This is a genomic window from Legionella pneumophila subsp. pneumophila str. Philadelphia 1, assembly GCF_000008485.1.
Classification (GTDB): domain Bacteria; phylum Pseudomonadota; class Gammaproteobacteria; order Legionellales; family Legionellaceae; genus Legionella; species Legionella pneumophila.
On the sequence record NC_002942.5, the window covers coordinates 57,672 to 173,014 of the forward strand.

Genomic DNA, 115,343 nt, shown 5'->3' on the forward strand with positions numbered 1-115,343 from the left:
TTTCCGCTGTCATTGGAGTTGGAGTTGTAATTATTGCTCTGGTATTGACTGGAAGTGTTGAAACAACATGGACTTTCAGTGCGTTTACAGTTTTAATCTATTACGCAATTACTAACCTCGCTGCCTTGCATTTGCCTAAAGAGGAGCAATTGTATCCACCTCTGTTTGCTATCGGAGGCTTACTGTCCTGCCTTTTCCTGGCGTTTTGGGTTCCAATTGGAGTATGGATAACGGGAATCAGTTTACTTTTCCTGGGGCTTCTTTGGAAAGTTGTTGCCAATCGTTTTTTATAAAGGCAAGAAAAAAAGACGGATGTATTCTAGAATAAACAAGAAGATCAGAGAAAAGGAACCGCAATGATCGATGGAATTATGGTTTTATGGTTTATTTTACTGATGCTCTCTTTGGCTTTTATTGCTTATGATGTGAGGGAGATGCCAATTGATTGGGTGCAAAAACTAGGATGGGTATTGGTCGTGGCTTATACCGGCCCTTTAGGCTTGTTTTTTTATTTTTTGACTTGCAGAAGCCCAGGTAAAGGATTGCATGCTTTATATACCAAAGCGCAATGGAAACAGGCGGTTAATTCCGAAGTTCATTGTCTGGCTGGTGATGCGACAGGGATCATCTTCGCGGCAATTTTTTTATCTTTTATTGATTTAAGCAATGGTGTAGAGCTTATTCTCGAGTATATTTCAGCCTTTTTCTTTGGTTGGGTTATTTTTCAGGCTGGAATGATGAGAAGTATGTATTCAAGCTATGGAGAAGCTTTAAGGAAAACATTTTTTGCAGAAACCATATCTATGAATTTTGTGATGATGGGTATGATTCCTGTGATGATGATTTTAATGAACACATTAGACTATGGACGCAACCCGGCACATTTGCAATTTTGGTTTATTATGGGAATGGCTACTGTAGTCGGTGGTTTTCTGGCTTTTCCAATTAATAACTGGTTGGTTAAGAAAAAATTAAAGCATGGATGTATGACTTTGCCAGAGGGGGACGAACAAATCGAAGGGCATATGACCCATCATCATGGAGGTCATGAAGAGCATCTACAGGCACAAGCTAAAAGAATTGGTTCGAAAGTCATTCATGGACACACCCACGAAATGGGAAGCTTACCATTAAACATTCAATTGAAATATATCGGTATAAGTTTTGGAGTTTTATTGATTATTGTTTTGATAATGGCCTTTTTTGTTCCATTGAAAATATAACAGAGATTTTTATTAAATCTGAACAATGTTGGATTAAAATAATCCAACATTGTTTTCGTCTTATTGCATGGTTCTTGATATTGCTTTTCCAGTTGCTTTAATATCTTGTTTAGCTCCTGTTACAGTCCCCTTGACAGTATGGCATGCAGCTAATAGAGCAATGCTGATACTGAGAGCCCCTAACTTGATTAAATTCCTTTTTAAGTTAAACATAACTCCTCCTTTATACTTATAATTCATTTGAATTTTAAACGCCCGTTTTTTACTTGCTGCTGTATGTCTTGGACAATTGGAGGCACGCAGGTTGTTAAACGAGCCATATAAAAATCAAATAATTACGTTGGTATTTTTAGTTAATTTTCATAAAAAGAATTCTTTACATAAAGAATAGAAGAGTATTCTTAATTTTCAAGATACAATTTCTATCCAATGAAACAGTCGGGATTTACGAAAAAAGTAATCGCCAGAATTCGCTCTTGTTACAAAATTATTTGTAGGTAATAAAACTGATACGCCCCGTTCGCTCCAAACGAGCTTCTTTCACTGTTGTCAAATCACTTGCATTTAATTTTTCTCTGAAAACCTGCCTCAAATCTTCTTCAGTCACTTGATGTCTTTTCAAAGCACTCCAAATGAGCTGCCCATCTTGTATTAATAGCACCGATTTCCCTTTAACCAGTTTTCCAAATCCGTGGGAATAAAAGGAACAAAGAGCAAAGATCCAATGTAAAAAAATAAGTAAACTGCTCCCAGCCATTGCAGATATTAAAGTAGAGTTGCCATTAATTGCACGACTTAACACGGCGCCAATGACAAATACAAAAATATAATCAAATGCTGTTTCAAAATTGAATCGGGTATTGCCAACACGGATGATAAAAATTGCGAAAACGTAGATAATAAAAGTTCTTATAAAAAGATATAAAAGGTTTGGATCGGAATTAATATTATGGAGGTAGTCAAGCCACATATCTGTTTCAACAAATCACTTATCCCAAAACTATAAATAGAATTGCTTTTCTTTTGCAATAACTTTATCAAATTTTAAATGGATTGCTTTTGAATGCCTGTCTGGATAGAGAGTTAATCTGTTGTTTATAAACATCAATTTCGGCAGATAATCCTCTATCCGGGCATATAAAACCTTATTTTCTCAGATTAGTTCTGATAATTAATTGATATTCACGTCGTTTTTTCTTTCATAAAGAGTTCATTAAGCTTGTCTTCGTAAAAATGGTAATTTAATACCTGATACAACTCTTCGCGAGTTTGCATCTCTGCCAGAATATCGTTTTGGCTGCCGTTTTTGCGGATTGTGTCGTAAACTTTTTCTGCAGCGGCACTCATTGCCCGAAATGCACTTAAAGGATAAAGAGCCAGGCTAACTCCTACTTCCTCTAATTCTTCCAGCGTAAATAATGGAGTAACTCCAAATTCAGTGATATTGGCCAATACCGGAACATTACATTGCTCAGTTAGCGCCTGATATTCCTCAAGTTTACGTACTCCTTCGAAGAAAATCATATCTGCCCCGGCTTCAATATAAGCACTAATTCGCTCCAGCGCCTTATTTAATCCTTCATTCGCCAGGGCATCAGTTCTTGCCATAATAACAAAATCAGGATCAGTTTTCGCATCCACAGCGGCCTTAATACGATCTATCATTTCTTCTTTTTCAACCAATGCCTTACCCGGGCGATGACCACATCGTTTCGCTTGAACCTGATCTTCAATATGTACCGCTGCTGCCTCAGCTTTAATCATTTCTTTGATAGTCCGTGCGATACTAAAGGCTCCACCCCATCCTGTATCAATATCGACCAGGAGGGGTAAATCAACGGCACTCATAATGCGCCGTACGTCTTCGAGTACATCATTTAATGTGGTAATGCCCAAGTCTGGTAAGCCGTAAGAGGCGTTAGCTACTCCTGCTCCTGAAAGATAAATTGCATGAAATCCTGCTCTTTTGGCTTGCAAAGCGGTATAGGCATTAATTGTTCCTACAACTTGCAATGGTTTTTCATTCATTAACGCTTCGCGTAGTTTTTTTCCCTGGCTGTATCGAAAATTTGACATTTGGTTTCCTTGTTTTGCCTAAGATGAGAATTTATCAGGACTTACGAAAAATCCCAATCTCTTTGTTAAAAAAAGTTTTTAATTCGGTCATTTAGTTTATCTAAATGAGAGATGGCAAAAATCAATTACAAATCATGAATAACCCAAACATTTGGCTCAATGTATATTCCAATATCCTTTTCTTTATTGATAGTTATAGGATTTAATCCGCCTTTAACAAGATATTGACCTGTTTGAAGCAATGGATGACCGAGCCATTGTTCCCACTGAGCAACATTCGCTGTGATCACGCGTGATCGCTGGCATGGATAAGCTATTTTTCCTCCCAGTTGTGCATGAACTCTTAACCAAGGATCAAAAATAGTATTATCCACTCTTTTCCACTTCAAATAATCCTCTAGGGAAATAAGCGGGTAGTTTTCTTTTTGGCTAGGTCTGGCTGGCACTATTAGTGCTTTATATTGAGCCTCCTGTGCACTGGCTTTTAACCGATTTAATAAGAGTTTGCTTAAACCAAGTCTTTGGTAAGCCGGATTCACTGTCACTGATACAGCAGCAAGATAATTTGATTGGGTTAAGGGTGTTGTAGATTCCAGATGAGACAGGACCCAATTTAATCCTTCTTGTGGCAAATTATCGAGTGATTGATCAAGCGCTACTGGCAAAGAATTAATAACAGCTACTACCTCACCATTATAGTGAGATAGCCATTGGTATAAAGGATAATGACTATAGAGCTTAAAAAGAGTGTCATTTTTGATGCGTTGATAATCAGGCCAAATCTTTTGTCGTAAATGTAGAATTTTCTCTATCCAGTCTTCTTGCGCCTTGCCAGTTAGCCACATAAGTTTGTTAAGCATGAGCTTGTTCCAAAAGGTGTGCTTTTGCGTTAATTAAACCGGACCACCAATCTTCCATTATATCGATCGCCGCATACGCGCCATCCATTATTTCTTTTTCCTGGAGAAAAATATTGGGATCAACGTGCTCTTCAGCAAGCGTATGATCCATAAACTTGCCTAACTCATCTTTATGCGCCTGTTCTACTCCATCCAGGTGTAAATCATGGAATTGCTTGATGCGAGAATTCTCAAAATCCAAACCTTTTCTTTGACAAAGCTCGGCGCTTATTTCTTTAAATAAAATATGCTCAAATATTGCAGCTGTTTCAGTAGCGTACATAACGCCAAGGGTTTTGGATGCGTTAATCACAATCAAGGCTTCAAGGCGCATAAAAAACTGTCTGGTTGCCACATACGGAATCCTGTTTGTTACATCCAGGCCGATTTTTTTTAGTGCATGCCGATACATTTGAGCATGATTTTTTTCTTCGTTATAGTTAGCGAGTAACTCTTCAGAAACTCCGGGATCAGAAAGCGACTTGGTTTGGATATGAGAATTCATTAAAAAACGAGTATTATTTAACGAAAACTGATAATGCTCCATGGTTATCCATTCAAGATAACTCGTCGAAAATTTTTTTAGGTCACTAAAATAATTTAAAATTTCGGTAGTAAATTGGTTGTTTCTCTTATCCATGTATTCTCTTATCATGAAGCCTCCAGTCAGTATTAAAATCAATTCCAAGGGTTTACCATAACTATAAAGATCATATAATTAAAATATTATTTTATAATTATCTTGATAATTTTTAGTTATGATAAATTTTTCACAAATCCAGGTATTTATTACAATTGTCGAATCTGGTGGATTTATTGCTGCTGGAGAGAAGATGCATCGTTCACAGCCGGCAATAACTAATGCCATAAAAAAATTGGAGTCCAGCCTGGGCTTCGAACTGTTTGATAGAAAAGTATACCGACCTCAACTCACTGCGAAAGGTAAAGCTTTTTATCAAAAAGCAAGAGAAGTGGTCGCTCAATTTATGCAACTGGAAAATAGTGCTGAAACATTGAGATCCGGAGTAGAAACACAATTTTCTATAGATCTCGATATTGCTTTACCATTGCCAGGATATGCTCCGCTTATTCAATCTTTCATAAGACAATATCCCGAAACTTGTTTTTCACTAAGTAACAATACTTTTGTTCGATGTCTTGAGCGCCTGGAAAGAAGAGAGTGCCATTTATGTATAGCTGCAAGCCATATTCGTTCTCCACAGATAGAATATTTGCGTATGCCTTCCATACGAATGATTCCTGTTGCGAGCAGGGACTATTATGACCAGCATAAAGAAAGAATAAATAATCCCAAGCTGGGAATATACTGTATGCAAATTATGATAGCTGGCACGCAACAGGAATTATATCAACTCAAGATTGAGCCATTAAGTCATTCTATGCCCAAATGGTTAGTGGGTGATATGTATATTCGTAAACAACTGATTTTATCGGGTATGGGTATTGGCCGTTTACCGGATCATCTGGTTGAAAAGGAGTTGGCAGAGGGCTCTTTGGTTCAGTTAAATACCAGGGATTATGTAGCCGTTACTATGGATATTTATGCTATGCGGTTAAATAATCAAGAGCATGGCATGGTCTCCAATTATGCTTGGCAATCACTAAAAAGTTATGCTGAAGACACGGTATCTCCCGATTTGAAATAACCAATTTTTGCGTTTGCTTGCTAATTCAAGCAGTTTGGTGGATCGAATATTTGAAAAACAGGAGGTGATTCATTGACATAAAACCAAGATAAGCCTAAATTTAAATCAAAAAGACATAAAATTGATCTCCAGTTGGATATTATAATGATTGATTTTAAAATAAATTCCCAACCTGATGATGAATCTTGCGGGCCAACCTGTTTACATGCCATATATCAATATTATGGCTTGGATATCAGTTATGAAGAGGTGGCAAACCAGGTAGAGAGCTTTTTATCTGGTGGAACAATAGCGCCCATGCTTGGTAAACATGCCTTGCAATTGGGATTTAAAGTCACCCTTTATGTCAATAATTTACAATTGTATGACCCGACATGGTTTAATAGCGATGGTTCATCAAATACCGACGTTCTGAGAGAAATGCTCATGCAACAAATGAGGTATAAGCGTAACCAGTATCTTGCCCGCGGAACACATGCAGCACTTGATTTTCTGACTTTAGGGGGCGCTATCTATTTTCGATGCCTAACTGCAGAAATTTTAAAGGAATATTTTGCCAGGCAGATTCCCATATTGACAGGGCTTAGTTCAACCTATCTGTATAACTGCAGTCGTGAATTATTCAACAATGAAGGCAAATCGAGGAGTGATCCTATTCGCGGCCTACCGTGCGGACATTTTGTTGTACTGTGCGGATACAACCAAAAACATCGCTTAGTAGTGGTCGCTGATCCTTACAAAAAGAATCCGGTTTCAGGTGATAATTATTACACCGTATCCATCCATAGATTGATTAACGCAATTATGTTGGGAGTAGTGACGCGTGATGGTAATTTATTGATTATTGAACCGAAAAACTCGTAGACGAGCAGCAAGTTCGAACTATCCCAGACCAAGCAATTGTATTACCAGATTTTTAATATTAATTTAAATAAAACAGTGCGAGTAAATATCTTCTTTATCATTCGCTAATAATTCATATACAATGGATGCCGGTTAATTTAAAGAATATAACGACACCTCCAAAATGAGCCGAGATGAAAATTGACAGCTGGTGAGTAACGTAATAGCAAAAGCTTCTCATGAAGAAATTTTGGAAATTATCAATAATTTAATGGCTTTCTATTTTTATGGGTTTAACTTTTCTCAAAGGTCATAAGTATGGGGCAAGGTGAAGAGCTGGTTTCTATACATTTTGTTACTAAGAGTGAAAGTCTATTCCGAGCTTCGGTTAATTCATTAATTTTTAAATTAAGTTTTTCAATACGCCTTTCAGCCATATCTCTTACGCGCTCTCGATCATTTTTAGCATCAAACTCCAATAGTTCTTTTATTTCTTTTAAAGTAAAGCCTGCTTTTTTGGCTAAAAGGATAAACTTTAAGCGACTTATATCATCGTCACCATAACGCCTTATTTTTTCAGCTCCAAGTTCTTTGTTAAGCAACGGAACATGAAGCAGTCCCTGGCGTTGATAATAACGCACGGTTTCAATGCCAACTCCACATAATTTAGCAAATTCACCAATTTTTTTATTATTCATTACTTGACTCCGTACTATAGTACGTACTCTATATTACTATTTATAGACCATTAATCATAGGGGATAGAAATGAATCATACTTCAATTAAAAAAGCAGTTTTGTATCGCATGGTGATAGAACATCATGTTTGCCCTTATGGTCTCAAAGCTAGAGATTTATTAAGACGTCAAGGCTATGAGGTAGAAGATAATTGGCTAACAACCCGTGAACAGGTCGAGGCGTTTAAGGATAAACACAATGTGAAAACCACACCTCAGACTTTTATCAACGATGAGCGTATAGGGGGTTATGACGATTTACGGCGTTACTTTGGAAAGAAAGTAAGAGATCCAAAAGAAAAAAGTTATCGCCCCGTCATCGTACTGTTTGCGATTACCGCTTTAATGGCGATGGCAGTGAGTTATACTCGCTTTGCCAATCCTTTTACACCACATGCTTTAAGCTGGTTTATTGCATTTAGCATGGCAGTTCTTGCTTTATTAAAGCTCCAGAATATCGAAAGCTTCTCAACCATGTTTTTAAACTATGACCTCCTGGCCAAACGCTGGGTTCCTTACAGCTACATTTACCCATTTGCTGAAGCTTTAGCAGGGATATTAATGATTGCAGGAGCGTTAAATTGGCTTTCTATTCCAATTGCCTTATTTATTGGAACTGTAGGTGCTCTTTCTGTTTTTAAAGCCGTTTATATCGACAAGCGTGAGCTTAAATGTGCCTGTGTGGGAGGTGATAGTAACGTACCTTTAGGATTTATTTCTCTCACTGAAAATTTAATGATGATAGGAATGGCTTTATTCATGTTGCTTATGTAATTCAGCTAGCAAGCGTAGCTCTGATGAAGTGGAACGAAATCCGGGAGTATGGCTGCGCTTGTATCAGAGCTACACTAGCTATACACTGTCAACATATAAAAAGTCGATCATCGAGCTATCGATATCCAGGGTTGTTAAAGTTCTCTTAAGATAGACCTTATATAATGAACATTTTTTATATTTATTGCAGTTCTGCCAGATGAGCAAAGAAATCAAGAAGAACCTACAGAACAATAATTCAGCCTTTGTCTACTTGCGCAGCACGGGGCTCGCCACAAACTCTCTGTCGAGCATTCTGCAGTACATGACACGCATCATTGTACTTACGGAAAGCGCGGGCATTGCCCTGGGCATTCTGGGAGTGCTCTTTTCAGTCATTGGTTTTGTAAGCAGTACTATTGCAAGAATACTTGATCCAACAGCCTCTAAATTAAGTCGTGTGATGTCGGCTGGTATTCTCATTGCAGCTGCAGCAGGGGCTATACCACTCATCTATCTGGGAACGTTATTCCCCGCGATGTGGGTATATCTTGGTATAGGCATTATGGGGTTTGGCATACTTAATTCGTCATACTACCTTTATTCGGACGTGCGTAAGGAAAGTGCACTCATAAATCAGTATAAAGATAACCCTGAACAATATGTGGAAAGTATTAAAGAAAAGCGACAAGCCAAGTACGAAAAACTTCTCAACACGCGGCTCGACGATAAGCAAGCACGAGTGCTGCTAGTTTTTAAGCTTTACCAACTTGACAAGAAATTAGCCTTTGCTAAACAAGAGGGGCCAGCTAGACTTTACGACATCGTATGCCATCGCAAGCACACCCGTAGTCTGGAGAGATTTATTGACCTTGGCACTTCTCTTACAAGCCTTATTGTTGGGGTGTCAGGCCTGTTTTGGGGAATCGCTGCCTGGCCAATTGGCCCCATATTGCTCGGTATATCTTTGGCTGTATTTTCTGTAAGCCTATCAAAGTCAGCGATACAGTTTTATAGAAAAGTTAATAAAAACAATGCGCTTTTAAAAGAAGTTCTCTCAAATGATAGATATGTATCACTTATTGATGCGAATCTGGACAACCCGTATGACATCGAAGAGATGGGCACTGTGGAAAAAACACAAGAGAAGGTTTGTACGCATGAGCTTTCACAAGAGTCTGCGCTCTCGAAAGACCAAGAACATAAAGAACATTATACCAAACTCTTCCAGCCTGTGAATAAAACCGCTCTCAGGCCAAACGATGAAGAGACCGATGAGCTAAGCTGCAAGCCGGTTCTACTCCAAAGGTAGTGGCACTATAATCTGGTTATAGCAATCTAACTCCTTGACTCCGCAATCAAAAGAGGATTAATGAGTATATTTTTCCAGGCACAAGAGCAGCAGGTCATATCATTGAACCACGTAAGCAAATGGCCAATGTGACCAAACTCTCAGGCATTCATTTTACGGATCATGATTTAAGACGAACTCTTATCACTATTGCCGAGGGGCTGGATACCTCGGCTTATGCTTTGAAGCGTTTGATGAACCATAAAATGAACGGTGATATCACTGCGGGGTACATCGTTACCGATGTTGATCGGTTGAGAAAGCCAATGCCACAAATTACCGATTATTTTTTAAAGTGTATGGGTGTCCAACCATCCGCAACACTAGTAGCAATTCGACCACAAGGAGCAGTTCATGAGTAATAAAATTAAAGTTCAAGATGACGCATTACCCTTAAACCAAGATTAAATTTCTTTAATTGACAAATAGAAGTGAAGAATATCCAAATAGTAATTTATATTGAGCGTTTCTTGATTATACGTAATGATATCAATCTATTGATTTTTCCGAGGGATCTATTTCATATGGTTTTTTCATTCTATATCACTTATACTCTTTTATAGAGGGCATATAAGAGTGAATATTATGAGCATCTTGATTAAATTCGAAAGCTTGGCTAAACAAGCAATCTTTTCCAGTAACAAAGATATCATTCTTCAATCGATTGGCCTGCTTGATATGATTAAGGCTAAAAATAATCAAAAAATAAGGATGACTTTATCTAATAGTTCTGAACAATTTGCTGATATGTCTAGGGTAGTTAGATAGTAAAAGGATTTATCATTAAGAAATTAGCTTTAGTTGGTTCAGGTATTAAATCTATATCTCATTTCACATTTGAATTTAATACTTACACTACCAGTGCAGATAAGGTTTTGTATTTGGTTAACGAGCCTATTACTAAACAATGGATAGAACGTTATTCAAAATTGTCAGAATCTCTTGATCCGATATATTTTGCTGAAAATGATCGACAGATTTCTTATGATAAAATAAGGGATAAAATTCTTACTGAGCTGGAAACACATAATTTTATTACGGTGGTACTTTATGGGCACCCTACAGTTTTCGCAGATCCTGGCTTACAGTCTATAATTATAGCTCAAAAAAAATCGATTGAAACAATAGTCTTACCTGGTATTTCTGTTGAAAATTGCCTCTATGCAGATCTTAAAATTGATCCCGGACAATTCGGATGTTTCCATGTAGAGGCAACAGAATTATTGCTATATGATAAAATTATCGATCCTACGGTACACCTTTGTATTTGGCAGCCAGGTATGATTGGCAATCGCTCTGTACCTAAACCAAATCAAAAAAGTAATCATTTAGAGTTACTAAGAATCAAATTAAAAAAATATTACCCAGACGACCATATATCTATTCTTTATGAGGCGTCAATGTACCCAGGTGTTGAACCAATAATACATAAATTCCCATTATATGATATTGAAGATCAAAACATTGGAACACTTTCAACATTATATATCCCCCCTCTTCCCCAAAGGAAACCTAATTTAGATATTCTGAAACAAATAACCTCATAGAATAAGCTACTAATTATTTAAGGAAAAATATGTTATCTGTACTGTCTTATCGATTAAGTTTACTGCCAAAATTATCAAAAACTTGCTATTTACTTCTTCTTTTTTCTTTCTTGGAATGTGTAGCAGGAGGGATTGCATACTATCTATCATTATATTTAGGAACATCAACACCCTTAACAAAATTACAAATTGGTCAGGTTGGTTCTATCGTTGGATTTGGAGCATTAGCTGGTGCGTTATGTTCTACTTACATAACAGATAAACTCAATAATAAAAATATTATAATTGCCAGTTTTCTCTTTCTAGGTTTAGGCTTTTTTTGTTTACCTCAAAGCATGAGTTTTCTGCTTATATCAGGTTGTGTCTTCATAATTGGTTTTGCAACAAGTATTTTTCTTACCACGAACAATACCCTCTTATTACAAAATGCCCCTCAAGATCAAAATAGCCTTCGCTTTATACAAAGTATGAAAATAGTCAGTGAAAACCTTGGTAATAGCTTTTCTATATTATTAATTATGTTTTTTGCAGCGCAATATTACGGTCAAATTTTTGAAGTAATTGGTCTATTTTTCTTCCTTTTTGCACTGAATACCATGAAATATTTAAATGTAAAGCAAAATTCATTAGAAGACTCCTCTTATGAAGAAAAAGAAACAAATCAACAAGGGAATAATAAACGACTTTATGTAACTATTAGTGCTGTATTTATAGTTGGAATTATCTATGCCCAGCAACGAATTGCATACCCACTTTTTTTACATGAAGCTTTTTCAAGTTTTACTATCACCGCAATACTTTTCTGGTTAGATCCTATTATTGTTTCTTTATTTCAGGTCAAAATAACAAAAATAGTATCCCCATTGAAAATATCTCATCAATTAGCAATAGGAGGGTTATTATTAGGTACAGGCTTATTTGCATTATTGATAGTCGATAGTATTGGAGGTGCAATCATGGCGTGTTTGACGTTTATTTTAGGAGAAATGTTATTTATGCCTACTTCCTTTGTACGATGCTATGAGTCAGCTGGAAATAAGCGTAAAGGCATGGTTGCTGGTGCATGGAGAAGTGCTTATTCCTCTGGTCTGATTGTTGGCCCTGTTTTATCAGGTTTCCTCATGGAGTATTATAGTTATAATGCCTGTTGGATATTAGCCGGAATACTTGGTTTTTTCCTATTTATTTTATTTAGCGTCAAAAAATAATTAAATACTATTTGAAAAAATCGAAACGCATCCTTTAAAAAAGGATGCATTAATCGGGAACCTCTTTTCACCTCTGAAGCGCTCATCCTGATAAGGGATAATTTCCGGTGATTTGATAATGCTATTTTCTTCAGTAGCTGGATGATAGAAATTAAAACTGGTTATTTTTGAAACCTCTTCAAGGATAGTATTTTTACATTCCCGAATCGGTAAAGTGAAATCCTTTTGATATTTATGAACAACATCAATTAAAGCGATAAGATCTGAAAGGGTGGTCGATGCATTCCTTGCTTTGGGTGAATAACTACATAGAGAGGGATACTGAAGAGAATAATAAACAGGTTTAGGATCCCGGTAATTATAATATGCAGGTATTGCTATAATGGGCAAATATTCTAACTTATAACATTCTGAATAAACTTCTTGAATAATAGATAATGGGAGTAATTCATCATCCATTGCAGGCGCAAAACCAAGTTTTGCACCTAGCAGTATCTCAAAAAGATGTCGTGCTGTTTCATAGATTAATAAATTGGATTTTAAATTATTCCTTTTATTGGTAACTCTATAAACGTGATTATAATAATCGCTATTTACTGCATATTCAGATCGATGGTTTGAAATCCTGTAAAAATAATCTCTAACTTCCTGCCATGCGGAGTCCTTACTGATTTTTTCAATCCAATTTTCAGAAAAATATAATACAGACGCACTCCAACCATTATTATCCCTGTTACCTTTAACTATATCTTGAAATATATCAGCATGCTCGTGATAAGAGCGAGGAGCCGACTTTGTAATATTATGATTCTTTTGTATTCGCGAATGCATAATTCCACACCCAATTTTGGGAATCATAAAATTGGATTTTGAACCGGCTGTAACAAAAAGAACCCCATTTGGTAAATGGGTTGCTGTGTAACCATAATTAATAATATGTCCTATACTAAAAAATGTACCTGGAGGATCAATATATATAGGAAATGTCCGGTTAATTTGCTCATCGGAGGTATTTAAAAACCATTCAAATGATTTATTAAAAAAAACGCCTAATGGACTATTAGTCAAACCATAAGCCAAATCATTTAAAATCGATGGGGGAGTATATTCTGAATCAAGACGAACATATTGACCTGTTTTAGTTGGCAAAAATATCCCATCATCATCACCAACCAAATCTCCATAACCATAATCTACGAGATACATTGCAAATTTATTATCTGGAGAGAGTTTATCAACTAGTTCAAAAAAAACCGGATTAATGGTTTTCATGATGTTCCTGATATCAGTCCAAAAAACTTTTTTTATTGCTAACATTTTAGTACAAGAAATTAAATAGTATGTCCCAATTCTAATCAAAAAAATAACTTTACTCTACTATTAGTTCAGACAAATTGTCAGTATAAGTTCATGAAGTTAAATGATTTAATCTTATCTTCAAATTGAAGTTTTTATAACAGCATTTTGAATCAAGGTTTGTTAGTAAATCTTTAAGTTACAAGGAAATGTAAATATGTTTAAATCAGTCCAACAACGTACAATCCAGAATGGTCAAGTTATTCCATTCTATCATTCCACTAATGAACTGGCACATATCCAAAATATTCTACAGTCTCAAACTCCATTGGTATCTTTGAAGGAGATTAATAAATTCCGTCAATTGATAGCAAGAGCATCGGTAGGAGAGTATTTTTTAATACAATCGGGTGACTGTGCCGAAAATTTTTATGAGTGTGACAAAGACACAACCCATGCAAAATTAGATTTTATTCGTCACTTAGCCACATTTTTTCATCAGAAAACTGGCTGTAGCGTGATCCAGGTTGGTCGGATTGCAAGGCAATATGCGAAGCCTAGAAGCAATCAGTATGAAATTTGCCAGAATAAAAGAATCTATTCATATTTTGGTGGCATGATTAATCAGTCTCAAGAAACTCAACGACGTCCCAACCCTTGGAGGATACTGTTGAGTTATAATTGTTCAGCATCTATTTATCGCAAGATTAATCAATGGAATCGAGGAATAAACCCAGAACAAAAAATATATACGAGCCAAGAAGCTTTTTTATTTAATTACGAACAATCATTAACACGGTGGGATGAACGAACAGGATTATATTACAACCTTTCAACACATTTCCCATGGCTTGGTAAAAGGACAGTAAGCAGCTTACAGCATATTAACCATTTAAAAAAAATTGCAAATCCTATTGCCGTGAAAATAGGCCCAGATACCCCTATCAAGAACCTTGTAAAGGTCATCAATGAATTAGATCCAAGTTATATTCCTGGACGTATCACCCTTATTCCTGAATTAGGAGCGCAAAATGTCTATCACATTTTACCGCAGTTAATTGATGCGGTGAAAAGAACAGATCGCACTGTTTTATGGAGTTGTGATCCCATGCATGGAAATACTGAAACTCTAAGTTCGGGAATAAAGATTAGAAAACTAAGTAACATTGTTGAGGAAATCAAAAATTCATTTTTTATTCATAGAAAGATGGGTAGCCAACTTAATGCTATCCATCTTGAAGCAACACATCAGAATGTCACAGAGTGCATGGATTATAAATCATCTCATTGTGAATCAATAAGCGACCTTAAGAAAAACTACAAAAATCTATTGGACCCTCGATTAAATTATGCACAAACGCTGCATGTCATTCAGTGTGTTGCAAAATATTACGCAAATTCTTAATAAAAGGTCTGGACATGGACGAACTAAAAAAAAGAGCTTATTTAGCTTTAACCAATATATCCAGAAAAGTAATTTTAACACTGTTAATTGAATTAAGGAGTAATTATGAGCAGTTTGAAAAATGAATATTATAAAAGAACCCAAAAAGAAAAAGATTTTCAAAATTACAATGGAAAAGAATTAAAGAAAATACATCTGTTTATGAATAAAATTTATCATCAAATATTATTTGGTGATAAACCAATAGATAATAAAGTATTCCATGAGTTTAAAAAATATGAATCTTCATGGATGGCAAATGAAAAGAACTATTTTTTAACAAAATATGATTGCAATGTAATTGTAAAAGATGAGTCTCTTGTTAGAGGCGTGTTGCAAAAACAAGAGGTATTTAATCATCCTATCTTTGATTATTTAATGCATGATGCCAGCATTGAGGACCTCAAAAAATTCGCCTATAGCGAATCAATTATGAATTTGGAATTCTTTGACTATTTAGCATTAGCAGTGATAGGGGTTTCTGCTCAAGCAAAGGTAGAAATTATGGCAAACCTTTGGGATGAGGCAGGCCAAGGATGTGCTGAGAAATTTCATACTGTATTGTTTCAAAATTTTTTAAACGATTTGGGTATAACCTATGATCGAAAACAAATTTTAGAAGACCTGTCCTGGGAAGGAGTGGCTGGAATTAATTTATTCAATTACTTTTCTATCTATCCTTTTAATAAAACTAAGTATTTTGGCATGCTTGCGGCAACAGAGATGCTTGACCCTCCCCATTATAACAAATTAATAAAAGGCATTATGAGAATATTTAGTTCGCATAATATCGATCACTCCTATTACACCGAACACGAACTAGTGGACGCTCAGCATGCGAGTGGGTGGCTTAACCATGTCGTCATACCAGAGCTAGCACGTAAGCCTTATAAAACGCAGGATTTTTGGTTGGGTTTTTACATGCGACTGGATTCGACCAAAAAATATTATGACCAATTATTAAATAGCTTGATCATGAAAAAAGCTGCGTGAGGTGGATGATGTCTTACATGCTTGTCTCAAATGAAAAGGTAATTGCAGAAGAATGGAAAAAATATGCAGGATACACTGTGCGGCCTTTACCTAGTACCTGTGCCTATTATAAAGATTTAATTCAATCTAACTCTAATAAGGACTCATTTTTAATTTATGGTGGAACACCAGAAATCAGATCACTCTTTCAGGAATCAAATTTAAAGGTCACCTTAACGGATCAATCTGAGTTAATCATTCGTGCCATGGGCTATCTAACAATGGGTGCAGCATCTATTGCTGCCAATGAGGAACTTGTTGTAACCAATTGGCTTAATTTAGAGGGAATTGCTAATGATTCATGTGACTTCCTCATTGGTGATGATGCGATTAATATGGTTGAGTGGACTCAATTTGACTTGTTCTTATCTAATGCCAATCGTGTTCTTAAAAGTAATGGCCTATTCATTTGCCATTTATTAGTGAAACCACAGGAGTGCTTTATAACGAATACAATAGATGATGTTAGGCGTGAGTATAAAGAGGGAGTGATTAGGACTAAGTATGACTTAGCTAGTAGATTAAACTTTATCTGCTATGACACTAATTCCTATGCTATGGGTTGGCAAAATACTATTGAACAGCTAGGAATCAATCAGTTGGATCAGTTCAAGCCAAGTTTTGATTTTGTAGGTACATTTGGACGATGTAATAGCAAGTTTTATTGCCCTCCCCAAGATGCATTTGAGCGTTTACTCAATAACTATTTCCATATTGAGGAAGTATTTTATCCACATGAGTATGAGTATTGTCAGTTCGAACCAGTTTATGTATTACGTAAAAAATAGCATAAGGAACTTGCACATGAGCATTCATTTAATTAACTACACAACACAACCAGAATTCATTAAATTAATCGTACAAGAATATAAAAATTTTGACTTGACCAAAAAAACAATTCTTTTTATAGAGCCTTATGGCGCTGTTCTTTCATTGCTAAGGAGAGGACTTGAAAAAAAGTATAATATTATTGTTTTAACAGCCAACAGTGATTTTAGAGTGGTGCCTGAGGAGTTTTTAAATCAGGCTGCACTGAATATCAATATAGATACTGCAAATAATAACAGTGTATTGGAGCTTGCTGGTACATTACAGCAGCATATGTCTATAGATGCAGTCATTCCAGGTTTTGAATATTTTGTTCCTATTGCTTCAAGAGTCAGTGCCTTATTGAAAGTACCTGGGATTGATTGTAAACACGTATTAAATCTTAGAAGAAAAGACCTCATGCGTGCTGCTTTAAATAAAGCAGGTTTGAATAGTCCACGGTATTACTTAGTAACCTCTTTGGATGATATTAATGAAGCAGTAGATTATATTGGATTTCCGGCTATCTGCAAGCCTATTGATGCTGCAGGAAGCGTTCACGTTAAAAAGGTTAAAAATAAAAAAGAATTGCTCGAGGCTGCTAACCGGATATTAAATGGCAATGATGTTCTGTGGGGGCATAAATTATCTAGTTCTTTACTATTAGAAGAGTATATCGATGGTAAAGAATACAGTTTGGAAGGAACAGTGCAAGATGGTGTTATTGCTCATTTTAGTACTACTGAAAAATTTGTTTCAGATCAATCTGAGTTCATCGAAATAGGGCATATTGTTAATGCGCCCATTGAACAGCAGTTGCATACAAAGATTCAAAACTATATTGATCAGGTTATAAAAATCCTTGGCGCTGACAATTGTCCATTTCATGCCGAAGTGCGATTGCGACGTGATGGGGAACCAGTGCTTATGGAAATTGCAGCCCGCTTAGCAGGTGATAAGATTGCCGATTTGCTTTGTTTATCTCGTGGTATTAATTATTTTGATTATGTTTATGCGGCCTATCTGGGTATAAAGATGCCCTTAGTAGAAATGAAAAATAATTATGCAGGTATTCGTTTTTTTTATCGTCCGCATACAGATATGTTTACAATAGTAACGGGTATGGATGCTGCGAAGTTGCAGACTATAGAAGATATTGCCATTTACTATAATGCTCATGTAGCAATTCCTGAGTTTCCTAAACCCTTACGTCGCTTGGGGCATGTCATCGCTAAAAGTGAGGATTATAATAAGCTCTCTAAAATGCTTCATGATATTGATTCAGACATTCATTTTAACTGATAAAAATAAAGGAGAATCGAATGTCTCAATCTAATGTTATTATTGTTCATGGTGCCTATGGTCATCCATTTGAAAATTGGTTCAATTGGATGAAGACTGAATTAGAGAGTTTAGGTATTGAATGTTTTGTTCCACAACTGCCTACGCCAGATGGCCAGGAATTAAAGAACTGGCTTCACGTATTTAATTCCACAGTATCACCAATGATTACTCATGATACGATTTTAATCGGCCATAGCTTGGGATCGGCATTTTTATTGAGGTGGCTTGAGCAAGCTAATCAGTCTGTATTTAGCACTATTTTAGCAGGTTCGTTTATAGGAACTGTTGGCATACAGAAATTCGATAAAATTAATGAGAGTTTTTTTGAAAATGGGTTTGATTGGCATTCAATAATCAATAAATCCAAACAGTTTTTTTGCTACCATGGGAGCAACGATCCTTACATATCAAGAAGTAACTTTAATTTTATTGCAAACAATCTACAGGCTAGAAAAATTATCATCTCTCAAGGCGGGCATCTCAACGAAGCAGCGGGTTTTTCGTCATTTCCCCAGTTACTTATTCAATTAAAATCATTATTAGGTATTAATTATGGCAAATTTATTTAGTTTTTTGTTTCTTGGAACACTGGGCTGGGGCATGTCACTCTATTTAATGAAAATATTATTGGTGTCTTTAACGCCAACGGAAATTGTTTTGTATCGAATGGCAATTGGGGCAGCTTCTCTTTTTATCTTAGCTAAACTATTTAAATTAAAAACGGATAATATTCGTGGGTTAATTCTGGACGGAATAATAGTTGGTACATTTAACATGACGCTGCCTTTTTATCTGACAACCTATGCAGTAAAAACTGTATCCAGTTCATTAGCATCCGTTATTAATGGGCTTACACCGCTGTGCACCTTAATATTGGGTATGGTGTTTTTTTCTTCGAAACAAAAATTAGGTGTATTGAATCTATTGAGTATCGTGCTTGGATTTATTGGAATAATTATTATTAATTCAGATGTGAGTATTTATCAAGGTTCAGCTGTTGAATTTATAGCTCTTCTAGCAACAACCATTTCATACGGAGTTACTGCTAATTATTTCAAATATCATGCTCGTACTAAAGAGCCAATACTTGTATCAGCGGTTTCGGCATTCGTTTCTGCAATTACAATGCTTATTTTTAAATGTGCAACGGAATCCTCAATTAACTCCTGGGGAATACCCCAAGGCATGAATCAGATAATCGCTTTGTTATGGTTAGGAATTATTGGATCAGGATTTTGTTTATATCTCTACTGTTCGTTAATCCAAAATGCAGGTGCAGTTTTTGCGTCAATGATTACCTACCTTATGACAATAACAGGGGTTATCATGGGGATGATATTTTTGCACGAAACAATTTCTCATCAGGTCATGATTGGTTGTATATTCATTTTTTTCTCCTTGATATTAGTAAACCACGCGCCTTTGCTTGAAAAGATATTGGTTTCTATATCAAGGCAAATTTCATTAAAAAGTGCTCGTAGATATGAACTAAATCAGTAGATCAACTCGTGATATATTTCGTTATTTTGTATTTTAAAATCGGTACCAAAACTGGTACCAAGCTTCAGGAAGGGAAAACTTGGAATTCGCCAAAACCCAGACTGGGATTGGCTCCCCGGACAAGACTCGAACTTGTGACCTAATGATTAACAGTCATCCGCTCTACCGACTGAGCTACCGGGGAATTGAGGCGGAATCTTAAAACGATTCCGCGAGAGAATCAAGAGGTTTTTAATATATTTTTTAACTGCAGAAACGTTGTAATCGGTTCAAGGCATCTTTCAGGGTGTCAATACCGGTGGCGAAGGATATTCTGATGCAGCCTTCTGTGCCGAAGGCGGAGCCTGGAACCAGTGCTACACCTACTTCATTCAGCAATTTTTCGGAAAATTCGATGTCATTGGCGTAACCTCGTTTTTCGATAATCGCCTGCACACTGGGAAAAATGTAGAAAGTTCCGTCGGCGGGGATGACCTCTATGCCATCGATGCTTTGCAATCTATCGGCCACGTAGTCGTGCCTTTGGTGGAAGGCGTTCACCATTTCTTCAATGCTTTCATTGCTGCCATTCAAAGCGGCTACGGCAGCTCTTTGGGCTATGGAGCATGGATTGGATGTGGATTGGGATTGAATGGTTTTCATCGCATTGATTAATGGTGCAGGGCCTGCCGCATAGCCTATCCGCCAGCCTGTCATGGCATAAGCTTTGGACACGCCATTTAATACGATCGTTCTGTCATATAATTCAGGGCAGGCATTGAGGATGTTCGTAAAGGGTTGGCTCCAGATAATATGTTCATACATATCATCCGTGGCAATCAGTATCTGTGGATGTTTTTTCAAAACGTCGCCTAATTCCTTTAACTCGTTCTGGGTGTAGGCTATTCCAGAGGGGTTGGAAGGGCTGTTCAGGAAAATCATTCGTGTTTTTGGAGTGATGGCTTGTTCCAGTTGTTGTGCATTGATTTTATAACGCTGCGCGGGAGTAGTTTCAATGATGACAGGAACGCCATCAGCCAGCAAAACCATGTCAGGATAGGATACCCAATAAGGAGCGGGAATGATGACTTCATCGCCAGGATTAAGGTAAGCTTGGCAGAGGTTATAGCAGCTTTGTTTACCCCCTACGGAGACCAATATCTGATTGAGTTGATAATCCAGTTCATTGTCTCTTTTGAATTTGTTTTTAACCGCTTCCTTTAGTTCGACTATCCCATCAACGGCGGTGTATTTGGTATCACCTGCTTCAATAGCAGAGATGGCGGCTAGCTTTATATGCTGCGGCGTGTCAAAATCAGGTTCACCAGTTCCAAGGCCAATGATATCAAGCCCCTGGGCTTTCATCTGAGCTGCTTTTGCAGCTACGGCAAGGGTAGGTGAAGGTTTTACTTTTTGTACACGCTTTGCCAATGCGATATCCATCTGTTGCTCCTGTGAATTATAGGGGTACTAGCATATAATATAAAATATGAAAGACTTATTTAAAATTTACTCAAATTACCAACCTGCCGGCGATCAACCTACAGCCATAGCCTCTTTGATTGATGGTCTTGAATCAGGTTTAGCCAAACAAACATTATTAGGCGTTACCGGTTCTGGTAAAACATTTACTATAGCTCATGTTATTCAAGCCATGAAAAGACCCACTTTGATCATGGCACCGAACAAAACGCTTGCGGCTCAACTTTATGGAGAGTTTAAAGCCTTCTTTCCTGATAATGCCGTAGAATATTTCGTTTCCTACTACGATTACTATCAGCCCGAAGCGTATGTGCCTGCTTCAGATACTTTTATAGAAAAGGATGCCTCCATTAATGAACATATAGAGCAGATGCGCTTGTCGGCAACCAAAGCGTTGATTGAACGCAAAGATGCCATTATTGTAGCGACGGTTTCTGCCATTTATGGATTGGGCGACCCGGATTCCTATCTGCGTATGTTATTACATCTCTCCCGTGGAGAACAATCCGATCAGCGTAAAATTTTAAAGCGTCTTGCAGAAATGCAGTACACACGAACCAATCTCAGCCTTGAGCGCGGTCAATTCCGGGTACATGGTGATGTCATTGATATTTTCCCGGCTGATTCCGAGAAAGAAGCGATAAGAATTGAGCTTTTTGACGATGAGGTTGATAATATTGCCCGCTTTGATCCTTTAACGGGAGAAATTTTACAGCGGTTGCCCCGTGTCACTATTTTTCCTAAAACTCATTATGTCACTCCCAGAGAACGTATTTTAGAAACAGTAGAAAAAGTAAAAGTAGAATTACAGGAAAGGCTGGCTGAGTTGAATGCTCAAAATAAGTTGGTAGAAGCTCAGCGTTTGGAGCAAAGAACTTGTTTTGATATTGAAATGATGTTGGAGTTGGGTTATTGCTCTGGCATTGAAAATTACTCGCGTTATTTATCCAACCGCGAAGCAGGGGAAGCACCGCCTACTCTTTTTGATTATCTCCCGCCCGAAGCCTTGCTAATTATCGACGAATCGCATGTTACTGTTCCTCAAATAGGTGGGATGTATCGCGGAGACAGGGCGCGCAAGGAAACCTTGGTTAATTATGGATTTCGCCTGCCTTCTGCCTTGGATAATAGGCCTTTGCGTTTTGAAGAATTTGAAGAGCGTTCGCCGCAGACTATTTATATTTCAGCAACTCCAGGGCCTTATGAACAGGAACATTCGGATAATGTGGCTGAACAAGTGGTAAGACCGACTGGATTGATTGATCCTGAGGTGGAAATCAGGCCGGTAAAAACTCAGGTGGATGATCTTATGTCTGAAATCAGACAGGTGATCGCTCAGGGCAGCCGTATTCTTGTCACGACATTAACCAAACGCATGGCAGAGGATTTGACAGAGTATCTGAGTGAGCACGGGATCAAGGTGCGCTATTTGCATTCCGACGTCGATACGGTTGAGCGCATGGAAATTATTCGTGATTTGCGTTTGGGTGAGTTTGATGTTCTGGTAGGGATTAATTTATTGCGCGAAGGTCTTGATATGCCCGAGGTTGCTCTTGTTGCGATTTTGGATGCTGACAAGGAAGGTTTTTTACGATCGGAGCGTTCTTTAATTCAAACGATTGGCCGTGCAGCGCGTAATGTGAAGGGGCGAGCTATTTTGTATGCCGATACCATTACTGGTTCGATGCAAAGAGCATTGACGGAAACAGAGAGACGACGTGAAAAGCAAAAAGCATTCAATTTGGAACACGGCATTACTCCCAAGGGTATTAATAAGTCTGTTGAGGATATTTTGGAAGGTGCCTATATCGGTAAACGAAAAACAGTGGTTGCTGAAAAATCTCCCCAATATACTCATTGGTCTCCTCAGGAACTGGTAAAACAGATTAATGCGCTCGAAAAACAAATGTATTCTCATGCTCAAAACATGGAATTTGAATTGGCAGCTAAAATTCGCGATGAATACCTGCTATTAAAAGAGCAGTTGATGAAGATATAACCCGATGGGTACCGGATTTTGAACCCTTAGGTTCAAGTGGGCAGCGAATGCATCGGTTCAGGCTTCCCACTCTATTGGTGGGCTTGCTCAACGCCGATAACAGGATGCTTCCCTGGCTGTGAGTGTTGGTTCTAAAATCACTCGCCATCGGGTTAATTAGATTATAACACTAACCTGGTTTCTACGCCTAGAAAAACTCCATATGATATAGCATTTGTTATTTGTTCTTTAGACTATACTAATCATTAAGTAGTCCATTTATTCAGTTTTTTGTAGAGCATTGAAGTGGTTGTAGAAGGGATGAGGAATTAAAAACCAGCCTGTTCACAGGCATAAGGGAATTACTGTTAATCCATGAATATTAAATCTAATTTGGCATATAGCTCTGTTATCCTGAAAGGTCATGTTAACCGGTATGCCTTTTTAGGATTGCTTATTTCTGTTGGCAGTATCTTGATTGCAAGTTGTATTGTTTCCTATCAATTGACTGGGTCTGTAAGCTTAGGAGGGTTTATTCAGGCACAAAGATCTAACCCGGCAATTTGGATTCTGGATTTAACACCTTTTATGTTTGTTTATTGGGGGCAAGCGTTTTGTTATGGATTGGTTAACAAAGCGGAGAGTTTACTGGTTGATAAAACCAAAGAACTTTTGAATATTAGTGGGAATCTGGAATTAAAACTCAAATATGATAGCTTGACCAATTTGCCTAACAACCGCTTGTTAAATGAAAAAATACGGCTCGCTATTGAACAATTGGGATCACAAGGTGAGTTAGCAGTTATTGTGATAAAAATTAATGATCTTAATTATAATTTCAGCTCATTTAATACCAATAATATCGTAAAGCAATTTGCTGAAAAATTAAAATCGGTTCTGATTGATCCCTACATGCTAAAAGCGTCTCTTGGAATTAATATGGTTGCAAGATTGCAAAGTGATGAATTTGCCATATTGATGCCAAGACTTAAAAAGGATTTGGAAATTAATGAGCTGTTAATTCATCTTCTTACCTTGCTAAATAGTAATCTCATGGTGGATGGAATTAATATCAATCTGGCCACTACCGTTGGTGCTGCTATCTATCCTATCCATGGAGAAGAAGACGATGTTTTACTAAATCATGCCATTATTGCAGTTTACCAGGCACGAAAGGAAAACAAATCCTATGCAATTTACAGCCCTGAAATGGAAGAAGACCTTATTAATAATCGGATTGTGATGAATGAACTGCAACGCTCCATTGAAAACAAAGACTTGAAAATATATTACCAACCGATAGTTGAATTAGCTAATGGCCAAATTGTAGGTGCCGAGTCATCAGCTCGTTTTGAACATCCTGAATTAGGTTTATTAAGCGCGGAAAAATTCATGCCTTTAATCGAGGGAACCAGTTTAATTCATAATTTGACAACTCTTATGCTTAAGGAAGTCATAAAGCAATTAGCCGCTTGGCATGATGCTGGACATAAAATTTTTGTCTCGGCGAACCTGTCAGTGAATCGTGGGCTGCCTGATTTGATAGAGAAATTATTAAATGATTATGAGATTGCCCCACAATTCCTGAAACTTGAATTTACCGAAAGGACTTGTTTAGCTGAGCAGATGGTTACCAGTGAAGTTTTTGAACGATTATCAACCATGGGCATCAAATTATGCATAGATGATTTTTGCAGCGAGAACTCTTCCTTTATTTATTTGACTGATTTCCCTATTGAAAACATTAAAGTTGAGAAATCTTTCGTACTGAAAATAGCCAAAGACGCAAAAAAAGCCAAAATTGTAGAGGCTATAGTAAAACTGGCCCAAACATTAGGGTGGGAACCCCTGGCAGATGGCATCGCTGATCAAAATGCATTGGAAAAATTAAGAGACTTAGGCTGCTTGTATGGCCAGGGATTATATTTTTCTCGAGCGGTCAATGTGGCTGAATTTACATCATTGCTAAAGAAATGAATCTGGCTTTAAATCACTTACCATTCGTTTTCCCGCTTTGATTCACATGGAATACGAATCACAACGCTGACACGCTATGGCCACACTGATATTAAAACTTGTCTGGATTGGCATGCTCCCAGTGGATTCTATAATCTTCAGGAATATCGCCTTGTAAAAATTGGCCTGGCTTAACGTAAGTATAGATTTGATCAAAAGATTTGACTTCATCCACCCCGATTCGTCTCATAATATGGGATGGTTTTAAATCACTGGGATTGTTTAATCCCAAGGCGCCAACCATTTCCAAAAAGCTTTTTATCGTATTATTATGGAAATTAGCAACAAGAAATTTTTTTTGATCAACAACAAGACCATACTGAAGACGTTTCTTTTGAGTGGCAACTCCTGTCGGGCAGGTATTGGCATTGCATTGTTTTGATTGTATGCACCCTATTGCCATCATCATGGCTCTTGCTGAATTGCAGATATCGGCCCCAAGAGCAATATTAGTGAGCAAATCAAACCCGTTGGTTACTTTTCCACTGCAAATTACGCGAATTTTATCACGTACACCGGTGCCAATAAGGGCATTATGAACAAAAACCAGACCGGCTTCCAAAGGAGTTCCTATAAAATTGGTGTATTCAACCGGTGCTGCTCCTGTCCCTCCTTCGGCACCATCTATTGTAATAAAATCAGGTAAAATATTTGTTTTCAGCATGGCTTTGCAAATAGCCATAAATTCATGTCGGCGCCCAAGGCAGAGTTTAAAGCCTATGGGTTTTCCACCTGAAAGATCGCGTAATCGTTTTACAAAATGAAGTAAACCAACGGGATTATCAAAAGCGGTATGGGCAATTGGCGATAAAACATCTTTGCCCATGGGCACTTTTCTTACTTTTGCGATTTCTTCAGTTAATTTGGCTGCAGGTAAAATTCCACCATGAGATGGCTTCGCGCCTTGTGATAATTTAATTTCTATCATTTTGACTTCATCACGGGATGCTTCTTTGATAAATTCATTTTCGTCAAAGTCGCCTTTGTCATCACGGCATCCAAAATAAGCTGTGCCAATTTGAAAAACAATGTCACCGCCTTGCAAATGGTAAGGACTTAACCCCCCTTCCCCTGTATTGTGGTAAAAGCCTCCAAGTTTTGCTCCCTTGTTTAATGCCATTATGGCATTAGCCGATAAAGAGCCAAAGCTCATGGCTGATACGTTCAATCGGGAGGCATTGTAAGGTTTTTTACAATCAGGTCCACCCACATCGATTCTTGGTTCCACTTCGCTAGAGTGTTTCGGCGATAGAGAATGGAGTGCCCAAGTATAACCGACGCTTAGAATGTCTCGCTCCGTTCCGAAAGGAATGGTGTCTCTGACATTTTTTGCGCGTTGATAAATCATGGAGCGGGTTTCCCTGTTAAAAGGAAGCTCGCTTTCATCCGTAGCGATGAAATATTGTTGAATCTCAGGGCGAAGAAATTCCAAAAAATATCTAACGTGACCTAGAACTGGAAAATTGCGTAAAATGGTGTGTTTTGTTTGCAATACATCATAAATCCACAGGATTACAATAGGTATCAAAAAAGCAAAAAACCAGACAATATCCTGCAGCATGGCAAACAGGGCAAAGAGACATAAAAGGATAACTCCAAATCCGATATACCATTGACGTCGCATAGCTAATTCCTTTTAATTGTTTGCTATTAATATCAATAGTATAGGATGGTTTGCCGAGGAATACTTAATTTATCTGCTTATGGATTGCTATCCGTTTCAGAGCCAACTACTGCTTTATTAATTTTATTTTCCAAAGAAGATATAAATTGGGTCACCTGCAATCGCTGTTGCTCCTGTTCGTTTTTACATACAATTAATTCATGGCCAATGTCCAGAGCAGCAAGTAAAAGGATGTGAAAATTATCCAGGTGTTTAAATTTATTTTTGTTATTTTGCATTTTTTCATTAAGTTTTTCTGCTGCGAGTATTAAACTCACTTCTTCGCCATCAGGGCATTTGATTTCATAGATTTTATTTAATAATTTTATTTTACAGAGTTTAATATTGGTCATTATTACGCCTTTGTATTTGCACGGTATTATGCAAATAGTAGCAATTTTGCCTTAATGCAGCAAATTATGAAAATCATAGGTGCTGAGAAAGTGCAGCAGGTGAACACTGATTCTAAATGGAGTATCATTAGCTATCTTTTTAAATAGGGTTAAATATGTCTTTAGATAATGATTCGCTGCATTTACCTAAGTACGATGATTTTGTGCAATCCATTTCTGTTTTAGCATTAACTATGTCCGGAAGCGAATTACACGGAATCATGTGCGGTTATCTGTGTGCAGGGGCTGATAGTCAAGGCGAGGCTTACATACGCGCTTTGCTAAATAATAAAAAAGATGAGCAAAGTCGTAATGCGTTATTATCCATGTTTTCTGTCTTTTCAATTAGCCAGCAACAAATGAATAATTTTGATTTTGAATTTGAAATGTTATTGCCTGATGACGACGAATCTTTAGTCACTCGTGCTCAGGCTTTTAGTGAGTGGTGTGAAGGCTTTACGCAAGGGTTAACTATTGCAGGAGTTGGGATGGAGCAGTTTTATGAGGAGGAGTCTCAGGATGCTCTTCAGCACCTTATGGAATTTGCAGAGCTGGATTGTGAGTCTTTGGAGGTAGGCGAGGAAGATGAGAGAGCGTTGATGGAGGTCAGTGAATACACTCGTATGGCAGTACTTCGATTGCACAGTGATTTGGTTTTGCACGAAAGAGAACTTGGAGATTCTGGAACAACCCATTGATAGCAAGTTGATAAAGTATCGAGGTTGTTTGTATTTATTGGTTTCTTTGATTTTTTAAGGATTGCTCATTTGTTCTATTTATTAAAGTGAAAAGGGAAATTGATATGATAAGCCAACAAGAATATAAGGCGAGAAGAAAAAAATTAGCTGCGCAATTGCCTGATGACAGTGTTGCTGTAATACCTGCAGCACATGAAGTGCTGCGCAGTGGAGATACTCATTATCGATTTCGACAGGACAGTGATTTTTATTATTTAACAGGATTTAATGAGCCTGATGCTTTGCTGGTCATTATTGCGGGAAAGGATAGCCAAAGTATTTTGTTTAATCGCCCAAGAAATCCTGCAGAAGAACAATGGACAGGTAAACGATTAGGTCAGGACGGCGCTTTGCAAGAGCTTGGAGTGCAGGCGGCATACCCATTAAGCAGTATTACAGAAGAGCTTCCTAAACTATTCAGCGGGAAATCTGCCATATATTATGACCTCGGCCGTAATTTATCATTGGAAAAAAAAATCAGGCATGTTTTATCTTCACTAAAAGCCCAGGTGAGAAGAGGCATTAAGGCGCCTGAGTCCTTATGCGATCTCGAACCTATTCTAAGCGAAATGCGTTTGCTTAAAAGCGATGCGGAATTAGAGTTAATGAGACAGGCAGCCCGTATTTCAGTGGCTGCTCATAAACGAGCGATGCAAGTTTGTCAGAAAATGGAATATGAGTACCAACTGGAGGCAGAATTAATCTATGAGTTTAGCCGTCATGGCTGTCGTAGTGTAGCTTATGACCCTATCGTGGGTGGTGGCGCCAATGCCTGCATTCTTCATTATACAGAAAATAACAAACCTTTGCGCCGTGGCGATTTGGTGCTCATTGATGCAGGGGGTGAATATGGTAGTTATGCCGCAGACATTACCAGAACTTTCCCGGTAAGTGGTACTTTTAGCCCTGAGCAGAAAATCATTTATGAATTGGTATTGAAAGCACAAAAGGCTGGCATAGCAGCGATTGAACCGGGTCTTCCCTGGAATCATATTCAGCAGACTATTATCAGAATTCTTACTGAGGGTCTCTGTGATATAGGAATTTTAAAGGGCGATTTGGAGGAGCTCATTAAAAATGAAGCCTATAAACCATTTTATATGCATAATTCAGGACATTGGTTAGGATTGGATGTGCATGATGTCGGGCGATATAAAATCAATAATGAATGGCGTCCTTTAGAGGCTGGAATGGTATTAACAGTAGAACCAGGGTTGTATATCAGCGCAGGGATGGAAGGCGTTGATAAACGATGGTGGGATATCGGTGTGCGTATAGAAGATGATATTCTGGTAACCAGGGCAGGATATGAGGTATTGACCGGGGACTTGCCTGTTAATGTAGATGATATTGAGGCTTTGATGCGTGGCGAATAAAGAGACTGATATACTGATTATTGGCGGTGGTTTGACTGGTGCAAGCTTATCCTTGGCTCTGCAGGGATTAGGTTTCTCTGTCACGTTAGTAGAATCCAGGCCATACAGCGATAAGGTAAATCCTGATTTTGATGCTCGCTCATTGGCGTTGTCGCCTGCAAGTCAACGTATATTGGCAATGCTGGGAGTTTGGGAAATTCTCAAAGAATATACAACACCAATTCATATGATTCATGTTTCTGATCAGCATCGCTTTGGGGCTTCTCGTTTACATGGCGAAAAAAACAGTCCTTTGGGCTATGTGGTAGAAATGCAATACATCAACAGGGCTTTGAGTATTCTAATCAATAAAGAACACTTGTTAACTCCAGCGGCTTTAAAATCCATCGATTTTAACAATTCTACTGCCACTGTCGCCCATGGCGACGATATGATTTCTATCCGAGCTCAATTAATTGTCGCAGCCGATGGGACGGAGTCGATGACACGCTACCTTTGTAATCTGCCAGTCAAAATAAAAGATTATGCTCAAGACGCTATTGTCGCCAATGTAGGTCTGATAAAACCGCATGGCAATCGTGCTTTTGAACGGTTTACGCCTAATGGTCCTCTTGCATTATTGCCTATGATGAATGACAAAATGTCATTGGTATGGGCATCAAAGCCTGAAGAAGCAAAACGCTTAGTGATGTTGAATGATGATGATTTTTTGCGAGAACTGCAAACTGCTTTTGGGTATAGGTTAGGGCGATTTGGTAAAGTAGGAAAGCGATACTCCTATCCCTTGAAACAAGTTTTAATGCCCCAGCAAACCAAATGGCCTGTTGTTTTTGTTGGTAATGCCGCTCACACTTTGCATCCAGTTGCGGGTCAGGGGTTTAACTTGGGTTTAAGGGATATTGCGGCTTTGGCACAATGCATCAGCCAAAAGGGATTAAATCCACAGATGTTGGAGCATTATTTGCAATTACGAGCACATGATCAGCAAATGATTACCTGGCTAACAGACGGTTTAATACATCTATTTACGAGTCGTTTACCCGGTATGGGAGTAGCGCGTAACCTTGGATTGCTGGCACTTGATAATATACCGGCATTAAAAAATTTATTAGCGCGATATGCGCGGGGGTTTGGCGGAATTACTCCTGATTTGGTTTGTGAAATTGCATTAAGCGCAGGAGAATTTCAATGAGCCAACATTTTGATGTACTTGTCATTGGGGGCGGGATTGTTGGCTTGACAGCAGCTTTAGCTATGGCCCAACGCCATTATACTGTTGCTGTTATCGATGCAGGGACATTGATGGTCAATACAGACAAGAGTGATTTGCGTGTTTATGCCATCAATAAGGCATCAAAAATGTTATTAAGTGAATTAGAAGTGTGGCAGCACCTCAATGATGCCCGGGTCGCTCCTTATAATAAAATGCATGTATGGGATGGTGTGAGTGGCGCATATATTGATTTTGATTCTCGCAGTATTGCTGAGCCAAATTTAGGGGCAATTATTGAAGAATCAATCTTAAAGCAAGCTTTGTTGCGTCGAATCTCATCAGAATCCAAAATAAGTTTATTTCCTCAAAGTGTAATAGATGAGGTGTGCCATTTAGAGCGGAGTATCAAGATCTCCGGCCAAAATACTGCCTGGGAAGGGCAGTTATTGATGATCGCTGACGGAGCTAACTCCCCTATGCGTCATAAGCTTAAGGTGGATGTAACCAGCTGGTCTTATGAGCAGCAAGCGTTGGTCGCAACGGTAAGTAGTGAGAAATCACATCAGAATACTGCTTTTCAAGTGTTTCATCCTGATGGCCCTTTGGCTTTTTTGCCATTATCTAATCTCAATCAATGTTCTATCGTTTGGTCAACTCATGCCGATAATGCGATGCGATTGAAATTACTTGATGATAATGAATTTAGCCGGGAATTGACTAAGGCATTTGGAGGTCAGCTAGGGCAAATAAAGGTAGTAAGCAGTCGCCATCAATTTCCTTTACAGATGAGACATGTCAAGCAATATGCAGGGCATCGCTGGTTATTGCTTGGTGATGCAGCCCACACTATTCATCCATTAGCCGGTCTTGGGTTAAATGTTGGCCTGGCTGATGTGAAAAGCTGGTTAACCTGTCTTGAAATGGGTAAAGATGAATTGATATCCAAAAAAGTATTAGGGGCATACCAAAGGGAACGCAAGCATTCTGTTTGGCAAATTATTTTGCTTATGGAGGGATTTAAAAGATTATTTGGAACCTCCGCATCTCCTGTTACCTCATTACGCAGTCTCGGATTGAGGGCATGCAATGAATTTATCCCGATTAAACGATTATTTATGCGCCAGGCTAGCGGTTTATAAGTAATTTTTCGCCAAAATAAGACCTTTTTATCAAAAAAGATATATTGCTTAATTTTTAGTTAATAATTCTTATGTATAATTTTTTCGCTAACCTAAAAAACTCTCCGAGGTTTTTAAATCACTTATTCTTATTTCTGAAGTTTTTTAGGTTGCCTATCATTCCTCAGAGGTTAAGCAATGAACAGATTAAAATTTTTTTCCAAATTTCACAATGCGTTACTTAAATTTGAATCCAGTATTTCTAATTTAAGCGATCCTCTGGTTGGATTTAAAATCAAGGAATTACAGACTAAAAAAATATTGGTTCGAGCTGATGGGCGTAGTTTAGATCATTTACACAAATTGGGTGGTTTGCCACAACGCGTTGACAGCGAGAAGCTGGAAAAGGTTCGTATTACCGATGTAGAAAGATACCAGAAATTTAATCTGAATCCATTTGGATGGGGTGCCTGTGCTTCTACAGAAGATTTACGACAATTCCTGGAAACCTATCCCGAATTAACCAAGCAAGCATGGGTTCATAAATTTTATGGCAGTTCAACTTCACTTCTTACTCTAAAGTCTGAAGTAGGAATAGGATGTGGTGAGCATGACGGGGAAAAAGAAGAACTGGTTGTCGATAGTGTCTCATTTGGACAAATCATCGCGTCTACTTGCCCAAAATACAGGGATAAATACCTTGATGGGGGAGTGGTTCCCAATGCTATGAAGGATTTTAACCCCAAGGTCCCAGAGACAATGAAACTTGGTGATTTCAGTTCGGAAAAAAGCACTTTGGAATGGTTATTGATAAATGATTGTGAGGAAGAGTTTGCCAAGCTTTGCAAAGAAGTATATGGAGATACTCCTCTTAAAATTTTGCTGAGGCGATTTGACGGAGATCAATATCTTGCAGACGCTGTTACTTATTATGTAAAGGAATCTTCATTATCCCCTAGAGTTTAATGCTCGATGAGGATTGTGGCCTTGGATTGACTGTCAATTCAACGCCATGATCCTTATTTATTTGTGCTTCAACATGGTGAGATGGATCTAAAATAAGCGGATTCATATGATGTACCTGGTCAAAGCGTATAGAACTGTTATTCCCAATCATTGATTCAACGCTACCATATCCCCATTCATTTCCAGTTAGAGCAAACGCATCTGAAGGATTAATAGCAGCAGGCAGATATTTTTCAATTTCCTCTTCACGAAACTCCAGAACATCGCGTGTGCTTCGATACACTTTGGTAGGGCCATCATAGTCTTCAAAAATTGAATCAAACTGTTCTTGCTGAATTTCATTAAAAATGGGAAATTCAATTTTTGCAATCCATGGAAATTTATGTTCACTTAACAGTTTTTTATAAGCACGTAAATAATAGGGAAAAATGATATGTTGTATATCGTAACCGCAATCAATTTTTGCAAAAAAACCCATTCCAACCGCAGTGGCTTTAAGCAAGGCCGCTTTTCCAGTTTCTTTTCCTGTTTGATTTACTGATGCCAGCAGTAGTGACACGTCTTCCAGTTGATAGCGAAAATAGGCTTCAGATAGGAAGATAATAGCGTTGGACTTGCTAAAACTGGGATAAAAACCACCTGATGAAAACCTTGCCAGATAAGGAAACCCCAAACGAATGCGAGCCATCAGCTTGTTAGTATCATACTCACCTAACTCCTTTTTAGCCTCATCAAATTGAATAGGTAAACCATCATGCAAATGGCTAAAGAGTGGTGAATCAATTATTTTTTGTACGGAGTCTAATAGAAATAAACGATAATGGAGGTAATTATTTTCAAAAGAGGGGCCTGCTAAAGAAAAAATACTCACTCTTATTGGTTTTCGATAGGGTAATAATGGATTGGTTAGTGGATAACCACCGGAGGCGGTAACCAGGCTATGCGAAGAAACAATTTTTTTACTGCCTGTTAATCTTTCTATTGGAGACAATAATTCAGGATGCCCTACAGGGATTTTCTCAAAATAGCCTGCTTCATTTGGGAACGGTAATCCATTTTGAAAATACCCGCTCTTATCTCCTGACACATTGACGGCTGTTACTTTAGTTAATGCCTCATTAATCGTTTCAGTGTCTGGAAGATATTTCTTATTAGCAAATACTCTGACGGAAGATTGCGTTTCTATCAACTCATCTATCTGAAATTTTTTATCGAGGCCACTGCCTTTTAATTGTGTTTCAAACCAAATTTTAGGGGGGATAGCTTTCATCGGTCTTGATGCACGTGTGAAAAATGAAAAAAATTTAGACCGCATGAGAAATCTCCCTTACAAATTTGGTATGCCAGCAGGTCAGCATTATTCTGTTAATAATTTGCACTAAAGATGGATCTTAAACAAAATCTAATTCTCTCTTTTTCATATGCAGAAAGGAGGTAGATTCTGTTAATTGCATAATTAAAACCATCTTTTGTCTTATTATATTTCATTGTGAGTCAAATTAAAACGCATGTTTTAAAATTGATAGTCGATTTATTTGCTAAATGTATTTGTTTTGCAATAATGCAATATATTGATGATTTGAATGGAGAGTTCATGTTTGGACGATTATGGCTGCGCCTCCCTGTAAACAAGCCAACTCTTGATTTATCAAAGATGGTTTTGGGTCGAATGCCTGCGGAGACTACCTTTGAATCTGTAAAGCGAGAGTTTGAACAGGAACTTCGTCGAGTTGGGTTGAAGCGATTTCAAGAAAACATCCATGCTGAGCAATTGATTTTGGAGCAATTATTAAAACAGCGGGAAGAGATGACAAAAAAAATTGATGAAAAATGTTTGCGCCCTGCGCTACAGCGATCTGAAAACGGATACGATGTAACAGGATTATATTGGAGCAGGATGCAAGGGGAGCTGTCAAAAATTCAGTCTAAAAAAGAACGTGTTGAGTTGGATGAAACGATCGATTGGTTATATGCTCGTCGCCGTTTTTTAAAGGAGCAGAATAATCTGTCTTTAAATAAAGAACCAGCTCACTCTGCTTCCCCCGCACTTTAGCGTGCAAATTCTTTGCGGCAAAAACTTACTTTATCTAAAGTTGACTCTTGTCCGCTCTCTTTAAAACGTGCTTCAATCGTTCTATAACGCTTAAGGCCACCCTCGCGGTTGGCTATTTGTATATTTAATCCTGGTCTGGCATTCAATTCCAGCATTAATGGACCATGTTCTTTATCAAGTACAATATCAACTCCAAGATAACCCAAACCAGTTAGCTCATAGCAACTGGAGGCTATTTCAAGAATTTGATTCCAATAGGGTACTTCGATGCCTACAATGGGATTTAACGTGTCCGGATGGTAGTCTATGGTATCATTTTGAAACACACCACCAAGAGTTTTTCCTGTCGCAAGATCAACGCCTACACCAATTGCTCCTTGATGCAAGTTGGCTTTTCCACCGGATAAACGGGTGGGAAGTCTTACCATGGCCATTGCCGGATAGCCCAGTAAAGTAATAATACGTATATCGGGTATGCCTTCATAACTGACCTCTGCAAACACGGGGTCGACGACTACTCGTTTTTCAATGATGGCATAGTCTGAGGAGCCACCAAGGCTATAAGCCCCTGATAGCAAGCAAGATAAGTGGTAACTCAGTTCTTGCACTGTTGTAAGCTTGCCATTAATTTGTCGATATCGACCGTAAACTTTGTCCTTAAATACCAGTATACCATCACCACCAGAACCTCTGGCTGGTTTTACCACGAAATCATTATAGCTGGCAAATCGGGTTTCTATTGATTTGATTTGTTGCTCAGTTTCAATGATGTCATATAACGCAGGAACTGCAATTCCAGCTTTTAAAGCCAGTTTTTTGGTTTTGAGCTTGTCATCAACCAAAGGAAATAACTTTCTTGGATTGTATCGTAATACAAAATCCGTATTCCGCTGGTTAATGCTTAAAACCCCATGATTTTTCAGGCGCCTAAACAGGTTAATCATTTCATCGCACTCGCAAGTGATTTAAAGCGTTTTAATTCGACTAAACGATAGCCACGATATTGACCGAACCATAAAATCAAGGACAAAAGCACCAAAAGTAATTCGGGAAAGGCAAAGATCAAATATTGTAAGGGCTCATAACTCATTGCCCCATATGAAATAACTGCTGCAGCAAGACTGCCAATTCCTGATTTTATTGCTTCGGAAGCCCCTCTTTCATCCCATGTGATGCACATGCGTTCGATAGTCATGGTTAAGATGACCATAGGGAATAATGCGACAGACATACCGGTATCAAGACTAAGATTTTGGCATAGAACACTGATAAAGATCATTAATAGAATCACTACAGTGAGAATGGCTGCAAGTCTTGGGACTAACAGTAGTCTTAATTGATCCAGATAAAATCGGGCTAATAGTCCGAAAGAAATAATAATGACAAATAAAGTAATGCCCCATGCTACATGAGTCTCTCTAAAGGCCAGGGCGATCAAGACGGGCATAAACGTACCAAAAGTTTTAATGCCTATAAAATTACGCAATATTAAAATGATGAATGCTCCAATAGGAACAGTTAGCAAGATTTTATAGATCCCTTGTACATTGACAGGTAGCTGGAGTAAGGAGAAGCGCAAGAGTTGCGAGTCTTCTAGCCCTCTTGATTTGGCCACACTTAAGGCATTAATGGGTGTTGGCGATACAGTTAATGAAAATTGAGCTCTATTACCCCCAACAACATTAAATAGAGGGCCATTCCCATATTGCCAAATCAGAAACTCTTTTGGCAAGCCGGCACTGCCAGTTTTGGGGTTAATGTAAATCCAGTTTTTTCCATTAAACACAGCGAGCAGGGATTTTAAATCGGCCTTTTTTTGTTGGTTTAGATAAATCCCCTGGACTGTAATGGCCGGAATCTTTGATTGATTGAGAATCAAAATGGTGGCATTGATAATATTGTCATCATTGAATTCGTTCCCAACTAAAAGCTTCGCATTACCATCTCTTTTGTTTAACTCTTTAATAGTGCTTTGGGCAAATGTTTGAATGTCTGCTGATGTTGATCTCACTTGATTGGTAATCGTTTCAACGGCCGATTTTTGACTGTCATTCAGAGGTTGTGATTTAGTTACCGAAGGTTTAGGCAAAGAAGACTCATCACTGTCCGTTTGGCGGAAGATTGCTCTATAATAAAGTGATTGAGGACCATTACCACGCCTTATAGACCATACAGTTTCTCTATTGGATCCGTTTAAATTGGTGGTGACACCATAATTTCTGGACACAAAATATTCATCGAGAATGGCAAAATTGGGGGGCAGGTAAGGGATATTAAAGCTTGCTTTTATCGGCGTATTTCTATCAGCGGTAAAACGTAGATTGGATTCAACCATCCAACTATTGATCGTTTCCGTATCGGTCAGAGGGACATCCAGAACGATATGTCTATATAAAAAAATACCTGATCCTAAAAGCAATAGAGTGAGGATCAAACCATAAACATGACGTTTGTTATTTTTCATTGTTCACTGGGCTCTTGGATTTAGTTGTGAAAGTAAGGGCAGGGTCAACGGCCCCATTAAAATCAATAATGGCATCTCTTCCCAACAATAAAGGGTAAAGGAATCGTTTCCTGTTGGTTAAGTTCACTTTAATTGTTCTGACTTTATCACCAAGCTTGATATTAAGTAAGACTACCGGTCGCTTAATGGGAGTTGTTCTTAATAACCCTGGATTGGTCTCACTTGACCTTACTTTAATCTTTACTTTGCCGACATACTCTCCTTCAAATGAGTAATCACCGGTTTTGGTTGGAACGGTAAAACGTAAATAAGGAATGCCTTTTTTTTCAATTTCTGTGATATTCACGGCATGTAATGATGCTGATTTAGCGCCAGTATCAAGCTTTGCAGATAAAGTGAGGTTTTGATCGATTAATGTGGCTTTCTCTACGTAGCCATAGATTTGAGCTTCACTGTTTGCCATAAGAGATCCTGTCAGTAGTGACATTAACATAAAGAGAACAAATTTTGATCTCATTTAATCCTCATATTGGGTTTTATTTTGGTGCAATATCGTAGCAGGTTTAAGGCATAAGTCACAGTCTGAGAGAGAATTTAATGCAATTTTTTTTATTTTTTTTAATAATTTTGCTAATAGGATGTGTTATTATGAAGGGTTTGAGGTCATTGTTGTATTTTTTTAACTCAGGATGAAAGTTTAATTGACATCAAGTCTAATTATGCATACAATAGGGCCCAATCTTAGCTGATAGCCCCATACCTATACATGCCTCATGCGAGTGATGAAAATCAGGCTTCCAAGCCTACTGATTTGGTCTTCATTTTAGCAATTGCTGGTCGTATCGACGCGCAAAGTAGAATTCTCGCTCAAAAACTCGATAAAAGTCGCAGTATCTATTATGCCTACGCTGTTATGGATTCCCTAAGTTCCTCGTACAGCATGTTCAAATATTTTTTTGATCTGTTTGCATCTCCTAATGATAACGATGCGATGCATGAATTCTTAAATTCTCCAGCCGGTCTTATTACCATTGCAGTTGAGTCAGTATTTTTAGTTACCTTTTCTGTTTTGGCCTGTCAATTTGAGAATGAAAAAGAAGATTACTATAAAAAATTTATTGCTAATGCCTGGCCATATTTTCGTGATGTCATGAAGGGCTTGAAAAATGCTTACAAAGGCTGGAGAAGCGCTGTTGTTGCATTCAGTTTAATTGGAGGAGTGGATGCAAAATTTCTTATTCTTCCAATGGGAGTGATTTTGGGGGTATTTGCTGCAGCCAACAGGTTTTGGATACGTAGCATGCTGGAAGATCGTAAAATAATGATGAGTGAGAATATAGCGCTTCTCATGGAGATAAAAAAATTAATTTCTTTATCTCATGAGGAAAGCTTTTCTTATTTTAAGCGAATCAGATACCAGACCATGCAAACTCGTAATTTCGCATTCTGGGCTGTTGCTGCAGGCGGACTTCTTGATGGTTTATATCTCTACGTTGGTGTATTGAGTCTGGCTGTATTGTCACCGCAGTTGCTTATGGCAATGGCGCTTATTTGTGCTTTTTATACAGTAGCTTGTGTTATTACCCGTATTTATGAGGAATATGATTTCCAGTTGAGATTATTAGTGACGCAAACCAAATGTCAATTGGCTTTAATTACCAAGGAGCTGGAAACCAATTACGCCAAATTACTCTTATTGCAAGACAAAATGGATCTGGACAAAGTTGATCAGGAAGAGCTCAAACGACTAAAAAGGTTAGTCCATAATTTGATAACCCGGTTTGACGACAGTCGTAAGTTATTATCCCAACAATCGAACCGCACATATTTATCATCTGCTTTGTTGGGTATGAAAAATGGATTATATGCTTATGGTGCGCTTGCAAGTGTTTTGTTTTTAGTGGGTTCTATTTTAGTAATGGCAGGTGTTTCTTTTCCTCCTGCCTTGCTTACCGCTTGTATTATTTTAGGTCTGGTATTAGTGCTCAGTTTCACTATTCATTCTTTGGTGAGTAATTATTGGCATCAGAAGAAGCAGGAAACTCAAAAGGAACGTCCATATGAGCGATTGATCGAATGGAAAAATAGTCTTAATGATGAATTTAATAAGACTGAGCTGTTGGCTCCTGAAGAATTTCATAAATTACTAAATGATGGATTGTCTTTAGATCCTTCACCGCAATTTTTCTTTCAAGAATGGTTTGAAGTTTTGCGTTCCTTATTTTCCGGATTTGGTAAGGGGCAAAAATTTATTGACTTTGCTGGGAATTCGTTACAGGAACTGGGCGAGGATGGCCATTATCGTGATACGCCTGTTATGTACGTCTTATCTGTCTTCAGTGCTTTATTGTTTGGGGTTACTCTGGCTTTAAGAGCTCTAGCCAAAGGATTGGGGCGAACTCCCTTGGCGCAGCAGGCCAAGCTGACGGAGGACAGCAAAGAAGCGTCGGTTAGCCCTGAGATAACGAAGGAAGTTATGCAGAAAACCGAAGAACAAAGGGAATCAATCCAATCTGAAAAAACTCGGACTGATTCCCCAGGGCATACGGATTCTCTGTCTTTATTCGGTATATTTGAAACCAAAACCAAAAGAAATCAACCCGACTCTCCTTCAATTCCTCATTCCAAAAGCGAGTCAGCATTAAATCAATTAATACCTAGTCAGAACAGTACAATTCTGGGTTTAGCTTAGGATCGTTATACATCTTAAATTGATGGTAAACTCTGAACGTACGTGTTTTAGCTCGTACCTCATTAAGTAATTCATCAAGACACAAAGCCAATTGATTTAATTGTTGCTGTATGATTTCCAGTTTTTGTGTGCAGGCAATTCTATGTTCTTCGCTCACATCCTGGCGTTTTGTTTGCAAGTCCATATGATAGGATTTCAGTGATAAAATAGATAGTCTGTCAATAATCATTCCAGGTGACTCGGAATTGACGGGGCAATGATTATGGTTTTCAGGTTCTAATGCTTTATATAGCCATTCATCCATTGCTTCCATGCGGTTATTCCGTTGTTGATTGTAGGCATCTATTTCCCGCTTGGCTTGGTAAACAAATTCAAAGCCCATATCATCTCGGCGTGCCTTGTCTTCTGCATGCCATAATTGGAAATTAAAAGCATGATTTTCTTCTACCAGTTGAAGGAATTGTTTATGTTGATACTCTATACCATTGGCTTTCCAGCGTATGATGCTCGTTTTATGAAGGGTAGTGATAGTTGATGGATCAAAACTTTCTTGCATGTCATATCCTGCAGATTAATTTGCATTGTACTTTAAGATGAGTTTAGCCTATGAAAATATACCTATTTCCATCACTTGAACTCGACTGTTTTGAACTATATCTCATGCATTGAGGCTCAATGCATTATGAGAGGCAGGTTCAATTGGTATTAGTTTAACCTGAATTCTGGAGTTGGATCTAGTTTCGGGTTTTTGAAATGCCTGGTGAATTGCTCAGGATAATATCCTAATCACCGAAATAGGTATTATAGATTTCCAAATAGGTCCCGTCTTTTTCTATTTGTAATAAAGCCTTATTGATTTTCATAATGAGAGGAGCATTATTTTTGAGGGCCAGTATTCCATAACCATCACCTATAGCCATTTTATCGCCCACAAATTTTAACTCAGTTGCAGAATTGCTCATCGCATATTTCGCTGCATTTGTGTTAAGAACAATGGCTTCAATTTTTTGGTTTGATAATGCGAGGGCCATGTCAGACAGTTTGGAAAATTGTACCAGGTCAAAATAATCCTGAAAATGTTCTGCAAGGAGGCTACCATACAACGTGTATTTTAAAGTGCCAACCTTTTTACCTTTCAGATCTGCTAAGCTATTGATGTCATTGTTAGCTTTCAGGGTTATCACCTGTGCATTGCTCGGTAAATAGGGAAGACTGAATATATAATTAGTGCCAACAGTGGATACGATTGGAGTAGGAGCCAGCATAATATCAAGCTTCCCTTGGTTAAGATTGGTATATAGCTGTTGAATATTCATGCCCTTGTATTGGCATTCCATTTCAATGATCTTGCAAATGGAATTCATCAAATCGATGTTAAATCCAAAATATGTCTCTCCTCCTCCTCCAGATCTTGATACAAATGGGGGCGCAAATTCCGGAACACCAATGATAAGTGGTTTTCCAAAGGTGTAAAAATTTAAAAACATCAAAAGAATGAACATGAATCGTTTCATGTTTTTAAGTCCATTTAGGATGTACTTAAAATTTAGGAGGAGCAATCGATTTTGTCAAATTAAAGTCAATATGTTTTTTAATTGATGCTTTTATTTGCTTTTTGCAAGCCAACGATCCAGAGCATTGGCAAAATTGGTTTTTTCTTTCGCGCTTAATGCAGAGGGGCCTCCTGTGCGCTCTCCAGCTGAACGCAATTGTTCATTGATGTCTCTAAGAGTTAGACGCTGTTTGATATTATTGGCTGTAAACAGTTCTCCTCTTGGACTCATTGCTAACCCTTGCTTAACTATTACTTCTGCTGCCAAAGGAATATCTGCTGTGATTACCAAATCTTTAGCTTTCATATGACTCGTAATATAATGATCTGCTCGGTCATAGCCTTTTTCTACAAGAACTGAGCGAATAAACGGTGAATTTGGATAAGTAAGGTAGGAATTAGCTACCAGGATAAGATTGGTATTGGTTCTTATGGCCGCGCGAAAGAGGATATCTTTTATCATTTTCGGGCAAGCATCGGCATCAATCCAGATCGTCATTTGCTATCCTAAAGTTTTCAAATCAATAGTTTAAGGGTATAGTAAAAATATTATCCTTTTAAATCCCTATTGGGGAAAGGATTATTTTAAGATGTTAGGGAAGTGTCGTAATGAAGCAGTTAATAAGTATAATAAAAGGACAAATTCAACAGCTCCCTATTCCCGATCTGAAACATTTGTTGTTAAGTCACCTTAAAGAAGATGCTCACGATTTAACAGAACTCTTTTGCCAACAAATCCCGGCTCAGAAAAATCAATTCTCGCTTAATCACTCAGTCCCATTTGGTTTACCGGCTTCGCTATCTGTACTCACAATCTTTTTGACTTATGCCCCCAATCTGCTTCACCGAGAGTTATCAGAGCAGTTGCTGACAATGTTAGATTCAATAAAAGAGACCGAAACCAGTGTTGATAATCAATTAGCAGAGAGATGCACGAGGCAATTGAATTATTATAGTGATGCAAAACCTGTCCTTATCGCGTTGAAAGAAAGAGGAGCCAAGGATTTAATTCAGATCTTGGAGCAAGCCGATGAGCGCAGTTTGTCAGCTTTTTCTCATCTGGCTAAAGATACCGATTTAAATGTTTTAATTGAAACCTTTTTAGTCAAAAACAATAAAGATTTGGATTTAGTCAATAGAAACCATTTGGTACAATTTTTACGTCAACCTGATTTGGCAGGATGGTTAACCCGTTTCCTTGATTCATTAACCGATGAATCTATCAATGCTCTCTCAATTCGATTGTTGTTGTCTTTGGTTTCTTCTGAGAAAGCGATTGAGAAACTGAAGGAGGCTAGAGTCTGCCTTGCTCAGTATCCTTTTTCCATAGATTTGCATGCCATGCGGGCTGTGTTTGATTTTTATCAGTATGAATTAAAAAGAGATTTATTTTCTCCTGAAAGCCATTTAGTCATGCAGTTGCTGCATGATTTATTAAAAAACACCAAATTAGACAAACAACAAGAGTTTTTTCAGGGCTTAAGTCAGGAAACTGTGCTTTTGATTATTGAGTATTGTATAGCGGAATATAACAAAACGACTGGGGAAGAGAAGCAGAACTGTAAAAACTTGCTTACCAGGTTATGTTCGGCTTTTTCTGATTCCAGCCAGGACTTTTTGGGGGAAATAAGAACAAAAATTAATCAACTGGATCTTTATCTCTTTGATACCCCTCAGCTATATCAGCTGGCATCCGATTTAATAACTAAATCATATAACTCAGGAAAGGAGCCGTTATCCAGTTATCCAATCGCTTTATTGTTATCCATGCCACAATTTGTCGGGGTTTGTACGCCTAAGGTTTTAAAACAATTAGTTGAAAGATACAGCTTGTATACCTTAACTCTGAATCAGAAGGACTATAAGCAAGACCTTTGTTTTAAAGAATATGCTCCATATTTTGATGAAATCAATGAGCATATGGCTCAGATTGAGCGTAATCTGTGTATTCATCCGGAAGCTCAGTCATTTTGGCTGGATAAAAAATACAGCTTATTGCAGTTTAGAGTTGAGATTAGTAAAAGTGCTTTGCTTCACCAAATGGAGTGTTTACTGGAGGCGAACAAGGGAGGAGATGAGCTACATAATAAGGGATTAGAGGTGTTATATCATTATTACGCCTTGAGTTATCCCAATTTACGTTCGGATTTATTCCTTAAAGTGGTAAATCATATTTATTCACGGTTTTTTATTAAGGGGAATAATGAAACCGAAGCTCGGAACGGGTTATTTCACTGGTTAAAACAAAGTTTTCCTCTAATTGATAAGTTGCCCAAAGAATTAGACAGAAAAAAAGAAATTTTTTTATATAACTCTGCCGGGAAGAAGATTGGATTTCTTGGTGAGTCTAATGCTGCAATGACTTTTGTTAATGAGGAAATCGTATTATTAGCTCGAACGGGCTCTATGGATATCAATGAGCCTTTATATGATCAAGAGGGTTTGGTTCTAGGGTATTTAACGGAAGAGAGTTGTTTAAGAAGCGAAAGTGCCATTCACAAAAATGCTGCCGCCTGGGTTTTAGCTGGTTTGTCCAAAAGTGATTTGGAAAGTTCCTCGTTTGGATTGGAGTCCCTGTTACATAATGTGTTATTCGAGAACGCGATAGGGGTTTTATATCAATGTGAATCCATTTGCCTTGATGCCAATAAGCGCATATGGCTGAATAATAAATTATTAAAAGAAATCCAAGAGGCTCCAGGAGAAATCCCTGCATCTGTTTTATATCCATTGCTCGATCATTTTGAGGATGAAACAGTATTTGAATTATTGGGCGTCATCAGGAATAAAAATAATGCGCTTGAGCTTTTTCATTATATTTTAAACCGAGACTCAAGGCGTTCTATTTTACTGAATGGCTTGTATGAATCTGATTTTCAAAGATTTTTGGAACATCAAGGCGCTGATGTTTGCTTGGCTGATTATTTGGTTAATTATTATGATAAACCCTGGTTTTCAGAAGTCTTACTACGATTTGCTTACCATGGTAAAAAATATAAAAAGCCAGATCTTCTAAGTAGCGCCTTGACTTTCATTACCAAGGAAATTTCTCAAGATAAGAAGCAAGAGACAATCTGTGATGCTGTACTGGATCGTTTAATAAATTCTGAAGCATGTGCCGCATTAGTGTTAAAGGAGTTTCTTGGTGATAGAACTCATAACTCCATTCAGAAGGTAAATAATCCGGAAATTGGCAAAGTAAGCCAATTTTTTGATAGGCGGCATATAGTGCCCCTTATTGCACAGTTAAATAAGACTTCTTATTGGGAGCAAAATGCGCAGTATAAATTGGCTTTACATATTTTGGCTAATCAACATGGACGCCTTTTTTCTGAAACTGATTTGAATCTCGATTCTCCTCAGGCCTGGCAAAGTAAAGAATTAAAAGAACTGGCCTGTTTTACCAGCAGGCATTTATCCAAAAAACGTCCTTTCGATAATAAACATGATATTGGATATCGTGTTTTAGGCGAGCTTCTTTTCAGGTGCGCCAATGCGGGGATAACGTCTTTATTTTACAAGCACAAAGCGTTGAATCGTGCAATAACCCGATTGTCAATCACAGAACCCTTTTTAGTCAGGATGGTGGATAAATTATGGATGCCTAAAGGAATCAGGGAACTTTATGGAAAATCTTTGTTTTTTAAGGGCTCCTGGTTTGATGATCAAGTCTTCTTGCAAAAGGAATTAAAAGACCATCATCCTCTGCTGGACTGGAGTCATTTTATTAAGCAAACCTGGAGTAAAAGAGATAAACAGAAGAAGTCACCCATAATATGTTCTTATTTGCTGAGTTATACAGGTAAGAAAAGCGTATTGTTGCATTTATTACAGGATTATTTTAATTCTTTTCAAGGAATGCCAGACTACATCAGGCCAGTCAGTCAATTATTGAGATTTTTCCCTCAACGCGATGTGTCCGCAGTCATATACGATGCGCTGGAAGCTGAAATGATAAAAAAACCTCAGTCATTAGACAGGCAAATTTTAAGTGACATGGCCTTTTATTATGGAAAACAGTTGGCCAGGAAGGACACAAGTTTCCCCCAGGCGGATATTAATTTATTAACGTATTGGGGGCAGAATAAACATTATTCTTTAGTAAAAAGAGGATGTGAACTATTAGTCAGGGATTGTGAGGATAAAGGAGTAAAAAAACGATTGATTAGTGCTGCCAAAGAAGCGGAAGTAGAACAGGATTTGAGTTCCAGTGTGCAAACATTTTATTTTGGGCTAATTAAATTTTTTAAAAGATTATGGCATTATGGCTTTAATGCGGAAAACAGCTCATCAAAAATTATAAAGTTTTGTGATGATCGCACCCCCGGCCCTACTCGTAAAAAAGCAGGGGATCTCATCAATGCACCGGTTGCAGAAAGCAGAACCAATTCTTTGCATTTAGGCTTTTCTGAAAGACGCAAGCAGTTAATTAGTCTTTTAGCTACTATTAAAAGTAGTCCGGCGCACTTCACACGAGTTGTTAATTATTCAGACAATACTCAAACATTCTTTGGAGAACAATCCAAACAGTCTATTGACTATAATACTCCTGCAATACCAAGTAACTTTGAAAGTATAATGTAGGATTGTCCTTATAGGGCATTTATACCTTAGCTCATATTTTATTAGCCAGGTGTTCTGAATGCATTAATCAACCCGATGCATGACTTATCAATGGAAGTCTTATACGAGTAGGGATATTATATGAGTGTTTTCTTAAATCGATGCCGATATTGATGATAGGTTTATTAGTGAAGATTTAATAATTTTTGGTTACATAAACACTATGGGGTGAATCATGAGAATTTTGCTCTCTTTTTATCTTTTATTGCTTTCAACAGGGCTTTTTGCAGAATCTACTTTTCCTGATGGTTGTCGGGCTGTTCCTGTACAAGGTCAATCAGTGACTTTAAAAGCCAAGAAAAATAAGCTGGTGTTTATTCACAATGTGACCAATTTGGATCTATGGATTACCCATCCAGTCACAGATCCTGGGGCCAGTGCTGGTTGGACAAGTCGATTACAGGCTGGTAAATGGTCAGCTTTGTTAGTGGACAAACCTGCCTTTATTTTAAATTGCATCGAATCAAGGCCAGGGCATGAACAACAGATACCTTGTGAAAATGCTATTGCCGTATGTCAATGGAAGGGGGTAAAAATACCGGCAAGCGATCAAGGTACTTTCTGGGTAGCAGAAGACCTCTCGTTAGCAGCGTTAACTGCAGCAGTTGGTGGAAGAGGCTTTGTATTGCCGGAGAAATAATTTATCGATGAATATCTTGGGGCATGGCTATGGATTCTATGCTGCAACCAATTATGTCAACTAAAAGTACAAATCAGGATGCTGCCCCCAGTGATCCTGAGTTTTTGGCAAATAACGGAATCAGTTTAGACCGCCACCATGCTCCTCAATCTTGAGCCCTAAAGGCAATTTAAAATTTTAATACTGAGTACTATGGATTGGAATTATGCAATCTAAAGCAAATTTTCGTTTTATTATGAGCAGGACTTCTTGCCTTGTAAGATTGGAAAAAGATGAATAAAAGGCGTTTTATACAGAATTCTCTGATAGTTGGCAGCATATTCTTGCTAGTTATAGTGATAAATGGTAGAACAGGACTTAAGAGGTTTTAGTTAGCATTAGGTTTGAAGAGAAAAATGGTGAAAAGTGAGTAAAAAATCCAAAGATCCCTTTTATAAGAGGGAACGCGAAAAATACGCCGAGCCAATTCCAAGCCGGGAATACATCATGGAAATCCTGGATGAATACGGCAGGCCAATGTCTCGCAGTAAACTGTTTGATAAATTGGATTTGAGCTCTGAGAGCCAGCAGGAGTCCTTGGGTTTTCGCTTGAAGGCTATGCTGCGTGATGGCCAAATCATGCAGGACAGGCGTGGACGCTTTTGTTTATTACAAAAAATTAATTTATTGCGTGGAACGGTTCAAGGCCATCCTGATGGTTTTGGATTTTTCATCCCGGATGATGGTTCTGAGGATATGGTGCTCTCTGCTAAAGAAATGAGGGCTGTCATGCATGGAGATCTGGTGCTTGCCTATCAATCTGGATTGGATAGAAGAGGAAGGCCAGAAGCTAAAATCCACGAAGTCCTGGAACATGCGAATACCACGGTTGTAGGCCGATTTTTTACTGATCATGGCGTGAATTTTGTCATTCCTGATAGCAAACGTCTGACTCAGGATATTTCAATTCCACAAGAATTCATTGGCGAGGCCAAAAATGGCCAAATAGTGCTGGTTGAGTTGATCGCATATCCTAACAAGCGTTCGCAAGCTATAGGCAGAGTAATCCATATTTTGGGTGAGCATATGGCTCCTGGCATGGAAATTCAAGTAGCAATCCATGCTCACGGCATTCCTTTCGAATGGCCAGATGATGTTCTTGCGGAAGTGGGTAAAATTCCACAACAGATTTCCGAGGAACAATTAAAGGGGCGAACCGATTTGCGTAATCTTCCTTTTGTGACCATTGACGGGGAAGATGCAAAAGATTTTGATGATGCTGTGTATTGTTACAAAAAGCCCAAAGGCGGCTTCCAATTGTATGTCGCTATCGCAGACGTCAGTCATTATGTGGCGAAGGATTCTGCTTTGGATCAAGAAGCAGCAAGGCGAGGAAATTCAGTTTATTTTCCCGGTAAAGTGGTGCCAATGCTACCAGAAGCCTTATCCAATGGCGTTTGCTCGTTAAATCCCCATGTTGACCGCTTATGTATGGTGGCTGAGTTATCGATTACCCAAGAAGGAAAAATATCCCGATCCCGCTTTTATCGGGCAGTGATTCATTCTCATGCTCGTTTGACCTACACGTCAGTTGGGGCATGGCTGGAACAAGGCAAGGCAGATGAAAAACATCAAGCCTTGTGGCCTATGCTTGAGTCTCTTTATGATTTATATCATATTCTGCTCGATACCCGTAGACTTAGAGGAGCAATGGATTTCGAGACTACGGAAACTCGTATCGAATTTGATGAAAATAAGAAAATAAAATGTATCGTGCCTGTAATACGTAATGACGCTCATAAATTAATTGAAGAATGCATGCTGGCAGCGAATGTTGCAACAGCAAGATTTTTAGAAAAGGCTGAAATTCCTACTTTATACCGAGTTCATGCGGCTCCTGAAGAGGATAAAATTACTGCATTGAGGCAGTTTTTAGGGGAGCTGGGATTGTCATTGGGAGGGGGGAGAAAACCTGGACCCAAGGATTTTCAGCGTACCATGAACATGATTGGTGACCGACCAGAGAAGCATCTTATTGAAACGGTAATGCTGCGTTCTTTAAAACAGGCTCAGTACGTTGAATCGAATGAAGGTCATTTTGGTTTGGCCTATTCCGCTTACACGCATTTTACATCACCAATCAGAAGATTTCCTGATCTATTAATTCACAGAGCAATAGGGCATTTATTGGATAATCATCCTGTTTATGAGTTTGAATATAGCCATGAAGATATGAATCGTTTGGGTAAACATTCCTCGATGACGGAGCGCCGTGCTGATGAAGCGACCCGGGAAGTGATTACCTGGTTAAAGTGCGAGTATATGCAAGACAAATTGGGGCAGGTATTTAAGGGTCGAATATCCGCTGTGACCAGCTTTGGTATTTTTGTGGAACTTGATGAAATTTATGTAGAAGGCTTGGTTCATGTCACTTCTTTAAAAAACGATTATTATACGTTTGACTCTGCAAAACATCGTTTAATAGGGGCTCGCGGCGGTCAGGTTTATCGTTTGGGAGATAAAATGACTGTGTTGGTAGCTCGTGTTGATTTAAACGAACGTAAAATAGATTTTGAGCCTGTCGAGGATGAAGTTTGTAATGAATGAGCAGTATGTTTACGGGTTGCATGCAGTTTCTGCATTATTAGCAAACCCGCATCGAATGATCAAAAAACTCTTTGTTAATCAAGATAGAATAGATAAAAGACTTCATGAGTTTTTGGTCAAGGCAGAGAACGCCCATGTCCCCATCGAAAAGCTAAGCGCGCAAAAAATGAATCAGCAGTTTTCAGAGTTTACGCATCAGGGCGTTGTTGCACTCGCTTCGGCATTAGCCGAATACGGTGAAAGTGATTTGGTTACTTTATTAGAAAAAAGTAAAAAGCCTGTGCTGATTCTTATTCTGGATGGAATTACAGATCCCCATAATTTAGGCGCTTGTTTGCGGTCGGCTGATGCAACCGGTGTTGATTTTGTTGTGATTCCTAAAGATAAAAGTGCGAGTATTACTCCCGTGGTCAGTAAAGTGGCTTGTGGCGCTGCTGAATCAATTCCTTTGGTGAGAGTAACTAATTTAGCAAGAGCTATGGACATCTTAAAACAACAAGGGGTCTGGATCTTTGGAGCAGCTGGCGAAGCAGAGAATTTACTTTATGCAATGGATTGTTCTGGAAACATCGCTCTTGTAATGGGAGCAGAAGGAACCGGGTTAAGAAGATTGACCCGCGAGCATTGCGATGGATTGTTTTCTTTGCCTATGATGGGAAGTGTAGAGAGTTTAAATGTGTCAGTGGCGACTGGTGTTTCATTGTATGAAGTAATTAGGCAAAGAGGGCAATTTCGTGAGTGAATTAAAAATCAAAGCAGCCAAAGCAGCTATAGCTTATATTGAAGATGATATGGTTATAGGTGTTGGAACAGGCTCTACAGTTAATTTTTTTATAAAAGAACTGGCAGCAATCAAACATAAGATAGAGGCTTGTGTAGCCAGTTCAAAAGCAACCGAGGCATTGCTTCGGGCAGAAGGTATCCCTGTAATTGATTTAAATTCAGTACAGGATTTACCTATCTATGTTGATGGCGCTGATGAAGTCAATGAACGCGGTGAAATGATAAAGGGGGGCGGAGGAGCTCTGACTCGAGAGAAAATTGTAGCGAATGTAGCCACACAATTTATTTGTATTGTCGATGAATCCAAGGTTGTAAAACGTTTAGGGGAATTTCCCGTTGCTGTGGAAGTCATTCCAATGGCCCGTAGTTTTGTTGCACGACAAATTGTTAAATTAGGGGGAGACCCTGAATACAGAGAAGGTTTCGTTACTGATAATGGTAATATTATTCTGGATGTGTTTAATCTGAGTTTCTCAACACCTATGGCCTTGGAAGACAGTCTTAATGTAATCCCGGGTGTCGTTGAAAATGGAGTGTTTGCCAAACGTTTGGCAGATAAAGTGTTAGTGGCTTCAGCAAGTGGTGTGAATAATTTAAAATAGTCGACTTGTATACGTTCATATCTCAAAACATTAATTACCAATAATTTTATAGGTTCCTCAAAAATGGATACGCACAAGGTTTTTGTAAATCGAATTATAAATATGAGAAAAATTAAACTGATTGGTTTGGACATGGACCATACCCTCATCCGATATAATTCGAAAAATTTTGAATCCTTAGTTTATGATCTCGTCAAAGAAAGACTGGCAGAAAGCTTTCACTATCCTGAGGAAATTAAAAAATTCAAATTTAATTTTGATGATGCCATTCGTGGCTTGGTGATTGACAGTAAGAATGGCAATATTTTAAAACTGAGCCGGTATGGTGCCATTAGATTGAGTTACCATGGCACGAAACAGATCAGTTTTAGCGATCAGAAAAAAATTTACAGAAGTATTTATGTTGACCTGGGTGATCCGAATTACATGGCAATTGATACTTCTTTTTCTATAGCATTTTGCATCCTGTATGGCCAGCTGGTTGATTTAAAAGATACCAATCCCGATAAAATGCCAAGCTATCAAGCCATAGCACAAGACGTGCAATATTGTGTGGATAAAGTTCACTCGGATGGTACTCTGAAAAACATAATTATTAAAAATTTGAAAAAATATGTGATAAGAGAAAAGGAAGTTGTTGAAGGGCTGAAGCATTTTATTCGCTATGGGAAAAAGATATTTATTCTGACCAATTCAGAATATTCTTATTCTAAATTGTTGTTGGATTATGCCTTGTCCCCATTCCTGGATAAAGGGGAGCACTGGCAAGGTTTATTTGAGTTTGTTATCACCTTGGCAAATAAACCCCGTTTCTTTTATGATAACTTACGATTTTTATCAGTTAATCCTGAAAACGGGACGATGACTAATGTCCATGGCCCAATAGTTCCTGGTGTATACCAAGGAGGTAATGCCAAAAAATTTACTGAAGATCTCGGGGTCGGTGGAGATGAAATTCTCTATATAGGGGATCATATTTACGGTGATATATTACGATTGAAAAAAGATTGTAATTGGCGTACTGCTTTGGTTGTTGAAGAATTAGGTGAAGAAATTGCATCCCAAATAAGGGCTTTGCCAATTGAAAAGAAAATTGGTGAAGCCATGGCTATTAAAAAAGAGTTAGAGCAGAAATACGTCGATCTTTGCACAAGAAGTATTGACGAAAGCTCTCAACAGTATGATCAGGAAATTCATGACTTGCAATTGCAAATATCCACTGTTGACTTACAAATTTCAAGATTGTTACAAGAACAAAACAGTTTCTATAATCCCAAGTGGGAAAGAGTTTTTCGCGCTGGGGCGGAAGAGAGCTACTTCGCCTACCAAGTTGATAGATTCGCCTGTATCTACATGGAAAAATTATCCGATTTACTCGAGCATTCACCAATGACCTATTTTCGTGCCAACAGGCGATTGTTAGCTCACGATATAGATATTTGATTTTTTCTATTAATCAGGTACCGGGATCGGACGAGGGGGAGTGCTATTCATCTCCAGCAAAGTCTATTGCAATTTGTATAGGGAAGGTAGCCTGATAATTTTGTAATTTTCTATACTTAATATTCTCTTAATTTAAACTTTGTACAATATCGAGTCATTTCAAATTAAGAGAAATAGTAAGGAAATACAATGCCTAAAGTTATTATTTTTACCGATTTTGATGGTACTGTAACCGGAAAAAGCGGTAATGAAACTGTATTTACCGAGTTTTATCAATCACTGTTACAAGGCTATAAAAAGGATGTAGAGCAAGATTACAAAAACACTCCAATGAAAGATCCAATTGAAGCTCAGGCTTTATTCGAAGCAAAATATGGAAAATACAACGAAAATTTTGATCATGACCAGCAGGATGTTGATTTCCTGATGAGTCCTGAAGCAGTGGCGTTTTTCCATGAAGTACTAAAAAATGATGATGTGACTGTCAATATTGTCACCAAAAATCGAGCTGAATACATTAAAGCAGTTTTCAAATATCAAGGTTTTTCTGATGAAGAAATCAGCAAGTTAACCATTCTGGAGTCGGGGTATAAATTTAATGATGTCAATTCCCGGCTTAATCACCCAACAGAGAGGGCCAACCGGGTTTATATCCTTGATGATAGCCCGACAGACTATGCTGAGATGCTGCGTGCAGTAAAAGGTAAAGGATACAATGAGGAGGAAATTCGTGGGTATCGTAAAAATCCCGGGGAGTTTGAATGGTCTCAATATTTAGAAGATGTTAGGGAAATGTTCCCGCCTAAAGAGAACTCTCCTGAAGAGGTTCAATTACCAGATGAGCAAGGGGATGAGGTTTCTATCGGTGAAGAGACCCCTGTTTTACTTCAAGAGGATAATTTATCCCGGCGTGAAGAAACGGCTACTGTCTTATCTAACCAACCGGTTCCGTCTTCTGATTTTCGTACCCTAAAGATTATGGGCGCTTTTGCAGGCATTGGCTTTGGTTTTGGCTTTGCTTTAGGTGTTACATTGGTTGCTACCGGAGTTTTTGCTCCTTCAGGTGTTGGTCTTTTAGGAGCTTTGACTTTAGGTGCTATAAGTGGTACTGGCACTGCTGCACTATCAAGTGCTATTGGATTTGTAGTTGCTGAAGGAACAGAAATTACATCAGAGTCCGTAAGCGAAGAGGCTGTTCCTGCTGTTAAGCAAAGCAGCCATGAGGCTATGCGGGGTTTGGGTGGTTCTCAATTGCTGAGCACAAACAATATTCATCCGGTTGGTCATTTCCCAAGCATTCTATCAAGAAGAACTCCCACGAAAGGTAAAGAAGAGCAATGCCAAGAAGAATACGTATTGACTAATCCACTCCATAATTCATAGCATTTCTATTTCGTTGGATAAATAATGATTAAAAAATCGTTATTTATCCGGCCATTCCAGAATTGTTCAATTACAGATCAATGTAGTCAGAAATTTTTAAAATGCTTGCTATTAGAGTAAAATAGTTTGTAATCAATTTAATTCAGGGTTTTTCAACAAAATGAACCAATTGCCCAATTGTCCTAAATGTCTTTCTGAATACTGTTATGAGGACGGTGACGTATTAATTTGCCCTGAGTGTACGCATGAATGGCCAAAAAACAGTAATAACAATGACGAAGAGTCTGCGAAAATTATCAAAGATGCCAATGGTAACCTGTTGCAAAATGGAGATACGATAACGGTCGTCAAGGATTTAAAAATAAAGGGCTCTTCTCAAGTGATAAAGGTAGGAACTAAAGTAAAAAATATCCGTCTGGTTGACGGCGATCATGACATTGACTGCAGGATCGACGGGATAGGCGCCATGAAATTAAAATCACAATTTGTAAAAAAAATTTAATAGGGAACTTCGTTGATTTTTCAATTTGTAATTTTTAACTGGATTAATTCTATTTCTTAAGATTTTCTTAAGGTTCGCACATTATACTTCTCTCGTAGTTAAGAGGGAGCAGTGATGCGTGTATTAATTGTTGAGGACAGTGCTTTTAATGCCTTTTGTTTGCGCCGATTGTTGGAGTCGGTTGTTGCATCAATTTCAGTGACTATTGTCAATAATAGTCAAGCCGCATTATCCTTTGTCAATAACTATTGCCCCGATATCGTCATTGTTGATGGTGATCTGGGTGCCAGCCCTGATGAAATGAACTGCAACGGTCCCGAGCTTGCAGGAATTTTATTGCAAAAATACCCGCAACTTCCTATTGTAGCCTGGTCTGATTCCGATGCTATGCGAGAAAACTTTATTAAAGTGTTTAAGAGTCATGGCCTGTTTTTGAATGAGTATAATACTTGGCCCAAAGTCATTGGTTTGGAACGTATTCATAAAACGTGGTCTTATTATTTTGGTGAGTTTATAGGTGGTCAAAATCCTTCCTTTGCGAGTCAAACTTCTATTAATTATTATTAAATCCAATAAATTAAACGCTTTTATGCGCTTCAATGCGCATCATCCCAGTTAGAACCTGTGCCAATAGACACAACAAGAGGTACAGATAATTTTACAGTTTGTTCCATGAGCTTGTGGATAATGGCGCGACATTCTTCAACCGCTTCCTTTCGGACTTCAAAAACCAATTCATCATGTACCTGCATGATCATCTTTGCAGAGGGGTTCTTTTGCGAATGCTCCCAACTGGAAATAGCCAGCATGGTTTTTTTTATAATGTCAGCTGCGGTTCCTTGCATTGGCCCGTTGATGGCAGTGCGCTCAGCTGCTTTTTGTCTCATTAGGTTGCGTGAATTAATTTCAGGCAAGTAGAGACGACGGCCAAACAAGGTTTCAACATAACCAAGTTGATGCGCTTGTTTGCGAGTACGCTCCATGTATTCAAGTACCTTAGGATAACGGCGGAAGTAAGTATCAATATAATGTTGAGCATCCTGACGCTCCACACCAATTTGTTTTGCCAGTCCAAAGGCAGACATACCATATATCAAACCAAAGTTCACTGCCTTGGCACGCCTTCGTTGTTCTTTGGACACAGCATCCAAATTCGTTTGAAAGATTTCACTCGCCGTTGCGGCATGGATGTCCCAGCCATTAGCAAAAGCTCGTAAAAGGTTATCATCTTGAGATAAATGCGCCATTATCCTTAACTCGATTTGCGAGTAATCAGCCGCCATGATAAGACTTCCTTCTGGTGCTATGAAGGCAGTTCGAATCAACCTTCCTTCTTCACTCCGTATAGGGATATTTTGTAAGTTAGGATCACTGGAAGATAATCGGCCTGTTGCTGCTACCGCTTGATTATAGGATGTGTGCACTCTATGTGTTTTGGGGTTGATTCTTTTGGGTAAGGCATCAATATAGGTACTGACCAATTTTGATAAGCTTCGGTATTCCAGAATTACAGCAGGAAGGCGATAATCAAAAGCCAATTCCTGTAAAACAGATTCTGCGGTCGAAGGCTGTCCCGTGGGGGTTTTCGCTACAACAGGCAGTTTTTGTTCATCAAATAGTATTTCTTGTAATTGTTTTGGGGAATTGAGATTGAATGCTTTTCCAGCGAGTTGAACTGCTTCCTGTTCCAGAGATTTCATTTGTTCTTTCAAACGACTTCCGTGCTTTTCCAGAATGACTGGGTCGATGAGAACGCCGTGCATTTCCATGTCTGCGAGAACAGTGAGTAAAGGTATCTCGATATCATGCAACACGTTACGCAATGACTCATCCAGCATGGGGTACAGCTTATGGTGTAATCGCAAAGTAATGTCAGCGTCTTCGGCTGCATAGATCCCGGCCTTCACTACTGGAATTTGGTCAAAACGGAGCTGTTTGGCTCCCTTTCCCGCAACATCCTCATAACTTATTGTTTTATAACCCAGATATTTTAAAGCTAGAGAATCCATATCATGTCTGCCTGCACCACTATTGAGCACATAGGATTCCAGCATGGTGTCGTACCCAATGCCTTTTAAGGTAATGCCATAATTTTTAAGGACACTGTAATCATATTTAATGTTTTGCCCTATTTTTCCTATAGCTGGATTTTCCAAAATAGGCTTTAAAGCAGTTAAAACTTCTTCTTTTACTAACTGTGTACTGCCATCAGTATGAGCAAGGGGAATATAAGATGCATTTTCTTCCTCAACTGCTAAAGAGATGCCTACCAATTCAGCTTGCATGACATCAAGGTTGGTTGTTTCCGTGTCGATGCAAAATTGTTGACTTTGCTCTAGCTTATTAAGCCAATGATTTAACTGTTTATGAGTCGTTATTATTTCATAGGATTTATTATTGCTGGCATCCATTTCTTTGGGTGATTTTTGATTCTCTTCTTCCTGTAGTAACTCTTTAAGCCATGACTTAAATTCTAATTCACGAGTTAATTTAATTAATTGCTCGCTATCAGCCGGTTTGGGCATCAATTGGTTTAAATTTAAGGGCAAATCCAAATCAGTTTTGATAGTGACCAATTTTTTTGAGAGTGGCAAATGAGGGATGCTGGCACGCAAATATTCACCAATTTTGCCGCCAATTTCGTTGGCGTGTGCAAGCAAATTATCAAGCGTTTGATACTCTGTCAGCCATTTTACAGCTGTTTTGGGACCGCATTTCTCTACTCCCGGAATATTATCTACACTATCTCCAATGAGAGTGAGGTAATCAATGATTTGCTCAGGTGTTACACCAAATTTTGCTTTGACACCATCAATATCCATACTGTAATTACTCATTGTATTAATGAGGGAGACATGTTCATTGACCAATTGTGCCATGTCTTTATCACCGGTTGATATAACAACTGGTATGCCTTGCTCTGTGGCTTGTTTTGCCAAAGTGCCAATCACATCATCTGCTTCGACTCCATCGATGATAAGCAAGGGCAATCCCATTGCTTGCAGTAACTGGATTAGCGGTTGAAACTGAGAGCTTAATTCTTGAGGCATTGGTGGTCTGTGTGCCTTGTATTCTGGATACCATTCATCTCGGAATGTTTTCCCTTTGGCATCAAAGACAACGGCTATTTCTTCTGGTTGATAATCTTTGATTATTTTTTTAATCATATTGGCAACTCCATAAATGGCGCCTGTAGGCTGGCCTTTGGAGTTTGTCAATGGTGGAAGGGCATGAAACGCTCTAAAGAAATAGGAAGATCCGTCTATTAGAATCAGAGGCGGTTTCATAGTTACTCTACCTCTTTTGCTTTAATATCAAGTTTTTTGTTAATTACAGCCACTTGCTCGGTAAGTGATTTAATGTTTTTTCGTATTAATGGGATACGATTCACTGACAGTTCGTGCTTAATCGCAACATCTTTAGGTTTTGCCGGATTACCAAGATATACCGTCCCTTTTTTTAAGTGTTTGTGTGGAGGAACTCCTGTACGTGCGCCTAATATGACCTCATCCTCGATGTGAACATGGTCACTCACTCCCACGTTGGCTGCAAAGATGACATTGTTTCCGGTAGTGGTACTGCCGGCAATGCCAGTAAAAGCGCAAATAATATTATGCTTGCCTAATTTGACTGAGTGAGCGATTTGTACCAAATTATCAATTTTTGTACCTTCACCTATCACTGTAGCACCTAATGTGGCCTTATCTATCGCTGTGTTGGCTCCAATTTCGACATTATTTTCAATTACCACATATCCCGAATGAGGTACTTTGAGATGTTGGCCATCAACAAAAGTATACCCAAAGCCATCAGAACCTATTACTGTAGAGGCATGGATAGTGACATTCGAACCGATACGGCAATTATCATAAATAGTGACTTGGGGGTGAATGGTTGTGTGATCTCCAATGACCACATTATGGCCGATATGAATATGGCTTTTGAGCACCGAGTGGTTGCCTATAATACTTCCTGATTCAATGACTACGAATGGCCCAACATAAACTTCATCACCTAATTGTACTTCTGCACCTATTACAGCAGTGGGGTGTACCCCCGGAGATATTCTCCTTGGGGGATAAAAATGGTTGAGTAAGGCAATAAATGCTTTAAAAGGGTTTTTTACCTGAATTAATGGCTTTGGGGAATCGATAGTACCTTGACCAATAAGAATAGCTGCTGCTTCAGAGTTTTCAGCAAGTTTGATATTGTCTTCACCTTCGGCGAAAACTAAAGATCCGGGAAGTATATTATCTATGGGTGATAGTGTGGAAACAGTGATGGCATCATTGCCAATAACCATACCTTGAACAAGGTTTGCTATATCACGAAGAGAAGAATTCATTGGTTTACCTTTCAATTCCGCAAAATAGAGCGATTATATACCTCTTATGGTCCATTTTCGAGTGAATTATCCTCGATTCAGATGGCTTTCAGATTAATAATTTTTCTTATCATGATCCTGCTATTCTGGTGAGCCAGATGAATTGTCAACGCACCCTAGAAAAATGAGATTAATTAGGGTATAAAATCAAATAACTTCTATTAAAATCAGTTCATTAAAGAGCCTGAATCAAGAGGGCTGATTTGTAATCAAAAGGATGGGATATGCTGAAAAAAATATTGCTCACCGGATTATGTGTTTTGTTTAGTATGAATCTTTCCGCTTCAGAACCCATTTATGACGAAGAAATTCCCTTACTTTGGTCCTCTATTATTACAGTGAGTGGAGGACCTTCTTGGGCAACACCTGGACAAAATCAGTATATTTATCCAATGTCTCCAGTCTATATTAATAATTTCAATCCCAATTTACCGCCAAATTATTATCTTTATTTTACCCATGATTCTCCGACGACTATTTTAGCCAATGGCGAGATATTCTTTGGGCTGCAGCGTGCGATCAATCCCCAAATGATTGGTCAATTGGGTTTAGGGGTAGCGGGAGTAAGCGATGCCAAGGTTACTGGTGATGTCAACCTGAATGGCCTCCTTAATGTCTATACGTATGACTATAAAGTGAATCACGCACGAGTAGAGCTAAAAGGCAAACTGATAGGAAGTGCATTTACACCCGTGCAACCTTATCTGAGCGGTAGTTTTGGAATAGCATTTAATAATGCCCATGATTACAGGACTCTTTCTATCAATCAATTCCTGTTTCCTGCACCATGGTTTGCGTCAAACACCACTTATGCTTTTGCTTACAGTGTGGGGGCCGGTGTTCAAAAAATGTTAAATCGTAACTGGCAGGTCGGTGTAGGATATGAGTTCGCAGACTTAGGGAAAAGTTATTTGGGTGGTGATGGAGTTAATATTACCAAAGGGCCACGATTGACCCATTTATATAATAATCAATTGCTGTTTAGCGTAAGCTATTTATATTCTTAACTAATGTATTTGCGCAGAACTAAAGCGGCATTTGCTCCACCGAAAGCGAAATGGTTGGATAAAGCAATATCAATGGTTTTTTCTCGCGCAGCATTAGGCACATAATCCAGATCACAGGCTGGGTCTGGGGTATGCAGGTTAATAGTTGGTAACAGCGTGTTTTTTTGCAAGCTTAGTGTTGTTGCAATGATTTCCATTGCTCCTGCTGCCCCAATCGCATGTCCTGTCATGGCTTTTTGAGCAGTAATCGGGATGTCATAGGCTCTTTTACCGAAAACCATTTTAATCGTTTCTGTTTCTGTGCTGTCATTGAGCTGGGTTCCTGTCCCATGTGCGTTGATGTAATGGACATCGTTAATTGATAATTTGGCATCATTTAAAGCAGCAACAATAGCTCTTGCTTGTCCTTGTGAGTTTGGCGCTGTGACATGGAATGCATCACAACTTGCGCCATAGCCAATGATTTCTCCGAGAATTTGTGCTCCCCTTGCTTTTGCTTGTTGTAGCTCTTCAAGAATTAATATCCCAGCCCCATCCGCCATAACCATTCCATCCCGATTGAGATCAAACGGTCTGCTGGCTTGTGAGGGATTTTCATTGTTAGTTGACATTACTCTAAGCTTACACCAGGCAGCCATAACCGATTCCCAGACTAAAGATTCTGTTCCTCCGCAAAGAGCTGTGGTCAAATTGCCATGGGCAATTTGTTGGTAAGCCATGCCTATCGCTTCCCCGGATGAAACACAGGCATTGGAAATGGTTGAGTTTGGTCCACCTATGCCAAAAGCAATTGCGATATGATTGGCGATTGAATTGGGCATCCCCCTAATCACGCTAAGAGGGGGGATTTTCTTCCAGCTGTCTGTAAAGAATAACCTGTAACCTGCTTCCAGTTCAGGTTGACCGCCAATGCTTGTGCCTATAAAGGTGCCTGCTGCATTGAGCTCAGCTTGCTCAAGCCCTGCTTTCTCGATGGCATGATGTGCGCAAAATAATGCATACTGAGCAGCGCGAGGATAACGTTTGCTTTTGTTGAATTCGGGGAGATGGTCGAGAGATAAGTCTGTAATCTCACCTGCTATTTGGGTCGAATAGGGGGATGGATCATAAGATTGGATGCGTTTAATTCCGCATTGACCTTGAGATGCAGCAAGCCAAAATTTATCAATTCCCGATCCTATGGATGACGTTATTTCCATACCAGTAATAACAACCCTTTTTTTCATTAATTATCCTTATTTTTGATAAAACAAGCCTTCCTCTATCGCCATTCGCAATACTAATGGTGAGATTTTAATTATGTCAAGCCATATTTATAATATGTAATTTGTAACAAAAGAATAAACAGTTTTATTTTGCAAGTTGATTCACATTAATTGACCAGTAATCACAAGCATTTTGAATATGAAATCCAAGCTGAATATACAGATTTAATGCTTTTTTATTATGGGTTTCAACGTCAAGGTCCACCCGGGATTTGCCTTCGCTCAAAATCATATTGATGCAATGAGCAATCAAGGCAGAACCAAATCCTTTTCCTTGTTCTTTAGGCAATATGGCAATATCAGACAAGGTAGCCCTTTTGGTTTGCCAGCGAATATGGGATTTTCCTATGGGATGATTATTGAGCATGGCTATTACAATTTCATATTCTCTTTCGTTAAGAATTTGTTGGAATCGGTGAACCGAGTCTTGGTTTTTATCAGGAAAACATACTTCATCGAGGCCACATAATATGGGAATATCCTCTAAAGTCGCCATGCGAAAGGACAATGGACGTATGTAATCGAGTATAGGATTTAAATCATCACGTTCCATGAAATATTCGCTATGCAGGTAGGTAAATCCTTTTGAGGTTAACCAGTTATCATTGAGGCGTGAGGGGCATGAAAAAATCAAGTTAAAGTAGTTTTGAGACTTAATTAAGGGTAATGCTTCCTTTATTAATTGTTTGGCAATCCCTTGTCTGCGATATTGGGGACTAACCAGAACAGCAACTTCAACAGCATCATCATAAAAGAAATAAATACTCAAGAATCCAATCAAGGCCCCGTTTTGATAATAAAGGAAGCTTGTAGGAAGAGAGCGGTGTTGTTTCAATATATGGATATATAGATTGGGGATGCTGCCATCATTTTTTTTACACTCTGCTCTTAATGTTTTTAAGTCTTTTAATTGAAGTTCATCTAATTGGTTAACTTGAGTAATCATAATTGTATTAGTAAAAAATTAAAAATTATTATTTATTAGATTAGCGTGTTTTCTCATGAATTGCTTATTCTTTTTTGATAAGCGATAAAACTATGGATCATGATTAAGAGTTATTCTTTTATTTTTTATTACCCCAAACCTCTTGAATTCGGGTATCTCGGCCACAACGATATCGATAATACTTATAACGTATAGGATTTTTTTTGTAATAATTTTGATGATATTCTTCTGCCGGATAAAAAGAAGTTGATGGAGCAATTTCTGTATAAACTGTGGGGAATTTTTGCTCTAACTCTTTTTTGTATTCCATGGCAATTTTCTTTTGTTGATCGTTAAGATAAAAAATTGCACTGCGATATTGACTGCCATGATCACAAAATTGCGCATTTTTGACGGTAGGATCAATATGCCTAAAGAAGTACTCAACCAGTTTTTTGTAACTTAATTTATTGGGTTCAAACTCCACCATTACCGATTCGGCGTAATGGGTATTCCCGGCGGAAACTTGTTCATAAGTTGGATCTTTAAGAGTGCCCCCATCAAATCCTGATGTGGTGGACAGGACTCCAGGAAGATGGTCAAAGTCTGCTTCCATGCACCAAAAACATCCACCTGCAAAAATGGCTTTTTCAGTCTTTGCCAGACAAAATGTTGTATTAATGAGTAAGAGAAAATACAAAAGGATACGCAACATTGTAAGCCTCTTTTATGAATTGCTGTAAATTATACAAGATTTTGTATTGTAGTCAGCATAAAATCAGAGAAAGTTTTAAATCAGGCTTCGGAAAACTTATTGTTTCGCTAACTTGGAGCCTGTACACTTTTTTTAAATTCAAAAAGCCTTATCAACGCGGTTAAACAGACTAAAAAACAAAAGAGAGCGGCAAGAAAATTAAAGCAGCTGGAAAATAATGTCATAAAAATAAAGAATAGAAATGCTTCGGCACGCTCCATTATCCCCGGGCTGTAATAAAAACTTTTTTGAGTAGTATTGTTGGAAAAAATTCCCACAACCAGAAAACTTGTAATACAGAGCAAAATACTGCCTAACATTAAAATGGCTAAAGTGGCACGGTGTTGTGGATCAAAAAGATACAAAGCAAGAACAGCAGAAAATTCTACAATTCTATCTATGACGATATCCATTGCTGAGCCAAAATCAGAGGCTCTGTTTTGAAAGCGGGCCAACGAACCATCAAGAGTATCCAGGTATCCAGAAAGCAAGAGAAAGCTAATTGCAATATAAGGTTTGTCTAATAAGACAAAAGGAATAAACAACAAGCCAAATATTCCCGACAACCAGGTAATGGACAATGGCGTTATCCTGTCACGTAAAGCAGGTAGTATGGGATCTACCAAGACAAGCTGATAATAATGTCGTAATGATTGTTCAAGCATAATAATTCATCGCGATTAGGCCAACTATGAGCTTATGGCAGTTATTTGGCTATCTAGCGTGAGTTATGGACAAGTACTATATAAGAAGCATTCGATATCCGATGCCTAAGTATCATCTCGAAGCTTTGGCACGAAAAATTAAACGAACGATTTAAGATAACGACCTATCTTGTGCATAATTCACTTATTTAAATACTACTAAATTCAATAAATTAAAGAAACTTTTGTTTGCAGTTTTTGAGAGCAGACAAGTTTTTTATGGAGGTTTTACGGCTTATCCTGGATTTAAAGATCACACTCACTTAGTTAATCAGAAAGAAAACGGTAAAAACAAGACTTAAAACAATAATCAAAGGATTGGGTTTTTGACGAGTAAATAATTTAAGGAGGGTATAAAGTATAATTCCCAAACCTATTCCATCGGCAATCGAAGCGGTGAATGGCACCATCATGATGATGACCATGCAAGGCGCTGTTTCGGTGATATCCTGTAATTTCATATTAGTAATATGTTTTATCATGCAACACGCTACGTAGAGTAAAGCCGGTCCAACCGCAAAGCTTGGAATCATTTTGGCAAGTGGAAAAAGAAACAGCATCAGAATAAATCCAGTTGCAATGACTAACGCAGTTAGCCCGGTTCTCCCACCGGCTTCAATTCCGGTTGCTGACTCAATATAAGGTGAGGTACTGGCTGAGCCCATTAGGCCTGCGAGGGAAGATGCGGCTGCATCAGCAGTTAAACTGCGAGTTAGGCGTTTATAATAATTTTTTTCATGTTTAAAAATGGTTGGACTTAGTAAGCCAATTAATGATCCTGTCGCATCAAACACGGTGATCAGAAAAAAGGTAAAAATGGTTTTTAAAGCCACGATACTGGAAAGACCAGAAAAATCGAGCTGCAAAAACGTAGGTTCAAGCGACGGCGGCATAGCAATCAAACCTTGCCAACTGGTCAAGCCCAATATCAAGCTTAAGACACTGATGCTCAGTATCCCAATGATGATGGCACCTGGAATCTTATGATAATCCAGAGTAAGAATAAGAATAAACCCCAGGAAAAAGAGTCCTGTTTCTGGTCTGATGATAGATCCTAATCGCATTAAATTGTGCTGGTCACCAATAATGATTTGATTATTTTCTAAAGCAATTAAGGCGATTAGCAAACTGATGCCTATAACAATGGCTATTTGTAAATTATGAGGGATTGCTTCAACCAAGAGGCGTCTTAATTTGGTGAGGGTAAGAAACAGGAAAAGCAAGCCGGAAATGAATACCATGGCCAAGGCGTGTTGCCAGTCAACTCCCATCCCTTGTACTACGCTGTAAGAGAAATAAATATTTAAAGCCACACTTGGCGCTACACCTATCGGTGTGTTGGCTATGAAGCCTGTTAATGCGCAGGCGAAAGCGGTTATCAAACAAGTGGCGGTAAATACCGCGCCTTGATCCATTCCTGCATCGTGCAGGACCTTTGGATTGACAAAAACGATATAAACCATGGTAAGGAAGGTCGTTGCTCCAGCAAGTATTTCCGTGCGCAAAGAGGTGTCTTTGAGAAAATAGGATTTTAGAGTGGGCATAAATTAAGGGAAAAACCCTAAAAATGGAAATTCATAACCGCAATTATAATTTCTACTGCGATTAATACAATAATAATTATTTCCAAGTGATGGCCATGGCGACTTTCCAAATAACCATTGAACATGTCGAAAATTTCATTAAGCGTATCAAGACGATGGTTAATGGCATTGACGCGTCTTTGTATATGTAAATAGCGCTCAAGCATGGAAAAATGCTCTTCTAGAGTGGGGTGTTGCCAAAAATATTTGGGGTGGTATAAGAAATTACTAATCAAATTCAACTCGCTTTTGGCACCTAAAATTTCACCAATAACTTGTTGAATTTGTTTTCTGCTTATAGGCATTTCTCCTTTATGAGATAAGGCCTGAATCAGCGGATTATATTTTTCAATCAATGCGTCAATAATGGTTTCGAAATACTGTAATTTTACAGATTGAGAAAAGCCGTAAGACAAACTGAGCTTTAGTTCATCACTGTCTTCTTCAATGGTCAGGCAATCCACATCATAAAAACCATGTGGTTCTATGGCTGTTTTATCACCAATTTGATAATGAAATTCATCATGCACCAAAAGTGCTACAGGTTTGTCTACAAGCAGTTTAATAATATCCAGGTATTCGTGGATTTGGTATCTTTTTACACCCCAAGATACGACAGTTCCATTTTTAAAAATGAACAGGGTGTGATCTTTGTTTCTATGAGAATTTAATCTTATTACATCTCGGGTTTTTACAGCACTAAATTCCTTAGAGACGTTTTTTAGATGAAGATCAAGACGAGTCAAGTCTATGGTTTTGGCCACACAGAAACTTAAGCATTCCATGATTTTAATAACCCAACAATGAAAAAAGCGTTTGCAAAGTAAATAATTTTAGCAAACGCTGTCTATTAGCTTACAGTATACATGAAATTCCAGGTTTATTACACACTATCAGCAGTCTCACGGCCTGAGTAGGCTTTTTTCCTATCCGTTGCCCCGCTTAGCCATTGAGGACAAACTTCCAGAATTTCTGCGATTTTATCCAGTTGTTCTTTATCAGGAAGAACGTGGCCAAATATCATTGCATTAGCCAAATGGCGTGTGACACCAAATACTTTTGATACGGCTTTCGTTTTTTCTGTTAAATCCTCGGGGAATCCCAGAGTTGCCAATTCACGATTAAAACGTTGCGAAAATACTTTACTATTCATTTTTCACTCCATGAAAATTATACAGTCAACTCAACATGAATTTACTGAGATGTTGACCCAACATTTGCACTAATCAATCCTTGATGTAGTTAAGAGTGTTATAACTTATTTTTTTTTAATAGCAAAGATATTTTTGCTATTAAAATCAATTATTTTCCATTGAGATAATAGTTCCTCTCTCTAATCAGTCCCTTTTGTTATATTGCTGCATTGCAAACAGTTCCGGGATGCTTATTTTACTATAGAGATTTGATTTTAAATGACTCGTCAATCAGCTAACGTACTTTGGTTTGTATGAGATATCAGGTCGTACTTTGTCTACCCTGTTGAGAAGTCGGAGTGAGCCGAAAACCAGTCATCTCAGACTCTCGAGATTTGTGAATAACTCATTGAGCAAAGGGGGTTTATCGCTATCGATAAGATAATTTTAAGAAGTCTTTTTTTATCTGATGGACATCGCATTTTTTATCTATGGTTATTTTCAGGCTGGGATCCAGTAGCAATTACAATCAGTATATGACAATATCCACAAAAACGCTTTCAATAGTACACTTGCCCTTAAATATTCGTATGTGCTCCGGAAGAGTGTAGGCGTTTGCAATATAACAAATGGATTGGGGTTAATTTATGATTCAGTTAGGCGATTTGTTAAAACCAACTTGGGCTGCGGAGCGGTCTTTAAATAATGCTTGGTCTGTATTGAATGACGAGGAAAAGGAAACCATCAAAAGCCGAATGGACAAGATATTTTACAACGAAATTCCTTTTCAACTTGAGCATGACAAGCTTATCTATATTCATTTATTTTCCTTGTTTGCGCAATTAGAAACAATTGGCCTAAGAGGGCTTATAAAATCTCTAGAGAAACTCCGTGGAACAGATTTGTATCAACAAATGCGTCAACAAATTACCGACGAGATTTTCCATGCCACTGTTTTTGCAAAAGTTGCGTTTCAGTTGTCCGCTCCTTACGCATTACCACTTGGTCATCAAAAGAGTATCAATCATTTTATTTCTTCTCTTGAAGGCGAAGAGGATCTGGCCACTTCTATCACCTTGGTCAATTTGGTTGGAGAAGGATGGGTAGAAGAATTATGCATTGCAATGAAAGAGAAAAACATCGCAGTAACTATTTTTGAAACAGTCCTTGAAGATGAAAGCCGGCATATGGACGAGTACGATTTATATCGTCAGATTGGGTTGCCAAATAAAGACTATTTAAGGAAAAAATTAGCAATTTTTGAAGATGAGCTGATAAATACCGTATTTGCGCATGAGCAATATTTGACTACCCTTGGTATTCTATTAGGCAAGGAGGGAGCACTGAAACTGCTCAATAATATCAATAATAAACACCATTGGATGCTTAAAAAAATTGGCTTAACGCCTTCAGCCCATTGGCAATTGTTTATGGATACCATGCCTTTATTGATGAAGAATTTATCGCATGATTTTGAAAAAGACAAAGCCATTGAACCGACCAATATTCGTAAATTACTTTCAGCAATTTGGAATGACCCCGAATTACCAACTGAGTCTGCTATTTTTAATATAAATGTTACTCCTGTTTGTTTTTTTGAAAAGAAATTTAAACCGGAAACAATAACTTGCCTCATGCTACAAGCATTGAGTAAAGCTTGCTTTGATAATCCGCAGACGAGAAATTATATTTTCAATCATAAACTGTACCACTCGCACAATAGTTACGTAGCGCTTGCGGTAAAGATTCCAGGTAGTGATCAATTAGGTGCGATTGAGTTTAAAAACTGCCATGAGATGACTATGACTGAATTAGCGCAACACATTCAGCATGACATGCGCATCATGAAGTATTGTTATGAAAAAACACAATCATTACAAAAAGAGCATCCCTATTTAATCGAGGTAGTCAATCGCTTGCTAACTCCACGGCACGAGCGAGTGTACCGTGATTTCTTATTTGCCAGACCTGCTATTTCTTTAAGCAATATTGGTCATTGGGGATATCAAGCAGCGGTTTCACCCTTATTTCCAAATGAAACGTTTAAAATAACTCTGACAGAAATCGAAAGAAAACAAGTCTGGAATAAAACAAATAACACATTTGAGGTGCAAGATGTTTTGCCTGTAGGCATGAGTGTTGATCACCGAGTTTTTGATGGCAATATCCCGTTCCCGCGTTATATGCAGGAGGCTTTTGATCAAATGTTTCAAGACATGGAGCAATCCAGGATAAAGCCACTGTCAAAACCCTTTTCAAATTTAGATAGCTTTATCAAGTACAGTAATACATTATTGGAAAACGACCTGGAGTTTGGGTTTCTGTATTTATTTTCTTTAATGCATGTATGGAAAAATTATATTTCATATGATGAGTTGTCAAAAACAGTGGAAGAAAATTACGAGAGAATAAAACAGGCGTTATCGAAAAGCGAACATCAACTTGGCTGATGGTTATGCGATCGTTTTCTTTTTATTACCAACATCTAGAAAATGTAAGCAGAAGTTTTAGTTTTTGTATAAGCCAGTTAACTTATCCAGCAAAAGAATGGGTTGCGTTGAGTTATTTACTTTTGCGTGTTGCAGACAGTATTGAAGATGCCAAATGGCAAGATCTTCAAACACAAAGTGATTCATTTGCTGCTTTTAAATCATTTTTAGTTCAAACACCGGCAAACGATCAATTCACAAAATGGCTTTCTAGCTTTCCTTCGCAGCTTCCATTAGGGGAGAAACAACTTCTATGTGCCGTCCCTCTTTTGTTGGAAGAAAAAGATAATTTACCTGAATCCATCAAGCAATCTGTGATAAAAACAATTTTGCAAGTAGTGGATGGAATGCATTATTTCCTTAATCATTATCATATGGAAGGCAAAATCGTATTTCCTTCATTAGTTACCACTAATCAATACTGTTTTTTTGTTGCAGGATTAGTTGGCAAATTATTGTCACACATATTTACTGATTTACTATCTAATTTTAAGTGGACAGCCAGTCTGTTAAATCAAGCCTTTCACTTTGGTTTCTTTTTACAAAAAATCAATCTCTTGAAAGATAGAGTGGATGATGAAACAAGTGGGCGTTATTTTATTTCTTCAGAGAATAGCTTGCGCGAGAGTTTGGTTATTCATGCACACCATTCACTGGCTTATGTAAAGAGCATCCCAATTATTGAAGGACGCCCGTATCGCTTATTTTGTGCATGGTCTTTATTTATTGGTTTGGCTTCATTGAAATGGCTTGATAAGTATGGTCACCGACAAAAAATTAAACCCCGAGAAACTTATTATCTGGTTAACCAAATAAATCTGTTAATTGATGATAACCGCGCTTTAGAAAAATTATTTAACAGTTATCTTCCAGAACAGTGCAAAGAGAGGTCACGATATATTTCTGAATCGTCAAAACAAATACCAGCTTGGTTTAAGAAAATTTACGATGGTGAGATGGATTCTCTGACTTTGTTCGAGCTGGATGTCCAAGTATGATGATTAGGGATACTTGGTGCAAACTGCCCAAATTTCTGGACGGTTTTAAACAAAATTATACTTGCAATTGGCTGAGCAATTGCCTGACCTGGTTTACCCATGACGTCATTTTCTCTTTATAACCAGTGATTGAGTCAGACAAATTGAACGGCAGTGCACATGGCTTAGTGACTCCCAAGCCAATATGGTTATTGTTTGTGGATGTCGGTCAATAATATATCATTTCGGGCAAAAATAATCGGTTATACAAAAGGTTAAACGAAATAAAATTAAAGAAAGAGAGTTTCCTCTACTGACCAATAGTTTTAAAGACTAGGATTTAAAAGCAGTGGAGGCTCCTTGGCGTCTTTTCTTTTATATTTAAAAAGCCCATTAGTCGCTAATTGTTTACCAATTTCGAGAGGGGAAGCCATCTCGTCAGTGGGTGTATCTAAGGGTTTTGATTTGCCACTGGATCGGCTTCGCAAGTAATCAGCTAATTCAGTTTGGTCACTGGAGATTGCTTTAGAAACAGCAATTTTTAGTGCTTTTCGACTGGGTGTAATTTCCAGAGATTCACAAAGATAGCTAACAATTCCCAGTTGTTTGGATTTGACTGCTGAAATCAATGCTTGATCTATCCTGCTTTGATTGAGGCCATAACTTTCATGACGACATAAATAGTCTAAAATTTGTAATTTCCCTGCAGTGATAGCAAGTTGAAAGGATTGCTCAATAGCATGTTTTCCTGGAGGAGTCTGGCGGTTTGAATGAATAGCCATAAAAATGGCTGTTTGTCCCTTTTTAGCCGCCATCACTAATGTCTGATCAATTAAGCGGGGAGTTGGTTTATTGCTCCCTGTCATCGAGCAGAAATAATTAACCACAGATAATTTGCCTGTCTGGACCGCAATTTTCATTCCTGAATTGATCCCTGGTTGCCTTAGCGTTGTGGTTCCTGGCTCACAGAGGCAGGAGACAATGTCCAAATGTCCTTCGGCTGCTGCTTGTTCTAGAGCGTCTTCAATAGCTTGTTTGGTTAATGACTCGGAAGGTAAGGCACAAATCGATTGAACAACCTTTGTATGCCCCAGTTTACTGGCTTTCAGTAAAGCCCGCTCAATAACTATTGCACGTACGGGATTCTTTTCCACATTGCCAAGAATTTCTACAGCTTCATGTTGCATAGCCAGCGCAGTTTGTTGAAAAGCCTTTTCAAGCGTCGTTTGGGATGGAGAATAATGCTTTGAGTTGGCAAGATACTCAACAATGTCCCAATGCTGTAATTGGATTGCCAATTTAAATAGGCGATCAAGCATTGATTGTTTGGGTGATTCCACTGGCAGTTTACAGAAATACATGACGACTTGTAAATTATCATTGTCTATCGCTTTTTTAAGAATCGTGCCAATTAATTCTGTGGATGGCTTGTAATCATATAATTTCAAGAGTTTTTTTACACTTTCTATTCGCCCATGTTCTGCCAGATAGACCACAAGATCATCTATTTCATCTTGCCTTAACTCAACACCAGGAAGGCTACAAAGATGATCCAATGTTTCCCATTGGTAGTTTTTGGCTGCTGCTCTTAGCGCTTTGTTAAGCACAGAAGGTTCCATCTTGTCTTCAAGCAAATTGATTAAGCCTAAATTACCCTTTTTTGCTGCTTTAATGAAAACAGTTTGATTCCCATATTCCCTTTCATGCCAGTCAAGTCTATTGAAAGGGGTTGTTTCCAGCTTTTGAATGATTTGTTTTCTGATGAGCTCATTATCTATCGTGGCAAGAATTTCGATAAGAGCCCGTTCGTAAGGACTGATTTCTCCTGATGAGGTGACGAGGGGCAAATCCAACGCGTCGATAAAGGTATCTAAATCAAACAAGTCTCCCTGATGGATAAAGACAACTTCGGCAATTCTTGCTTGAAGGGCATACTTATGCCCAAAGCTAAACTTCATCTGTGGGTTGATTTGCTGGAGTACTGCAAATTTTCTTAAGGCTCCAAGCCAAACATCTTCTATGATGAAGTAGTTATGTTTGCCAAAGAGTAGTCCTGATGTTTGTTCAGCAATGCAAAAATTAAGCTGTTTTAAGATATTTTCACAACGTTCGTCTAAAAGGAGCTCACAATCTGGATATTTTTTTAACTGTGTTAAAAATTCTTCATCCTCCAGCAGTTGCGGATGATTTACAAGATTATCGAGAATTGCTTCGAATACTGCTTTCGTTGCCGGATGGTTTTTCTTCAATAACACCCTAAACAAAGCCATTAACTGATAAATGATTTCCTGATCATGAGTATCCAGTCGAACCAGATGATTGATATACCCAATAACATTTTCTTCTGTAATATCGTGAAGCAATCTTGGTTTATGTTGTAGTAAATGGAAAACACAGCTTTGGTTAAGAGTAAGAAGTTGATGGGCAGTGGACTCCGCAATGAGTTCGGCAAGGGTTTTTAAGACTTTCGGTGAATATTCTCTGGCAATAATATTGATAATATCGGGCAGTAATTTGAGTGTCTCTGGCTGATTCAGAGTATGCCTTAACATATCCAGCCAAGCTACTTCGTCATGGTTTGTTGCAGTAGCAATTCCTGCAGTTAAAAAAGCCGGGCCAAAAGTTCGGTGTAATGCGATAAAATTGTCTTTGCTTAAGGAAAATTGCAAAGGGGGGATTTCTGGTGAAACAACAGGAAGATTTTTACCCCGAAAAGTGCCGTCAAGAGAGTATTGCTGGAACATTAATTCTCCACAGCTTATCTTTTGGGCTGCCATAACGAGTTCCTGAGCTTCAGGGAAATGGCCGAGCAGGGAGTATAAGCGAGAAACTTCATTATCCCTGGAATGCAAAGTGAATAAATGATATCTAAGAAAATCCTGCAGCAGATTAGTAAGAAGAATTTTTTCAACGCTTACTTTGCGTTCTAGCAACCAGAGTATTAAAGCAGTGAATTTTTCTGTTTCACCAATCCAATTTCGGCATAGCGCAATGATTCCTAAGGGATTTTCCTGGTAGGCTAAATGTTCATTGAAATAGTCTAGCTGAGTCATTACTGATTTACTGTCAGCCTCTATTTTTTGCTGGAAGAGCTCAAATGTTACCCTTTCTTGAATTTCTGTACAGTGCCTGAATAATTCCTTATTTTTATCATAAAAAGATAGAGCACTTTCTTTATTGTCTCGTAATAATATTTGGAATAACTCATTAATTTTAGGCATGAGACGAAGTTGCTCTTCATGAGAGTGAGATAACAGGTTTCTTAATGCAATTAAAAAAACAGTGTTTTTCCCATCCTTAACAAACTCTTGTTTATACAACTGGAGATAATCCATAAAAAGACAATGCTGCTCTAATTCTTTAATCGCCTCTGTATTGGATGAACCACTATATTTTAAAAGACGGACATTACCCAGAAGCACACGATGAGTTTGTTTGGCTTGTGATTCCTCTTGTTCAATAAGATCACGTTCGATCGTTTGATCACTTAGATGAAGGGGTGCGCTATCATTGTGTATCCAATTAAACAGTTCACGTATGATCATAATTTGAAATAAGAGAATAAATTTAACATTCCATGAATTATAAATAAACAATAGGAAACATCAAGCTATTATTTGATCTATAAGGACAATTTAAGGTCTTTGTGATTTTAAATAAAATTTAGTGGCAAATTCGTCACATGAACAGGACTTACGAAAAACCCCAAGGTCGAGGCAAAAAATGTTTTTAATGAGGGAGTTTAGATAAACTAGATGACCGAATTAAAAACTTTTTTTAACAAAGAGATTGGGATTTGTCGTAAGTCCTGATGAAAATCCTTTTTGTCTTATCTGATACGGACAATTTCCAAAAGACTCTCTTTTGTAAAACAGGTTGAATACAGAATGAATACTAATAGGGACGACAATTATTTATTAATAATGTCTATCACATGATTGGCGTATTCTATTCCCTTAAGATAAGATTGAGAGAGCGTTTCGCTTTTTACAGGAATGCGTTCTAATTGATTAAAATTTGCTTGTTCATAATCTATAGCAAATTTCAGGATTTTGCCTAAATCCCCTTTGTAGTTCAGTAGCGCTTCATTGAGTGTTTCACTTAACCGAATTTTTGCTAATAGCGAAGGCATAGGCTCATTTAAAATACCATCTAAAGTAGAAAGTATGCCTACGGTATAAGCTTGATGAGAGTTAGGATAATCCATTGATTTTGCTAAGGATTCACACATTTTGGCGCGAATTAATGTTCGCTCCAACAAATCAGGTGCGACATCATCGAGACTTGCCAAGAGTAACAGATTTAACCAGTTGCGTATTTGCATTAATCCCAATTGAGAAATGGCATCCATCAATGATTCTATTTTTTTGCTCATGTACAAAGAGGCAGAATTTGCCAAACGCAAGATACGATAGCTAAGTTTGGGAATTTGTAAGATAATTTCTTCAATGCGTTGGATTGGTACCTCTTCATTGTTGATTTCTGTTAATAATCTTAAAAGCTGTATTTTATTTTCAGTAATGATTTGTCCTGTTAAGGAATCCGGTTTGTTTAGAAAAAAACCTTGAAAAAAATCAAATCCAAGATTGACGCAATGATTGAATTGTTGTTTGTCCTCAATTTTTTCTGCCAATAACTTACCTCTAAAAGATTTCAGCGGTAATAATTGTTCTGCGATTTGCTGCTGGTCAAGATGAAGCACATCGATTTTAATAATGTCGGCCATATCAACCAGAGGAGCCAATTCATTCCTGAAGACAAAATCATCCAGGGCAATTTGATATCCCTGCTTCTTTAATTCCATTAAATTGAGCAGCAATGGCTGGTCGATCGCCACCGTTTCAAGAACTTCAATGACTATTCTATTTTTAGGAAGCAACATTGGGATTTTTTGTACAAGATGGCTATGAGTGAAATTAATAAAAGCTTGTTTATTACCTATTATGGTATTTACATCAAGATTGGCAAATAACTGTACTAGAACAGAGGAGGTAGCTGCCTCACCTGACGACTGGTTTAGGTTATCTACGTGTGAGTTTTCTGCATCACTATTACGATACAAGAGTTCATAGGCAACGATTGCGCTATTCTTATCATAGATTCCCTGACGCGCTAGCAACGTTCTGACTGGTGTCTCATCCAATTCTACAACCATTTATTTGATCCATTGGAATGAGATTATAACATTATTTTGTAAAGTTAATAATGCGATGCTTGAGAGTCTTGGAATGCGGAAGCTTGTGAATTGTTATAAAAGAGCATCAGATTTTTGGCGAGAAAAGATTGGCCGTCATAAAACGCAGCAACTGTCATAAAAAGAAAGCTGCTGCGCTAAAATTGGAAAAATCTATTGTACAGGTTACTCGTGAGTTGCAAAATAATTTAAATCCAGTTCGCGAGCCGCTTTCACATCATCCAGTCTTTTGACTGGTAAAGTGTGGGGCGCAGCTTTGAGTATATCAGGTTGTTTGCTAGCTTCTTCGCGAATGATTTTCATCACGGCCACAAAAGCATCCAATTCCTCTTTGCTTTCTGTTTCGGGCGGTTCAATCAACAAGCATTCCGGTACTAGTAAAGGGAAATAAGTAGTGGGGGCATGAACTCCATAGTCCAATAACCTTTTTGCAAAATCCATGGCAGTCACGTCATAATTTTTCTTTTCGGAATTTAAAGTAAGAATAAATTCATGCGATGCACGCCTGTCAGGATAGGCTGCTGTATAGCCCACTTTAGTCAATTCTTTAAGTAAATAATTGGCATTAAGTGTTGCGAACTCTGATACGCGCAATAGGCCTTCTTTACCAAGGACAAGCATATAAAAATAAGCACGTAATAAAATGCCGGCATTACCCATAAAACATGATAATCTTCCTATGCTTTGTGGATAATCCTGGCGAGTTGCCCAGTGATATCCGGAGTCGGTTTTTTTCACAACAGGTAAGGGCATGTAAGGAATAAGGCGTTTGCCAACAGCAACAGGGCCAGCGCCAGGACCGCCACCCCCGTGAGGTGTAGCAAATGTTTTATGTAAATTAAGATGCATGACATCAAAACCCATATCACCAGGTCTTACTTTACCTAAAATAGCATTGAGATTAGCCCCATCGTAGTATAATAATCCTCCTGCTTGGTGCACAAGACTGGCTATTTCTTTTATCTGACGCATAAATAATCCCAAAGTGGATGGATTAGTTAGCATAATTCCAGCAGTCCTGGGACCTACTTTTCTTTTTAATTCGTCAAGATCAATGTCACCGTCCGGAGCGGTAGCTATTTCTACTACTTTGAAGCCACACATTACCGCAGAGGCAGGGTTTGTTCCATGCGCCGCATCTGGAATGAGAATTTCATCTCGGGCGGTGTCGCCACGAGACTGGTGATAGGCTTTAATCATGGCGACTCCGGCAAATTCTCCCTGTGAACCTGCCATTGGAGTTAGTGAAACACCGGGCATCCCCGTAATTTCAGAAATATAATTTTGTAATTTATAAAGAGTTTCCAGAAATCCCTGGCTTTCATTGTCCATAGCTAACGGATGGCGATTTATAAAACCGGGAAGCGAAGCTGCTTTATGAACACCCCGGGGATTGTATTTCATGGTACATGAGCCCAAAGGATAAAAATTAGTATCTATGGAAAAATTCTTTTGGGAAAGGCAGGTAAAGTGTCTTACCACTTGCAATTCGGAGCAGGCCGGCAATCTTGGGGGCGACTTTCGCTGAAATTCTTCGGGTATTGAATAGTTTTTGCTTACTGCTCTGGGTATTTGGGCTTTTGCCTGGCGACCAGTTTTAGATAATTCAAAAATCAACATAATTTGCCTTCCGTTTTTTGAATAAGTTCCTTGAGTTCATTCCTGTGTTTTACTGGAGTAAACTCGATAAATTGATACTCAGCAATTTCTGCTAAATAATAAGGGTCTTGTTTAAAAACTGACTCTAAATGTGCCCTGTCATTTGTCGCTGCTATAATAATCCCGCCGGTTGGAGGTTTCATGGGGCCAGAAGCAACCAATAACCCTTGTTTGTAGTGGTAATCTAGAAACTCCCTGTGTGCCTGCAGATATTTGTTTACTTCATTGATGGGAACTAAATAGGTTAATTGCACAATAAACATCAGGCACCTCGCTTGGACATTATGGTTTTTAATGTTTTTGCATATTTCGCGATATCCTCTGCAGTACGCACCTCTGTCGCACAAACTAACAGCGTATTGGCTAGCTGAGGGTAGTGTTGTTCCGGTGCGTAACCTCCAGCAATTCCAGCGTCGGCTAGTTGTTGCAATACGGACTGAACTGGTTGGTTTAGTTTAATCAATGCTTCATGGAAAAACGGAGCTTTGAATGCCAGTTCTACCCCCTCGATTTGTGTTAAGGCAGTAATCAATTCATGAGTATTTTGATGGCATTGAGTTGCCACTTGGCTTAGACCTTCCGGTCCTAAAAGACTCATATAGATAGTTGCTGCTGTTACAAGTAAACCCTGGTTGGTGCATATGTTTGAAGTGGCTTTAGCACGCCGAATATGCTGTTCTCTTGCCTGGAGAGTTAAACTAAAACCGGTTTTTCCATCCTTGTCTACCGTGCGGCCAATTATTCTTCCGGGCATTTGTCTGACATGGGCCATACGGGTGCTCAGAAAACCAAAATAAGGGCCTCCTGATGCCATAGGTGAGCCTAAAGGTTGTCCTTCACCGCATACGATGTCTACCCCATGTTCTCCCCATGAGCCGGGCGGTTTTAATAAAGCCAATGAAGTCGGGTTAACACAAGCTACACTGATTGTTTTGTTATGATGTGCCCAGGAAGTCATTTTATCGACTTGTTCGAGGCAACCAAAGAAATTCGGTTGGGCTATGACCAAAGCTGTAATATCTTCTCCGGTGTATTGATTGAGAGAGCCAAGATTAGTGATTCCTTGCTGTTCATCAAAAGGGAGGGTGATGACTTCAATATGCTGATTACGTACTATCGTTTCAATGGTTTCGCGATAAAAAGGATGAACTGTGCCTGCAATCAGTACTCTGTTGGTTTTACTGTGTTTATTAAGGCGGACTGCCATGAGTACTGCTTCAGCTAACGCAGTTGCTCCGTCATACATTGACGCATTGGATACTTCCATGCCGGTCAACTCACAGATCATGGTTTGATATTCATACAATAATTGCAAAGTTCCCTGGCTGGCCTCAGCTTGATAGGGTGTGTAGGCAGTTAAAAATTCACCGCGAGATGCAATATCCCACACGGCTGCTGGAATATGATGCTCATAACATCCAGCACCAATAAAACATATACCGTTGCGATTCTTTTGGGCTTGATTCTGGGCTTCTTTCAACATTTCCATTTCGTTAATGCCAGCAGGGATATTTTGAAATCCTGCATATTGCAAAGAAGCTGGTATTTCATCAAATAAATCCTGAATGTCTTGAGCACCAATTGCCTCTAGCATCTCTTTGGTATCATCGGGCGTGTGTGGAATATAAGGCATGATTAATTTTCCTCAGCTATCTCATTTTGATATTGCTCATCACTTAACAGGCTTTTGATTTCATCAGGATGGCTGGGCTTTAGCTTCACGAGCCAGCCTTCATGGTAGGGATCGTGGTTTACCAGGGCAGGGTTTTTACCAACGGCTTCGTTAACCGCCGTTACAACACCACTAATGGGAGCATAAAAATCAGAAGCTGCTTTCACTGACTCCACCACGCCTAATTCTTGGCCTGCACTCACTTCATCACCTATTTCGGGTAGTTCTACAAATACCATATCCCCCAATAATTCTTGCGCATGATCTGTAATTCCTACTGTGACCTCTTCCTCATCTTCTCTCAGCCATTCATGGGTTGTTGTGAATTTCAAATCATTCATTTTTTATATCCTTAATATTAATATTACTAAAATTTAAACAGGTTTTCCTTGTTTGATAAAGCGAGGCTTCCCTACTTTTGCAGGGATTAACTTTCCGCGTATATCAACAAGTACTTGTTCCCCTGTTTCCATGGGAACTCGTGCCAAAGCTATAGATTGCTGCAGGGTAGGAGAATAGCTGCCGCTTGTGATAATTCCATCAGGGCAGCCTTCAATAATAACCTTTTGGCCATGACGCATAATGCCTTTGTCCAACAAGGTTAAACCAACCATTTTACGTTTAATTCCTTGTTGCTTTTGAGAAACCAAAGCGCCCATTCCGATAAATCCTCTATCTTCCGGCTCCCACTTTACTGTCCAGGCCAAACCAGATTCCAGTGGGGTTGTTGTTTCATCCATATCCTGGCCGTAAAGAAGCATTCCTGCCTCTAATCTCAGGGTATCTCTGGCCCCTAATCCACATGGCGTTACTCCAGCATGCAGGAGATCATTCCAGAGTTGGGTAACAAATTCATTAGGGACAATGATTTCAAGGCCATCTTCCCCCGTATAGCCGGTGCGAGCAAAAAACCAGTGATCCACATCAACGCATTCGAAAGAGGTAAGAGTCGAAACGGCATCTACATGGGCGGGTGCAAGAATACTCAATGTTTTCGCTATGGCATTTGGACCTTGTACAGCGAGCATTGATAATTCGCGCCTTTCTTGTAAGCCAACAGCAAATCCTTCACTTTTTGCGCGAATCCAGGCCACATCATTTTGCCTGGTTGCCGAATTAAGTACCACTCGGTAATTATCGGAAGCGCGTTGATATACAATCAGGTCATCTATAATTCCGCCGTGTTCATTACACATACAGCTGTATAGGGCTTTTCCATTATGAGTAATTTGATCGACATCGTTGGTTAGCAGTTTGCGCAGAAATTGACGGCCACCGGCGCCTAAAATATCAACGATGGTCATATGTGAGACATCAAACATGCCAGCATCGTTTCTGACAGCATGATGTTCGTTTAACTGAGATCCATAATGAAGAGGCATATCCCAACCATGGAAATCCACCATTTTGGCACCACATGCTAAGTGCGTAGTGTGAAGAGGAGTTTTAGCAGTCATTGCATTTCCTTTTTTTATCACTTATTGGATGTGATTATACCTGTTGGGATTAATTTTGCGAGGTTTCCAATTTGATTTTTTTGCATGATCCTCTCCCTGGAAATAGCATATAATATAAATTTATGGGAAAGAATATGGTGTGGCCGATAATTTGGAGATGGATCCTTGATTTAGGATGGCTATGTTTTCTTTTAATTCTTTTTTGGTATTTTTGGAAAAAAAGAAGAGATTTGGTTGAAGCAAGATCCTGGTTAAAAGCGAAGGGGCATGTCACGCGCTGTGAGTGGACAAGAGTAGGGCATAGTGTTTGGCCTAGAATAGAATATATCTATGAAGTTTATGAGAAGGATTTGACAGGGGAATATTTGTTTTTGGATACAACATTTAATACACCCAACAGTAAATATTCCCGAAGTATTGCATATAAAGTGGCAATAGCTTACAGAGATAACTCAGAAATTGACGTCTACTATAATCCCAATCGTCCTGAACAATCTGCTTTAGATGTTACCATACCTAAAAAACTAACTTTTATTTTAATTCTAATCAGCTCATTAATTTTGCTGCATATTGGTATTATTGTTTGGCGTCTCCTTGTTTAGTATTCCCAGGCGTCTCTTCAATTTTACATTGGCATGGCGGGCTGATGGGGGTGGATTGCAGGCTGGTTACGCTGAAACCTCTTACACCTTGTCCGGGAGATGCTACGGTAAACCCTAATACAACTTTTAAATTTTGTTTTTGCTCGTATTGGGGGTTTTTATATACGACCAGTATGGGCATGATAGCTTGCCAGTGTGTCGGATCCAGGGTGATCAGCTTGGGTGGTTCTGTGGCAACAGCATTGACGAAATAGGCATTTTTTTGTACTACTTCAGGCAGTTTTGATTGATTAAGCGCTTTGCTATAGGCTATCCAGCCATCAGCTGAAAAATATTTGGCTATTTCCTTTTGTTGTTGCATGTAATTTTTATAATCAAAAGTGTAAGTGGCAATAATCGCCTCATTAGCCCAAACTGCCAATTGTGCTCTATCTGGCCCAGCATAAGTTAGTTTTGAGGCAATACTTAGAAGTAAACTCAAGGCAATTGTGATTGTTTTGTTCATAATAAATTCTCATCGATTATCTCAATACTGCCAGTTTAGTCATTTTTTCATTACAAAAAAATCCCCGGCTAAGATCCCGGGGAGAATTATATATCCGGATTTGGTGCAATCCGAATACTACCCCGCATAAAGAGGGGGAAAGCGGGGTAGAGCACTCGGGGGAGAATGCTCACTATATTAGACACATGAATCGCGAAAAAGTTCAAAATTTAATCAAAATTATTTGTGAATACGGTTGAATGTGTTGGTTTGTCTGGTATCGATGACGTTGTATTTATGGTATTTTATATTCACAGGACTTCCGAAAAACCCCAATTTCTTTGTTAAAAAAGTTTTTAATTCGGTCGTTTAGTTTATCTAAACTCCCTCATTAAAAACTTTTTTGCCTTGACCTTGGGGTTTTTCGTAAATCCTGATTCAGGAATGGATAAATATTTTTTAGATTTAAGGATTAGATTAAAGGAAACTTGTAACGTCAATTTTAAGAGAGGGTATAGTGGGCAATAGTCGGTTTTATTTTGCTAATCCTGATAAATTCAGTCGATTTATTAATCGATGGGATTTGCTATTGCTTATATTGACTTTTTCTGTGTTATTTTTCCTGGGTTGGGCCGGTTCACAGATGGCTACCCCGTATCAATTAGGGGATCAAATTCCCATTTCCTTGGAACCTTCCAATCTTCCCTTTTATGCGTTACGAACAGTTTTACGCATGTTTATCGCATTGATTTTTTCAATTCTGTTTACTTTTATTGTAGGTGCTTTAGCTGCCAAAAATCGCAGGGCTGAGCAAATTGTTATACCGGCGATTGATATTTTACAATCGATTCCTGTTCTGAGTTTTTTATCTATTACTGTCACCGGGTTTATACATTTATTTCCCAATAGCTTGTTAGGTCCAGAATGCGCCTCAATTTTTGCTATTTTTAGCGCCCAAGTGTGGAATATGACTTTTGGATTTTATCAATCTTTAAAAACAGTTCCTCATGATTTGATTGAAGTCTCTGCCATGTTCAGGTTGTCAGCCTGGCAGCGCTTTTGGAAGGTAGAAGTTCCTTTTTCCATGTCTGGACTGTTATGGAATATGATGGTTTCAATGTCGGCAAGCTGGTTTTTTGTGGTTTTGTCAGAAGCTATTTCGGTGGCGCACCAAAATATCAGATTACCCGGTGTAGGTTCTTATATCGCATTGGCGATAGCCCAGAGGGATTTGCATGCTGTGGGATATGCCATTCTGACCATGGTTATCGTTATTTTTTTGTATGATCAAATACTTTTCAGGCCACTTATTGCCTGGTCTGAAAAATTTAAAATGGAACAGTCTCCCGATGAGTCAGAATATCAATCCTGGTTAATTGACTTGATACGCAGTAGTCGTTTGATGAAGAGAGTGACGGAGTGGCTCGCGGTCTTTACCAATAGTTTTGTAAATGCTCGTTGGCTGAGGATTGGTGAGGTGAAGGCTGTTAAGGAAATTGATTTTAAAAGGCAAAAGCGTTTAGACCGATTGTGGACAGCGTTGGTTTTGATAGCCGTTATTACTGGCGGGTGGTTTTTGTTGAAATTTATTCTCGCTGAATTGAAGGTGAGTGATATATTTCATGTCTTTTTATTGGGCGCAGCAACAGGATCTCGGGTCATTATATTAATTTTGCTAAGCTCTATGCTATGGATTCCTGTTGGCGTGTGGATAGGATTAAGGCCAAGGCTGGCTCAAAAAATACAACCGATTATTCAATTTGTGGCAGCGTTTCCAGCGAACCTGTTTTATCCTTTATTTGTAATTGCTATCGTCAAATTTAATTTGAGCGTGGAAATTTGGGTAACTCCGCTCATGATCCTGGGCACACAGTGGTATATTTTATTTAATGTGATCGCAGGAGCCTCGAGTATACCGCGCGATCTTTATCTGGCGGCTGATAATTTTGGGTTAAAGGGTTGGATATGGTGGAAAAGATTGGCTTTGCCAGGTATTTTTCCTTTTTACATTACCGGAGCTATTACAGCAGCAGGCGGTGCATGGAATGCCAGTATCGTCGCTGAATACGTGAGCTGGGGAAATATTACTCTTAAGGCCACAGGTCTGGGGGAGTATATTCAGGCTAGTACGACAGCGGGAGACTTCCCGCAAATTGCGTTAGGAACAGCAATGATGTGTGTCTATGTATTAGCTTTCAACCATCTTATTTGGCGCCCGCTTTATCGATTAGCCGAAGAACGATTTAATTTTAATTGAGACTCCTATGCCGGAAACAATTATTAACATAGAAAATTTAAGCAAATCTTTTAAAAAAGCACCTTCACAGCACCTTCTTGTACTTGAAGATGTTAATTTCAAATTACAGGAAGGCGAAATAGTTGCTTTGTTAGGCAAATCTGGTTCAGGGAAATCCACTTTACTCAGGATTATTGCTGGTCTTATCGCTCCTTCCAGTGGAACAGTGACTTACCGCGGTAAACCTGTAACCAGGCCGGTAGAAGGTATTGCTATGGTATTTCAGTCGTTTGCTTTAATGCCTTGGCTTACAGTCCTGGAAAATGTGGAGCTTGGTTTGGAAGCACAAGGAATCAGCCGCGAGGAAAGAAGGCACAGGGCTATTGAAGCGATAGATATTATAGGTTTGGATGGTTTCGAATCGGCTTTTCCCAAGGAGTTATCTGGTGGGATGCGACAACGGGTTGGTTTTGCTCGCGCTTTGGTTATTAATCCGGATGTGTTGTTAATGGATGAACCCTTTTCCGCGCTTGATGTACTTACTGCAGAAAACCTCAAATCAGATTTATTGGAGTTATGGAAAGAAAAGAAAACGAATACCAATGGTATTTTATTAGTAACACACAATATAGAAGAAGCTGCGACTTTGGCTGACAGGATAGTGATTTTTGGTAATGATCCCGGCTATATTCGTGCTGAATTACCAGTGACTCTTCCCCAACCCCGTGATCCGGAAAGCCCGGAATACCTTGCCTTGGTTGACAAGATTTATACTTTAATGACTACTGGGCCCAAAGAAAAAGCCAAGCGAGCGCAAAGGGAGCGTCAAATAGGTTTAGGCTATCGCTTACCCGATGTCGAGCCCTCTGAATTATCCGGTCTGATAGAAACTATGAAGTCCTTTGAAGAACGTATTGATTTACCTGAGCTGGCAGACGAGCTCATGATGAATATTGATGATCTGTTCCCAATTCTTGAAACTCTGGAGATACTTGGTTTTGCCAAGGTGTCTGCGGGAGATATTCAGTTAAGTGAATTAGGAAAACAATTTTCAGAAGCTGATTTGCAAGAGCGTAAGCAATTGTTCGCGCAAAGATTATTGGAAAAAGTCCCTCTGGCTCGTTATATAAGACGGGTACTGGATGAGAAAGCGGGGCATCGCGTCTCAGAAGAGCGCTTTTTGAGTAAGCTGGAGGATTATTTAAGCGAGAAAGAAGCAGATCGTGTTTTGAAAACAATGATTGACTGGGGGCGATATGCCGAGATTTTTGCTTATGATTTCAATACCGGTATTTTGAGTCTGGAAAACCCGGGCAAGGGGGCTTAGCAAGAAAGCCAGGTCAAAATGACCTGGCCTGTGGCCAATTACCGTGGCGAGGAATATCCTTTATAGCTTGAGTTAATTAGGCTGATTTTCTTACCAGGTAATTCAAAATTTCAAATAAACGCTCTTCGCTCCCTGCCATTTGTAAGTCAGTTTTGTACTTGTTATTGACGACAAAGGCTGGTACGGCGTTAATTTGATAATGCGCCATCAAAGACATGCCGCTGTTAACGCGCATATCGATTGTTGGCGAATTTTCAAAAGCGCTCTTGGCAATTTCTCTGTCTACGCCATGAGCAACAAAAAAATCAACCATCGATTGTTTCGTTGCCAGTGGATTTTTATCTTCCTGAATCGCTTTGAATAATATGGGATTCATTTTATCGGACATAGCCAGGGTTTTTGCTGTGTAATAGGCTTTGGCATACAAATCCCAGTTTGGTTTAAAAACAACTGGAACGCGCTCAAGATGGGCGCCTTTGCCCATTCTGGTTGCCCAATCATTTAGTGGGGCGTCAATTTTATAACACCATGGACAGCCATAGCTAAAAAATTCGGTAATCAGGGGTGTTTTATCTTTATTGGTAGACAATTGCGCGCTGGCAACGGTTTGATAATCTTTGCCTTCAATAAATTGAGTTGCCAAAGCAGTCATTGGCATAAGAAATAATAGGGCAATTAATTTTTTAAACATAGTCAATTCCTCAATATAACCCTTGAATATAATAAGCAACGGCTTCCATATCTTCTGGGCTCATTTTACTACTGATATCTTGCATAATTTGATTTAAGTCATTCGTTCGCTTCCCGTCTTTAAATGCTTGCAGTTGCATTATAGTATAAGCTGCATGCTGACCAGAAAGCAGGGGAAAGCCTGCTTGAGCGTTTCCACTTCCTTTAGGACCATGGCAGGCTATACAGGCCGCGATGTGTTTGTTTAAATCACCACCTCTGTAAAGTTGTTCGCCTCTTTTTAAATATTTTTCAGGGGTTGAACCTTCAGCAACGGGCATTTTAGCATAATAGGCTGCCAAGTCATCCATATCCTGTTCATTCATATTAGCAACTATTGCAGTCATAGTGGGCGCAGAGCGCGACTTACCTTCTTTTATATCTTTCAATTGTTTCACAAAATATTTTTCATGCTGGCCGGCAAGATTGGGCCATTCGGGATTCGTACTAATACCTTGCGGACCATGACAGGCGGTACAGACTGTTGACTTATTTTGTCCAGCCTCTTGCGGGTTTTCCTGGGCAAAAATCACTGATGAAGAGCACAGGATTAATACGAGTGCTAATTTTTTCATGGATTTCTCATAATAATTTAGTCAATTAATGGTACACTGCCTGGGTCAAAATCCCAAAACTAAAATGATATCTTATGCCAATCAATTTATATTCTAAAGCAGTATTTTTAAAAAGTGCAGCCCGTGTCAATCAATTACCTGAAGATTCCGGGTATGAGGTAGCGTTTGCTGGCCGTTCCAACGCTGGAAAATCCAGTGCCTTAAATTGTCTGACTAATAATAAAAATTTGGCAAGAACCAGCAAAACACCAGGCCGCACTCAACTGATCAATCTCTTTTCTCTTGATGAGCAACGGCGCCTTGTTGATTTACCAGGTTATGGTTATGCCAAGGTGGCAATGGAAGTAAAATTGGAATGGCAAAAGAATTTAGCCCACTATCTGGAAGCAAGGCAATGTTTGAGAGGATTAATTTTGTTGATGGATGTACGCCATCCATTGAAAGATTTGGATCAAATATTAGTGAATTGGGCTTTGCACAGAGAGCTCCCAGTGCATATTTTACTGACAAAAGCAGATAAGTTAAGTCGTAGTGAAGTCAAAAATGCCGTACTTAAAGTTCGGCAGTATTATGAGCTGGCAGAGCATTTGGTTTCTGTGCAAGCGTTTTCTTCTGTGAAAAAGGATGGTGTTGAGGAGTTGATTTCCTTGCTTGACCGTTGGTATGAGTGGAATTAGCTTTTAGGGTTTTGGTTTTCCGATTGATTACAGACCATTTTTTTTAATGATTATCCAATATTTTGCTGTTATAATGCCCTCTTTCTGTACGTTATGATTTTAAGAGGACCACAATGACACCTTTGTTCCCAACTCAAGGCCCTATTACCATCCGACAAGGTATTGGAGGTAGTTGCTATCTTTTGTCATCTCTGGATTGCATTTTAAATCTTGGGGCGGATGGGGAGCAATTAATTAAATCGTTGTTTACCCAAACGGAAGATGGGAAAGTTATCGTAAGAATCAAACGCCATGAGGCACTAAAAGATAATTTGCAAAAGAATAAAATGACAGGGAAGTACACCCATTACGTGGATGAACTCAACAATGAAGATGTGTTTGAGATTAGCCCGGAAAGACTAAAGGAAATTGATAATCAATACGGCGGGGTAAAAAGTAATTCGCTGGCAATAAAAATTTTGGAACGATTGGTTTCCTATTATTATGCGGGAGATTGGAGTAATACTGATCCTTTGGCAAGCGTTGTTGCTCATGATATACCGGACAGAATTGCCGGTTTTACTTCCACTGCTTTTTTAGGCAAATTCTTTGGTATTCAAGCGGAAGACATTCCATATTCAAAGCTTGACGATATCATCAAATTGAAATTAATGAATCCTGATGAGCCTGTTTATATTAGTATGTCTTATGGAAAAGTCGATAGCTTTGGAAAATTTCATGGCCGTCATGCTTTGAGAATAGACAAAATTATTCCTAAAGGTTCTGGGAACTATGATTTTGTTTTAATCAATCCGCACGATAATTCTAAAACAGAAACTTACAAATTAGACGATCTCAACAAACGAAACTGCCGATTTTGCCTTTTTAATACCAGTATCCATAGAGCCAGTTTGACAAAAAAATTATTGACACTTTCAAACGAGGAGGGGAGGTATATTTTTTCTAATTCTGGTCTGCAGAAAAGGCTGATATCTTTGGAGGAAATGCATCTTCTAACTGACAACAAAATTATTTCTTCTTGCATTAGTTTGCATAAACAAATCCCTTATCTTGAAAAACTTTTCCTAAAATTGTCAGTGGAGGAAAAGAAAACATTAACTGCTTGCATAGCCAATGCGGATGGTTCTAAAAAAGAATTCCTAAAATTATTTTTAACCCGTATCCCTGCAATGGATTTGCTTGAACTGGTTCTTCGCGAAGAAACATCTCAAGAATTATTAGGCGAGGTTTTGACAGAGTTAGCCTTATCAAACCCAGTCGAAGAAAACAAATTAAGTCCCAAAGCAGGCATAAATTTTAATGGCGAGGCTTTTCTCCATTTAATAGTGAAGTCTGCAATACAGCAAAAAATCAATCAGTTAGCTTACCTGCCTGAAAAAGCGAAACAAGAAATTGAATCCGGGTTAATTAACTTTTACTTTGGTGGAGCATCCTCTAGTTTAACAAGAGCATCAGGGTTACGAGCATTGTTTATAGCCAATATTTTCTCCAAAAAATCAATAGAGGCATTATTTCCGCCAAAAGCTCTTTTTGCAAAAGCGATTGCTAACTATCTCACACTAAAGACTTTACCAGATTTATTGATTGAGTACTTAAAAAGCAAAGACACATCGCCAATTGATGAGGAGTTTTTTGATGTCGTTCTTGCCAGCGCAACGTTTAAAGATCCGGATGAATTCTTTGAAAATTTGTTCAGATTAAGCCGAATTAATCCAGAAGTGGCAAAAGCGTTATTTGTCTTCGCATCTCAAAAAATTAATGTTCTATTTGGCATATCTTTAGAAGAATACGCAAAAAAAATCGCTTTAAAAGATTCAGGCGAATTCAAATCATGGTTTGAGTCCTTATCCAAGCCACAACCTGTGATAAAAATTCCAGAAATTGATAATGTATTAAGGCAACAACGAGTCGACGATGCTAAAAGAGTGATTTCAGATATTGTTCAGCGAATCAATTCTTTTCCATTTAGTTTTGAAGGATTTAAAACCGTAGAACACGTTAATCTTAATGCAGAAGAGCTCAGAGGCCAACTTAAGAAAATAGTTCATTCTGGCGAATTGCAAAATGCGTTGCAAATACTGGATTTACCTGATGGACATCCGGAAGTCCAGAGGGCTTTAGAACGTAAGCTCCGAATGATAGACGCCGCAGCTAATCGACGTTCAGATTTTCTCAGGAAGTATGAAACGGATATAGATGAGCATGTCAGGCAAATAAAAAATTTCCCAATCGACTTTAATGATGCGGATACCATAGTAGCTATTGAATCCCAACGTATTCTGTTGAACAAAAAGCTTCACACACTGGTCAAAGCGGAAGATCTTTTGGGCGAACAATTCATCGCCAATCCAAAAATAAAAATGGTCTATTATGCCCAGGTTGAAAAGATTAATTTGCGGGCTGAATTATTGCAAAAACGGCTTCTTGATGAGGCGCAAAAGGTTATCGATTCTGTTGAAAAAAGAATTGATAATTTTGTAATTCGCTTTAATGATATAAGCTCCACTTCTGCAGTAGAATGGCAGCGTAATAATTTATTGCAACAACTTGATAATCTGGTTAAACCTAATCAAGCTTTGTTAAGTTCTGAAAAGGTTCTGGATTGTAATAACTTGCAACCATCCATAGTAAGAGCACTGCAAGCGAAAAAACAAGAAATAAATGAAACAGCTGATCAATTGATCATTAAAATAAATGCTGAAGAAGTAGTAAAAAGCTATGAAAAACAAATCAGGGAATTTCCGATAAGTTTTAGCAGGTGCCAAACAGTTGAAGAAGTGATTGCCAGAAAACAGGATTTAATTCAATCGGTTCGATATTTGGTGGATAACAAACCAGATTTACTTAAGGCGCGGGAACAGCTTCAACTATCTGATGAGTATCATAGTGATATCAAAATAGCTCTGACAGATAAAATTTGTGAAATTAACAGACAAGCTGATGTAATGAGCAAGCGTATTACTGACCAAATCGCTGCAATAAAAGAAACTTTGAATATTCTTGCCGAAATTAAATTTTCCGACCACTTGAAAACTATTGAAAGTATGGTTAAAACGCTCGAAACCAAAGCGGTTGGCGATGAAAATTATAAACGCGCGGCACCCATAGCGAGAACATTTTACAATAATTTATTAAGGGCCGAAGAGCACTTCAAAAACTCTCAACTGCCTAAGAATGTGAAATGCAATGATTTTCATCAAGCTTGCGTCCGTGCCATTAATGCAGTCATGCCTGTTTTAGAAGTACATCGTGGCTGGAAACAAGTGTTTGCTGATTTAGCGAGTGCTTTAGTCACTTTATGTACTTTGGGCGGAGCCAATTTATACGCGGGGAGATGGCGATTATTTCCTGTACCCACCGAGTCTGAAAAAATTGTCAAAGATTTTTCATTGTCAATGCAACCGCTCTCTGTCAGTGCCTGATGAAATTGATTTGATATTATTTGAACTGGTTGTCAGGCTTCACATAGTTTATTTGTTTGCTATCAGAATAAACTTTGTGAAGCTCGACGGTTCTTTTTACCGCTTCAAAATATTTTTCATGAGTTCCTCAACGATCTGAGGGTTAGCAAGAGTTGTTAAATCACCCAGCTCATCAATGTGCGACACTTCTTTACAAGCAATTTTTCTTAGTATTCGGCGCATAATTTTACCTGAACGGGTTTTCGGCAAATCATTTGCAAACTGAATGACATCTGGTTTGGCGATAGCACTGATTTGATCTTTGACTCGCTCCATCAATTCAGTTTGGAGCTCGGCATCAGGCTTATTTCCCTGCTTCAGAATGACATAGGCAAATATTGCTTGACCTTTTAAATCATGAGGAATACCTACAACGCCAGCTTCAGCAACCTTAGGATGGCTGACCAATGCTGATTCAATTTCAGCAGTACCCAATCGATGGCCGGAAACGTTAAGTACGTCATCAATTCGGCCTGTAATCCAATAATCTCCATCTTCATCTCGTTTGGCTCCATCACCAGTGATGTAATAGCCGTTGGATAAATAAGTGTTACAGTATCTTTGGTGATCTCCTGCAATGGTTCTTGCCATAGAAGGCCATGGGTATTTGATAGCCAAAAGGCCTTCTCCAGCGCCATTAATTTCATGTCCTTGCTCATTTAACAGGAGTGGTACGATCCCCGGAATAGGTTTACGAGCAGAGCCTGGTTTGATCACTTCATCACTGGCTCTGGGACTAATCATAATAGCTCCGGTTTCAGTTTGCCACCATGTATCCACTATCGGGCATTTCCCTTGTCCAACTTTTTGGTGATACCAATTCCATGCTTCCGGGTTAATTGGCTCACCCACTGAACCCAGTAAACGAAGAGAACTTCTTGAGCTTGAGTTTAGCCATTGATCGCCAGCTCTCATCAGGGAGCGGATGGCTGTGGGAGCTGTGTAGAACACATTCACTTGGTGCTTATCAATGATGCGCCAGTTTCTTGCTGCGTCAGGCCACGTGGGTATTCCTTCAAACATCAATGTGGTAATGCCATTGCAGAGAGGGCCATAGACGACATAACTATGCCCTGTAATCCAACCGACATCAGCAGTACACCAAAATACTTCATTATCCTGACAAGCAAATATCAGTTGATGCGTATAAGCGGCCTGCACTAAATAGCCGCCTGTGGTATGTACCACTCCTTTCGGCTGTCCCGTGCTTCCGGAAGTATAGAGAATAAACAGGGGATCTTCGGTGTTCATTGGTTCCGGCGTGCATTGATCCGATACGGTTTGTTTTAGCTCATGCCACCAATGTTCTTTGTTCTTATTTAGTGCCGTTGGGGCATTTGAATTTTTAACAACCAGCTTGGTGATATTTAAGTCCACGCTGGCTTCGTCAGCCTGTTTCTTTAAAGGGATAGTTTTTCCACCGCGTTGAAACGCATCCGCAGTGATTAAACATTTACAGGAAGAGGCTATTAATCGCTGCTGCAATGCATGGGCCGAAAACCCGGCAAACACAACGGTATGAATAGCTCCTATACGAGCACAAGCCAGCATGGCAATGGCCGCTTCAGGAATCATGGGTAGGTAAATGCCTACCGTATCCCCTCTGCGAACATTTAGGCTTTTTAACACATTGCTCATTTTGCATACTTCAGAATAAAGCTGCGCAAAAGTCAGGGTTTTATTTTGGTTTTCATCATCACCTTCCCAAATGATGGCTGTTTGATTTGCTTTATGGGGTAAATGCCTATCCAGACAATTAGCGCTAACATTGAGTAAGCCGCCTTGAAACCACTTCACATCGCCTTTGTGTAATCCTCCCTGCAGGGTGATACTCCAAGGTTGTATCCAGTCAATGGTTTGTGCGGCAATTTCAGACCAAAATTCAGATAGATATTCTTCTGTAGCTGTTAAATGAGGGTGCTTTAGATGAACGGGAAGCATGCTACACCTCTTGTATTTTGCCAATGTGTTTAATAATGGCTGAAAAATCGATATCACCAAGGCCTTGATCGACAAATTGTTGATAAATTTCAGTTGTTTTGGCGCCAAGGGGTGTTTCAATGTGTACTGATTTCGCAGTATTTTGACTCAATAACAAATCCTTCAACATCATGTTTGCTGCAAACCCTGGCTTATAATCATTGTTTGCAGGAACATTTTCCAATATTCCTGGTACAGGGACGTATTTGCTCATAGCCCAACATTGACCCGATGAATTGTTTACCACCTCAAATAATTTTCCATCAGACAGCCCTAGTTCTTTCGCCAGAATGAACGCTTCTGATATGGCGATCATCGTGGTACCCAATATCATGTTATTGCAAATTTTGGCTGCTTGCCCACTGCCTGCACCGCCTGTATGGATGATTTTTTTTCCCATGGCAGAGAGAATGGGATGCGCCGCATTATAAGCCTCGGCTTCACCACCAACCATGAATGTTAACGTGGCTGCAGTGGCCCCCGCTACGCCGCCAGAGACGGGAGCATCGACGACCAGAAGATGATTTTCTTTCGCTATTTGATGAGTTTCTCGAGAGCTTTTTACATCAATTGTAGAGCAATCGATGTACAATGAGCCAGCATTTAACTGACTGAATATACCATCTACACCAAGGCATACATGTAAAACTTGCTGTCCGGTTTGTAACATAGTAACAATGACATCTTTGCCTTTTGCCAATTCCTGCAAGTTATGAGCAATAGTTCCTCCTTGTTCAGCAAAATGCTCAAGTGCTGATTGTTGCAAATCATAGCCCATGACACTATGACCGGCTTTCAAAAGATTAATGGCCATTGGAAAACCCATATGACCCAATCCCACAAATCCAATATTAGCCATATATTTCTCCGTAATAAGCATGATTAATCATGAGTGGGCATGGCAAAGCTGCTATCCTTTAATTCGGTTATTGGCCATTTGCTGGTAACCGTTTTGCGTCGAGTATAGAAATGAATACTTTCTTCTCCGTGCATGTTGGTATCTCCAAACACAGAGCGCTTCCAGCCTCCGAAAGGATGGTTGGCAATGGGAACGGGTATTGGAATATTAATCCCGACCAGGCCTGCTTGAACTCGCTGGCTATACTCACGTGCTGTAAAGCCATCCCGAGTGAAAATAGCAGTGCCATTTCCGTATTGATGTTTATTGACTAAAGCAAGAGCCTCTTCAAAATGGTTGACTCGCACGATAACCAGTACAGGTCCAAAAATTTCATTTTGATAGACAGACATTTCTTCAGTTACTTCATCAAACAAGCAGGGTCCCAGGTAAAAACCCTGTGGGTATTGAGGATGTTGAAAGGTTCTGCCATCGATAATCAAGCGGGCACCTTCATTAACCCCTTTTTCAATAGCGGCCAAAACTCTTTGTCGATGAGCCTGGCTGACAAGAGGACCCATATCAGTGCCCTCAACATCTCCGGCGTCTACGCGAATGGCTCGAATGAGGGGGGAAATTTTATTGATCAAGGCATCAGCGGTATGTTGACCAACCGTTACAACGACAGATAAAGCCATACAACGTTCTCCTGCCGAACCATAGGCTGCTCCGACGATAGCGTTAGCTGCCTGGTCTAAATCGGCATCAGGCATAACCACACAGTGATTTTTAGCTCCGCCAAAAGTATGTGCCCGCTTTCCATAGGCTGCTGCAGTGGTATAGATGTATTCGGCAACAGGAGTGGAGGCGACCGCAGTAAAGGCAGCTATATCCGGATGAGCCAGTAAATGCTCGACAGTCGTTTTATTACCCTGGATACAATTGGCAACGCCCGGAGGCAAACCGGCATCACTTAACAGTTCCAATAAACGGACAGGCGCAGAGGGATCTTGCTCGGAAGGTTTAAGAATAAAGGTATTTCCACAAGCAATGGCAGGAATCATCATCCAAATGGGTACCATGACAGGAAAGTTAAATGGAGATACTCCGGCACATACTCCCAAGGGTTGTCGAAAAGTATGGCAATCAATATGGCTGGCCACTTCAGCAGAAAAATCTCCCTTTAGCTCGTTGACGAGCCCGCAGTGCAGCTCCACTACCTCAATGCCTCTGGCCACCGATCCTTTCGCATCATCCAGCGTTTTGCCGTGCTCACGAGTGACTATTCGTGCCAGATCCATTTGGTATTTTTCCAGCAACTCCCTAAATCGGAATAAAACTCGCGCTCTTTTTATAGCAGGGGTTTGCGACCATTCATTTCCTGCCGCTTTGGCAATAGCCACAGCTCTATCACAGGTTGCCTTTGACGCAAAATGGACTTGGCCAATAATTTCACCCAGAGCAGGATTATAAATGGCTTGAGCTTCAGTATCCGTTTCATTAATAAGTTGTCCACCAATATAGTGAGGCACATTGTATCCCATTTTTAAACTCCTTGTATTGAAAGGCAGTAGCTAGATAATAGTTATAGAAACAGAATTGACATTAAATTTTTGTCATTTATTTCTAGCCAATGATTGCCGTTACTTAATGATTAATCACTCAGTGTTTTAAGCGTTACCTGATATCGTCGATCTGATTGGCTATCTTGTGAACCTAGTGTTTCAACGACTTCAAAATGAGTTGGATTACCTGCTTTTTTTAAGGCATTTTGAATGGCATCATCAATCCCGGATTCTGAAAAACCTGTAAAATCCTCTATACTTTTCATAGCTATCCTTTTACTATTCCTCCAAAAAAACTAGTTTAGCATGAAGTAATGCTATTAAGGCAATTAACTTCCTGATATCTTAGGGTAAATATATAATTCAATTGTTAATTCAAAACATTGTCACTTTGAATTATTTATACAATAATGAGGAAATTAAGGCAGTAAGGGAATTAAGCTATGGGAAAAGGTATAATTTTACGTGTTTTGGAAAATACAATATTATCTCCTCAGGTATTTGATACACTAGAGCGACTTCTACCTGGTTACAAAGTAGAGTATTTCAAAGAGCAGCCAGATTATCGTAAAAGCATCGCTCGCCGGATAGACAGCCTTCATGATGCCTTTTCATTTATCTTAAAAGCTTACCCCCTCGATCCAAAACATACTTCTCTGACGGTTGCAACCTTAAGTACTTATGCCGCAGAATGCAAGGCTTCATGTGACCTGGAAAAACTGACATTAGAAGAGTTGCATCTTGAGCTCGAACGATTTACGGCCAAATTGGTTGAAGCTATTGCAATCGCGTGGAAATGGCCTAAAGGTAAGGCAGTCAAAGAGGCGATAGCCAGCCTTAATGAAGCAGAGCAGTATGTCTTAATGAGTCGGGGTCGTAGCGATATCGCTACCATAATGCCTATTGAAATGGGCAGTGAGACAAAGTATGTTTTGCAATATGATGAATCCCTTTCTCCCGTTTATGAACAATGGCTAAGTGAATTAAAACAATTAAAAGAATATAATTTTCCTAAAACACCTGCCTGGTTTAAAAATCTGCCGCCCTATCAACAAGCTTATTATTGTAATCTGAATTTAAGTTCTGTTGATCCTAAAAAAGCGCTGCAGCACTTTAATACATTTTTTGGCAATTGGGGAGATATTGCAAAAAGGTCACTGAATTTGACCACGGAATTAAATCAAATACATACCAACTCACCGCCTTATCCTTCCTGGTTCAATGAATTAAGCCCTGCTCAGCAAGCCATGATTCGCGTCTTGTCTGCTACTCCACATGAGATTAAATCCAGCTTAAAAGAGTTTAAAAAATTTATGGTTGAGCAGGCCAGGAATGATCAATACGCATCGACTTTGAGCCTAGTGCCTAAGCTTCCACAGTGGTATTGGGTTTTGTCCGAGAAACAACAATACTTTTTGGAATATGCTCTCAAAAATGCAGAAAAGATTGAGGATGTCGTATCTTATTTATCAAGCCGGCACCGAACTTTGCCTGCTCCAGGCAATTATGGTGCGCACAGTTTATATTTAATCGATGATGAGGGTAAAGAAACTTTATTTTATGACAAGAGGTATCGTTCAAGCCATGTTGCCAGCCGTGATTCGTTAAAATTTCCTGAGGATGTCCAGCAGCGTCATGTTGACTCTAATCTGGTTAAGGTGATGGAATTTGCCAAACCTCAGCAGCCTTTGTTATTGCAAACATTAATTAGCCCTATCCATGCAGTAGATTATATTCCAACGGTGGTTACAGACTTTTTACCGGAATTACCTCCTGATCTGGAGTTGTATAAAATTGCCCGAGAAGCGGTTACCCGGAGCAAACGCAGGCATGAAATATTCCAGCATAATCATCCTTTTAATATTGCCAAGCGTTATTATTATACTCAGGCAACGGATACAGACAGCGAGTTTTTATTAAAAGCAGCGCAGAAATATGCGTCTTCCAAGCCTGGATTGCAGGCGCTAATCGATGATTATAAGGCCGTTTTAGAGTCGCCTTTAGGCTCTGCAACATTTTGGGATTACGATGGCAGGGAATTATTTCTTAGCTCTTTGGAAGAACTGATTATTCTCAACATGGGCGGCTATAGCTATGGCTCCTGTGTCAGTGGTAAAGACAGAAAAGCAGTAGAGTTATTGCATACTGATGCGATGATTTTGTATAAAGCAAAATATGGAAATTGGCCTAAATTTGGAATTCCCAAAGAAAAACAAGAACGAGTCAATTTCATCAATATTGTTGTAGATCTTTATATCTCCAGACATCAACATGAGCTTGCAGGGCAAAATGCGCCAGGTTCAGAGGGAATCAAAACGCCTGATTGGTACTGGCCAAACGATATCGCTGAGGCCATTAACGAGCGCTTGGGCACTGAGAAAGCATTAGCCTATGATGACCGATTAGCCACTGATAATGAAGTGAAGAATATTAGCAAGGATTTGCGTTCCTTTTTTCTACCAGAAAACGAATTGCATTGCTTGTTAATTGCCAAACAGCTAGGCGAAAAAATGTGTACAATGCTTTATGATGTACTAAGCGCTTTAATCAATGAGGAGCGCAGATTTCAAAAATCAAGCAAAGATTCCTGGAAATTACGTTGGTTCTCTGATAAAGATGTGAGCTCAACACCTACTGGAATACTCAATATTCGTGAAGTAATGCATGATGAAAACTCGGGCAATGATAATGTTCTTCGGATTGGAAAAATATTTGCAGCTGTTTTAAATCGGCCAGAAAGCGACTCATCAAGAACTACAGCAACCAATTCAGTCTATGATCGTATTAGGAAATTATTACAGCCCCTGTCATCAGAAACCACATTACAAACATTGGCAGAAGAAGCCATTTTAGAATGGTCTTCTTTGTTTGAGAGTTCCAAAAGAGAAAACAGTGGCTTGGTTTATGTGTAATGTTTAAAAAATTGAGTTGGGAAACGTTCCATATCAAGGGGTGATATGTGAAAAGGAGACCCGTATGCCCGACAGTAATACGGGTCAACCTGGTTTTTGCAATTTAAAGCAAATGTTCCAGACCATAAACCAGGTTATTTAAATTCAATACTTTTTGACAGGCCAGCACAATTCCCGGCATAAAACAACGGCGATCTATACTGTTATGTGTAATGGAGAGTGTCTCGCCTATGTTGCCAAAGAGGACTTCTTGTCGAGCAAGCAACCCAGGCAGTCTAAGGGAATGAATATTAATATCATGATGAGAGCCGCCTCGGGCCCCAGGGGTTAATTCTTTTAATGGAAGTTTGTTTTTGGGTTTTTTGCGCGCCGCGGCTATCATTTCTGCAGTTTTTAAAGCAGTCCCTGATGGCGCATCCAATTTTTGTTGATGATGGCCTTCAATAATTTCAACCTCTGAAAAATATTCAGAAGCTTTTGTGGCGAGAATCATCATTAAAATGGCACCGAGAGAAAAATTAGGTGCAATAATTCCACCTATTTGTTTTATTTCACACAGTTTGGTGAGCTCATCGATTTGTGTTTCAACCAACCCCGATGTCCCAATAACCGGTCGAGCGCCGTGATTAATAATGGTTAAAGAGTTTTCATAGACACAGTCTGCTCTTGTCAAATCAACAACTATTTGTGCTTTGGTGTCCAGTATACTTTGCCCAAGATTGTCCTGTCTGCTTAGTTTGGCTACTATTTCAAACTGTTCATGGTTTTCCAATGTTTCACAGGCTAGTATCCCCATTTTTCCATTGGCACCATTAACAATGATACGTGTTCGCATTTATCACTCCGAATTATTTACATGATTTCCGAAAAACCCCAATCTCTTTATAAAAAAATTTTTAATTCGGTCATTGAGCCTATCTAAACTCTCTCATTAAAAACATTTTTTGCCTAGACTTGGCATTTTTCTTAAGTCCTGATTTAGTTATATGTTGAATAAAAACAGGATTGGGATACTTATTGTTTGGATTGAGACGTCGGAGTAAGTGGGTTGACTGCCCGCCATGCCCAGATTGAAGCAAAAGGCCATCCAATTAGTGTTGCTTGCATAATCAACGCAACGACAGCTCCGCCTGGATTGTCTTTAATCAATAAAACCAACCACGGTATAAATATAGCAAGAATTGAAAGTATTATCCTCATTTTGTAATCACCATTAATACATTATTGAGCGATAAGGTTCCTTTATTTAGCAATCTATCAAGCATCCTCTGCGCTATTCTATCTGACTTAAGTTAATTATAGACATATCATAATGTATTTTGCTAATTGGATACAAATCAAAAGGTATTCGGCTTAATGGAAATAATAAAGAAGGCTTGCAAACAACCAATAAACATTGTACATTGTGCGCTCATTCCTCGAGTAACTAATAGCATAATTTACACCATCTGACTTCAAGATATGACTATCATACATTCAAGGTCAACAGACTTTTGCAAATCAAATGATTTTGATAATTTTCATGCCAATAGACTAAACACAATAAGGGTACCAGAATGAGAAAGCAGGCGCTGCACCCACGAACCGCTGTCATCAATAAAGCACAAAAAAATCAATCCAAGCGAGCGCGATCTGACGCATTATTATGGCTTGCGGCTAATTTCCCTGAGGCATTCGATAATTCTTTGCGTATTCGGCCATTAAAGATTGGTATTATGTCTGATATATTGCAGCATGCAGAAAAAGCAGAGCAAGTTGGAATTTCTAAAAGTAAATTAAGGGAAGCTGTTGTTCTTTTTACCCGTCGTCTTGATTATCTGGCTTGCCTGAAAGCTCGTGAAGTCCGTATTGATTTGCACGGAAATCCAGTAGCCGAGGTTACTGAGGAAGAAGCTGAGCATGCTTCCATGAAAATTAAAAAACGCGTGGAAAAGAGTGTTAAAAATGCTCGCAAACAAGTGAATGCAAAAGCGGCTAATCATTCGCATGTAAATAGTCAGCCAAGTGCAGTTTCCAGCGTTAAGCCAATGAATTCGTTTGACTCTCATCCTGAGCCTCTTTTGCCAATATATCCTCTCAGAAGCTCTACCTATGCCTCACAAAATGTGGCAATGCAATCCGCCAAGTCACCATCCGTCGTAGTCAAACATAAAGCACCAAAGCAATATGATCCGGATGCTGTAGCCCGTTTAAAAGAAAAATTAGGATTGTCTCGAAAAGCAGAAGAGAAAAAGGAAACAACAGAGTAAATGCGAATAGCGACATTATTTTTAGCAGTGCTGTTTATTTCTCCACTATGGGCTGCGCCAAAATTCTTTCCATCCCAACCTGCCTTGAATGGAGTATATGACATTAAGGGAACTGAATTATGCAGTACAGCAAAGCATACTTTAGCCTACTTAAATAAAGGCAAAAATTATGATCCCCAAGTGATTCACGATGGAAAAGTCATTAAGATTTCTTTAGACAGAGTGAAAAAAACCTTGGAATTTATTTGTCAAAACCAAAAAAAATTAAATAACCCAGATTTTGTAAAACAACATTTCGACTTTATTCGATGGTATCCTGACTTAAGCCAAGCCAAACAATTATCCGCCAATAAACCATTATTACAAAATATACCCAAAGATAAGATATTGATGACTAAATATTTTGTGCATTTGGCTGGTGCCAGTACCAAACCAAGCTCCGCGAAACCCTATCCTTTGTACGCTTTGCCCGAAGACGAGCAGAATTTGACTCTGGATAAAGCAAATGCCAAACCAGGACTAATCCGTTTCAGATATGGTAAGCAAGCAATATTATCCGGTGCTCTTAAAAATCAACCGGTTAGCGAATTGGCTTATTTAAGTCGAGATGATTTGGAGGCGGCTTTACTGCAAGGTACCGTTGTCGCGGATTTTGGACCGACTGCTGGCAAGAGAATATTTAATGTCCATCGTAGTAATAATATTGCTTATGATCGAACTAAAACTCCCTATCAGCAGGAGCGATTTTGGTATTTCAAGGAAGTCGATGGAATTAAGGGTTATGGTAAGGACGCTGAATACAAAATTACGGTTAACCCCAAGGTGACCTTTGCAGCTGATTTGGCTGAGTTTGGTTTAGGGAAATTACTAATGATTCAGTATCAAGACAAATCAGGACGCACAATGACTAAAATGGGCATCCTGGCTGATACTGGGGGGGCTTTTAATAATAATTTATACCAAATTGATTATTTGGCAGGAAGCTTTGCAGGAAAGGACGTTTTGTACAGGGCTACTCGAGATTTACCCGATTATGTCGATGCTTACTTTATGATTTTAAAACAACCTTAGGCATTTCACATCAATATTTTTGCCATTACTGTTTACACACTGTTCACGGGGTAAGTCCAGAGTATAGAATCATTTTTTACCAATATGGCTTATTGAGTCTTACAATTTGGTAAATTCGATTTCACCTTCTTGCCCTTCTCCCTTGCGGGGTGAAGCGCCATCAGTATTTTTTATGGTATGAAGTTCTTCTTTAAGGCTTATCGATTTTTCTATATTCTTTATTGATTGTTCCATTTGCTTTTGGCGATAAATATAAATCAAACTGCCCCCGGTTTTTATTGCTTCAGTGATGCTTGCTGTAATGATTGTAATGAACTGAATGAATTTTCTTAGGAAATGAGTGCCTTTATCTGCTGAACTTAATTTTTCAATAAAGACAGCGTCATTAGGTAATGATTTAACTTTTATAGCACGTTGCTCTATAGGGATATCTCTATTTTGTAATTCTCTATTGATGTTCTCAATATACTCTTTGACATCCTGATTTTTAGGGGGAAGTTTTGCACTGAATAGGCGAAGCCTGTCGTAGGCTTCAAAAACTATCAAATGATCAGGCAAATGTTTTTTTTCAAATTCTTTCAATCCTTGCAGCAACTCTTTTGAACAGTCATCGGCATACAGAAAGCGATTTTTGTTTTTTTTGTAATATTCTCTGGCAATTTGTTCATATTCCTGGGCAATGGGTGCTTTAAGCGTTGTATAAACAAGGTGATTACGTAATGACACCTCGAACTGCATGTCCAATAAGACATTTCTGGTTTGATTGGGGTTTTTATCTTCAAGCAACACCATCTGTTGCCTGAGGAAAGCTAGTTTATCGTTCTTAATCTCAATTTCAAATGCTATTTCATGATTCGAGGGATCTTCGGATAGCTTTTTCCTTAATGTTTGCAGATCGCTTTCGGTTTGTCTGACGAGAATATTGACATAAGTGGTATCGTCCAGAATAGATAATTTTTTACTAAAAGGCATGTCCAATTCCAGGGCTGCAGATAAGAATAATTGGTTGACTGCAGCCATGGCTGGATTAATTAATGTGCCTGGTTTTAAATTCAGATAGTCTTCTTCCTGAGATAATTTTGTCAGTAAATCCCTATACGCATTTTCTTTTATCTTGGGGAAGTCATAAGTAACCAAGGTATTGACCATACCGGCTACCTCAGCAGCCTGAGCTCCAGCCCGTTGAATTTGTTCTAATAAAGCAAGAAGAACTTTGATCGTTGCAATATTAAAACCATACTTCTCTTCCAATGTTTTTTTCAATCTGCTAATTTCAGCGTCCATAAATTCTTCATTTGCTAATTGTTCTCGAGTCAACGAACGAATAGCCTTAGGTTGTTGACCAAACGCATTTTTGTATCTGGAACTTAAATAGGCTCTTGCTTTCTCTAACTGAGGGGAGGCCAGATGCGCGTATTTTACACCCAGTTTTGCGGCTTTTTTTCCTGCTGATTCAGTCCGATCGATTTGTACTTCACGAATCCCGGCTTCAAAAAAAGCTTTTTCAATACGATGGTCTCTTGGAGTTTTTCTTTTTAACAATTCTTTATGGGCTCTATTCAGAATAAACTGAAGATCAGCCCAATCCTCTTTGTTGTAATTGATGGATTGAACTTTATTGCTGAAGCTCAATGCGGTACGAACTACTGGGCCATAATGCTCTTTTAACTCGGGTGAAAATCGTTCCACTGCCATTTTTAATTCATGAGCATGGTTTGCAATTTCTACCAACGCTTTTGTTTGCGATACAAAGCTGTCGCTCTTTTTCATTTGCTCGAATTGTTTTAAAGCGGTTTCCAGGTGATATAAACTGTTTTCGACTTCTTTAATTTGCCTTACCATGAGCGGATCTTTGTCATTTATCACATGCAAAGGCTTACCTGGAGGTTTGATTAAATATTTTTGCATTCGAGTGGAGAAATTATCTCTGGTAAGAGCCGAAAATTGCTCTCGTATCATACCCACAGTGGATGATAATTTTAATTCTTGAATGTAAGCCAAATTACCACGAACGGTGTTGAGAGATGAGACCGATGTTGGTTTTAATTCCCCAGGACCTACAATAGGCTTCTTGCTTTCAGTTTCTAAAAATGTTCTGCGCAGCTGGGGTATATTGATTTCTTTTGATACATCAGATTTTAACTCGAAAGATTTGGCTATAACGTGCTCTATGGCTTTATCAATGACTGCAATTTTTAATTCACTGGATTTTTTCTGTTCGCTTAAATTGTTTTCAACAGCAGGTTGCAATTTTATCAATTGAGAGACTGTAACTTTGATTTTATTTATTTCTTCAGATGGGGACGTTTCAAGTTGATTTAAAGCAGCAACAAAATCATTGCTTAATTCCAAATTACTATTCGCCATTGCGGATTGAATCTTAACAAAAGCAAGACGCAATTGAGCGAGCTCATTTGGCTTTATGTTTGACAGCGGTTGGCCTGAATAGTGTTTAAGTATCCCGAAAAAAGTGTTCACTGCTTTTTTTTGCTCTTCTATTTGCAGCAATGCGAGGCAGTGTTCCGTTTTTTTAGTCATTAAGCGCTCTATGCGCTTATCTCCCATATAGAATGAAAGAGGAATTTTTTGTAATTTAAAATCAGGTTTGGTTTCAATAATTTCATTAAGCTTGTCGTTAATTTGGTCTAATTCCAGGGCAATAGGTGCTGATAACAGGCCTGGGGTTAAGTAGTGGCGTGTCTCAATTTCATCAAGCATCATCATCAAATTGGGATAACCTTCTTTTAACCATTTCTGGTATTGTCGAATAGTGATTTCTTGCAGGTTGTTTCCTTCGCGTTGAATTTTTTTATTTAATTCGATAAGACCTGAGATAGCGCTGAATCCTTTAAACATGCTCATTAAGTAGGCATTTTCTTCAAAAAACAATTCAAATACTGCGCCAATGGCTTCAATTTTTTTGCTGTTGATTCTTAACTCATCAACTGATTTCTCAGCGTTTTCATCCAATGAACTTGAAATATTGTTCAGTAGCCTTGGAATTTCTGAAAATAATTTAACCAGTGAAGCGGTTTGGGTTATTTCATCCGTTTTAGGTTGAACTGTATTAATTCCCTGACCTAAAATGCTTCCCAGTTTTTGGGCGACGTCAAGTTCACTGAATTGACTTGCCCATCCATACTCTTTAACCAGCTTGTTTGCTTCGATGATCACAGGTGCTATTAAATCGTGATTCTCACGAATTAAATTGTGAATGTCTGAGAAATCCTCAGTAAACAACGCAAATGATTTGTACACTTGGGATAATGCTGCTACGCCTTGATGTGCTGCAGCAATCTTACCTAATCTAGTGCTGGTATCTATGCCATGCCAGGTTTTAAGAGCACACTCCGCATGATACATACTGTTGATGATTTTTTTTATTGCCGCTGTTTGAGGCGGGTCTTGATCAAGATGAATAAACGGAACGCCATGTTCCTGTGGGTTTAAACTGTCGGCTATGGCGGGAGATAAGGTGGATTTAAACTTACTTAATAACAATGTCCGAGCAGTACTGATTTTATCAGCATAATCCAATAATTCAGTCGTTTTTTCTTTTGGTTTTTTGTCATTTCCCTTTATAGTTTCTTCAGGTAATGTTTTTGTTTTTTCCGGAGATGTTCCGAGTGGACTTCCGGGCCTGGCTTGGCCTTCTGTTTTTAATTGTTGCAAGGCGGATAAGTCATTAGTTGTATAATTGGTGTCTGAGAAAGATGACCCTAAAGTCATAATTTGTTGCAACAGTGGAGCTAGTGCTTTTTGACCCTCTGGTGAAAGTTCTTTGACACTTGATTTTAGTTTGGAAGCTGCAGAAGCGATTGCGATAAAATAATGCAATCGGATCATAATTCCATAGCTCAAATCGATTTTTTCAAAATCTTTAAGTGCTTTTTCTAATTGAAACAAATTATTTTCAATGGTTTTAATTTGTTTCACCAACTCAGGATCCTTTTCATTGACTTGATACGGAAGAGTTGAAAAACAGGCTTGATATTTTTCTGGCAAATGGCGATGAATCAGAGTATCGACATTTGTTCTTGTGCTGTTTACTGTAGTCGATAATTGCATTTCCTGAATGGCAGTTAGTGTTCCACGAAGATTGACTAATTTCGAAGGTTTCACTGCAACAAATGTGGATGGAGGAGCCTCCCTCTGCAAGGGTTGTTTTCTCAGAGTTGATTTTATAGCATTGACACGAACTTCAGCTTTATATTGCAGTGCGGTTTCTTCTAGCTTATCTGATCCTGTCCTTAATTTTTCACGAGCTTTTTCAGCAATCAGGATCTTAAATTGCTCGGACGCAATTTGGCTTGACAGAAAACGATCAACAGACTCCCTGGTTCCAAGGATTTTATCAACGTTGTAATTGACCACATAACTGGCTACATAACCTAAACCACCTTTGGCTAATTCCCACCATGATTTGGGTTTGGCTGGGGTTTTTTCAGGGCCGGTAGTATTTAAAACAGAGGTTAACAGATTTTCAAGATCTAAACTGGCATGAGCCAGTGCCGTTTGTATTTGGGGATATAATTGTCTTAGTAATATCCGATCCGGCTCTGTAACTTGTGAAAGATTCATGCCCTTATAGGCTTCCAGGATTCGATAAAAATCAGCAGTAGCCGCTTGCTGTTTTTCGGTAGCCATGATAGCTCGCACACTGTTGGCCTGAGCATTATGAATTTGTTGCTCTCTTTTCCCCTTCAATGATTCTATGGATACAACGCGCTCAGTAATACCAAAATTAGGTTCAGATAGTATGCCATTCACTTGCTTGCCTAAATGCTCTATTTGAGAACACAAATTGGTACTTAAACTGCCTGGTTTTAAATAGTTTTGTCGTTCCAGTTGATCAGCGAAGGTGATTAATGTGGGTAAATAGTGATTAGCCCAGGAAACATATTGCTTAATGGATTTCTTGCTAAAATCAAAACCATCGTCTTGTATGTTCTTAAACCATTCTAATAAATCCTTTATGGCTTTTGAGTCTTCAAAATCACTGATACTTAATTTGCTGATAAAAGGGTTATTGTCCAGGTCATCAAGTAAGGCGCGAACCAATTCTACCGCTTGTTCTTTCTCTTTTCCTGGCATGTCCTTTTCTTGTAGTTTGGATATGGTTTCTACCAGTTTTGATATTTTTGCAAAGGCGTCAACAAGAGGATGCGTATCATGCCATTTATCGATATCGGGACCCAATAAATCCATCCCTTGGAAGATCACTTTGGATGCTTTATCGGTCACATCCATTTCCATGAATTCTGATAGCCAGCCAGACTCTTGCACGATGGTATAAGCTTGAGTAAACAGCGGTTCAAGTAAATGATAATTGTCGGCTATGACACTCCTTATTTCAGGGGTAGCCTCATCAAGTAAACCCAGGGATTTGTATATCTGGGTTAGTGCACGGATTAATTTGGGTGCTGCTTTGGCTTTACCCAATAGCGTACTGGTATCAATGCTTTCCCAGCTTTTAAATGCTTCCTCAGCATGATAAAGACAATTAATGACTTTTTTTAGAGTTGCAATTTGTGGTGGATCCTTCTCAAAATGAACAAAAGGAACGCCACTTGGTTGTGGTGTGAGTTTTCCAGCTATCAGATCATCCAATTGCGCTTTAAGGGCTTTAAGGAGCAATCCCCTGACTTCATCTATTTGCTGCGATAACGGAATATCTGATGAGTTATGATCTGGCATATTTATCACCTCTATGCTTAATAGTAGCATAGAGGTGATAATTTGATTAAAGTGTCATTAAAATAATCATTTTGGTCTTTTATGAAAGAACCTTGCTTTAATTAACAGGATATCTTGAACTCAGACAACAGGTATAATTTCCATGCAGTTGGTGCCGCCAGGCATTCCAATTTGGGTTCCGCGAGTTAATAACACATAGCCTCTCTTTTCAAGGTGCCCTGATTTGATTAATTCATGTAAAATTTGTTGATTCAATCCTTCGGGGTTGAATTGATGAAAATCAATGTAGATAGGAAAGACATTGTTTACAAGGCTTAAACGACCAATGGTTCTCTTATTGGCTGATATAGCAAAAATAGGAACGGTGCTGTGGTGTCGGGATACCCATAAAGCCGTGTCTCCGGATTCGGTCAGTGTGATAATGGCCTGAATGGGGAAATGATTGGCGGTATGCATGGTAGCCATAGCGATTGCCTGGTCAGCCCGTTGATAATGACAGGTTTCCGGATCACTATGATAAAAAAAGCTGGCATGCTTCTCAGCGCTTAAACATATTTTATTGACCATGGTAATGACTTTGACTGGAAAAAGGCCGCTTGCTGTTTCAGCCGAAAGCATCACAGCATCAGTTCCGTCCAGAATCGCGTTGGCTACATCAGAAACCTCGGCACGGGTAGGCTGAGGATTGCTTATCATGGATTCCATCATTTGTGTTGCGGTAATCACCACTTTATCTAAAAGTCGCGTTTGTTCTATGATGTGTTTTTGAATGGCGGGAACTTCAGCAGCACCCACTTCAACGCCTAAATCTCCTCTGGCCACCATGATGGCGTCTGCTTCGCGAATAATATCAGTTAAGTGATCCAAAGCTTCCATGCGCTCAATTTTAGCGATAATAGGGGTTATTTGGGCCCCATAGTCTTTCATTAGCGCTCTTGCTTGCCGGATATCCTCTGCGTCTTTTACAAAAGATAAACTGATGTAGTCCACTTCTGCTTCAATTGCTGTACGTAAATCATTTCTATCTTTTTCTGTTAAAGTTCTGGCTGCTAACCCGCCACCTTTTCGATTCAAACCTTTCAAATCAGTGAGTACTCCACCTTCCACTACCTTGCAATGAATTTTTGACCCGGAAATCTCTATGACTTCCAATTCAATTAACCCATCATTAATCAGAAGATGATCACCAATACTGAGTTCATTGGCCAAATTAGGATAAGCGACCGATACGCCATTTATGTCTCCCAGAGTATCTGGGGCCATACAATCCAATGTAAAATTTTGTCCATCAATTAAAGTGATGGATTTGTTTTGAAAACGGCCGACTCTTATTTTAGGCCCTTGTAAGTCAGCCATGACTGCAACCGGGTGGTTTAATTCGTCTGCGATTTTACGAACCAGTGCAATTAATTGCAGGGCGGAGGAATCGGCATGAGAAAAATTAATTCGTACTACGTTGACTCCAGCAGCCAGCATGGATCGCAGAATTTCAGGTTCCTTGCTGGCTGGGCCTAAAGTGGCAACAATCTTAGTTCGTCTTAACATGTTTTGCGCGCTCCTGCAAAATAGCAACAGCAGGCAAGGTTTTTCCTTCCAGACATTCGAGAAATGCCCCACCTCCTGTGGAAATATAAGAAATTTGTTGATTCAAATCATAAAGATCAACAGCAGCCAAGGTATCACCACCACCAGCAATAGAAAAGGCATCACTCTCGGCAATCGCTATAGCAATGGCTCTAGTTCCATAAGCAAACTGCGGGAATTCGAATACACCAACCGGACCATTCCAGATGATGGTGTTGGCGTCATGGATGAGGTCTACATAATCTCTTATGGTTTCTGGGCCAATATCAAGGATCATATCGTCCGCAGCCACATTAGACAGAGATTTGTTGAAAGCAGGGCAGGTTTCACTAAATGTTTTGCCTACTACAACGTCGGTGGGTAGAGGAATTTGGCAACCTTTCTCTTTGGCCAGAATAAGGATATGGCGAGCCTCATCCAATAAATCAGGTTCGTAAAGGGAAATACCAATTTCAAACCCTTGGGCTTTCAGAAAAGTATTGGCAATACCGCCGCCAGGGATAAGAACATCAACCATACCCACCAATTGTTTCAATAGACTGAGCTTGGATGAGACTTTGGCTCCTCCAACAATAGCGACGATAGGTTTTTTAGGCGCTTTAAGCACTTGGTTTAACGCTTCAAGTTCACGGATTAGCAGAGGACCAGCAACGGCAACTGGAGCATATTGAGCGACACCATAGGTAGACGCTTGTGCCCTGTGTGCCGTGCCAAAAGCATCCATGACAAAGACATCACAAAGGCTTGCCAGTTTTTTTGCCAAAGCTTCGTCATTGGCTTTTTCACCGGGATTAAATCGGACATTTTCGCATACGACCAATTCCCCAGGGTTTACACCCACGCCGCTCAGGTAATCTTTGACGAAGCGAACAGGATATTCCAGGTTTTCCCTTAAATAATCAGCAACAGGCTCCAAAGAGAATTTTTTTTCGTATTTGCCTTCCTCCGGACGCCCAAGATGAGACAATACGATTACTGCTGCGCCACTGTCCAAAGCGGATTTGATTGTAGGCAGGGCCGCTTGCAATCTTTGATCACTGGTAATCATACCGTCTTTGATCGGGACATTTAAATCCTCACGAATCAGAACTCTTTTGCCAGACAGATCAATGTCGCTCATTTTAATCAGGTTCATTGGTTATCCTTTAGCAGTTCATCATTTGGTGTGCGGTATCAATCATGCGGTTAGAGAAACCCCATTCATTGTCATACCAGGCTACTACTTTAACCAAATTGCCTATCACTTTGGTTTCCGTTGTGTCGAAAATAGCGGAAGCGGGATTGTGATTGAAGTCACAAGAAACTAAAGGGTCCTCATTAATTTGTAAAATTCGGTTTTTAGCCTTGCGCATGATGTCATTGATTTCTTCCACAGAAGTTGCGCGTTTTGCCTGGAAAGTTAAATCAACAACGGATACGTTTAATACCGGTACTCGCATCGCAAATCCGTCCAATTTCCCTGCCAGTTCAGGTAAAACCAATCCAACGGCTGCGGCAGCGCCGGTTTTGGTTGGAATGATGGACTGCGTTGCAGAGCGGGCGCGCCGTAAATCTTTATGGCTTCCATCCAAAAGCATTTGATCTTTTGTATAAGCATGGACAGTGTTGACTAATCCTGATTCAATTCCTATGGCATCATTTAACACTTTAACTACTGGCGCCAGGCAGTTTGTTGTACAGGAAGCGTTAGACACAATGACATCAGACGCTTTGATGACGGAGTGATTAACTCCATAGACCACTGTCGTATCAACGCCTTTGGCCGGGGCAGATATTAATACTTTTTTGGCGCCGGCATTGATATGACCCATTGCCGCATCTCTGCTGGTAAAGAAACCGGTGCATTCAAAGACGATATCAATGTCCAATTGTTTCCATGGCAGTTTGGCCGGATCGCGCTCAGCAATCACTTGAATGCCATGCCCATCAACAATCAGCATGTTTCCTTCTATGCTCACATCCGAGCGAAAAGGACCGTGAGTTGAATCGTAGCGAGTCAGGTGAGCGGTCACATCGATGCCAGATAAATCGTTAATGGCAACGACTTCAAACTCATTTTGCCTGTTGTATTCAAAAATCGATCTTAAAATGCAACGGCCAATGCGGCCATAGCCATTAATCGCGACTCGTATTGTCATACTACTTCTCCGAGTTAGGGTAACCTCCATACTCAGTTATACTGAATACAGGCCTTCTTGAAACTTCAGAAGGGGTATGGGTTACACCATTGTTTGTTTGGTTAATGTATCTAGAGTATTGATAATTTTTTCTACTGTAATTCCAAGGTAATTAAAAGCATCTGTAGCAGGAGCTGATACCCCAAAACAATCCAGCCCAATGACAGCGCCGTCAAAGCCAACAAATTGGTGCCAATAGGCACTGCTAGCTGCTTCTATCGCAATACGTGTGCGAACCTGACCAGGTAATACCTGGTTTTTGTAATCATCACTCTGGGCAAGGAATCGCTCAGCACAGGGCATGGATACCACCCTGACCTGGAGACCTCTTGCTTTTGCCTTTTCTGCTGCGGTTATAGCCAGTTGAACTTCTGAACCAGTGGCTATCAGGATAGCATCAGGTTTCCCTTCACAATCGGCAATAATATATCCGCCTTTCTTAATCAAGTCAGCCGCATCGGTGCCATGGGCTAAAGCGGGCAGATTTTGTCTTGAGAGTAATAAGGCAGACGGGCCATTATGATGTTCTAACGATTGTTGCCATGCAACAGCGGTTTCCATCAAATCAGCAGGGCGCCAGACCGTCATGCCAGGGGTCATTCTTAACATAGCGATATGTTCTATAGGTTGGTGTGTCGGGCCATCTTCCCCTAAACCGATAGAATCATGAGTCAATACGTATATCACTCTTTGTTTCATTAAAGCGCTTAAACGGATGGCATTTCTTGCATAATCTGCGAAAACAAGGAATGTTCCGCCGTAGGGAATGAATCCCCCATGCACAGCAAGTCCATTCATGATGGCTGCCATGGCAAATTCCCTCACTCCATAATAAAGGTAATTTCCGGAAAAATTATGGGCCGTGATGGCTTTGCTGCCTGACCAGTCGGTATTATTGGAACCAGTCAAATCCGCTGAGCCGCCAAACATTTCCGGTAATATTGGCGCGAAAAACTCTATGCATTGCTGCGACGCCTTACGCGTTGCTATGGCTTTCTCATTGTTCAGGCATTGTTTTAGGAATCCAGCCGATATTTCTTGCCAATCATCGGGCAGGTCGCCATTGGCACGACGCAAAAACTCATCGTGTTCCGATGGATGTTGTTGCCGGTATTCATGCAGGAGCTGCAGCCATTGTTGCTCTTCTTTTTCTCCTTGCTCTCTATGATCCCATTGCTTGTATATCGAATCTGGAATTTCAAAGGGAGCATGTTTCCAATTAAAAAATTCACGGACATTATTTATGTCTTGGGCACTCAATGGAGAGCCGTGCGCTTTTTCGCTACCGGCTACAGAGGAGCCCAGTCCTATGACGGTTTTACAGATAATTAATGAAGGTTGAGTCGTGTTCTCGCGTGCTGCTGATATGGCTTGCTCAATTTGATCTGCGTCGTGGCCATCGATGGGGCCTATGACTTGCCAGTTGTAGGCTTTAAAGCGAGACGTAGTATCGTCCGTAAACCAGGATTCTACCTTACCATCAATAGATATCCCATTGTCGTCATAAAATACAATGAGCTTTCCCAAACCAAGAGTGCCAGCTAAAGAACACGCCTCATGAGAAATGCCTTCCATCAGGCAACCATCACCGGCAAAAGTATATGTATAATGATCAACCAGGTTAAAGTGATCGTGGTTAAAGGTACTAGCCAGCACACGCTCCGCTAAGGCCATCCCGACTGAATTGGCTAAACCCTGACCTAATGGCCCTGTTGTTGTTTCGACACCAGGAGTGTGCCCATGTTCCGGATGCCCTGGTGTTTTTGAGTGCAATTGGCGGAAGTTTTTAAGCTCGCTAATATCCAAGTTGTATCCGGTCAAATGCAGTAAAGAATAGAGAAGCATGGAACCATGGCCATTAGATAATACAAAACGGTCTCTGTTAAACCAGTGCGGGTTTTTGGGGTTGAATTTTAGAAATTTTTTCCATAAAACGGTGGCAATATCAGCCATACCCAAGGGCATGCCAGGGTGGCCTGATTGAGCTTGGTTTACTGCATCGATGCTTAACATGCGTACTGCATTAGCTAATTCTGTAAAACTGTTCATGCCTACTCTTTTGCATTTAACTGAGGCACTATTGTCGCTCAGAAGGCATAAATCGGCAAGAAGACCATTCATTTTTAGTTGAAAATAATGACAATATTAGAGCAAAATGTAAATTTAAGTTTAAATTTTTCCTAATTTTTGACATAATGATGGAGTTTGATTAATTTTTGCAGCCCAGATAAGGTGACAGGAGCAAAAATTTTTGCAAAGCTGGATTAGAAACACAATGATATGCGGATTATTTATTTCAAACAATCATGACACCGATTATTAGTCATTTATTAAAAATATTTCCAGAGCTGAACACGCAAGTTAAAACTGATTCTTTGAATTGGACTTTTAACACGCACCTAAAGCAATTGGGCCCTGATTTTTATTCGAAAGTAGCTCGTCTTCATCCCATTCTCAATATGGAATACAGCGTATTGTGTCAGCACTTAAGGTATAACCTGTCATCGCCTGATTACAGTTCTCCGGAGCAAATCAAAGAACAACTGATTGATGCACTCAAACTGGCTGAACTTTTGGAATATACCTATCAACACTATCTGGTCGTTCCGCGCGAAGTAGTGCGTTTACGTCGCCATAAAGCCATATACAAGGAATTATTGACGGAATTGTCCGGGTATTCTTTTGCTTTGGATAATCCTGAGCCTGAATCTCTCAAGACAAGCTTATCGTTGACGCAGGCCATTCGTGAGAAGACTGCTCAATCCAATTGGTATAGAATTTTTATCAGCAGAAGTAAACGAGTCATTAATCTTTTGGATAATTTAGACACTGGTTCAAAAGCATTTCGTGATTTTGTCGTGCTGCTTGATAAATACACTAATCCATTTTTGGCTTATTTGGGCTGGTGTTTTTTTGCCCCCAGATTATTTACCAATCTCTTTTTAATTTTAAAGCACACCATTCCAGGGGAATGGATGGGCGAAAAAGAAAAATCACTGGATTGGTCCGATCGATTTTATGCCCACCTGCAACGACGGTGGTTTGAGTTGGCCAATGACAGCGTTTGGTTTACAGTCGGGATTCTCAATTGCTTCGTGCTGGTAGGCGCTTTGGCACCCCTATCTGTTTATTTGTCTTTGTTTGCGTTTGTCTTTGACGTCGCCAACACAAGCCTGCGTGCTTACATAGAGATTGGTCGATTACAGCAGTTGCAAAAGGAATATGGCGAACTCTTCGACCAGGAAGAAAATGAAGACCAGAAAAAGATAATTAAAGAGTATCAAGACTTGATAAGTTATCGCATTAAGTTTGAGATTTTGCGCTCCTTTTTATCGGTTGGCGGGGCAGTCGCTGTTGTGATTGCAATGGCTTTATCAGTTCCTGCTTTGGGTATTATAAACCCAATCATCCCCTTGATTGGGGCAGTGCTTTTGCTAGCGCTATGGGGCGTTTCATTATACTTGAACAACAAGTTAGATGAATACAGACCTGTCGATAACATTGAAAAACCTGCTCCTTCCGTTATCAATAAATTAAGCTTTTTTGCTCCCAAAAATGAAAAAAAAGAGAGTCTGCACCTGTCTTCCAAGCCAGAAAAGGTGCTTGAGGCAGAGGAATTAATTCCAGCGTTCACCTTTTAATTCATTACTGTACTTTGCCATTTCACCGCTGGTAAGTATAGAGACTAATTCAATTGAATGTTATGCTTTCAAAAAATTACATGATGGAAAAGTATAACATGTCGACCACAGTTGGATTGCCGCAATTTAGCCATATAAAAATTGAACATTTCAAATCTCATCTTGATGCTTTATTAAAAAACCATCTTGAGGAAATTGACAGGCTGCTTAAGGAAAATCACCACTATACCTGGGATAATTTAATTTACCCTTTAGATAGCCTCGCCGATGAACTGGAGCGTTTTTGGTCTCCTTTTGCACATATGCATGCGGTGATGGATTCTGAGACAATACGTGAATCTTATGAGGCGTGTTTGCCATTGCTGTCTGCCTATGATGCTGCGATTGGGCATAATCAAGACTTGTATGAGGCGATTAAATCGATAGATCAGCATTCCCTTAACCCTGCCCAGAAAAAAATCATTGCAGACAGCATACAGGATTTCGAGTTATCGGGAGTTGCTTTATCCAAGGCGAATAAAAAGCGCTTTGAAGCCATTCAATCGAGACTGGCCGAATTATCCAGCAAATTCGAAAACAATGTGCTGGACGCAACTCATGCCTACACTATTCATATCACCGAAGCAGAACGTATGGCGGGATTACCTGAGCATGCATTAAATACGGCAAAAGAGTTGGCGCATGAGAAAGGGCTCGATGGTTTTGTTTTAACCCTTGAATACCCTTGTTTTCAGGCCGTTATTACTCATGCCGAAGACAGGGCTTTACGTGAAGAAATGTATCGAGCTTACATCACCAGAGCTTCAGATCAAGGCCCTAATGCAGGAACATTTGATAATACTCCGCTGATTGATGAAATTCTGTCCCTGCGCCATGAAAAAGCCGAGCTTTTAGGGTTTAATAATTTTGCCGAGTTATCCCTGGCTACCAAGATGGCTGCCTCGACCAATCAAGTCACTGAATTTATCTATGATTTAATCAGCAGAACTCGTGACAAGGGTAAGGCTGAATTTAGGCAACTTGAAGTGTTTGCACAGGATAAATGGAATCTGAGCCCGGTAAACCCATGGGACGTTGCTTATCTTTCTGAAAAAAGAAGACAGGATTTGTATTCCTTATCTCAAGAGGAATTACGGCCTTATTTCCCACAGCCTAAAGTGATGCAAGGCTTGTTCGCGATTGTTAAAAAGCTCTTTGGTATGAGTATCGAGGAGATTGAGGGCGTGGATGTTTGGCATAAGGATGTTCAATGCTATTGCATAGTCGATGAATCCAATCAAACGCGCGGGTACATTTATACGGATTTGTTTGCCAGACCGCACAAGCGGAATGGTGCCTGGATGGACTCAATGCAAAGCCGCAGAAAACTGGAGGATGGCACAGTTCAATTACCCATTGCGACCTTAACTTGCAATTTTGCCAAGCCTTCTGCAAACAGACCCGCCATGTTATCGCACGATGAAGTGGTGACTTTGTTTCACGAGTTTGGTCATTGCCTGCATCACGTTTTGACTCAAGTCGATTACCTTGGCGGCTCAGGAATTAATGGCGTGGAATGGGATGCGGTGGAATTACCCAGCCAATTTTTCGAAAACTGGTGCTGGGATGAGCACGCATTGTCTTTACTGACTTCGCACGCGGATACAGGGGAAACCTTGCCTTCCGCATTGTACGAGCGCTTGATTGCTGCTAAAAATTTTCAATCCGCCATGGCCATGTTAAGACAAATGGAATTCGCCTTGTTTGATTTTCGCATTCACCAGGAATATCAAACGGGTAAAGCGTCATTTGTCCCAAATATTCTGGCGGATGTACGTTCTAAAACCAGTGTTGTACCCATTGTTCCTTATAATCGCTTTCAGCACAGCTTCTCGCATATTTTTGGGGGTGGCTACGCCGCTGGTTATTACAGTTACATGTGGGCAGAAGTATTATCCAGCGATGCCTTTGCGCGCTTTGAGGAGGAAGGTATTTTCAACCCCAAAACTGGACATGACTTTTTAAAATCCATTCTGGAGGTAGGCGGCTCAAGAAAAGCAGCCGATGCTTTTGTTGAATTCAGAGGAAGACCCGCGACGATTGATGCCTTGCTGCGCCATAACGGGATTTTATAAAAACAGGACTTGCGCCCCCCAATCCTCTCGGTAAAACATTTTTTGCCTTGACCTTGGGGTTTTCCGTAAGTCCTGAAAATATATTCGGTATGCTGGCGGGATTTTGCTTACATGCCGGCATTTTATGTTATAATTAAAGTGTACAGAATGGGGGGCGACCTGGCTTCGACGTGGGTTGCAAAACCGGAAGTGCATGCCGAGAAGGAGATCTCTCGTAAATAAGACTCAATTAAATATAAATGCAAACGATG

At 39.2% G+C, this 115,343-nt stretch carries 93 protein-coding genes, 1 tRNA gene, 2 other RNA genes and 1 pseudogene (2 of these 97 cut by a window edge); 48 read left to right on the forward strand and 49 right to left on the reverse strand.

Translation table 11 applies throughout. From position 1 onward, the window contains the following. Together LPG_RS00250 and LPG_RS00255 are read left to right on the forward strand one after the other, a co-directional pair. A protein-coding gene (locus tag LPG_RS00250; RefSeq protein WP_016356701.1) for an APC family permease crosses the window boundary here: on the forward strand, nucleotides 1–293 show its 3' portion. The gene continues 1,003 nt to the left of window position 1, outside the view; the window shows 293 of its 1,296 coding nt (coding positions 1,004–1,296); its start codon lies off the left edge, out of view; it ends in the stop codon at nucleotides 291–293. A 63-nt stretch (nucleotides 294–356) separates the two neighbouring features. Beyond that, the gene (locus LPG_RS00255) at nucleotides 357–1,223 is read left to right on the forward strand and encodes a DUF4396 domain-containing protein (protein WP_010945812.1); all 867 of its coding nucleotides are present in this window, start codon (nucleotides 357–359) and stop codon (nucleotides 1,221–1,223) included. Nucleotides 1,224–1,283: 60 nt separating this feature from the next. On the opposite strand, the gene LPG_RS15200 is transcribed toward LPG_RS00255, so the two are convergent. The 5 genes from LPG_RS15200 to LPG_RS00275 form a co-directional block, all read right to left on the reverse strand. Continuing rightward, nucleotides 1,284–1,436, reverse strand: a complete 153-nt coding sequence (locus tag LPG_RS15200) for a hypothetical protein (RefSeq protein ID WP_162839583.1) — start codon at nucleotides 1,434–1,436, stop codon at nucleotides 1,284–1,286. Between the two features lie 274 nt (nucleotides 1,437–1,710). Next, nucleotides 1,711–2,193 (reverse strand): DUF421 domain-containing protein, encoded by a 483-nt coding sequence (locus LPG_RS00260; RefSeq protein ID WP_010945813.1) that lies wholly within the window; start codon nucleotides 2,191–2,193, stop codon nucleotides 1,711–1,713. A 212-nt stretch (nucleotides 2,194–2,405) separates the two neighbouring features. Beyond that, nucleotides 2,406–3,299, reverse strand: a complete 894-nt coding sequence (prpB, locus tag LPG_RS00265; RefSeq protein ID WP_010945814.1) for a methylisocitrate lyase — start codon at nucleotides 3,297–3,299, stop codon at nucleotides 2,406–2,408. A 125-nt stretch (nucleotides 3,300–3,424) separates the two neighbouring features. After that, complete coding sequence (locus tag LPG_RS00270; RefSeq protein WP_010945815.1) at nucleotides 3,425–4,159, reverse strand: GNAT family N-acetyltransferase; 735 nt, start codon at nucleotides 4,157–4,159, stop codon at nucleotides 3,425–3,427. Continuing rightward, complete coding sequence (locus LPG_RS00275; protein WP_016356703.1) at nucleotides 4,152–4,853, reverse strand: DUF3865 domain-containing protein; 702 nt, start codon at nucleotides 4,851–4,853, stop codon at nucleotides 4,152–4,154. Before LPG_RS00275 ends, LPG_RS00270 begins: the two co-directional genes overlap by 8 nt. Nucleotides 4,854–4,956: 103 nt before the next feature. Between LPG_RS00275 and LPG_RS00280 the strand changes: the two genes are divergently transcribed. Together LPG_RS00280 and LPG_RS00285 are read left to right on the forward strand one after the other, a co-directional pair. Then, nucleotides 4,957–5,865, forward strand: a complete 909-nt coding sequence (locus LPG_RS00280) for a LysR family transcriptional regulator (protein WP_010945817.1) — start codon at nucleotides 4,957–4,959, stop codon at nucleotides 5,863–5,865. A gap of 144 nt (nucleotides 5,866–6,009) precedes the next feature. Continuing rightward, nucleotides 6,010–6,729 (forward strand): C39 family peptidase, encoded by a 720-nt coding sequence (locus tag LPG_RS00285; protein WP_016356704.1) that lies wholly within the window; start codon nucleotides 6,010–6,012, stop codon nucleotides 6,727–6,729. 272 nt (nucleotides 6,730–7,001) lie between these two features. Here the strand turns inward: LPG_RS00285 and LPG_RS00290 are convergent, their stop codons facing one another. Beyond that, entirely contained in the window at nucleotides 7,002–7,406 is a 405-nt protein-coding gene (locus tag LPG_RS00290; RefSeq protein WP_010945819.1) for a MerR family transcriptional regulator, read from the reverse strand. A gap of 69 nt (nucleotides 7,407–7,475) precedes the next feature. Here LPG_RS00290 and LPG_RS00295 point away from each other — a divergent pair, with 69 nt between their 5' ends. From LPG_RS00295 to LPG_RS00320, 6 genes and pseudogenes are all read left to right on the forward strand, one after another. Next, the gene (locus LPG_RS00295) at nucleotides 7,476–8,219 is read left to right on the forward strand and encodes a glutaredoxin family protein (protein WP_010945820.1); all 744 of its coding nucleotides are present in this window, start codon (nucleotides 7,476–7,478) and stop codon (nucleotides 8,217–8,219) included. 199 nt (nucleotides 8,220–8,418) lie between these two features. Next, a complete protein-coding gene (gene ceg2, locus LPG_RS00300; protein ID WP_016356705.1) occupies nucleotides 8,419–9,510 on the forward strand; it encodes a lpg0059 family Dot/Icm T4SS effector in 1,092 nt (363 codons plus the stop codon). Between the two features lie 41 nt (nucleotides 9,511–9,551). Next, a pseudogene (locus LPG_RS00305) lies at nucleotides 9,552–9,911 on the forward strand (integrase); the annotation flags it as partial. A gap of 223 nt (nucleotides 9,912–10,134) precedes the next feature. Further along, entirely contained in the window at nucleotides 10,135–10,317 is a 183-nt protein-coding gene (locus tag LPG_RS00310) for a hypothetical protein (RefSeq protein WP_015444964.1), read from the forward strand. A gap of 14 nt (nucleotides 10,318–10,331) precedes the next feature. Next, entirely contained in the window at nucleotides 10,332–11,096 is a 765-nt protein-coding gene (locus LPG_RS00315) for an SAM-dependent methyltransferase (RefSeq protein WP_072363793.1), read from the forward strand. 29 nt (nucleotides 11,097–11,125) lie between these two features. Beyond that, entirely contained in the window at nucleotides 11,126–12,304 is a 1,179-nt protein-coding gene (locus LPG_RS00320) for an MFS transporter (RefSeq protein WP_010945823.1), read from the forward strand. Here LPG_RS00320 and LPG_RS00325 read toward each other — a convergent pair whose 3' ends face one another. Then, entirely contained in the window at nucleotides 12,305–13,576 is a 1,272-nt protein-coding gene (locus LPG_RS00325) for a hypothetical protein (protein ID WP_015444962.1), read from the reverse strand. A gap of 241 nt (nucleotides 13,577–13,817) precedes the next feature. Here LPG_RS00325 and LPG_RS00330 point away from each other — a divergent pair, with 241 nt between their 5' ends. The 6 genes from LPG_RS00330 (at nucleotide 13,818) to LPG_RS00355 (ending at nucleotide 19,727) form a co-directional block, all read left to right on the forward strand. Continuing rightward, nucleotides 13,818–15,005 (forward strand): 3-deoxy-7-phosphoheptulonate synthase, encoded by a 1,188-nt coding sequence (locus LPG_RS00330; protein ID WP_010945825.1) that lies wholly within the window; start codon nucleotides 13,818–13,820, stop codon nucleotides 15,003–15,005. 105 nt (nucleotides 15,006–15,110) lie between these two features. Then, nucleotides 15,111–16,037 (forward strand): iron-containing redox enzyme family protein, encoded by a 927-nt coding sequence (locus LPG_RS00335; protein WP_010945826.1) that lies wholly within the window; start codon nucleotides 15,111–15,113, stop codon nucleotides 16,035–16,037. 5 nt (nucleotides 16,038–16,042) lie between these two features. After that, nucleotides 16,043–16,864, forward strand: coding sequence for a class I SAM-dependent methyltransferase (locus LPG_RS00340; RefSeq protein WP_010945827.1), 822 nt, complete (start codon nucleotides 16,043–16,045; stop codon nucleotides 16,862–16,864). 16 nt (nucleotides 16,865–16,880) lie between these two features. Further along, nucleotides 16,881–18,185: an ATP-grasp domain-containing protein gene (locus LPG_RS00345; protein ID WP_015444960.1), complete on the forward strand. Its 1,305-nt coding sequence runs from the start codon at nucleotides 16,881–16,883 to the stop codon at nucleotides 18,183–18,185. A gap of 20 nt (nucleotides 18,186–18,205) precedes the next feature. After that, nucleotides 18,206–18,796, forward strand: coding sequence for an RBBP9/YdeN family alpha/beta hydrolase (locus LPG_RS00350; protein WP_015444959.1), 591 nt, complete (start codon nucleotides 18,206–18,208; stop codon nucleotides 18,794–18,796). Beyond that, on the forward strand, nucleotides 18,780–19,727 hold the full coding sequence (locus LPG_RS00355) for a DMT family transporter (protein WP_010945830.1): 948 nt from the start codon (nucleotides 18,780–18,782) through the stop codon (nucleotides 19,725–19,727). Before LPG_RS00350 ends, LPG_RS00355 begins: the two co-directional genes overlap by 17 nt. Before the next feature lie 108 nt (nucleotides 19,728–19,835). Here LPG_RS00355 and LPG_RS00360 read toward each other — a convergent pair. Both LPG_RS00360 and LPG_RS00365 read right to left on the reverse strand, forming a co-directional pair. Beyond that, nucleotides 19,836–19,911, reverse strand: a tRNA-Asn gene (locus tag LPG_RS00360). A gap of 59 nt (nucleotides 19,912–19,970) precedes the next feature. Continuing rightward, complete coding sequence (locus tag LPG_RS00365) at nucleotides 19,971–21,149, reverse strand: pyridoxal phosphate-dependent aminotransferase (RefSeq protein WP_010945831.1); 1,179 nt, start codon at nucleotides 21,147–21,149, stop codon at nucleotides 19,971–19,973. A 46-nt stretch (nucleotides 21,150–21,195) separates the two neighbouring features. Here LPG_RS00365 and uvrB point away from each other — a divergent pair, with 46 nt between their 5' ends. Next, nucleotides 21,196–23,187: an excinuclease ABC subunit UvrB gene (gene uvrB / locus LPG_RS00370; protein ID WP_010945833.1), complete on the forward strand. Its 1,992-nt coding sequence runs from the start codon at nucleotides 21,196–21,198 to the stop codon at nucleotides 23,185–23,187. Here the strand turns inward: uvrB and ssrS are convergent. Further along, nucleotides 23,182–23,344, reverse strand: a non-coding RNA gene (gene ssrS, locus LPG_RS00375) — 6S RNA. The genes uvrB and ssrS overlap by 6 nt on opposite strands. A gap of 197 nt (nucleotides 23,345–23,541) precedes the next feature. Between ssrS and LPG_RS00380 the strand changes: the two genes are divergently transcribed. Beyond that, nucleotides 23,542–25,143: a putative bifunctional diguanylate cyclase/phosphodiesterase gene (locus LPG_RS00380; RefSeq protein ID WP_010945834.1), complete on the forward strand. Its 1,602-nt coding sequence runs from the start codon at nucleotides 23,542–23,544 to the stop codon at nucleotides 25,141–25,143. A gap of 91 nt (nucleotides 25,144–25,234) precedes the next feature. On the opposite strand, the gene LPG_RS00385 is transcribed toward LPG_RS00380, so the two are convergent. Next, entirely contained in the window at nucleotides 25,235–26,806 is a 1,572-nt protein-coding gene (locus LPG_RS00385) for an FMN-binding glutamate synthase family protein (RefSeq protein WP_010945835.1), read from the reverse strand. A gap of 77 nt (nucleotides 26,807–26,883) precedes the next feature. After that, entirely contained in the window at nucleotides 26,884–27,198 is a 315-nt protein-coding gene (locus tag LPG_RS00390; RefSeq protein ID WP_010945836.1) for a cell division protein ZapA, read from the reverse strand. Nucleotides 27,199–27,353: 155 nt separating this feature from the next. Here LPG_RS00390 and LPG_RS00395 point away from each other — a divergent pair, with 155 nt between their 5' ends. The 5 genes from LPG_RS00395 (at nucleotide 27,354) to ceg3 (ending at nucleotide 32,647) form a co-directional block, all read left to right on the forward strand. Next, the gene (locus LPG_RS00395) at nucleotides 27,354–27,935 is read left to right on the forward strand and encodes a UPF0149 family protein (RefSeq protein WP_010945837.1); all 582 of its coding nucleotides are present in this window, start codon (nucleotides 27,354–27,356) and stop codon (nucleotides 27,933–27,935) included. A gap of 104 nt (nucleotides 27,936–28,039) precedes the next feature. After that, a complete protein-coding gene (gene pepP, locus LPG_RS00400; protein ID WP_015444958.1) occupies nucleotides 28,040–29,350 on the forward strand; it encodes a Xaa-Pro aminopeptidase in 1,311 nt (436 codons plus the stop codon). Continuing rightward, a complete protein-coding gene (gene ubiH, locus LPG_RS00405) occupies nucleotides 29,340–30,542 on the forward strand; it encodes a 2-octaprenyl-6-methoxyphenyl hydroxylase (RefSeq protein WP_010945839.1) in 1,203 nt (400 codons plus the stop codon). The genes pepP and ubiH overlap by 11 nt, the downstream gene beginning before the upstream one ends. Next, the gene (locus LPG_RS00410; protein WP_010945840.1) at nucleotides 30,539–31,702 is read left to right on the forward strand and encodes a UbiH/UbiF/VisC/COQ6 family ubiquinone biosynthesis hydroxylase; all 1,164 of its coding nucleotides are present in this window, start codon (nucleotides 30,539–30,541) and stop codon (nucleotides 31,700–31,702) included. The genes ubiH and LPG_RS00410 overlap by 4 nt, the downstream gene beginning before the upstream one ends. 177 nt (nucleotides 31,703–31,879) lie before the next feature. Continuing rightward, the gene (ceg3, locus tag LPG_RS00415; protein ID WP_010945841.1) at nucleotides 31,880–32,647 is read left to right on the forward strand and encodes a Dot/Icm T4SS effector Ceg3; all 768 of its coding nucleotides are present in this window, start codon (nucleotides 31,880–31,882) and stop codon (nucleotides 32,645–32,647) included. Here the strand turns inward: ceg3 and LPG_RS00420 are convergent. After that, nucleotides 32,637–33,962 carry a lpg0081 family Dot/Icm T4SS effector gene (locus tag LPG_RS00420; protein ID WP_010945842.1) on the reverse strand — a complete coding sequence of 442 codons (1,326 nt, stop codon included), beginning with the start codon at nucleotides 33,960–33,962 and terminating at the stop codon, nucleotides 32,637–32,639. The genes ceg3 and LPG_RS00420 overlap by 11 nt on opposite strands. Nucleotides 33,963–34,241: 279 nt before the next feature. On the opposite strand from LPG_RS00420, the gene LPG_RS00425 reads away from it, so the two are divergent. Continuing rightward, nucleotides 34,242–34,700, forward strand: coding sequence for a hypothetical protein (locus LPG_RS00425; RefSeq protein WP_015444957.1), 459 nt, complete (start codon nucleotides 34,242–34,244; stop codon nucleotides 34,698–34,700). Here LPG_RS00425 and LPG_RS00430 read toward each other — a convergent pair. From LPG_RS00430 to LPG_RS00440, 3 genes are read right to left on the reverse strand one after another with little or no spacing between them, the layout of a single operon-like run. Next, on the reverse strand, nucleotides 34,697–35,644 hold the full coding sequence (locus tag LPG_RS00430) for an alpha-L-glutamate ligase-like protein (protein WP_010945844.1): 948 nt from the start codon (nucleotides 35,642–35,644) through the stop codon (nucleotides 34,697–34,699). The genes LPG_RS00425 and LPG_RS00430 overlap by 4 nt on opposite strands. After that, nucleotides 35,641–37,164: an inactive transglutaminase family protein gene (locus LPG_RS00435; RefSeq protein WP_010945845.1), complete on the reverse strand. Its 1,524-nt coding sequence runs from the start codon at nucleotides 37,162–37,164 to the stop codon at nucleotides 35,641–35,643. The genes LPG_RS00430 and LPG_RS00435 overlap by 4 nt, the downstream gene beginning before the upstream one ends. Continuing rightward, nucleotides 37,154–37,681: an ATP-dependent zinc protease family protein gene (locus LPG_RS00440; RefSeq protein WP_010945846.1), complete on the reverse strand. Its 528-nt coding sequence runs from the start codon at nucleotides 37,679–37,681 to the stop codon at nucleotides 37,154–37,156. The genes LPG_RS00435 and LPG_RS00440 overlap by 11 nt, the downstream gene beginning before the upstream one ends. Before the next feature lie 249 nt (nucleotides 37,682–37,930). Between LPG_RS00440 and LPG_RS00445 the strand changes: the two genes are divergently transcribed. After that, nucleotides 37,931–39,856, forward strand: a complete 1,926-nt coding sequence (locus LPG_RS00445) for a hypothetical protein (protein ID WP_015444956.1) — start codon at nucleotides 37,931–37,933, stop codon at nucleotides 39,854–39,856. On the opposite strand, the gene LPG_RS00450 is transcribed toward LPG_RS00445, so the two are convergent. From LPG_RS00450 to LPG_RS00460, 3 genes are all read right to left on the reverse strand, one after another. Next, nucleotides 39,822–40,412: a DUF4254 domain-containing protein gene (locus tag LPG_RS00450; RefSeq protein ID WP_010945848.1), complete on the reverse strand. Its 591-nt coding sequence runs from the start codon at nucleotides 40,410–40,412 to the stop codon at nucleotides 39,822–39,824. The two genes, LPG_RS00445 and LPG_RS00450, sit on opposite strands and share 35 nt — an antisense overlap. Before the next feature lie 226 nt (nucleotides 40,413–40,638). Continuing rightward, nucleotides 40,639–41,370, reverse strand: coding sequence for a transporter substrate-binding domain-containing protein (locus tag LPG_RS00455; RefSeq protein WP_015444955.1), 732 nt, complete (start codon nucleotides 41,368–41,370; stop codon nucleotides 40,639–40,641). A 90-nt stretch (nucleotides 41,371–41,460) separates the two neighbouring features. Next, the gene (locus tag LPG_RS00460) at nucleotides 41,461–41,907 is read right to left on the reverse strand and encodes a YaiI/YqxD family protein (RefSeq protein ID WP_010945850.1); all 447 of its coding nucleotides are present in this window, start codon (nucleotides 41,905–41,907) and stop codon (nucleotides 41,461–41,463) included. A 110-nt stretch (nucleotides 41,908–42,017) separates the two neighbouring features. Here LPG_RS00460 and lem1 point away from each other — a divergent pair, with 110 nt between their 5' ends. From lem1 to lerC, 9 genes are all read left to right on the forward strand, one after another. Next, complete coding sequence (lem1, locus tag LPG_RS00465) at nucleotides 42,018–45,992, forward strand: Dot/Icm T4SS effector Lem1 (RefSeq protein ID WP_010945851.1); 3,975 nt, start codon at nucleotides 42,018–42,020, stop codon at nucleotides 45,990–45,992. Nucleotides 45,993–46,206: 214 nt separating this feature from the next. Then, nucleotides 46,207–46,671 (forward strand): hypothetical protein, encoded by a 465-nt coding sequence (locus tag LPG_RS00470; RefSeq protein ID WP_010945852.1) that lies wholly within the window; start codon nucleotides 46,207–46,209, stop codon nucleotides 46,669–46,671. 405 nt (nucleotides 46,672–47,076) lie between these two features. Further along, the gene (gene rnr, locus LPG_RS00475) at nucleotides 47,077–49,257 is read left to right on the forward strand and encodes a ribonuclease R (RefSeq protein ID WP_010945853.1); all 2,181 of its coding nucleotides are present in this window, start codon (nucleotides 47,077–47,079) and stop codon (nucleotides 49,255–49,257) included. Continuing rightward, nucleotides 49,250–49,999: a 23S rRNA (guanosine(2251)-2'-O)-methyltransferase RlmB gene (gene rlmB / locus LPG_RS00480; protein WP_015444953.1), complete on the forward strand. Its 750-nt coding sequence runs from the start codon at nucleotides 49,250–49,252 to the stop codon at nucleotides 49,997–49,999. The genes rnr and rlmB overlap by 8 nt, the downstream gene beginning before the upstream one ends. Next, on the forward strand, nucleotides 49,992–50,642 hold the full coding sequence (gene rpiA / locus LPG_RS00485; protein WP_010945855.1) for a ribose-5-phosphate isomerase RpiA: 651 nt from the start codon (nucleotides 49,992–49,994) through the stop codon (nucleotides 50,640–50,642). The genes rlmB and rpiA overlap by 8 nt, the downstream gene beginning before the upstream one ends. A gap of 63 nt (nucleotides 50,643–50,705) precedes the next feature. Further along, the gene (locus LPG_RS00490; RefSeq protein ID WP_010945856.1) at nucleotides 50,706–52,085 is read left to right on the forward strand and encodes a 5' nucleotidase; all 1,380 of its coding nucleotides are present in this window, start codon (nucleotides 50,706–50,708) and stop codon (nucleotides 52,083–52,085) included. A gap of 189 nt (nucleotides 52,086–52,274) precedes the next feature. Beyond that, nucleotides 52,275–53,468, forward strand: coding sequence for a Dot/Icm T4SS effector phosphotyrosine phosphatase Ceg4 (ceg4, locus tag LPG_RS00495; RefSeq protein ID WP_010945857.1), 1,194 nt, complete (start codon nucleotides 52,275–52,277; stop codon nucleotides 53,466–53,468). A 160-nt stretch (nucleotides 53,469–53,628) separates the two neighbouring features. Further along, nucleotides 53,629–53,970 (forward strand): zinc ribbon domain-containing protein YjdM, encoded by a 342-nt coding sequence (locus LPG_RS00500; RefSeq protein ID WP_010945858.1) that lies wholly within the window; start codon nucleotides 53,629–53,631, stop codon nucleotides 53,968–53,970. 114 nt (nucleotides 53,971–54,084) lie between these two features. After that, a complete protein-coding gene (gene lerC, locus LPG_RS00505) occupies nucleotides 54,085–54,537 on the forward strand; it encodes a response regulator LerC (protein WP_010945859.1) in 453 nt (150 codons plus the stop codon). Nucleotides 54,538–54,566: 29 nt separating this feature from the next. Here the strand turns inward: lerC and polA are convergent, their stop codons facing one another. After that, the gene (gene polA / locus LPG_RS00510) at nucleotides 54,567–57,257 is read right to left on the reverse strand and encodes a DNA polymerase I (protein ID WP_010945860.1); all 2,691 of its coding nucleotides are present in this window, start codon (nucleotides 57,255–57,257) and stop codon (nucleotides 54,567–54,569) included. Between the two features lie 2 nt (nucleotides 57,258–57,259). Beyond that, complete coding sequence (gene lpxD, locus LPG_RS00515) at nucleotides 57,260–58,315, reverse strand: UDP-3-O-(3-hydroxymyristoyl)glucosamine N-acyltransferase (protein ID WP_011212755.1); 1,056 nt, start codon at nucleotides 58,313–58,315, stop codon at nucleotides 57,260–57,262. A 263-nt stretch (nucleotides 58,316–58,578) separates the two neighbouring features. On the opposite strand from lpxD, the gene LPG_RS00520 reads away from it, so the two are divergent. Next, nucleotides 58,579–59,361: an outer membrane protein gene (locus tag LPG_RS00520; protein WP_010945862.1), complete on the forward strand. Its 783-nt coding sequence runs from the start codon at nucleotides 58,579–58,581 to the stop codon at nucleotides 59,359–59,361. Here LPG_RS00520 and LPG_RS00525 read toward each other — a convergent pair. From LPG_RS00525 to LPG_RS00555, 7 genes are all read right to left on the reverse strand, one after another. Further along, nucleotides 59,358–60,587, reverse strand: coding sequence for a beta-ketoacyl-[acyl-carrier-protein] synthase family protein (locus LPG_RS00525; RefSeq protein WP_010945863.1), 1,230 nt, complete (start codon nucleotides 60,585–60,587; stop codon nucleotides 59,358–59,360). The two genes, LPG_RS00520 and LPG_RS00525, sit on opposite strands and share 4 nt — an antisense overlap. Nucleotides 60,588–60,711: 124 nt before the next feature. Next, entirely contained in the window at nucleotides 60,712–61,572 is an 861-nt protein-coding gene (gene vipF, locus LPG_RS00530) for a Dot/Icm T4SS effector N-acetyltransferase VipF (protein ID WP_010945864.1), read from the reverse strand. A 118-nt stretch (nucleotides 61,573–61,690) separates the two neighbouring features. Then, a complete protein-coding gene (gene msrA / locus LPG_RS00535; protein ID WP_010945865.1) occupies nucleotides 61,691–62,266 on the reverse strand; it encodes a peptide-methionine (S)-S-oxide reductase MsrA in 576 nt (191 codons plus the stop codon). 107 nt (nucleotides 62,267–62,373) lie between these two features. After that, nucleotides 62,374–62,970, reverse strand: a complete 597-nt coding sequence (locus LPG_RS00540; protein ID WP_010945866.1) for a CDP-alcohol phosphatidyltransferase family protein — start codon at nucleotides 62,968–62,970, stop codon at nucleotides 62,374–62,376. A 302-nt stretch (nucleotides 62,971–63,272) separates the two neighbouring features. After that, on the reverse strand, nucleotides 63,273–64,553 hold the full coding sequence (locus LPG_RS00545) for an NCS2 family permease (protein WP_010945867.1): 1,281 nt from the start codon (nucleotides 64,551–64,553) through the stop codon (nucleotides 63,273–63,275). A gap of 17 nt (nucleotides 64,554–64,570) precedes the next feature. Further along, a complete protein-coding gene (locus tag LPG_RS00550) occupies nucleotides 64,571–65,377 on the reverse strand; it encodes an RMD1 family protein (RefSeq protein ID WP_010945868.1) in 807 nt (268 codons plus the stop codon). Nucleotides 65,378–65,475: 98 nt separating this feature from the next. Beyond that, the gene (locus LPG_RS00555; protein WP_010945870.1) at nucleotides 65,476–65,745 is read right to left on the reverse strand and encodes a hypothetical protein; all 270 of its coding nucleotides are present in this window, start codon (nucleotides 65,743–65,745) and stop codon (nucleotides 65,476–65,478) included. 627 nt (nucleotides 65,746–66,372) lie between these two features. On the opposite strand from LPG_RS00555, the gene LPG_RS00560 reads away from it, so the two are divergent. Both LPG_RS00560 and LPG_RS00565 read left to right on the forward strand, forming a co-directional pair. Continuing rightward, entirely contained in the window at nucleotides 66,373–68,175 is a 1,803-nt protein-coding gene (locus LPG_RS00560; RefSeq protein ID WP_010945871.1) for a 2-oxo acid dehydrogenase subunit E2, read from the forward strand. Next, nucleotides 68,175–69,212: a squalene/phytoene synthase family protein gene (locus LPG_RS00565; RefSeq protein ID WP_016356707.1), complete on the forward strand. Its 1,038-nt coding sequence runs from the start codon at nucleotides 68,175–68,177 to the stop codon at nucleotides 69,210–69,212. Before LPG_RS00560 ends, LPG_RS00565 begins: the two co-directional genes overlap by 1 nt. Nucleotides 69,213–69,517: 305 nt before the next feature. Here the strand turns inward: LPG_RS00565 and LPG_RS00570 are convergent, their stop codons facing one another. The 7 genes from LPG_RS00570 to gcvT form a co-directional block, all read right to left on the reverse strand. Continuing rightward, nucleotides 69,518–72,736, reverse strand: a complete 3,219-nt coding sequence (locus tag LPG_RS00570; protein WP_015444950.1) for a hypothetical protein — start codon at nucleotides 72,734–72,736, stop codon at nucleotides 69,518–69,520. 365 nt (nucleotides 72,737–73,101) lie between these two features. Further along, entirely contained in the window at nucleotides 73,102–74,346 is a 1,245-nt protein-coding gene (locus LPG_RS00575; RefSeq protein WP_010945874.1) for an EAL and HDOD domain-containing protein, read from the reverse strand. Between the two features lie 204 nt (nucleotides 74,347–74,550). Continuing rightward, nucleotides 74,551–76,005 (reverse strand): aminomethyl-transferring glycine dehydrogenase subunit GcvPB, encoded by a 1,455-nt coding sequence (gene gcvPB, locus LPG_RS00580; RefSeq protein WP_010945875.1) that lies wholly within the window; start codon nucleotides 76,003–76,005, stop codon nucleotides 74,551–74,553. Continuing rightward, the gene (locus tag LPG_RS00585; RefSeq protein ID WP_010945876.1) at nucleotides 75,999–76,307 is read right to left on the reverse strand and encodes a YciI family protein; all 309 of its coding nucleotides are present in this window, start codon (nucleotides 76,305–76,307) and stop codon (nucleotides 75,999–76,001) included. Before LPG_RS00585 ends, gcvPB begins: the two co-directional genes overlap by 7 nt. Next, nucleotides 76,307–77,677 carry an aminomethyl-transferring glycine dehydrogenase subunit GcvPA gene (gene gcvPA / locus LPG_RS00590; RefSeq protein WP_010945877.1) on the reverse strand — a complete coding sequence of 457 codons (1,371 nt, stop codon included), beginning with the start codon at nucleotides 77,675–77,677 and terminating at the stop codon, nucleotides 76,307–76,309. The genes LPG_RS00585 and gcvPA overlap by 1 nt, the downstream gene beginning before the upstream one ends. A 2-nt stretch (nucleotides 77,678–77,679) precedes the next feature. Continuing rightward, complete coding sequence (gene gcvH, locus LPG_RS00595) at nucleotides 77,680–78,057, reverse strand: glycine cleavage system protein GcvH (protein ID WP_010945878.1); 378 nt, start codon at nucleotides 78,055–78,057, stop codon at nucleotides 77,680–77,682. A 33-nt stretch (nucleotides 78,058–78,090) separates the two neighbouring features. Next, nucleotides 78,091–79,173 (reverse strand): glycine cleavage system aminomethyltransferase GcvT, encoded by a 1,083-nt coding sequence (gene gcvT, locus LPG_RS00600; RefSeq protein ID WP_010945879.1) that lies wholly within the window; start codon nucleotides 79,171–79,173, stop codon nucleotides 78,091–78,093. Nucleotides 79,174–79,307: 134 nt separating this feature from the next. Between gcvT and LPG_RS00605 the strand changes: the two genes are divergently transcribed. Continuing rightward, on the forward strand, nucleotides 79,308–79,775 hold the full coding sequence (locus tag LPG_RS00605) for a DUF3592 domain-containing protein (protein WP_011945317.1): 468 nt from the start codon (nucleotides 79,308–79,310) through the stop codon (nucleotides 79,773–79,775). Here the strand turns inward: LPG_RS00605 and LPG_RS00610 are convergent. Next, nucleotides 79,750–80,280 (reverse strand): DotI/IcmL family type IV secretion protein, encoded by a 531-nt coding sequence (locus tag LPG_RS00610; RefSeq protein WP_010945881.1) that lies wholly within the window; start codon nucleotides 80,278–80,280, stop codon nucleotides 79,750–79,752. The genes LPG_RS00605 and LPG_RS00610 overlap by 26 nt on opposite strands. 496 nt (nucleotides 80,281–80,776) lie before the next feature. Here LPG_RS00610 and LPG_RS00615 point away from each other — a divergent pair, with 496 nt between their 5' ends. Then, a complete protein-coding gene (locus tag LPG_RS00615) occupies nucleotides 80,777–82,516 on the forward strand; it encodes an ABC transporter permease (RefSeq protein ID WP_010945882.1) in 1,740 nt (579 codons plus the stop codon). A gap of 7 nt (nucleotides 82,517–82,523) precedes the next feature. Continuing rightward, nucleotides 82,524–83,822: an ABC transporter ATP-binding protein gene (locus LPG_RS00620; RefSeq protein WP_010945883.1), complete on the forward strand. Its 1,299-nt coding sequence runs from the start codon at nucleotides 82,524–82,526 to the stop codon at nucleotides 83,820–83,822. A 76-nt stretch (nucleotides 83,823–83,898) separates the two neighbouring features. Here the strand turns inward: LPG_RS00620 and LPG_RS00625 are convergent, their stop codons facing one another. Both LPG_RS00625 and LPG_RS00630 read right to left on the reverse strand, forming a co-directional pair. Beyond that, nucleotides 83,899–84,513 carry a thiol:disulfide interchange protein DsbA/DsbL gene (locus tag LPG_RS00625; protein WP_015444948.1) on the reverse strand — a complete coding sequence of 205 codons (615 nt, stop codon included), beginning with the start codon at nucleotides 84,511–84,513 and terminating at the stop codon, nucleotides 83,899–83,901. 10 nt (nucleotides 84,514–84,523) lie between these two features. Further along, complete coding sequence (locus LPG_RS00630; RefSeq protein ID WP_010945885.1) at nucleotides 84,524–85,126, reverse strand: c-type cytochrome; 603 nt, start codon at nucleotides 85,124–85,126, stop codon at nucleotides 84,524–84,526. A 74-nt stretch (nucleotides 85,127–85,200) separates the two neighbouring features. Here LPG_RS00630 and yihA point away from each other — a divergent pair, with 74 nt between their 5' ends. Continuing rightward, nucleotides 85,201–85,803 carry a ribosome biogenesis GTP-binding protein YihA/YsxC gene (yihA, locus tag LPG_RS00635; protein ID WP_010945886.1) on the forward strand — a complete coding sequence of 201 codons (603 nt, stop codon included), beginning with the start codon at nucleotides 85,201–85,203 and terminating at the stop codon, nucleotides 85,801–85,803. Nucleotides 85,804–85,916: 113 nt separating this feature from the next. Further along, a complete protein-coding gene (cegC2, locus tag LPG_RS00640; protein ID WP_010945887.1) occupies nucleotides 85,917–89,225 on the forward strand; it encodes a Dot/Icm T4SS effector CegC2 in 3,309 nt (1,102 codons plus the stop codon). A gap of 96 nt (nucleotides 89,226–89,321) precedes the next feature. Here cegC2 and acs read toward each other — a convergent pair whose 3' ends face one another. From acs to LPG_RS00660, 4 genes are all read right to left on the reverse strand, one after another. Continuing rightward, nucleotides 89,322–91,205 (reverse strand): acetate--CoA ligase, encoded by a 1,884-nt coding sequence (gene acs / locus LPG_RS00645; protein WP_010945888.1) that lies wholly within the window; start codon nucleotides 91,203–91,205, stop codon nucleotides 89,322–89,324. A gap of 1 nt (nucleotide 91,206) precedes the next feature. Continuing rightward, nucleotides 91,207–92,103 carry a 3-hydroxyisobutyrate dehydrogenase gene (gene mmsB, locus LPG_RS00650; protein WP_015444947.1) on the reverse strand — a complete coding sequence of 299 codons (897 nt, stop codon included), beginning with the start codon at nucleotides 92,101–92,103 and terminating at the stop codon, nucleotides 91,207–91,209. Between the two features lie 23 nt (nucleotides 92,104–92,126). Next, the gene (locus tag LPG_RS00655) at nucleotides 92,127–93,626 is read right to left on the reverse strand and encodes a CoA-acylating methylmalonate-semialdehyde dehydrogenase (RefSeq protein ID WP_015444946.1); all 1,500 of its coding nucleotides are present in this window, start codon (nucleotides 93,624–93,626) and stop codon (nucleotides 92,127–92,129) included. A gap of 110 nt (nucleotides 93,627–93,736) precedes the next feature. Then, nucleotides 93,737–93,913 carry a dodecin domain-containing protein gene (locus LPG_RS00660; protein WP_014840774.1) on the reverse strand — a complete coding sequence of 59 codons (177 nt, stop codon included), beginning with the start codon at nucleotides 93,911–93,913 and terminating at the stop codon, nucleotides 93,737–93,739. A 177-nt stretch (nucleotides 93,914–94,090) separates the two neighbouring features. Between LPG_RS00660 and LPG_RS00665 the strand changes: the two genes are divergently transcribed. After that, the gene (locus tag LPG_RS00665; RefSeq protein WP_010945891.1) at nucleotides 94,091–96,559 is read left to right on the forward strand and encodes a hypothetical protein; all 2,469 of its coding nucleotides are present in this window, start codon (nucleotides 94,091–94,093) and stop codon (nucleotides 96,557–96,559) included. 103 nt (nucleotides 96,560–96,662) lie between these two features. Here LPG_RS00665 and dapB read toward each other — a convergent pair whose 3' ends face one another. After that, on the reverse strand, nucleotides 96,663–97,394 hold the full coding sequence (dapB, locus tag LPG_RS00670) for a 4-hydroxy-tetrahydrodipicolinate reductase (RefSeq protein ID WP_010945892.1): 732 nt from the start codon (nucleotides 97,392–97,394) through the stop codon (nucleotides 96,663–96,665). A gap of 179 nt (nucleotides 97,395–97,573) precedes the next feature. Next, nucleotides 97,574–97,759 carry a hypothetical protein gene (locus tag LPG_RS00675; protein ID WP_010945893.1) on the reverse strand — a complete coding sequence of 62 codons (186 nt, stop codon included), beginning with the start codon at nucleotides 97,757–97,759 and terminating at the stop codon, nucleotides 97,574–97,576. A 356-nt stretch (nucleotides 97,760–98,115) separates the two neighbouring features. Here LPG_RS00675 and LPG_RS00680 point away from each other — a divergent pair, with 356 nt between their 5' ends. Beyond that, complete coding sequence (locus LPG_RS00680; protein ID WP_010945894.1) at nucleotides 98,116–98,808, forward strand: ProQ/FinO family protein; 693 nt, start codon at nucleotides 98,116–98,118, stop codon at nucleotides 98,806–98,808. Then, nucleotides 98,809–99,879 (forward strand): hypothetical protein, encoded by a 1,071-nt coding sequence (locus tag LPG_RS00685; RefSeq protein ID WP_010945895.1) that lies wholly within the window; start codon nucleotides 98,809–98,811, stop codon nucleotides 99,877–99,879. It begins immediately after the preceding gene. 99 nt (nucleotides 99,880–99,978) lie between these two features. On the opposite strand, the gene sdhB is transcribed toward LPG_RS00685, so the two are convergent. From sdhB to tkt, 5 genes are all read right to left on the reverse strand, one after another. Further along, nucleotides 99,979–105,606, reverse strand: a complete 5,628-nt coding sequence (gene sdhB / locus LPG_RS00690) for a Dot/Icm T4SS effector SdhB (protein WP_010945896.1) — start codon at nucleotides 105,604–105,606, stop codon at nucleotides 99,979–99,981. Between the two features lie 90 nt (nucleotides 105,607–105,696). Next, nucleotides 105,697–107,121 carry a pyruvate kinase gene (gene pyk / locus LPG_RS00695; protein WP_010945897.1) on the reverse strand — a complete coding sequence of 475 codons (1,425 nt, stop codon included), beginning with the start codon at nucleotides 107,119–107,121 and terminating at the stop codon, nucleotides 105,697–105,699. After that, the gene (locus tag LPG_RS00700) at nucleotides 107,105–108,295 is read right to left on the reverse strand and encodes a phosphoglycerate kinase (protein ID WP_010945898.1); all 1,191 of its coding nucleotides are present in this window, start codon (nucleotides 108,293–108,295) and stop codon (nucleotides 107,105–107,107) included. The genes pyk and LPG_RS00700 overlap by 17 nt, the downstream gene beginning before the upstream one ends. A 10-nt stretch (nucleotides 108,296–108,305) precedes the next feature. After that, the gene (gene gap, locus LPG_RS00705; RefSeq protein WP_015444943.1) at nucleotides 108,306–109,298 is read right to left on the reverse strand and encodes a type I glyceraldehyde-3-phosphate dehydrogenase; all 993 of its coding nucleotides are present in this window, start codon (nucleotides 109,296–109,298) and stop codon (nucleotides 108,306–108,308) included. Nucleotides 109,299–109,379: 81 nt separating this feature from the next. Continuing rightward, nucleotides 109,380–111,458, reverse strand: a complete 2,079-nt coding sequence (gene tkt / locus LPG_RS00710) for a transketolase (protein WP_010945900.1) — start codon at nucleotides 111,456–111,458, stop codon at nucleotides 109,380–109,382. A 185-nt stretch (nucleotides 111,459–111,643) separates the two neighbouring features. Here tkt and LPG_RS00715 point away from each other — a divergent pair, with 185 nt between their 5' ends. From LPG_RS00715 to ssrA, 3 genes are all read left to right on the forward strand, one after another. After that, on the forward strand, nucleotides 111,644–112,978 hold the full coding sequence (locus LPG_RS00715; RefSeq protein ID WP_010945901.1) for a hypothetical protein: 1,335 nt from the start codon (nucleotides 111,644–111,646) through the stop codon (nucleotides 112,976–112,978). A 98-nt stretch (nucleotides 112,979–113,076) separates the two neighbouring features. Continuing rightward, entirely contained in the window at nucleotides 113,077–115,092 is a 2,016-nt protein-coding gene (locus LPG_RS00720) for a M3 family metallopeptidase (RefSeq protein WP_015444939.1), read from the forward strand. 150 nt (nucleotides 115,093–115,242) lie between these two features. Beyond that, nucleotides 115,243–115,343: a transfer-messenger RNA gene (gene ssrA, locus LPG_RS00725) on the forward strand; it runs 305 nt beyond the window's last position.

Excerpts from the sequence above, each read along its gene's own strand:
- lpxD (WP_011212755.1), bottom strand. The coding sequence starts at position 58,315 with ATGAATTCTTCTCTTCGTGATATAGCAAACCTTGTTCAAGGTATGGTT.
- LPG_RS00605 (WP_011945317.1), top strand. The coding sequence starts at position 79,308 with ATGGTGTGGCCGATAATTTGGAGATGGATCCTTGATTTAGGATGGCTA.
- gcvT (WP_010945879.1), bottom strand. The coding sequence starts at position 79,173 with ATGACTGCTAAAACTCCTCTTCACACTACGCACTTAGCATGTGGTGCC.
- LPG_RS00570 (WP_015444950.1), bottom strand. The coding sequence starts at position 72,736 with ATGATCATACGTGAACTGTTTAATTGGATACACAATGATAGCGCACCC.
- LPG_RS00700 (WP_010945898.1), bottom strand. The coding sequence starts at position 108,295 with ATGAACCTGATTAAAATGAGCGACATTGATCTGTCTGGCAAAAGAGTT.
- LPG_RS00420 (WP_010945842.1), bottom strand. The coding sequence starts at position 33,962 with ATGCGGTCTAAATTTTTTTCATTTTTCACACGTGCATCAAGACCGATG.
- LPG_RS00545 (WP_010945867.1), bottom strand. The coding sequence starts at position 64,553 with ATGCCCACTCTAAAATCCTATTTTCTCAAAGACACCTCTTTGCGCACG.
- LPG_RS00445 (WP_015444956.1), top strand. The coding sequence starts at position 37,931 with ATGCCTCATGCGAGTGATGAAAATCAGGCTTCCAAGCCTACTGATTTG.
- sdhB (WP_010945896.1), bottom strand. The coding sequence starts at position 105,606 with ATGCTACTATTAAGCATAGAGGTGATAAATATGCCAGATCATAACTCA.
- msrA (WP_010945865.1), bottom strand. The coding sequence starts at position 62,266 with ATGTTGCGTATCCTTTTGTATTTTCTCTTACTCATTAATACAACATTT.
- LPG_RS00410 (WP_010945840.1), top strand. The coding sequence starts at position 30,539 with ATGAGCCAACATTTTGATGTACTTGTCATTGGGGGCGGGATTGTTGGC.
- LPG_RS00365 (WP_010945831.1), bottom strand. The coding sequence starts at position 21,149 with ATGGATATCGCATTGGCAAAGCGTGTACAAAAAGTAAAACCTTCACCT.
- vipF (WP_010945864.1), bottom strand. The coding sequence starts at position 61,572 with ATGATTACTCAAGTTAACCAATTAGATGAACTTCAATTAAAAGACTTA.
- LPG_RS00270 (WP_010945815.1), bottom strand. The coding sequence starts at position 4,159 with ATGCTTAACAAACTTATGTGGCTAACTGGCAAGGCGCAAGAAGACTGG.
- LPG_RS00680 (WP_010945894.1), top strand. The coding sequence starts at position 98,116 with ATGAGAAAGCAGGCGCTGCACCCACGAACCGCTGTCATCAATAAAGCA.
- LPG_RS00490 (WP_010945856.1), top strand. The coding sequence starts at position 50,706 with ATGGATACGCACAAGGTTTTTGTAAATCGAATTATAAATATGAGAAAA.
- LPG_RS00665 (WP_010945891.1), top strand. The coding sequence starts at position 94,091 with ATGGGAAAAGGTATAATTTTACGTGTTTTGGAAAATACAATATTATCT.
- LPG_RS00655 (WP_015444946.1), bottom strand. The coding sequence starts at position 93,626 with ATGGGATACAATGTGCCTCACTATATTGGTGGACAACTTATTAATGAA.
- LPG_RS00335 (WP_010945826.1), top strand. The coding sequence starts at position 15,111 with ATGAGCAGTTTGAAAAATGAATATTATAAAAGAACCCAAAAAGAAAAA.
- LPG_RS00630 (WP_010945885.1), bottom strand. The coding sequence starts at position 85,126 with ATGAAAAAATTAGCACTCGTATTAATCCTGTGCTCTTCATCAGTGATT.
- LPG_RS00310 (WP_015444964.1), top strand. The coding sequence starts at position 10,135 with ATGAGCATCTTGATTAAATTCGAAAGCTTGGCTAAACAAGCAATCTTT.
- rlmB (WP_015444953.1), top strand. The coding sequence starts at position 49,250 with ATGAATGAGCAGTATGTTTACGGGTTGCATGCAGTTTCTGCATTATTA.
- LPG_RS00685 (WP_010945895.1), top strand. The coding sequence starts at position 98,809 with ATGCGAATAGCGACATTATTTTTAGCAGTGCTGTTTATTTCTCCACTA.
- LPG_RS00565 (WP_016356707.1), top strand. The coding sequence starts at position 68,175 with ATGGTTATGCGATCGTTTTCTTTTTATTACCAACATCTAGAAAATGTA.
- LPG_RS00425 (WP_015444957.1), top strand. The coding sequence starts at position 34,242 with ATGTTTGGACGATTATGGCTGCGCCTCCCTGTAAACAAGCCAACTCTT.
- gcvPA (WP_010945877.1), bottom strand. The coding sequence starts at position 77,677 with ATGCCTTATATTCCACACACGCCCGATGATACCAAAGAGATGCTAGAG.
- LPG_RS00430 (WP_010945844.1), bottom strand. The coding sequence starts at position 35,644 with ATGATTAACCTGTTTAGGCGCCTGAAAAATCATGGGGTTTTAAGCATT.
- LPG_RS00290 (WP_010945819.1), bottom strand. The coding sequence starts at position 7,406 with ATGAATAATAAAAAAATTGGTGAATTTGCTAAATTATGTGGAGTTGGC.
- LPG_RS00345 (WP_015444960.1), top strand. The coding sequence starts at position 16,881 with ATGAGCATTCATTTAATTAACTACACAACACAACCAGAATTCATTAAA.
- LPG_RS00575 (WP_010945874.1), bottom strand. The coding sequence starts at position 74,346 with ATGGTTGTAGAATTGGATGAGACACCAGTCAGAACGTTGCTAGCGCGT.
- LPG_RS00585 (WP_010945876.1), bottom strand. The coding sequence starts at position 76,307 with ATGTTTATTGTGCAATTAACCTATTTAGTTCCCATCAATGAAGTAAAC.
- LPG_RS00555 (WP_010945870.1), bottom strand. The coding sequence starts at position 65,745 with ATGAATAGTAAAGTATTTTCGCAACGTTTTAATCGTGAATTGGCAACT.
- LPG_RS00285 (WP_016356704.1), top strand. The coding sequence starts at position 6,010 with ATGATTGATTTTAAAATAAATTCCCAACCTGATGATGAATCTTGCGGG.
- LPG_RS00395 (WP_010945837.1), top strand. The coding sequence starts at position 27,354 with ATGTCTTTAGATAATGATTCGCTGCATTTACCTAAGTACGATGATTTT.
- LPG_RS00660 (WP_014840774.1), bottom strand. The coding sequence starts at position 93,913 with ATGAAAAGTATAGAGGATTTTACAGGTTTTTCAGAATCCGGGATTGAT.
- LPG_RS00390 (WP_010945836.1), bottom strand. The coding sequence starts at position 27,198 with ATGACCAATATTAAACTCTGTAAAATAAAATTATTAAATAAAATCTAT.
- uvrB (WP_010945833.1), top strand. The coding sequence starts at position 21,196 with ATGAAAGACTTATTTAAAATTTACTCAAATTACCAACCTGCCGGCGAT.
- LPG_RS00620 (WP_010945883.1), top strand. The coding sequence starts at position 82,524 with ATGCCGGAAACAATTATTAACATAGAAAATTTAAGCAAATCTTTTAAA.
- LPG_RS15200 (WP_162839583.1), bottom strand. The coding sequence starts at position 1,436 with ATGTTTAACTTAAAAAGGAATTTAATCAAGTTAGGGGCTCTCAGTATC.
- LPG_RS00455 (WP_015444955.1), bottom strand. The coding sequence starts at position 41,370 with ATGAAACGATTCATGTTCATTCTTTTGATGTTTTTAAATTTTTACACC.
- LPG_RS00350 (WP_015444959.1), top strand. The coding sequence starts at position 18,206 with ATGTCTCAATCTAATGTTATTATTGTTCATGGTGCCTATGGTCATCCA.
- LPG_RS00380 (WP_010945834.1), top strand. The coding sequence starts at position 23,542 with ATGAATATTAAATCTAATTTGGCATATAGCTCTGTTATCCTGAAAGGT.
- yihA (WP_010945886.1), top strand. The coding sequence starts at position 85,201 with ATGCCAATCAATTTATATTCTAAAGCAGTATTTTTAAAAAGTGCAGCC.
- LPG_RS00295 (WP_010945820.1), top strand. The coding sequence starts at position 7,476 with ATGAATCATACTTCAATTAAAAAAGCAGTTTTGTATCGCATGGTGATA.
- LPG_RS00325 (WP_015444962.1), bottom strand. The coding sequence starts at position 13,576 with ATGAAAACCATTAATCCGGTTTTTTTTGAACTAGTTGATAAACTCTCT.
- gap (WP_015444943.1), bottom strand. The coding sequence starts at position 109,298 with ATGACAATACGAGTCGCGATTAATGGCTATGGCCGCATTGGCCGTTGC.
- pyk (WP_010945897.1), bottom strand. The coding sequence starts at position 107,121 with ATGTTAAGACGAACTAAGATTGTTGCCACTTTAGGCCCAGCCAGCAAG.
- cegC2 (WP_010945887.1), top strand. The coding sequence starts at position 85,917 with ATGACACCTTTGTTCCCAACTCAAGGCCCTATTACCATCCGACAAGGT.
- gcvH (WP_010945878.1), bottom strand. The coding sequence starts at position 78,057 with ATGAATGATTTGAAATTCACAACAACCCATGAATGGCTGAGAGAAGAT.
- LPG_RS00520 (WP_010945862.1), top strand. The coding sequence starts at position 58,579 with ATGCTGAAAAAAATATTGCTCACCGGATTATGTGTTTTGTTTAGTATG.
- LPG_RS00255 (WP_010945812.1), top strand. The coding sequence starts at position 357 with ATGATCGATGGAATTATGGTTTTATGGTTTATTTTACTGATGCTCTCT.
- LPG_RS00610 (WP_010945881.1), bottom strand. The coding sequence starts at position 80,280 with ATGAACAAAACAATCACAATTGCCTTGAGTTTACTTCTAAGTATTGCC.
- LPG_RS00625 (WP_015444948.1), bottom strand. The coding sequence starts at position 84,513 with ATGTTTAAAAAATTAATTGCCCTATTATTTCTTATGCCAATGACTGCT.
- acs (WP_010945888.1), bottom strand. The coding sequence starts at position 91,205 with ATGCTTCCCGTTCATCTAAAGCACCCTCATTTAACAGCTACAGAAGAA.
- LPG_RS00715 (WP_010945901.1), top strand. The coding sequence starts at position 111,644 with ATGACACCGATTATTAGTCATTTATTAAAAATATTTCCAGAGCTGAAC.
- LPG_RS00525 (WP_010945863.1), bottom strand. The coding sequence starts at position 60,587 with ATGAAAAAAAGGGTTGTTATTACTGGTATGGAAATAACGTCATCCATA.
- LPG_RS00275 (WP_016356703.1), bottom strand. The coding sequence starts at position 4,853 with ATGATAAGAGAATACATGGATAAGAGAAACAACCAATTTACTACCGAA.
- LPG_RS00460 (WP_010945850.1), bottom strand. The coding sequence starts at position 41,907 with ATGACGATCTGGATTGATGCCGATGCTTGCCCGAAAATGATAAAAGAT.
- LPG_RS00340 (WP_010945827.1), top strand. The coding sequence starts at position 16,043 with ATGATGTCTTACATGCTTGTCTCAAATGAAAAGGTAATTGCAGAAGAA.
- ceg3 (WP_010945841.1), top strand. The coding sequence starts at position 31,880 with ATGAACAGATTAAAATTTTTTTCCAAATTTCACAATGCGTTACTTAAA.
- polA (WP_010945860.1), bottom strand. The coding sequence starts at position 57,257 with ATGAAACCGCCTCTGATTCTAATAGACGGATCTTCCTATTTCTTTAGA.
- LPG_RS00260 (WP_010945813.1), bottom strand. The coding sequence starts at position 2,193 with ATGTGGCTTGACTACCTCCATAATATTAATTCCGATCCAAACCTTTTA.
- LPG_RS00550 (WP_010945868.1), bottom strand. The coding sequence starts at position 65,377 with ATGGAATGCTTAAGTTTCTGTGTGGCCAAAACCATAGACTTGACTCGT.
- mmsB (WP_015444947.1), bottom strand. The coding sequence starts at position 92,103 with ATGGCTAATATTGGATTTGTGGGATTGGGTCATATGGGTTTTCCAATG.
- LPG_RS00330 (WP_010945825.1), top strand. The coding sequence starts at position 13,818 with ATGTTTAAATCAGTCCAACAACGTACAATCCAGAATGGTCAAGTTATT.
- LPG_RS00560 (WP_010945871.1), top strand. The coding sequence starts at position 66,373 with ATGATTCAGTTAGGCGATTTGTTAAAACCAACTTGGGCTGCGGAGCGG.
- LPG_RS00540 (WP_010945866.1), bottom strand. The coding sequence starts at position 62,970 with ATGCTTGAACAATCATTACGACATTATTATCAGCTTGTCTTGGTAGAT.
- LPG_RS00435 (WP_010945845.1), bottom strand. The coding sequence starts at position 37,164 with ATGAAAAATAACAAACGTCATGTTTATGGTTTGATCCTCACTCTATTG.
- LPG_RS00500 (WP_010945858.1), top strand. The coding sequence starts at position 53,629 with ATGAACCAATTGCCCAATTGTCCTAAATGTCTTTCTGAATACTGTTAT.
- pepP (WP_015444958.1), top strand. The coding sequence starts at position 28,040 with ATGATAAGCCAACAAGAATATAAGGCGAGAAGAAAAAAATTAGCTGCG.
- LPG_RS00440 (WP_010945846.1), bottom strand. The coding sequence starts at position 37,681 with ATGAGATCAAAATTTGTTCTCTTTATGTTAATGTCACTACTGACAGGA.
- LPG_RS00470 (WP_010945852.1), top strand. The coding sequence starts at position 46,207 with ATGAGAATTTTGCTCTCTTTTTATCTTTTATTGCTTTCAACAGGGCTT.
- LPG_RS00385 (WP_010945835.1), bottom strand. The coding sequence starts at position 26,806 with ATGCGACGTCAATGGTATATCGGATTTGGAGTTATCCTTTTATGTCTC.
- LPG_RS00720 (WP_015444939.1), top strand. The coding sequence starts at position 113,077 with ATGTCGACCACAGTTGGATTGCCGCAATTTAGCCATATAAAAATTGAA.
- gcvPB (WP_010945875.1), bottom strand. The coding sequence starts at position 76,005 with ATGTTGATTTTTGAATTATCTAAAACTGGTCGCCAGGCAAAAGCCCAA.
- LPG_RS00280 (WP_010945817.1), top strand. The coding sequence starts at position 4,957 with ATGATAAATTTTTCACAAATCCAGGTATTTATTACAATTGTCGAATCT.
- prpB (WP_010945814.1), bottom strand. The coding sequence starts at position 3,299 with ATGTCAAATTTTCGATACAGCCAGGGAAAAAAACTACGCGAAGCGTTA.
- LPG_RS00355 (WP_010945830.1), top strand. The coding sequence starts at position 18,780 with ATGGCAAATTTATTTAGTTTTTTGTTTCTTGGAACACTGGGCTGGGGC.
- ceg2 (WP_016356705.1), top strand. The coding sequence starts at position 8,419 with ATGAGCAAAGAAATCAAGAAGAACCTACAGAACAATAATTCAGCCTTT.
- LPG_RS00675 (WP_010945893.1), bottom strand. The coding sequence starts at position 97,759 with ATGAGGATAATACTTTCAATTCTTGCTATATTTATACCGTGGTTGGTT.
- LPG_RS00450 (WP_010945848.1), bottom strand. The coding sequence starts at position 40,412 with ATGCAAGAAAGTTTTGATCCATCAACTATCACTACCCTTCATAAAACG.
- lem1 (WP_010945851.1), top strand. The coding sequence starts at position 42,018 with ATGAAGCAGTTAATAAGTATAATAAAAGGACAAATTCAACAGCTCCCT.
- ceg4 (WP_010945857.1), top strand. The coding sequence starts at position 52,275 with ATGCCTAAAGTTATTATTTTTACCGATTTTGATGGTACTGTAACCGGA.
- lerC (WP_010945859.1), top strand. The coding sequence starts at position 54,085 with ATGCGTGTATTAATTGTTGAGGACAGTGCTTTTAATGCCTTTTGTTTG.
- dapB (WP_010945892.1), bottom strand. The coding sequence starts at position 97,394 with ATGCGAACACGTATCATTGTTAATGGTGCCAATGGAAAAATGGGGATA.
- LPG_RS00320 (WP_010945823.1), top strand. The coding sequence starts at position 11,126 with ATGTTATCTGTACTGTCTTATCGATTAAGTTTACTGCCAAAATTATCA.
- tkt (WP_010945900.1), bottom strand. The coding sequence starts at position 111,458 with ATGAATGGTCTTCTTGCCGATTTATGCCTTCTGAGCGACAATAGTGCC.